Genomic DNA, 115,343 nt, shown 5'->3' with positions numbered 1-115,343 from the left:
GCGCTGGCCGCCGGAGTGCACGATGAAGTCGCCGTCGACACTGAGCTGGCTGGCATGGCAGCGGAGGGCGGCCACGACGGTGGCGCGATAGGCGTCGAGGTCGAACCATTCCGTATCCTCTGTGGGGGAGTGGAGAATCTCGGCGTAGGGGATGGCGAGTGCTCGGCTGGCGGCGAGGGCGGCGTCGTGTACGCGGACGTGGTCCGGGTGGCCGTAGCCGCCGGTTCGGTCGTAGCTGATGACCAGGCTCGGTTGCACGTGCTGGAGAACGGCGACGAGGTCGGTGGTGACCTCGGCGAGCGGAGCTCGGGCGAGGGCATCCGCTGCGGAATCGGCGGCAGGGCCGGCCAGGCCGGGGCGGATCCACTCCATACCGGAGTCGCGGTAGTGGCGCGGCGCGAGCCCGGGCGCGCGGGCCGGTGCCTCGCCGAGCCAGAATCCCTCGTTGATGCCGAGCGTCCGGGCGGCGCGCTCGAGTTCGCGCTCGCGTTCCTCGGCCAGGGCGGCAGTGCCGACGAGCGCCGCGAGCGGCCCCGCGACGACTTCACCGCGTTCACCGCGGGTGGCCGTAACCAGGGCGATGCGGATGCCGCGGCTCGCGAGATACGCGATGAGGCCGCCGGTGCCGATGGTCTCGTCGTCGGGGTGCGCGTGTACGAACAGCACCGACCTGACGGCGTCCAGAATGCTCATCGGGCAGAATCTCGATCGCTCTTCGGCGTGACAGTCGGGGGGACAGCGGATTCGAGAGCCATCCGTCGAGCCTATCGCCGACCGCCCGTGGCGCCCCACGTACGCCATAGAGCAAAAGATGGCACCTCGCGTAACACGCGCTTCGAACTGCGCGCGCTGCCCGGTACAGCTAGCCGCGAAGGACCGTTCGTGAAATGGACGTGCTCCCCGGAGCTTGACTCGATGGCGGCGACGATGGCGGTGGCGGGTTGGGGTCGACGAGGTCGTCATGGTGGACAGAGTCGCCGTGGATGGAGTCGACGAGGGTGTGCAGGGGTTCGTTGCTCCCGCCCCACTGCAGGGAGATGATCTCGGCCGCGATCGAGACCGCTGTCTCCTCCGGCGTGCGGGAGCCGAGATCGAGGCCGATCGGACTGCGCAGCCGGGCCAACTCGCTACCTGTCACGCCGACCGCCCGCAGTCGTTCCAGCCGGTCGAGGTGGGTGCGGCGGGATCCCATGGCGCCGATATACGCCACCGATGGGCCGTGCAGGGCGGCTTCAAGCAGGGGAACGTCGAATTTCGGGTCGTGGGTGAGCACACAGATGACCGTGCGGGGATCGATGAGGCCGGCCGCGATCTGTTCGCGCAGGTAGCGGTCGGGCCAACTCACCACGACTTCGTCGACCCCGGGAAAGCGGGCGGCGGTGGCGAACACGCCACGGGCATCGCAGACCGTGACCCGGTAGCCGAGAAAGGTTCCGAGCCGGGCCAGAGCGGTGGCGAAATCGATCGCTCCGAAGACCAGCATGCGGGGCCTGGGCGCGTAGCTCGCGAAGAACACCCGCATGCCCTCGCCGCGACGCTCGCCGTCTGGACCGTAGGTCAGAGTCGTGTTGCGGCCGGCGGCGAGCAACCCCTGGGTGTCGTCGCCGATGGCGTGGTTGGCGCGGTCCGATCCGAGATCGCCCGCGAATCCCTGCGGCCGCACCACGAGGTGGCGGCCGATCCAGCCGACATCCGGATGCTCGATCACCGTAGCGACCCCCACCGGGCGCCCGGCGTCCACATCGTCATGCACCCCCTCGAGCAGCGCGAAGGTCCCGCGGGAGACGGGTTCGATGAAGACGTCGAGGATACCGCCGCAGGTCAGCCCCACCGCGAAGGCGTCGTCGTCGCTGATGCCGTAGCGCACGAGTACCGGCACGCCGTCCTCTACGACCTGGGTGGCCAGTTCGTAGACGGCGCCCTCGACGCAGCCGCCAGAGACCGAGCCGGCGACCGTGCCGTCGGCGCTGACCAGCATCGATGCGCCGGCTGGCCGAGGTGCCGACTGGAAGGTGCGCACGACGGTCGCGAGACCCGCCGTCGCGCCGCCCTGCCAGCCAGCGAAGAGGGTAGTGAGAACTTCACGCATGCCGGGCTCCCTTCTGTCGTCGGTCGACTCTAACGGCCGGATGCCCGTCGACCGATTCGGTATGCGATGAACGCTACCGTGGCCAGCAGACCCACAAGTTTCACCGGGTCGCTCAACTGGTCGGCAATGACGCCCTTGACCAAGCTCAGAGCGTCGAGGCTCGGGGCCGGCGCTGCCCGATAGGGCGCGCCGCGATGCCCACCAGCGGGCGCCCCGCGATGGCCGTCTGCCGGAGCCGCGCGCGGTGGCACTGGGCGCGGCGGCACGGCGCTGGGCAGCCGGGCGGGGGCATCCGGCGTGACGTTAGGGAGAGTATCGGCGGCCGGGGCATCCGCTTCACCGTCGGAATCAGCAGCGGCACCGCCCTCGATCAGGTCTTGCAGATTGCCGGCGAACAGCCCCATCATCTGCTCGGTGACGCTGCTGATGACGCCCTTGCCCATGGCCGCCGCCTTGCCGGAGAGGGACAAATCGGCGCTGACCGTGCCCTGGGTGACACCGTCGGTTTCGACCAGAACGAGGGTGACCGTGGCCTGGGCTGTACCCTGACCGCGGGTCTCCTGAGCCTTGCCGGAGAATACGGCCCGGTGTGCCTCGGCGTCGCGCTCGTCGACGTTCATCTGCCCGCGGTACTGCATCGTGACCGGGCCAAGCTTGACCTTCATCCCCACCTGGTAGTTGTCATCGCTGAGTTGGTTGAGAATCTGAGCGCCCGGCACACACCCGGCGACACGTTCGAAGTCCATCAGGGTGTCCCAGACCGTGTCGACGGGGGCGATAACGGTGAAGGTGCTGTCAAGTTGCATCAGGGTGTCCTCTGCTCGGTCAGGTCGGTTGGTGGGAGATTGCTCGTTGATCGGATGCTGGCGGGTCGCCGCGAATCGCGGCCGCCACCTCGGCCAGGGCGGCGTAGCTGTGGCCGCTGACGAAGGCGTCGCAGTAGGGGAGCGCGGCGGCCATTCCGCCGACGAGCGGCCGGTAGTCGACGGCGACCTTGCGCGGGTTCACCCAGATGATGCGGTGCGCGAGTCGGCGCAGGCGTGCCATCTGGGCGTCGACGTCGACCGGGTCGTCCTGCGCCCAGCCGTCCGAGAACACCACGATCACCGCTCCCCGGGCCAGACCGCGTCGCCCGAAATCGTCGATGAATCGACGGATGCTCGCGGCCAGCCGGGTACCGCCGGCCCAGTCCGTCGCGGTGGCGGCCGCCTGCGCGAGTGCCTGGTCCGGGTCGCGGAGCGCGAGCTGACGGGTCAGCCGGGTGAGCTGGGTGGAGAACACGAACGCTTCGGCCCGCGCGCCGGACGCCGCGCCCTGAAGCAGCGACAGGAACACCCGGGTGTAGGGCTCCATCGAGCCCGAAACATCGCAGAGCAGCACGAGTCGGCGCGGCTTCGACCGGCGGCGGGCGTGGTGCAGGGCGATCGGATCGCCCCCGGTACGCTGCGCTGACCGCACGGTGCGGGCCAGATCGAGCCGGTCACGGCTGTGCCGCGACGGATGCCTGCGGCGGCTCAGGCGGGTCGGCGTCGACAGCACGATGCGGGCAACGAGCTCGCGCAGGCGGGCGAGTTCGTCGGGGGCGAGGTCGGCGAATGCCATGTTGTGCAGGTGTTCGTCGCTCGAGGCCAGGGCGAGGATGGCGTCGTGCTCCGGGGCCTCGTTATCGTTGTCGCTCGAGTCGGTGCCGGGCAATGGGGCCGGCGGGCGATCGGCCCCAGGCTCGGGAGCTGCGGCCGGACGATTGGTCGGCGGGGTGGCCTGGGAACGGGTTTCCGAGCCGATCGCCGGGGGAGCATTGGGATCACCGCGGCTTTCGGCCGGGTCGAGTCGACCGTCGAAGACGGCGCTGAACACCGCGTCGAACCGGGCAAGGTGCTGCTGCTGGGAGACGAACACGATCCGGCAGGCCCAGTACAGGGCGGCGCGGTCGGTCGGGGGGACGAGGCGGAGCGCCTCGGCCAGCCGGGCCGCCCGGTCGGGCGACACGGGAAGTCCGGCGCGGTGCAGGGCCGTGCTGAACCCAGCGGCGAGGGCCGCAGCTTCGATCGGCAGGATCCGGCCCTGGGCCGGCGGCTTCGGAAACCTCGGTGAGGCCGACTCGATGTCGCGCTGACGCGCGTCGGGCTTGCTGGTGCCTGGCTCACTTCTGCCGGGCACAGGTGCGCCGCGGTCAGGCACCGGCGGCCTCGACGACCCAGGCGGCCCCGCGAGCGGTAGCGAGATCGAGGTCGTCACGGTTCTTCAGCACGAAACCCCAGGTCTGCTCGACCGCCCGGCCGCTCAGCTGCTCCATGCCGAGCACCCCGAGCGCGCCCACCCAGTCGATGGCCTCGGCGATTCCGGGCGGCTTCACCAGGTCAAGCGAACGCAGGCGGGTGATGGCCTGTGCGGCCTCGGTCGCAATCACCTGTGAACTGCTCGGTACCCGGCGGCGCACGATCTGCGCGATCCGCTCCGGCCCCGGGTAGTCGATCCAGTGATAGAGACAGCGCCGGGTCAGCGCGTCATGCAGATCGCGGGTGCGATTGCTGGTGAGAATCACGATCGGCGGATGCGTGGCCCGCACGGTTCCGAGCTCGGGGATGGTGACCGCAGCCTCGGCGAGCAGCTCAAAGGTGAAGGCTTCAAACTCGGCGTCGGCCCGGTCGATCTCGTCGAGCAGCAGCACGGCCGGCCGCGGGCCCGCGTGCTCGATCGCCTGCAACAGCGGGCGGCGCAGCAGGTAGTCGCGGCCGAACAGCTCGGTCTCGGCCAGTTCAACCCCGCGCGCCTCGGCCAAACGGATGCCGAGCAGTTGCCGCGGGTAATTCCACTCGTACAGTGCCTCCCCGGCCGAGATGCCTTCGTAGCACTGCAGGCGAAACAGTTCGGTGTCGAGCAGTCGGGCGAGTGCCTTGGCGATCTCGGTCTTGCCGACCCCCGGTTCGCCCTCGAGTAGCAGCGGCTGCCGCATGCGGACGGCCAGGAACACCGCGGTTGCGAGCCCGTCGTCGGCCAGATAGTCCTCGGCATCGAGGGCGCGCTGTAGCGCGGCGACATCGGGCACGATCTCGGGCAGAGTCACCAACGCAGCCACCCCCATCGTGAAGTCGGGCGGCTACCGCGCGGGTGCCTACCGCGCGGTCGCATACGGCTCCGGATTCGCCAGAAACGCCTTGCGGCAGCCCGCCGCACAGAAATAGACGGTCCCGCCGTTGTGCTCGACCTGCAGCGTCGACGGCAGCGCGGCCACGGACATGCCGCAGACCGGGTCGATCGCGACGCCGGCGGTCTGCGACTCGGCAGCAGGTGGGTCGGTAGCACGCGCTTTGGCGTCAGGCGGCTCTGCGGCGATCGCCGAATCCGCCGCTCCCGCCACCGCACCGGCACCAGCCGCGCCAACACTAACCGCGCCCACACCAACCGGATGTCCCCGCCCGGCCCGCTCCTGCACCAGCTGCGCCAGAATCGACACCGCAATCTCTCCGGGCGTTCGCGCCCCGAGGTCAAGGCCCGCCGGACTGAACACCCGCGCGCGCTGCTCCGGCGACACGTTGAGCGACGCAAGCACCGCCGCACCGCGCCGGGGACTGGCCACGAGCGCCACGTACGGCACCCCCACAGCCAGCGCCGCCAGCAGCGCGGACTCCTCGTCCCTGCCGTGGGACGCGACGACCAGCGCAGCGTCGCCGGCCTGCGGGGCGGCAGAGGCGCCATCCGTTTGCAGGAGCTCGAAACCGACGAGCGGTGCGAGGGTGGCAAGGGCCGCGGCGTCGGGCGTCGACCCGACCACGATCAGGCGCGGCAGGGGAAGGCGCGGTTCGAGAAAGATCTCGATCGCCCCGCCGCTGACACAGGGGTTGGAGACCTCGACCGCGCCGTCCTCCACCGTGCTCGACGGTACACCGGCCACGACCTTGAGCAGCAGCGGCTGGCGGCTTTCGAGCACCTGCAGGCTGTACAGGCGAACGGATGCCTCCACGCAGGTTCCGCCGACGAAGCCCTCGATCTCGCCGGTCAAGCGCACGAGCGCCGTGTCGCCCGCGTGCGCGCTCGTCGGGCGCACCGCGCGCACCACGGTCGCGTGCACGAACGGTTCGCGGCGCGCCTCGAGCTCCCGCTCCAGCACGGACTTCATCTCGGGCATGCTAAACCGGCGGTCTCGTGCGGCCCTGCATGGCCTCCCAGACCCGGGATGGTGTGCACGGCATGTCCATGTGCACCACGCCGAACGGGGCGAGGGCATCCACGACGGCGTTGACGACGGCCGGCGGTGACCCGACCGTGGCAGACTCACCAACGCCCTTTGCTCCGATCGGGTGGTGCGGCGACGGAGTCACGGTGAAGCCGGTCTCCCAGTCGGGTACCTCCATTGCGGTGGGGATGAGGTAGTCCATGAACGAGCCGCCGAGGCAGTTGCCCTCGTCGTCGAACTCGATGATCTCCATCAGTGCCATGCCGACACCGTCGGTGAGGCCACCATGAATCTGGCCCTCGATGATCATCGGGTTGATTCGGGTGCCGCAGTCGTCGACGGCGATGAAGCGGCGCACCTTGACATGGCCGGTGCCCGGGTCGACGTCGACGACGCAGATATAGGCGCCGAACGGAAAAGTGAGGTTGGGCGGATCGTAGGTGACCTCGGCGTCGAGATTGCCGTCGATACCCTCGGGCAGCGCGACCGTGCCGTGGGCGCCCATCGCGATCTCGGCCATGGTCTTGCCCACGCTCGGATCGCCCTTGACGAACCAGCGGCCCTTCTCCCACTTGAGGTCTTCCGGCCGGGTCTCGAGCATGGCCGCGGCGATGAACCGGGCCTTCTCCCGCACCTTGCGGGCGACGAGCGCCACGGCGGCGCCGCTGACCGGAGTGGACCGGCTGCCATAGGTGCCGAGGCCGAACGGTGTCTGGTCGGTGTCACCGTGCACAACGTCGATGTCTTCCGGGGGGATGCCGATCTCCTCCGCCACGATCTGCGCGAACGTCGTTTCGTGGCCCTGACCCTGGCTTTGCACCGAGATGCGCACGACGGCCTTGCCGGTGGGATGGATGCGCAGTTCGGCGCCGTCCGCCATTCCGAGGCCGAGAATGTCCATGTCCTTGCGCGGTCCGGCACCGACCGTTTCGGTGAAGAATGAGATGCCGATGCCCATGAGCTCACCGCGTTCGCGTTTCTCCTTCTGTTCGCGGCGCAGTTCGTCGTAGCCGGCCATCTTCATCGACAGCCGCATGGTGGGTTCGTAATCGCCCGAGTCGTACTCCCAGCCGGTCTTGTTGGCGTAGGGAAACTGCTCCTTCTTAATGAAGTTTTTCAGGCGCAACTCTGCCGGGTCCATGTCGAGCTTGCGGGCCAGGATATCGACCATCCGCTCGACCAGGTAGACCGCTTCGGTGACCCGGAACGAGCAGGCGTAGGCCACGCCGCCGGGCGCCTTGTTGGTGTACACGCCGGTCACGGTGCAGTGCGCTGCCTGAAGGTCGTAGCTGCCGGTGAAGATGTGAAAGAACCCGGCCGGATACTTGGTGGGCTGGGCGGTGGCGTTGAACGCGCCGTGGTCGGCGAGTACGTTGGTGCGCAGGGCCAGGATCTTGCCGTCCTTGGTCGCCGCGATCTCGCCCTGCATAATGTAGTCCCGGGCGAACGAGGTGCTCATGAGGTTCTCGGAGCGGTCCTCGACCCATTTCACCGGTTTGCCGGTGACGATGGAGCCGACTACGGCGAGAATATAGCCCGGGTAGATGCCGACCTTGTTGCCAAAACCTCCGCCGATGTCGGGGGAGACCACCCGAATCTTGTGCTCGGGAATGCCGGAGACCATCGCGAACAGGGTGCGGTGGGCGTGCGGCGCCTGCGTCGTCTCGTACAGGGTGAGGCGGCCGTCGACGGCATCGAAGTCAGCTACGGCGCCGCAAGTTTCCATCGGCGCCGGGTGCACCCGCGGGTAGACGATCTCTTGCTTCACCACGACGTCGGCGCTCGCGAAGACGGCATCCGTTTCGGCTTTGTCGCCGGCTTCCCAGTCGAAGATGTGGTTGTCGGTGCGGCCCTCGAGGTCGTCGCGAATGACGGGAGCGCCCGGGTCCATCGCCTTGCGGGCGTCGACGACCGGCGGCAGTACGTCGTACTCGACCTGGATCAGCTCGAGCGCGTCGCGGGCGGCGTAGCGGTCGTCGGCGACGACAAAGGCGACCTCCTGGCCCTGGAAGCGCACCTTGTCGGTGACCAGCACGGCCTGCACGTCCATCGAGAGGGTCGGCGCCCAAGCCAGGCCGAGGGCCTGCAGGTCGCTGCCGGTGATGACGGCGTGCACGCCGGGATGGGCGAGCGCCGCGGTGGTGTCGATCGAGACCAGCCGGGCGTGGGCGACGGGAGCGCGCAGGATGGCACCGTGCAACATTCCGGGCAGCACGATGTCGTCGACATAGTGGCCCTTGCCACGCACGAATCGCGGGTCTTCCTTGCGTTGCATACGCCCGTGGCCGATTGGCCGGTCGTGGTCGCCGGCCGCCGGGTTCGACGGGCGGTCTTCGAGGATGGTCATGCGCGCACCTCTTCATCTTCGGTTGTGTCAACGGCGGCAACGAGCGGATGCTCGGCGGCCCACTGAATCGACCGCACGATGGTGGCGTAGCCGGTGCAGCGGCAGATCTGTCCCGAGATGGCCTCGCGAATCTCGAGCGGTTCGGGGTGCGGATTGTGGTCGAGCAGGGCGCGGGCGGTGAGCATCATGCCGGGGGTGCAGAAACCGCACTGCAGGCCGTGCTCCTCCATGAAGCCCTGCTGCACCGGGTCGAGAGTGGCGCCGTCGGCGAGTCCTTCCACCGTCGTGATCGTGTGGCCGTCGGCCATGGCGGCCAGCACGGTGCACGATTTCACCGGCTGGCCGTCCATGAGCACCACGCAGGTGCCGCAATTACTGGTGTCGCAACCCCAGTGCGTTCCGGTGAGCCGCAGGTCGTCGCGAATGAAGTGCACGAGCAGTACGCGCGGTTCGATCTCGCGGGTGACATCGGTGCCGTTGATGGTCAGGCTGATTTGCATGAGGGCTCAACTCCTAGATCGTGATCTCAGAAACGGATGCGGCGGCGCGGCGGCAGGCCGCCCGCAGCACCCTGCGGGTCAGCTCGTCGGCGAGGTGCCGCTTGTAGTCGACCGGTCCGCGCTGGTCGGTGAGGGGGTCGCAGGCGATGGAGGCCAGACGCCCGGCCTCCGTGAATAGCTCCTCGGTCGGAGCCTGGCCGACCAGCACGGCTTCGACCTCGGTTACATTGCGGTCGAGTCCGACCGCGGTGAGGCCGACGGCCACCTGGCCGATCGTGCCGTCGGACGCGAGGCTGACCGAAGCGCCGGCCGCGGCGACGGCCCAGTCTCCGACTCGTCGTTCGACCTTTTCGTAGGCGCTGCCGGAGCGCTCCCGAATCGGCACGCGCACCTCGATCAGCAGTTCGTTCTGGGCCACCGCGGTCTCGTACGGGCCGCGATGGAATTCGGCCATCGACAGCATCCGCTCACCGGCCGGCCCGCGCACGACGGCGACCGCTTCGAGCACGTGGCACACCGTGGAGAGATCTTCGGCCGGGTCGGCCTGGCAGAGCGAACCGCCGATGGTGCCGCGGTTGCGCACGATCGGGTCGGCGATGACCCGTTCGGCGTCGGTGACGATGGGGAACAGGCGCTGGACGTCGTCGGATTCGAGCAGCGTCGTGTGCCGGGTCATGGCGCCGATGCGCAGCACGTGCTGATCAACGAGCACTCTGTCAATCAGCAAGTAGTCGAGCTCGAACAGGTCGTTGATGTCGATGAGCCAGTCCGGCCGGGCCAGACGCAGTTTCATCATGGGCAGCAGGCTGTGACCGCCGGCGACGACCCGGGACTCGGGCCCGTGACGATCGAGCAGGGCCAGGGCATTTTCGACCGAACTGGCACGAACATAATCGAACGGAGCCGGAATCTGCACGGGCTTCTCCTCACGAAAGAAGGTTCCTTGGCCCCACGCATCATTGCGCGACACCATTGTGTGCCACAGCTTGCTCCCCGCGCCCACCCGCTGTCAATAACGACCTCGGCGAAGTTAGGCGTTCCGGCGCGCTCTACCGGGCCAGATACTCGTCATGCTGCCGATGCGCCTCAGCTACCTGCTCTCGGATGCGGTTGATGTCCTTGGCCTTGTCGCGGTATTTCAGGTCCATGGCCAGGACCTGTTCTTCTTCCGCGGTCAGCATTCGGTAGATCCGCTCGCGCTCGGCCAGATCAGCGGTGTAATCCAGATCGAGGTAGCTGACCGCGTGGCGGCGCGCGTTGTTGATGGCGGTCTGGGCTTTGCCCGCCTTACTCAACAGCGAGGCCACGACGGTGATCGTGAGCGCTCCGATGATGACGCTCAGGGACAGCCCCGTGCTGATTTCCACGACCGGGACCGGTACACCACCGTTGATGAACGGCAGATTGTTCTCGTGGAGCGCGTGGAGCACCAGCTTGACGCCGATGAACGCCAAGACGAACGCCAGGCCGTAGGAGAGGTAAATCAGCCGGTCCAGGAGCCCGTCGATCAGGAAGTACAGCTGGCGCAGTCCCATCAGCGAGAACGCGGTCGCTGTGAAGACAATGTAGACGTTCTGGGTCAGCCCGAAGATCGCGGGAATGGAGTCCAGCGCGAACAGGATGTCCGTACCGCCGATTGCCACCATGACCAACAGCATGGGAGTGAGGGCCTTCTTTCCCTCGTGCATGGTGAACAGCTTGTCGCCGTCGTAGTGGTCGGTGGTGTGAAAGCTCCGCTTGGCCAGGCGGATCATGAAATTATCCGCCTGATTATCGCCGTGTGCTTCGGGCTTGAGCAGATTGCCCGCGGTGATCAGCAGAATCAGGCCGAAGATGTAGAACACCCAGGCGAAGGAATTGATCAGCGCCGCGCCCAGAAAGATGAACCCGGTGCGGGCAATCAGGGAGAAGACGATGCCGAACAGCAACACTTTCTGCTGGTCTTCGCGGGGAACCCGGAAGCTCGCCATGATGATCAGGAAGACAAACAGGTTGTCAACGGACAGCGCCTTTTCCGTAATGTAGCCGGCGAAATATTCCGACCCCATCGTGCTGCCGCCGAAGACCAAGACCAGGATGCCGAAGAGGATGGCCAGGCCGACGTAGATGGAGGACCACACAGCGGCTTCCTTCAGCGAGGGAACGTGCGCCTTGCGAATATGAAAGAAGTAGTCGAAGGCGAGCAAAGCCAGGATGACAGCGATGGTGATGACCCAGATGAGGGGTGTAACAGTCATGAACCCTGCTTTCCTAAGGTGGCGGCAGCGAGCTTAGCCCAGTTGCGGATGCTGCGTGACTCTTGGCGGCAAAGTGGCGGCTTGCGGTTGCCCAAGGTTAACCGCTTCGTCCGCGCCCGAGTAATCACGGGCGGTTCTTCCACTCCTGCCAAAACTTCGACTCGGCTACGGCTGCCTTCTGCTGCTCGAGGGCGTGCAGGCGGCCGTAGCTGAAGGTGTTCTCGCCGCGCAGGTAGGCGTCGACCGCGCCGCGCTTGAGCAGGCGCTCGCGGGCGATGACGCTGTCGTGCTGGTTGCCGAGAATGGTTTGAAGTTTCTGGGCGAAGGCACTGACCGTGGCGGCGCGCTTGCGGCTGAGCGGATGCGCCGTCTCAGCCGCATAGCGCAGCCGCTTGGCCCGCTTGCGCACCTCGTGCAGGGCGAGGTCGCGCTCGGCGCCCGGCACGGTTTTCGTGGCGGTTCGCACCGCGCGGCGCAGTTTCTTCCATTCCTTATTGATCAGTGCCGGCACGACCGTGCGTGCTTCCTGCCTGGCCACGGCGGTGAACGGCGGTGAGGTCACGAGCGCCGCGAGGGCATCGAGCAGCCGAAAGTAGCGGTGGCTGTTGAGGGCAGTCAGGAGCGCGTGGTGCGCCGCGTCGGTGTCAGTATCCGCGCGACTGCCGAGACGCTCGCGAATCGGGCCGAGCAGCAGCCCCTCGGGTTCGCGGTCGAGGTGGCCTGTGAGGCGGCGCTGTATCACCTCTTCGTCGCGGGAGCCGCCCAGAACGGCCCCGAGCCAGGCGAGTTCGCTGCGCAGGTGCGGCACCACGGTCGCATCGAGCAGGGAGTGATAGGTGGCGAGAACCGAGCGCAGCCGCCGAGTGGCGACGCGCAGGGCGTGCACGCTTCCGGCTGTGGCCTGCCGTACCTGGGGATCCTGGGCGCGCAGCACCTCGTACTGTTCGTGCAGGTTCAACACCAAAACATCGCCGGCCCACCCCGAAGACCGGGGCCGCCGGGGCGCCGCGTCCGGACGCTCGGGAAACCGGTCGCCGAGGGCGCGGGCCAGCTTTGACGCGTGCAGCGACAAGTGGATGCCGCTCGCCGCGAGCATGGACTTCCCGGCGTCGAGCAGGTCGTCCGGACCATCGATGAGTTCGAGCTCCCATTCACGCCAGGCCGTCGTTGCCGGATCGGGGGTGAGACGCTCGGCCTGAACGTGGTCGTCGCAGAGCACCGCGAGGGTCTCGCCGCCCAGGCCGATCAGGGTATGCACCACCCGCTCGGTGTTCAGCCGGGCCACGGGAACGAGCGGGGAGTCCCGCACGTGAAACCGCACGAGTTGGGCGAGCGACTCGGGGACGGCATCCGCTTCGCTGTGCCCATTAAAAACGAGTACGTGCTTGCCCAGCGGTGCGTGAATTTCGCGCCGACGCCCGGCATCCAGCGGCAGTTTCAGGTGCCACCCGGCGTCGTCGCCGCCGGTGCGGCGACGCAGGGTGACGTGCTGGGCGGTGAGCACAAGATCGGCCGTGTCGAAATAGACGGCCTGAAGATCGTGGGTGACCGGCGCGGCAACCGTCTGCACCCCGGGAAGGTCGTACAACCGGGGCAGCAGCGCCGTTTCGTCGACGTCAAACTTGAGTTCTGTCTCGATGCCGCCGTTAGTATCCACGATTCAGCCTAGCGCGGGACCCGCGCCAGGCTGCCGAGGTCAGACGCCCGCGAGCCAGAGGTCGGGGCCGAAGATCTCGTAGTGGATGCGGTCGGCCGGAACGCCGGACTTTAGCGCCTGGGAGCGGAGGCTCTGCATAAACGGGAGCGGACCGCAGAGATACACCGAGGCGTCCTCCGGGATCGTCACGTTCTCCAGCGACATGAAGCCCTCGTGGTGGCCCTCACTCGGGATCTCCAGCCAGAGTTCGAGTTCGGCCGCCTCCAGCAGGGCGACGTCTTCGTTCATCTGGTCGCGCAGCGCCCAGCGCTCGAGGTTGCTCTCGGCGTGCAGTACGAGCACCTCACGCTTTGAGCCGGTGTCTACCAGAGAACGCAGAATCGAGGCGCTGGGCGTACAGCCGATTCCGGCCGAGGCCAGGACCAACGGGCCGGTGCCCGCATCGAGAGTGATGTCGCCACACGGCACGGAGAGGATGAGCGTGTCACCGACCTGTACGTCGCGGTGCAGCACGGGGGAGACCTCGCCGTCGGCGTCGAGCTTGGTGGTGAAGACGCGGGTCGTGGCCGTGCCGGCCGAGAGCGAATACTGACGCACCTGACGGATACCGTCGGGCATGACGGCGGTGACGCTGACGTACTGGCCCGGAAGGGCCGGCGTCACGGGAGTGTCGTCGGCCGGTTCAAGGGTGAACGTGACGGCGTCGGTTCCGGCAGCTTCTTTTTTCACAACGATCCAGGGGGCGAGCGGCTTGTCGCTGGCGAGTCCGGCGTAGAGGCCCTTCTCCATCTTGATCAGGGCGTGAGCCATCAACCAGTAGACCTCGGTCCAGGCGGCGGCGATGTCGGCGGTGATGACGTCGCTGAGTTCGTCGGCGATGGCCTCGAACAGGTACTTGTAGACGACGTCGTACTGCTCGGGCGTAATAGAAAGGGAGACGTGCTTGTGGGCGATGCGGGAGAGCATGGCCTCCGGCGTGGTATCAGGGTTCTGCACGAGGTGGGTCGCGAAGACGGCGATGCTGCCGGCGAGGGCCTGCTGCTGCGTGCCGTTCTTCTGGTTGGAGCGGCTGAACAGCCCGTCGAACAGTTCGGGGTGAATGGTGAGCATGCGGTGGTAAAAGTTCTTCGCGATCTGGGGCATCCGCTCGCCGACGAGCGGCAGGGTGGCTTCGATGAAGGGGAGAGACTGGGGCGAGAGCATGAATACTCCTTCTGCGTGGCGACACCCGTTCGTGGGGTCTGCGTCAAAAGTAGCATTTGATATACCAATTAAACGGATGTTTTCTACAAGTTGTAGAAATTAGGGACTTTAGTCCTACCGCACCAGACCGAGTTCGACCAGAACCGGTCCATTAGGTTTTCCGTGTGGCAGAGCCGTGATGACGATGCCGTCGAGCTCGCGGTAGAAGGATTCCCGCGCCCGGCGCAGGGCGCCGCGGAGGCCGCATCCGCTCAATAATGGGCAGGGGCCATCGGGCGAGTCGCACGCTGCCAGATCGGTGCGGGTATCGAGCTGGCGCAGGAGAGCCCCGACGGTGGCTTCGCGGCCGAGCGTGCTGATGCGCACGCCGCCGGTGCGTCCCCGGATGACCTCGACCAAGCCCAGCTCGCGGAGCCGCATGATGGCCTTGGTGACGTGGTTGTAGGGCGTGCCGACCTCGGTGGCGACGACCCGTGAGGTGTACGTGATGCTCTCCGGCGCCGCTGCCAGCAGCATGACGACCCGCAGGCACACGTCGGAAAAAGCAGTGATCCTCATTCCCTAACTGTAGGTGCGCGGCTCGCGCCCCGAGAGTAGGAGAGAATGGGGCAAGTGAACACTGAGTCGGAGACGCTGTTTGAGATAATCCGCTTCGTGGACCTGGCGGGCGTGCTCGCCAATGCCATTCTCGGCGGCGTCGCCGCGCGCACCGCACGCCTCGACATTGTCGGCTTCGTGGTGCTCGCGATCATGAGCGGGCTTGGCGGCGGCATGATTCGCGACACGCTGCTGCAGCAGGGCACGCCGGCCGCACTGCTCGACCCGGCCTACCTGATCTGCGCCATCCTCGGCGGGGTCATCGCCTACTTCGTGACCTTCAACGGTCGCTGGACTCGCCGCGTGCTGCTGCTGCTCGACGCGCTCGCCGTGGGCTGCTGGTCGGCGGTCGGGGCGCAGAAGGCGCTCGAGGCCGGTCTCGGCTGGCTCCCGGCGATTTTGCTCGGCATTATCACGGCCGTCGGCGGCGGCATGGTGCGGGACATTCTGCTGCTCAAGGTGCCGACGATCTTCGGCGGAAACACGCTCTACGCCACGAGCGCGCTGCTCGCGAGCACCGAAATGGTCATCCTGAGCAAGCTCGGATTCGTCGCGATCGGCACCGGAGTCGCGATTCTCAGCGGCGCCGCGCTGTCACTGCTGGCCAAACGCTACGGCTGGATTCTTCCGACCGGGTACGCGCTGCGCATCCCCAAGCCGATTCTGCTGCTCAACCCCCGGGCTTGGCGGCAGCGCCGCCTCGATGCGCGCAACGCCCGCAACGGTGTGAATCCCGACGATCCGGGTGCCGGAGTCTAGTTTCGGCGCCCTCAGGCCGGGTTCAGCACGGCGAGGGTTGCCGCGTGCAGCAGGCCGTTCGTGGCCAGGGCGCTGCCGTGCCACGGTCCTGGCTGGCCGTCGATCGAGGTGAAGATGCCGCCGGCTTCCTGCACGATCGGGGCCAGGGCGGCCATGTCGTAGGGCTGCAGGTCGAATTCGCCGGCCACGTCGAGGTGCCCCTCGGCGAGCAGCATGTACGACCACATGTCGCCGTAGGCGCGAGTGCGCCAGACCTGGCGCGAAAGCGTGACGAGCTCGTCGAGGTGCCCGGCCTGATCCCACTGCTGCAGGCTGCCGTAGCTGATGGATGCTTCGGCGAGGGTTGCGATGCCGGAGACGCGTAGGCGGGTGGGGGCGGCATCCGCTTTGCTGCTGCTGCTGCTGCTGCTGCTGCTGCTGTCGGCGGTCGTACTAGTTGACCAGGCGCCGCTGCCGGTTGCGGCCCACCAGCGTTTACCGAGGGCGGGGGCGCTGACCACGCCGAGCACGGGGACGCCGTCGATGGCGAGCGCGATGAGGGTGGCCCAGATCGGGATGCCGCGGAGGAACCCGGCAGTGCCGTCGATGGGGTCGATGATCCACTGGCGCGTGGTTGATCCGGCCGTGCCGAATTCCTCGCCGAGAATGCCGTCATCGGGGCGCTCTTTGGCCAGCCGGTCGCGGATGGCGCGCTCGACCGCCCGGTCGGCATCCGTCACCGGGGTGCGGTCGGGTTTGGTCGTCACGACGAGATCGAGCGCTGTGAAGCGGGCACGGGAGATCACGTCGGCAGCATCGGCGAGGGCAAGAGCCAGCTGTAGGTCGTCGGAAAGGGCGTAGTTTTGCGGTTCGGTCACGGTCTCAAGGATAGTAATTTCACGAACGGATGCCGGTCACCGCCGCTTTTCGGCCTCGATTGGCATCATGCCCTCCTGGGGTGTTAGGGTTACACGTTGCCGCGGATAGTTCCGCTGTTTGACATGCACCTCTAGCTCAATTGGCAGAGCAACTGACTCTTAATCAGTGGGTTCCCGGTTCAAGTCCGGGGGGGTGCACCATCAAACCCCGTCGTTACTGTCTCACAGTGCGGCGGGGTTTTTTCTGACCGTTTCGGGGCCTGATTGTCGGGTTTGCGCTCCCCGCTCTAGTTTGAACACGTGCCACCTTCTGAGTCACATGCCGCGAGACCCCGAGGCGTCGCTGGCCGTGCACGCGGCGCGGAGGAGAATTGCTGTGCACACTTGCTCTGGACGGAGTGTGCAGAGCAACTATGATGTGATCATGTCACTGGCACACTTGACGATCAATCCCGAGGACGTACGCTCGAACACTCGCGACAGCGACCCGCGCCCGGCCTGGCTGGAGCAGGTTGCCGCCTACGTACAGCGGGCCGCCGCCGAGGGCGCCTCGGTGACGCTTACATCAAAGCAGCGGATGTTGACGCCCGATCAGGTCGCCGCAGCGTTGGGGGTCTCTCGGTCGACGATCTCGCGGAAAATCAAGGCTGGCGAGATCCATGTAGTGAAGGTCGGCAACCGTAACCGCATTCCATACGAGGAGTTCGAGCGGTTCTGGGATGCGACGATGGCGAACGACGCGGCGCTGGTGGGCGACGATATCGAGGCTGAGTTCTTTGGTGAAGCTAGGGAATCCTGTCACTAACTCGGGGTAGCAGATTCGTTATCCCGACTTAGCTCGTGAAGCCGTGATAGGGCACTAGATGTGGGCCGTCACGGAGAGGTGGGCGAACTCGACAAACTAACCAGGTGATCGCTCGCGCCGTAACAGCCGCTGGCTCCGTAATGCCGTCTTGGCTGCTTCTTTGTGCATGGCAATTTGCGAGGCGGGCGAGGTTGGCGATGAGCCGTTCAGAGCTGTGGCGGGACTTATTGGCTAACGAGCTGCTGTGCCCTTTGATGTGAAATATGGAGCGCCAGACCAATATCCCGAACGGTGAGCCCCTGGTTGCGAAGTTCACGAGCGGCGGCGGACCACTCTGCCGCAGCCCTCGATCGCGCCATAGCTTCAGCGTGGCGAGCAAGGTGGACCGCCGCGACATGTTCCTGAACGGCCGCGGGGAGTTCCACCGAGATGTCCATCTCAAAGCTGTCTTCCGCAACCTCCAGGAAAGATGCGATGTAGTCACGCGTCATTTCCTCCACTTCTGACAACGAGCGCGCCTGAGTCGCACCTTCCAGAGCGGGGATTTCGATGTACCAAAAACGTCCGTCGCGGCGGACCGTAGCTGCATAGGTGTCCATTGCCGATGTCCAATCGTTATTCCTCAACTACTTACTGAGGGCTTGCTGAAGTCCTTCAGAATTTTCGCGGCGAGCATTTCGCCGCGCTGTCCGAGATCACGTCTCGATGGCGGGGAGCATGATCACGACTCCATTGAACGTGAACTTGTCGTGCTTTGTTCCACTCGCCGGAAGCCACTCAACATTGTTTGTCTTTGCAAGCAGCACGATGCGTTTCTCGAGAACCGCCCTCTCAGCTAGTAATAGTCGAGTTAGCTAAAGACACTTCAGTCTAGTGCACCATAGACAAAACTCAAGCTGGCTCGTGGTCACGGGCCGTTCGGGCGTGCGCCAGGCACTGCGTCGCTCGCACCAGTCGTCGAGGGGATGGAATGGCGTTTAGGGCTCGCGGCCACTTTAAGAAAAAACACCCATTATGGGTACATTTACTGGTAAATTTCCGCGAGGTGGCAGATTCCGTCAGTGGAAATCGGACATCAGTTCAACTCTTTCCCTACGAACGAGGAATCTGTGATTGTGAAAAACCTATTTTCCCGGCGAAGCGTGCGCAAGCCTGTCATTGCCGGCCTCGCGGTCGCTGCGCTTGCAACCATGGTTCTCGGCTTAACCGGGGTCTCCCCGTCGTTCGCAACGGACGAGACGAACCTGCTGCCCGGGGCCAGTGTTAAGAATTCGGCGGGTTTGATGGGTATCGTCGGCGAGAACTTCGACAACGGCGCTTGGGTCTATTCAGGTCCCGCCGTGGACGAAGAAGTCACCGGGGAAGATGCGGACTGCTCAGAGTATTGGAACGTGGTCGTGATCCTCTGCGATCCGTCACCCACGACCGGATCCAGGGGAGTTCTCACCCAGTTCTCGTCGGATACAGGATTGACGTGGGAAATGAACGGACAGAATTCGGTCGGATTCGTTGTTCTGGACCTCGGTCAGGAGTCGACGTTCAGCTCACTCGAGGTCTATCAGATGAAGGGTTCCGACGGCCAGACGACACGTGCGCAGCTTTTTGTGAGCAGTGCCGATTCAGAGACCTGGCCGACTCAGAGCGACGGCTCGTGGACCAGCGTCGCCTCGGGACCGGTGGCGGACGGGCCGGCTCAGACCGGTACTGGACCGGTGACCAACACGGCCGTCACGACTTATGACTTCGCGGCGACCACTGGGCGGTACGTGATGCTGTACTCGGAGAACGATGGCAGCCTCGATGAGGACGACTGGATCGAGACCGCTGGTGCGAAATTGTTCGGCTTCGTCGGCGCTGGGCCAGTGCCCACGGTCGAGCCGACGGTCGAGCCGACGGTTGTGCCGACGGTTGTGCCGACGGTTGTGCCGACGGTTGTGTCCACCCTAGGCTTCGATCTTGGCTTCGCCGTCGGAGACGTCGTCGGCGGGTCAGAGATCACCGTGTCGGGTGCCGGTTTGCTTCCGGATTCCGCGTATGACCTGGTCGTACGCTCAACCCCGGTCACGATCGCGTTCGGATCTGCCAACTCCAGCGGTGCCTTCTCTGGCGCCGGTGTGATGCCAGCCGGTCTCGCGGCCGGAGTGCACACGGTCACCCTGAGTGGTGTTGCCGCAGATGGTACCGCGATCACTCGCGTGGCCTACTTCACCGTCAGTGCCTCCGGAACGGTGACCTACTTGTCCTTTGATGCGGCCGAGGCGCTCGCCTCGACCGGCTTCGCTGGTGCCCCGATCGGCCTCGCAGCTCTGCTGCTGCTCGCAGTGGGTGGCGCGCTCGTGATTCGTCGTCGTCAGGTCGCCCACTAGGCTCCCGCGAGAGCGGAGATTTTGCTGCTTCACGATCGCTGAAGCACCAAGATCTCCGCTCTCACTTGCGCTCAATCGGGTCTAGTCGCGGGTGGTGTGTGGGAGGGCTTCGATGGGGCAGGCTCTAGACTGTGGCCAGAGTCCGGGTTCGTGCAGGAACCGGCCGCATTGTCGCGGAGAGGTCACGTTTGTCCCACACCGAGTTGTCCACAGCCCAGTCCAGCGACGCGTCGAGTGCGGAATTGAGCGGCGAGGTGCTGCTGCAGCGGGACGGATCGCTGGCCCGCATCATCCTGAACCGGCCCAAGGCCCTGAATGCCCTCACGCACGACATGATCCGCAGTATCGCCGCAGCGCTCACCGACTGGGCTGACGACGAGACCGTGCAGACCGTGCTGCTCACCGGCAGCGGCGACCGCGCCCTGTGCGCCGGCGGCGACATCGTCTCGATCTACCGCGACGCCCGCACCGATCCAGACGAGAATGCCCGGTTCTGGGCCGATGAATACACCCTGAACGCGCAGATCAAGCGGTACCCCAAACCCTTCGTCGCCCTGATGGACCGCATCGTGCTCGGCGGGGGAGTCGGCCTCTCCGGCCACGCCTCACACCGCGTCGTGACCGAACGCACCCGACTCGGCATGCCGGAGACCACCATCGGTTTCGTGCCCGACGTCGGCGGTACCTACCTCTACTCGCGCACCCCCGGCGAGCTCGGCACCCATCTCGCCCTTACCGCCGCGACCATGACCGGTTCCGACGCGATCGCGCTCGGGCTCGCCGACAGTTTCGTCGACTCGACCCGGCTCGATTCCCTGGTCGAGGCCCTCAAACGGATGCCCGTTCCCGCGGCCATCGCCGAGTACGCCGAGTCGACGGTGCCCGCGGCCCCGCTGCTGGCCGAGCGCACCTGGATCGACGAGTGCTACGCCGGCAACAGCCTGCCCGGGATCATCGATCGGCTGCAGAACTCTCCCGTTGCTGCGGCCCGCGACGCCGCCATGGCCATTCTGGCCAAGTCGCCCACCGCGCTCACGGTCACCCTCGAAGCCCTCCGCCGCGCCCGTGAACTCGACAGCCTCGAAGCGGTGCTCGAGCAGGAATACCGAGTCTCCCTGCGCACGGTGGCCGGCCACGATGTGGTCGAGGGCATTCGCGCCCAGGTCATCGACAAGGACCGCAACCCGAACTGGCAGCCGAGCAGCCTGGACGCCGTGTCCGGCACCGATGTGCAGGCGCACTTCGCGCCGTTGGGGGAGCGCGAGCTGCGCCTGCCACGCGTACACGTTCCCGCCGAGCCCGAAACGAGCGTGCAGCCAAGCACGAGCGTCGAGCCCGGCATGACCGGCGAAATCCACACGACCGGCGAACTCCGCCAGAACACCGAACGGAAGGCCACCGCATGAGCGACACAACCCAGACCGAAACTCTGACCGACGCCGACACCTACGAAAACATCCTGCTCGAGCGCCACGGCCGGGTCGGCGTGATCACGCTAAACCGCCCGAAGGCACTGAACGCCCTCAACTTCCACACCATGCAGGACGTCGTCGGTGCCGCCACCCGGCTCGACACCGACCCCTCGATCGGCGCGATCATCATCACCGGTTCGGAGCGGGCCTTCGCGGCCGGCGCAGACATCAAGGAGATGGCATCGATGAGCTACATGGATATGTACCTCCAAGACTGGTTCGCCGGTTGGGACAAGCTCGCCGCCGTGCGCACCCCGGTCATCGCCGCTGTTTCCGGCCACGCCCTCGGTGGCGGCTGCGAACTCGCCCTGATCTGCGATTTCATTATCGCCTCCGACACCGCGACGTTCGGCCAGCCCGAGATCAAGCTCGGCGTCATACCCGGCATGGGCGGATCCCAGCGCCTGACGCGCGCCGTCGGCAAGGCCAAGGCGATGGAGATGATCCTCACCGGCCGTACTATCGACGCCGTCGAAGCCGAACGGGCCGGTCTCGTCGCCCGCATCGTGCCCGCCGCCGACCTGCTGGCCGATGCCCTCGCGAGCGCCACGGGGATCGCGGCCAAATCGGCACCGATCGCGATGCTCGCCAAGGAGGTCGTCAACGCGGCGTACGAATCGATGCTGAGCGGCGGCATCCACTTGGAACGTCGCCTGTTTCATTCGGTGTTCGCGACTGAAGATCAGAGCGAGGGCATGGCCGCCTTCATCGAAAAGCGGTCACCGAATTTCACGAACCGCTAACGACCACGCTTCCAGCTGTACTCATTCTCCGGCCGCCCGGGCGTGCCGTAGCGCGGCGCGCGCAGCACGAGACCGGTGTTGGCGAGATATTCCAGGTAGCGGCGCGCGGTCACCCGGGAGAGCCCCAGCGGCTCCATCAGCTCACTCGCCGAGACCGGCGCGGTCTGGGCCTGCAAGTAGGTGACCAGCGGATTCAGCGTCGAATCGGCCAGGCCCTTCGGAAGCGGAATATCGGTCGGCGCGCGCAGGCTCGCGAACGCGTTATCAACCGCCGACTGCGTCACAACGGATGCGTGCGCGTTCAGTTCCGCACGAAAGTCCCGGTAACTAGACAATTTCGCAGCGAAGGTCGAGTAGGTGAACGGCTTGATCAGGTACTGCACGACGCCGGCCGCGATCGCCCCGCGCACATTGTCGAGGTCGCGCACCGCGGTGATGGCGATGATATCCGTGGCCAGACCGGCCGAACGGATGCGCCGGCTCACGTCGAGCCCGTGGCTGTCCGGCAGGTTCATGTCCATCAGCACGAGGTCGATCGGGGTGCCGGCCGAGGCAGCGGCCGCTACCCGGCGAAAGGCCTCCTGCCCGGTGCCGACCGTGGCGACGAGCTCGAACCCGGCCAGGCGACCGATGTAGACGGCGTGCGCCTCGGCGGCGAGTGGTTCGTCCTCGACGACGAGCACGCGAATCGGTGCAGAGTCAGTCATGATCGACCGCCGCGGCGAGCGTTTCGGGCGGTGTCGGTGCGGCCGTGGTGTCTGCTGCTGCGGGCAGAGGCGCTGCGGGCAGAGCAATCGCCGGAATCGTCACCGTGAACACGGCACCCTCGCGACGCCCGATGGTGAGTGTGCCACCGAGGCGCGTGACCGCCTGGCGCACCAAAGCCAAACCGAGGCCGCGGCCGCCGACCGGCCCAGTGCCCTTGGTGCTGAATCCCAGCCGCAGCACCTCATCGATGACATCGAGTGCCACACCGGCACCGCTGTCGGCCACCTCGATCACGACGGCCTGCTCGGTCGACGACACCGTGACAGATACGCGGCGTGGGTCGTCGCCGCCCGCCGCCGCATCGAGCGCGTTGTCGACCAGATTGCCGAGCACCGTCACGAGGTCCTGGATCGACAGCCCGGACTGCGCGAGCGTGCCGGACGCCGTGACGGTCAGGGTGATACCCAGTTCGTTGGCCTGCGCCGATTTGCCCATGATCAGGGCGCTGATCACCGGTTCGTCGACCGAGCCGACCATCTCGTCGGCGAGTCGCTGGCTCAATTCGAGGTCTTTTGTGGCGAATTCGAGTGCCTGCTCGGTACGGCCGAGTTCCATCAGCGACACGATCGTGTGCAGCCGGTTGGAATGCTCGTGGGTCTGCGCTCGCAGTGCATCGGACAGGGTCCGCATTGACTGCAGCTCACTGCCCAGGTTCTGCAGATCGGTGTGGTCGCGAATCGTCGCCACGAACCCCATCGGTTCCGCCCGGGCACCCGCGTTCCCCGAGGCGGTCGCCGGCTCCTGGTTCACTACGAGTACTCGCGTGCCGGTCACATGAATCTCGTCGTGCGCGTTGCGGCCGCTCCGCAGCAGATCTCCGAGACTCGGCGGCAGGCTCAGGGCGGTCAAAGCCTGCGGTCGCTCGAAACTTCCCGCAGCCGGGCGCGGCGGAATCCCCAGCAGGGTGGCCGCCTGATCGTTGTAGAGCACGAGGTCACCGTGCAGATCGACCAGCACCAGGCCCTCCCGCACGGAGCGCAGCACGGAGTCGTAGTAGACGAACAGTTGCGCGAGGTGCTCCGGTCCCCAGCCCAGGGTGACCCGGCGCAGATAACGCCCAAGCAGCCATGTGCCGACCGACCCGGACGCCAGCAGCGCCAGCGCCAGGCCCAGCACCGAAGGCAGCTGTGCGTTCAGGGCGATCGAGATGTTCGTCGTCGTGGTGCCTACCGCGACGAGCGCGCGAACCGTATCGCCGGCATCCGTTACCGGCACGACGGCACGAACGGATGGCCCGAGCGTTCCGGTGCTGATTTCGGTGAAGGCCGTTCCGGACACGGCTGGCTGGATCGCGCCGATGTAGTCCTGGCCGATTTCGGCCGCGTTCGGATGGGTCCAGCGGGTGCGGTCCGGGGCCATGATCGTGATGAAGTCGAGCCCGGCGTCCTGCGTCAGCTCGAGGGCGTAGGGCTGCAGCATCGTGCTCGGGTCGGCGGCTTCGCTGGCCGCGAGCACGAGGGGACTGTCAGCGATGGCGGTGGCGACGGCCAGCATCCGGTTGCTGGTCTCGTCGTAGCCACGATCGCGAGCTTCGACGAACAGAATGGTCGCGACCAGGCCCGACAACACGACGATGAACAGCGCGTGCGCGACAAAGAGCCGCCTGGCTATGCTCCATTCCCTGCGCATTCGTAGGTACCTTTCTGCGACTCATGAACAATATGACCGCAACCGTGACCCCGTGAGCCGTGTCGACCAGTGTGGAACACATTGCAGCAGCCGGTGCCCGCAGTGGCTCCGATAAGCCTAGACAAAGGAGTCTGCCATGGCATCGACGCCATCACCCCGTACCAAGTCGAAGAAACCCGCCAAGCCCAGGAAGAAGATCGACTCGTCGCACTACCTCTATATGGCCGTTATTATCGCGGTCATTCTCGGTATCGTCGTTGGTCTGGTCTGGGGCGGCGAGAAGGGCTTCGCTGTCTCGCTCAAGCCGCTCGGTGACCTGTTCATCGCCCTGATCAAGATGATGATCGCGCCGATCATTTTCTGCACCATCATTCTCGGCATCGGCTCGATCGCCAAGGCCGCCACCGTCGGCAAGATCGGCGGCCTGGCTCTCGGCTACTTTCTGGTCATGTCGACCTTCGCGCTCGGCATCGGCCTGGTCGTCGGCAACATGATCCACCCGGGCGACGGCATCGACCTGTCGGATGCCACCTACAAGGCCACCGAATCCGCCGACACCCAGGGTTTTTTGCTCGGGATCGTCCCCGCTACTCTGTTCTCGTCGCTGACCAGCGGCAACATTCTGCAGACGCTGCTCGTGGCTCTCATCGCCGGCTTCGCGCTGCAGCGAATGGGCCCGGCCGGCAAGCCGATTCTTGAGGGCATCGCCCACGTGCAGGCCCTGGTCTTTCGCATTCTCATTATGGTCATGTGGCTCGCCCCGATCGGCGCATTCGGCGCGATCGCGGCGGTCGTCGGTGCCACCGGCATTCAGGCCGTGATCAGCCTGTTCACTCTCATGGTCGCCTTCTACATCACCTGCATCCTCTTTATCGTGGTCATTCTTGGCGGCCTGCTCAAACTCGTCACCGGCGTGAACATTTTCAAGCTCATGCGCTACCTCGGCCGGGAATACCTGCTCATCGTCTCGACTTCGTCGTCGGAAGCAGCCCTGCCGCGCCTGATTGCCAAGATGGAACACCTCGGCGTCTCCAAGCCCGTTGTCGGCGTCACCGTGCCCACCGGCTACTCGTTCAACCTCGACGGCACCGCCATCTACCTCACCATGGCGTCGCTGTTCATTGCCAATGCGCTCGGCCAGCCGCTCGCGCTCGGCGAGCAAATCGGCCTGCTTGTGTTCATGATTATCGCGAGCAAGGGAGCCGCCGGAGTATCCGGTGCTGGCCTGGCCACCCTGGCCGCCGGACTGCAGGCGCACGCCCCGCAACTGGTCGGCGGCGTCGGCTTTATCGTCGGCATCGACCGCTTCATGTCCGAGGCCCGCGCGCTGACCAACTTCACCGGCAACGCGGTCGCGACCGTCATGATTGGTTCCTGGACCAAAGAAATGGACCGGGTGCAGGTCGATCGCGTGCTGGACAAGCTCGAACCGTTTGACGAACGCACCATGCTCACCCACGGTCACGTCAGCGTCGCCGACACCCAGCGCACCGAAGAGAAGGCCGCGCAATCCCGGGTATTGGAACGCGTTTGAGTCGAAAAGGCGAGTATTAGACTCGCGCTAAGGGTGTCGTCCGGAAGAATCCTCCCGGGCGGCACCCCTTTTTTCTGCCCTTTCGGGCAACCGAAACCGGGGTGTGTTAGGATTGTTGACGGTCTTACAACCCTTCACCAGGACGCGCAGACGTAGCCACCATTTGAGATGGAACGGCCGCCTTCGTATGGTGCGGCACCGACGGATGCGATCCCATGATTGCTCCAGCCCGCGTTGACTATCGCGTTTGGGCCGCTTGGCGCCAACCCGTCCGACAAGAGAGCACGCCCCAGTGTCAGCCGTGAAATCGGCTACGTTCGGCGTGCACCGGAGAACGCGTGACCGAGAGTTCAGAAACCATAGCCGTCAAGGCAGATCACCTCTACAAAGCATTCGGACGTCGTCCGCATGAAATCGTCAAGAAGCTCAAGGCCGGCAAGAGCCGCGCCGAAATCTCTTCCCTCGGAGTGGCCGCCGTCATCGACGCTTCCTTCGAGGTCAAGAGGGGCGAGATCTTCGTAGTCATGGGCCTGTCCGGCTCGGGCAAATCGACTCTCATCCGCATGCTCAACGGCCTGTGGGAGACCACCTCCGGCACCGTCACCGTTGGCGGCACCGACATCACCGACGTGTCGGCCAAGGAATTGCGCGACGTGCGCCGCAAGAGCATTTCCATGGTCTTCCAGCACTTCGCCCTGCTGCCACACCGCACCGTGATCGACAACGTGGCCTACGGCCTGGAGATTCAGGGCATGGGGCGAGCAAAACGCCTCGCCAAGGCCCAGACGATCATCGACCTCGTCGGTCTCGCTGGTTGGGCCGACAACCTGCCGTCCGAGTTGTCGGGCGGAATGCAGCAGCGAGTGGGCCTCGGACGAGCCCTCGCCGCCGACACCGACGTGCTGCTCATGGACGAAGCCTTCTCGGCCCTCGACCCGCTCATTCGCCGTGAGATGCAAGAGCAGCTCATCGAGCTGCAGGCCGCGCTCGGCAAGACCATCATTTTCATCACCCACGACCTCAACGAGGCCATGTTCCTGGGCGACCGAATCGCCGTCATGCGTGACGGCCGCATCGTGCAGATCGGCACGCCGGAAGAGATCCTGACCGACCCGGCCAACGACTACGTCGCCCAGTTCGTGCAGGATGTCGACCGGGCGCGCGTGCTCACCGCGACGACCGTCATGGAACCGGTTCGGGCTGTCGTCACCAAAACGGCTGGCCCGCGAGCCGCGCTCCGCACGATGCGAGACCTCCAGACATCCGTTGTTTTCGTGCTCAACCGCGACCGCAGTTTCGCCGGAATCGTGCGCGACCGCGACGTGCTCAAAATGGTCAAGGTCGGGGACGCCGACCTCCGAACAATTATTCGAGACGATGCCACCACAGTTGCGCCCGATACTGCCCTTGTCGATCTCGTCGAGCCTTCCGTCGGCAGCGACCTGCCCATCGCAGTCGTCGACTCGAAGAGTCGCTTGCTCGGAGTCATTCCGCGCGTCACCCTGCTCGCTGCAATTGGCAACGTCACCACGAGCACTGGTGAACTGCCGGTGATCCACCCGCCGGCGACTATTGCGGTCAACGTTATTACCGATATTTTGCGCGACACCGCGCTGGACGGAGCCGAAGCGTGAACGACTTCCGTATTCCCCTCGGCACCTTGATCGAATCCTTTATCGAATGGATCACGGTTACCTTCGGGTTTGTTTTTGATTTCATTCGCCTGATTGTTGACGGTGCCTTCGGAGGCGTAGCCTTCGTGCTCGTCGCGCCGCCGTTTTACGTCATCATCGCGATCGCGGCGGCCATCGGCTTCGCCGTCCGCGGCTGGAAGTTCGCCGTGGGAACAGTGATCGGCCTCGGCCTCATTCTCGGTGTCAATCAGTGGGAAAACGCGATGTTGACCCTCGCCCTGGTTCTCGTGGCGAGCATCATCGCCATCGGGCTGAGTGTTCCGCTCGGTATTCTCGCGGCCAAATCTTCGGTCGCCTCGAGTGCCATCCGGCCGATGCTGGACTTTCTGCAGACTATGCCGGCCTTCGTCTACCTGGTTCCGGCCCTCATTCTGTTTCGGGTCGGCGAGGTTCCCGGCATCGTGGCGACCATCATCTTTGCCATGGCACCCGGTGTGCGGCTCACCGAACTCGGCATCCGCGGGGTCGACAAGGAGGTCGTCGAGGCCGGCCAGGCCTTCGGCGCGAGCCCGTGGCGTATCCTCAGGCAGATTCAGCTTCCGCTGGCAACGCCGACGATCATGGCCGGCATCAACCAGGTCATCATGCTGTCGCTCTCGATGGTCGTCATCGCCGGCATGGTCGGCGCCGGTGCTCTCGGCGGTGAGATTGTGGCGGCGCTGTCGCGTCTCGACGTCGCCCTCGGTTTCGAGGCCGGTCTCGCCGTGGTCATCTTGGCGATCTTCCTCGACCGTGTCACCGCCGCGCTCGGCAATGGAAGCACTCCGCTCGGACGTATGCTCGCTGCCCGTAAGGCCAATCGCGTGGCTGCGAACTCTGCAGCACAGCCGGCAAACGTGCCAGCATCGGCTCTCGTCTGACGTGGTCATTCCGAGTCCCTCCTCCCAACGGATGCCCCGCATCCGTTCCATGTGCGCAGGCTCCACGGGAGCTGGCGCACGCACCACGAGTCAATCCCCAGTCGCCCGCAGCGGGTGGCACGAAAGGAAGACGCATGAAAATTCGTTCAACACCCCTTATCGCTCTTGGAGCGGTTTCGCTCCTCGCCCTAGCGGGCTGTGCCGCCGAAACCGAGGTCGACACGGTCGGAAACGGCAACGACGACCAGAAGAACGTCACCCTCGCCGTGTTCAACGGCTGGGATGAAGGCGTCGCGGTCTCCGAGCTGTGGAAAGCCATTCTCGACGAGAAGGGTTACAACGTCGAACTCGAGTACGCCGACGTCGCCCCCGTCTACGAGGGCCTCTCCACTGGCGACTACGACCTCACCATGGACATCTGGCTGCCCGACACCCACGGCGAGTACCTCGAGACCTACGGCGACGAGATCACCGACCTGGGCGCCTGGAACAACGAGTCCAAGCTCACCATCGCGGTGAACGCGGACGCCCCGATCGACTCGCTCGCCGAACTGGCCGAGAACGCTGACCTGTTCGGCAACCAGATTGTGGGCATCGAAGCCGGCGCCGGCCTGACCGCTGCGACCGAAGACCGTGTCATTCCGTCTTACGGCCTGGAGGGCATGGAATTCACCACGTCGTCGACGGCGGCCATGCTGACCGAACTCAAGGCAGCCACGGATGCCGGCGAGAACGTCGTCGTGACCCTCTGGGAGCCGCACTGGGCTTACGGTTCGTTCCCGATCAAGAACCTCGAAGACCCCGAGGGTACCCTTGAGTCCGTCGAGAGCCTGCACTCCTTCGGCAGCGCCGACTTCTCGGAGAAGTTTCCCAAAGCCAGCGGCTGGATCGAAGGCTTCGAGATGGACCTCGAGACTCTGTACACCCTCGAAGAGGACATGTTCGTCGACTACGACGGCTCGGACTACGCTCCGATCGTCGCCCAATGGATCGAAGACAACCAGGAGTACGTGGACGGCCTCACCAGCTAATCACGGATTCTGAACGAAGAACGGCCCGCGTCCTCGGACGTGGGCCGTTCTGTTTATTGTCGCGGAGTAGAACTTGTCGATAGATACATGCTTTTGACATAACGTCGCCGTGGTCAGCCATCAGCTGTTCATGGAGTTACCGGCGCGACTCTCGGTACAGCGGAGGTGGTGTAGGCCACGCCGGGTGTGGAATCCCCAACGTTTGTCGCTTAAGCGGAGTCGCGCCAGACGATAGGTGTCTGAAGAAGGATGCCGTCGGCGGGTTGCTCCTCGCCGCGCAGCTGGCCGAGCACGCACTCCGCTGCTCGCTCACCCAGGCCGAAGGCCGGCTGGTGCACGGTCGACAGGTGTGGCTGGGTGCGCAGCGCCCAGGAACTGTCGTCAAATCCGACGATGCCGACGTCACCGGGCACGCTGCGCCCGGCATGGCGGAGCGCTTCGAGTGCTCCCGCTGCTACGGCGTCAGAAGCCGCGAACACGCCGTCAATCAGTGGGTCGCGTTCAAGAAGCGTGCGCATGCCTTCAATCCCGTCGGTGAAGGTGTAGAGCGGTACTCGGGCGACGAGAGCAGGGTCGAAGCGGTCGCCCAGGGCATCCGTGAAGCCGGCGAGTCGGTCGGCGCCGGAATCGCGATCGAGTGCGGCTGCGACCATGCCAATGCGCTTGCGTCCGGTCTGCATGAGGCGTTCGGTGATCGCGCGCGCTGATGCCCGGTTGTCGATTCCTACGAATGGCAGCGGGCTCTGCTCTGGCGGATGTCCAACGAAAGCCGCCGGAAGACGCAGCTTCTCGATGACTCGGGTGATTGGGTCTTCGCGGCGGGCGGAGACGATGATTACCCCGTCGACGAAACCGCCGCTGAGGTAGCGGGCGACGCGGTCGGAGTCGCGCTGGGAGTCGATGACGAGACTGACCATCTGGTAGTCCGAGTGGGAAAGCACGGTGTTGGCTCCGAGCAGGATTCCGCCGATGTTCGGGTCATCCAGAAATAGCGAGTGTGGCTCGTGCACAATGAAGCCAACCGCTTCTGAGCGCTGCATGACCAGGCTGCGCGCTGCGTTGTTCGGGACATAACCGACCTTCTCGATGGCGGCTTCGATGGCGATGCGGGCTGACGCCGAGACGTAGGGTTCGTCGTTTACGACCCGACTGACCGTGCCGCGGGACACGCCAGCCTCCACAGCGACGTCGTGAATCGTCGCGCGTTTGCGTCGAGACGGAATTATCACCATTTGATAACTGTAACGCGCACGAACAACCGCCGCGCTTGACAGGACCGCCGGCAGATACTTAGTCTGTGTACGTTCACAGAAAACCCAATGGAGAGTTTTTTCTTGATTCTGTGTACGTTCACAGAGCCGTCAACAGTGTGTCGCCAATACGGCTTGCACGCCACAGTCAGGGAGCGCATGAACTCGCGAGCAGCCACTTTGAACGAGACGGCCACGGCCGCTCCGTTCGTGCACGAGGGCATCGCCTACGGCTGTGACTACAATCCCGAGCAGTGGGGGCCCGAGACGTGGACCGACGACGTGCGCCTGATGCGCGAGGCCGGCGTTGACCTCGTCGCCATCAATATCTTTGGCTGGTCCCACCTCGAACCGCGGGCGGGCGAATACGACTTTGCCACCCTCGACACGATTATCGAGCTCTTGCACGCCAATGGCATCCGGGTCAATCTCGGCACCGGCACCTCCTCGCCGCCGCCGTGGCTGACCACGCTCCACCCCGAGATGCTCCCGGTCACCGCCGAAGGCACCACCCGCTTCCCGGGCGGCCGCCAAGCCTGGTGTCCGAGTTCGGCCGTGTTCCGTGAGCACGCGCTCGCCCTGGTGGAGAAGGTCGCCGAGCGGTACGGCCACCACCCGGCCGTCGCCCTCTGGCACGTGTCCAACGAACTGGGCTGCCACAACGCGCTTTGCTACTGTGATGACACCGCGGCTGCGTTTCGCCTCTGGCTGGAGGCGCGCTACGGCACGATTGACGCTCTCAACGCCGCCTGGGGTACCTCGTTCTGGAGCCAGCGCTACGGCGAGTGGGCCGAGATCCTTACCCCGCGGCTCACGCTGTCCAGCCGGAACCCGGGCCAGATGCTCGACTTCCACCGATTCAGCTCAGCCGAACTGCTCGACTACTACCGCCTCGAGGCCGCGGTGCTGCGCCGCCACTCGAACGTGGCCGTGACCACCAATTTCATGGTCACCGCGCACATCCGTAACCTCGACTACTGGTCTTGGGCCGGCGATATGGACATTATCGCCAACGACCACTACCTCGACCATCGCCTCGCCGACCCAGCCATCGAACTCGCTTTCGCCGCTGACCTCACTCGTGGGCTCGCCCAGGGGGAGCCTTGGCTGCTCATGGAACAGGCCACCGGCGCCGTCAACTGGCAGCCGCACAACCTGGCCAAGGTGCCCGGCGAGATGACTCGTAATTCCCTCGCCCACGTCGCCCGCGGTGCCGATGGCATCTGCTTCTTCCAGTGGCGCGCCTCCCTGCAAGGGTCAGAGAAGTTCCACTCCGCCCTGGTACCCCACGCTGGCACCGACACCGTGCTCTGGCGCGAGGTCGTGGCCCTGGGCGCGACCCTTGATCGCCTCGTCGAGGTCGCCGGCAGCCGGGTCGTCGCGGATGCCGCGATCATCTTCAGCTGGGAGGCCTGGTGGGCCGGCGACGGAGAGTCTCGCCCCTCCCATGCGGTGCGCTATCTCGACCAGGTGCACGCCGCCTACACGGCCCTGCACCAGCTCGGCGTCACGGTCGACATCGTCTCGCCCGACGCTGATTTCTCGGCCTACCGCCTCGTTGTCGCCCCGTGCCTCTACCTAATCTCTGACGAGCAGGCCCGGAACCTGGGTTCCTATGTTGCGGCCGGCGGCCACGCCCTGATCACTTTTTTCAGCGGCATCGTCGACGAAGACGACCGGGTGCGCTCCGGTGGCTACCCTGGCGCGTTCCGCGAGCTCCTCGGAATCACTGTGGAAGAATTCTCACCGCTGCTGCCCGGACACGTTCTCACCCTCGACTCTGGCGCCGCCGCGAGCCTATGGAGCGAACGCCTGCGGGTGGACACCGCCGAGGTGGTGGCGAACTACCTTGACGGGCCACTACCCGGAATCCCCGCCATCACTCGCAACGGTCACAGAAGCGGGACCGCCTGGTACGTTGCGACCGCGCTGGAGCCCGGAGCATTGAGGAACCTCATGCGCACGATTGCTGAGGAAGCACGCGTTACCGCGGTTGGCCCGGAGAGCGCGGGAACCATCGAGGTCGTTCGCCGAGTGAACGCCACCGGCAGCTACCTGTTCATCATCAACCACGGTCACGACGACGTTGAGCTTCCGGCCTCCGGCCATGAACTTGTCGTCGGAGAGCCCATCGGTCGAGTCGTGCGCGTGCCGGCCGGCGCCGTCCGCGTGATTAGAGAGGACCCCGCATCATGAGCGCACCTGCCGTTCCTATGACGGATGCCGCGGGCGCCGCCGCTGGGAAGGGGCCCCGCGCAGCCAAGCCGCCAGGAGCAAAGCCCCGCGTGCAGCACAAAGGAGCGATCCTCGCGTTCGTGATCCCTTTCGGTGCACTGTTCGCCCTGTTCTACCTCCTGCCGATCGGCTATGCGATCTACCAATCGCTGCTCGTGATCGAGCGCGAGGGCACTTTCGGTCAAGCGACTCAGGTCTTCGGCGGACTCACCCAGTACATCCTGGTCTTCCAGAACGGGCCTTTCTGGGAGTCGATCGGCCGGGTGCTCGCCTTCGGCGCCGTGCAGGTGCCGATCATGCTCGGCCTCGCACTGCTATTCGCCCTGCTGCTGGACTCGCCGCTCGTGCGCGGAAAGAAGTTCTTTCGGCTGGCGTTCTTTGTTCCCTACGCGGTGCCCGGCGTCATCGCCGCGATCATGTGGGGCTACCTCTACTCGCCCAACCTGTCACCGTTCAGTGCCGTCACCGAGAACATCAATTTCCTCTCGGCGGACCTCGTTCTCTGGGCCATCGCCAACGTCGTCACCTGGGTCTTCGTGGGATACAACATGCTCATTATCTACTCGGCGCTGCTGGCGATCCCGGCCGAGCTCTACGAGGCCGCCCGCCTCGACGGGGCCGGGCAGCTGCGCATCGCCTGGTCGGTCAAGATCCCGCTGATCATGCCGGCGATCGTCCTGACCGCGATCTTCTCGATCATCGGCACCCTGCAGCTGCTCGCCGAACCGCAGGTGTTCCGCAGCTTCAGCTCGGCTGTGACCAGCACGTTCACTCCGAACCTGACGGTGTACTCCACCTCATCGATCCCGAACTTCAACCTGGCCGCCGCGTTCTCCGTGGTGCTGGCCCTGGCCACGTTCATCCTTTCCTTCACGTTCCTGAAGTTCACGCAGCGGAAGGAAAGCAAGTGAGCACCCTGACCCCTACCAAGCCGGCACGCGGAATCCGTTCCTTCGAGGGCAAGACACCGCGCGCGCAGCGAGAGAGCCCGTTCGCCCGGGTCAGCGCCATGATCGTCATGGGCGTCTTCACGCTCTATTTCCTGGTGCCGATCTGGTGGCTGCTTGTCGCGGCCTCGAAGAACCGCTCCGAGTTCAACAGCACGAACCCGCTCTGGTTCGCTGACTTCTCCCTGTTCGAGAACATGGCAAACCTGGTGGCCTACCGCGACGGCGTCTACCTCAAGTGGATGCTCAACAGCGCGCTGTACGCCGGTGGCGGCGCCCTCGTGGGCACGCTCATCGCCGGAATGTGCGGGTACGCACTGGCCAAGTACAACTTCCCGGGACGCGAACTGATCTTCAACGTCGTGCTCGGAGGGGTGCTCGTGCCCGCCACGGCTCTGGCACTGCCGCTGTTCCTGATCTTCAGCCAGATCAGCCTGACCAACACGTTCTGGTCGGTGTTCCTGCCCAGCCTGGTCAGCCCGTTCGGGGTCTACCTCTCCCGCATCTACGCGTCGGCCAGCGTTCCCGACGAACTGATCGAGGCCGCCCGCCTCGACGGCGCCGGCGAACTGCGCACCTTTTTCACTGTTTCGGTGCGGATGATGGTGCCGGCCCTCGTCACCGTCTTCCTCTTCCAGTTCGTCGCCATCTGGAACAATTTCTTCCTGCCGCTGATCATGCTGCGCGACGAGACCCTGTTCCCGGTCACGCTCGGCCTCTACGCCTGGAACTCGCAGGTCAACCAGATCCCCGTGCTGCGCGATTACGTTCTGATCGGCGCTCTGCTGTCGATCATCCCGCTGATCATCATCTTCCTGCTGCTCCAGCGCTTCTGGCGAAACGGCCTCAGCGCCGGTTCGGTGAAGTAGCCAGCTTCACCCCCTCGCTTTCCCCCCCCAGCTGCACCACCCCCACCCCCAATAGAAAAGAAGAATAATGCAGATCAAGAAGAGAGCAGCCACCGTCGCTTTGCTCACCGCAGCCACGGTCGTGCTGGCTGGCTGCGCGTCCGGCTCGACCACGCAGGACAGCGGCGACGCCGCAGCCTGCGCACCCTCGGACGGCAAGGTTGATCTGACCTTTACGACCTGGATCCCGGGGATCGAGGACGTCGTCAAGATCTGGAACGAGGACAACCCCGACGTTCAGGTGAAGGTGCAGACCGGCCCGAACGGCAACGGCGGCACGTACCAGAACTTCTTTAACCAGCTCAAGGCCGGCAACGCGCCCGACCTCGGCCAGATCGAATACGATGCCCTCCCCAACTTTCGCGTGCAGGACGGACTGACCAACCTCGCTTCCTGCGAGGGTGTGCTCGATGCTCAGGACAACTTCGTGGATTGGACCTGGGGTCAGGTCAACTTCGGTGAAGCAGACGCTGTTTACGCGGTGCCTCAGGATGCCGGGCCCATGGCCATGTTCTACCGCGCAGATCTCTTCGCGGCCAACAACATTGCGATCCCCACCACCTGGGAAGAGTTCGCCGTTGCCGCAGAGGCCGTGCGCGCCACCGGCGGATACATCACCAACTTCTCGCAGAGCGACATCAACCAGTTCGCCGGATTCGTCTGGCAGGCCGGCGGAAGCTGGTTCGAGAACGATGGTGATAACTGGACCATCGACCTGACCAGCCCGGAGTCCGTCAAGGTTGCCGACTATTGGCAGGACCTGATCGACCGCGACCTCGTCTCGACCAACCCGCCGTGGACCGACGAGTGGAACAACGCCTACAACACCGGCTCCAACTGGACCTGGAACTCCGCAGCCTGGGGTGCGAACTCCATTGCCAGCGGCGCTCCGGACACCGCCGGCAACTGGTCCGTCGCCCTCTCACCGCAGTGGGCTTCCGGCGACAACGCCGCCGGCAACTGGGGTGGCTCGTCGACCGCGGTCTTCAAGGGCTCGAAGCACCCGTACGAGGCCGCCCAGTTCGCGCTGTGGCTGAACACCTCTGACGAGGCGCTCACGATGCTGAACGAGTCGGCCAACCTGTACCCGGCCGCCAAGAGCGGCCTGGAACTGCCGGCCCTCAAGGAAGGCGTTGAGTTCTACGGTGGCCAGCCCATCTATGACGTGTTCGCCGAGGCGTCAGCTCAGGTATCGCCCGACTTCGTCTGGGGCCCAACCATGACGCAGGTGTACAACGACACCTCGGACGGCTTCAAGGGCGCTGTCACGGGTAATGGCACCCTGACGGAGGCTCTCACGAGCGCTCAGCAGAGCACGATCAACGCTCTTGAGGCTCAGTCGATCCCGGTCAACAAGTAGCATCAGTTCTACTGTGCCCATTTCCTACCTCCGTGCCGCGGGCACCAGCCTGGTGCTGGACGCCCGCGGCACGGGGGTGCCCGTTATCGTGCACTGGGGTGCCGACCTGGGCGATTTGAGCGCCGCTATGCTGACGACGTTGGCCGACGCATCCGTGCCGGCGATCGCGCCAAGCTCGATCGACGTGCCTCTGCGGCTCACCCTGCTGCCCACCCTCGCGCAGGGGTGGAGCGGACGCCCGGGAATCAGCGGTTTCCGGCCGGGCCTGGGCAGCCCGGCCATCGACCTTAGCCTGGTCGGCGTTCGAGCCGGTGAGCGCCCCGCGGGGCGCGCCGCATTGCCCGGTACCCAGACCCTGACACTCTTGCTGGCCGATGCCGCCGCACAGATATCCGTGCGCACCGACCTTGAACTCTCGGTTCAGGGAGTGCTTCGGCTGCGCCACACCGTGACTAATACGAGTACCGCCGCCGGCGATGCAGCATTCGAACTCGGTTCGCTCGACGTCATCCTGCCAATTCCCGGTCGGGCCGGCGAACTGCTTGACTTCACCGGGCTGTGGACTCACGAGCGCCGGCCGCAACGCAGCATCCTTGGCCACGGCGTGTGGAGCCGGGAGTCCCGACACGGCCGTCCCGGGCATGACGACTCCTTTCTCATGGTGGCCGGAACACCCGGATTCGGTTTTCGTTCCGGTGAAGTGTGGTGCACCCACCTCGCCTGGAGCGGTGACAAGCGCGCCTGGGCGGAGAACAGCCCCTTGGGCTTTTCGGTGCTCGGAAGCGGTGAACTGCTGGCTTCCGGCGAGCTGGGTGTGGCCGCCGGTGAGAGTTACAGCACCCCCTGGACCGTTGCCGCATACTCGGAGGCTGGGCTCGACGGGCTGTCGGCGCGGCTGCATCCGTGGATCCGATCGTGGTCAACTATTAAGACGCCGCGCCCGGTCGTGATGAACACGTGGGAGGCCGTCTACTTCAAGCACGACCTGCCTACTCTGGCTCGACTTGCGGATGCCGGGGCGCGGGCCGGCGTGGAACGATTCGTCCTCGACGACGGCTGGTTCACCAATCGTCGGGATGATCGCCGTGCCCTCGGCGACTGGTTCGTCGACCCCGTGACCTGGCCCCATGGCCTGCATCCTCTGATCGAACATGTGCACGCGGTCGGCCTGGATTTTGGCCTCTGGGTCGAACCGGAGATGGTGAGTCTCGATTCGGAGGTGGCCCGTGCGCACCCGGAGTGGGTGCTCGGTGGAGTCTCGGAATCCGCCGCCGGTGAAAAAGCGGCGCTGACCTGGAGGTTCCAGCGCGTGCTCGACCTTGGCCATCCGAAGGCCTTTGCGTGGGTCTTGGCACGGCTCACCGCCCTGCTCACGGAGTACCCGATCGCCTACCTAAAGTGGGACCACAACCGCGATCTGCTGGCCGGTTCCGCGCACCGGCAGACGGCGGCGCTGTACCGGCTCATCGATGCGGTACGCGCGGCGCATCCGGGCGTCGAGATCGAGTCCTGTGCGTCAGGGGGAGCCCGGATCGACCTGGGTATCCTCGAGCGCGTCGACCGGGTCTGGACCAGCGATACCAACGACCCGCTCGAGCGACAGCAGATCCAGCGCTATACGGGTGTGCTCATGCCGCCGGAATACCTCGGGGGGCATCTCGGTGCGGCCACGGCGCACACCACCGGACGCACCTCCGAGCTCAGCTTCCGACTGGCGACTGCCCTGTTCGGCAGCGCCGGCATCGAGTGGGACCTCACCAGCGCCAGCGCCGAGGAGCTCGGGCAGATCGCTGAGTGGATCACGCACTATAAGCGCCTGCGCCTCCTACTGCACTCCGGCGTCGTTGTAAGGGCCGACCCCAGCGACCCGGCCCTCGAATTGCACGGCGTCGTCTCGCCCGACCAGAACACGGCCCTCTTCGCCCAGGTGGCCCTCACCGCTCCGCGTTCGGCGCTGCCCGAACGGATGCGGTTTCCCGGGCTCGCGCCAGAGCGGCGCTACCGAGTGTCGCCGCTGCTGCTCGGAGGCGCCCCGCGCGCAATTCAGGATGCACCGCCGGCATGGAATGCCGCGGGTGGAGGCTCAAACGCCGCTTCACCGACCGTCGACGAAGCTGCCATTGGCAGTGTCGGAGGATCGGTTACGCTGACCGGAGCGGTGCTCGCCCTCGTCGGGCTGACCGCGCCGCTGCTTGCCCCGGAGCAGGCCGCACTTTTCGCGGTCGACGCGGTCGACTGAACGATTCTGTCTGTGCCGGGTGTTACGCGGCTTCGAGCTCGCGCACCTGCTGCAGCCAGACGTCGAACAGGTCGCTGTCGAAGTCGTCGACGCTCTTGAGCTTGTACTCGCTCATTTCGGCCGACCCGCTCGCGTTGAGCTTGCCCGAGTGATCGGTGATGGCCTGTCCGCGCCAGAACAACACGGTGACGAAGGTGGGGTACGCCTTGAATCCGGCGACCGGTAGGTCATCGTCGAGCCAGACCGGATGTCCGTGCCACAGTTCCGTCGAGGTCTCCGGCAGGGCCAGGTCGAACTTGTCCCGGAGCAGGCCGACGACGGTCGCGAGCGGCTCGGCCGGCACGGCCACGTACTCGGCGATGGTCGTCGGCTTGGCAGCGGCTGCGACAGTGGCGATAGCCGGGGCGTCGACGTGGAATTCGGTGGGGGCGGAGGTGGACGTGGATGTCAGGTGAATAGCCTCTTTCGATGCTGGAACTCAGGCCCGGCGAGGTGCCGGACAGATTCGTTACTGCTTCCACACTCTCACGGAATTCGCGTTCGTGGCTGGGCGGACACTCAGGATCAGCGCTTCCGGGCACAAGAAAAAGCGCCGCCCGCCGACCGGGTGGTCGACGGGCGGCGCCCGATGAAACGTGAGGTTCTAGGCCGCCGGACCACCGGCAACGGCGAGGATGTCAATGACGAACACCAGGGTGTCGGTACCGGAGATGCCCTGGGTACCCTCCTCGCCGTAGCCGAATTCCGGCGGAATCACGGCCAGGACCTGGGAACCGACGGTCTGACCGACCAGAGCTTCGGTGAAGCCGGCGATCACGCCGTTGGTCGGGAACAGGCTGTAGTCGGCCCGGCCCCAGGAGGAATCGAAGGTTTCGCCGGTGGCCCAGAGGGCACCGGTGTAGGCGACGGCCACGCTCGCGCCATCGGTCACGACTTCTCCGTCACCGGTCTTCAGGTTCGTGATCTTCAGGTCGGTGGGAGCGTCGGTGGCGGGGATGGTGATGGTCGGTGCGCCGTCATCGGCGAGGGCCACGGTGGGGAAGCCGTCTTCGACGGGCTGGTCCTCGCCGGAGGCCTGGGTCGGGACATCCTCGATCACGCTGATGACGTCCATCACGAAGATGACCGGCTCGCCGGCGGCGACGCCGGTCGTGCCCTGGTCGGCGAAGGCATCCGCTGCCGGGCTCACGGTGACAATGCGTTCACCCTCGACAGCGCAATTGGCCGAACGCACCAGGCCCGGCAGAAAGCTCGTGTCATTGATCGGAATCACGAGGCTGGCACCGTCGGTGTTGTAGGTCGTCGGCTGAATGACCTCTTCGGTCTTGGCGTTGTAGAGGGTGATCGCCACCTCGACGATCGAGTCCGTCTTGGCGGTGTCGGTTCCGGTGCCTTTGATGGCGACCGTGCGCTGCGAAGCCGTCGGCTCCAGTGGTGCATCGATCGAGATGTCGAGCGGAGCGCCGAAGTCACCGGTGACCTTCACGCTATCGGAGAGCTTGCCCGACTCGGTGCAGTCAGCCGAGGGGGAGCTAGCGGCAGCGGCATCCGTTGCTTCGGTCGTGTCGCTGCTGCCGCAGGCGGTGAGCGCGAGCGTCAGGCCCACAATGGTGAGCAGGGCGGGGATTTTCGACACGGGGCCTCTTTCGAGAACGTAGCAAGTTGGCAGGCAATTGTTCGGTTGGCGCGAACGGCCAAGTGCCTACTCTGCCACGCCTCGCCTCGGAGCGGGCTGAATGGCGCGCGGTGGCGCGATTCAGTCGTCGAGACCGCGCGCGATCAGCGCCTCGCCGAGGGCATCCGCTGCATAAAGTGAGCGCACCACCACCGGTACTGCGATCGACATGAGCGACCACTGCGTACCGCGCGCGGTGCGCGCCTCGAGTACCTCGCGCACGATGTCACTGACCAGCGGAATACAGCGAATGGTGAGGGCCACGAGCAGTCCTACCCTGTCGGGGTCGACGAACCGTCGAAAAGGGCGCAGCAGCGTCTGGAACGCTTCGAGCACCGCCGTGACCGTTGTGGTCATGGTGAACAGGGCGGCGAGGGCGACGGCGACGAGCAACCGGCCAGCCATGAGGGCAGCCACGAGCCAGCCGGAGAGCAGCCCCTGGATGGGCACGGCGATTAGCAAAATGAACAGAATCGGAATGATCTGCCCCGCGGCGGCTCGCACCGGAACGCGGGCGATCACAAACAGCAGCACGACCCCGGCCACGGCGCCGCCGATAAGGCGGAGGTCGGGCGAGGTTCCGATCAGTAAGACGCAGAGCGAGAGCAGAAACAGCTTGAGCAGCGTCGGCGCGCGGTGAATGAACGAGCTGCCGGGGCTGTACAGCCCGATCATGCGAGCAGGGCGCGATAGGCCGCGAGCGACCGTTCCGGCGTGCCGTCGGCCACGACTTCGCCCTCCTCGATCACGATCACCCGGTCGAATTCTTCGACCAGGTGCAGGTGATGGGTGACCACGATGACCTGCTGGGGGAGCGTCTGCAACAGTTCGCTGATGCGCCGCACATTGCGGGCGTCGAGCAGAGTGGTCGGTTCATCGGCGACAATCGTCGCCGGCTCGGCGACCAGCACGGCGGCGAGAGCCAGCAGCTGTTTCTGCCCGCCGGACAGGCGATGCGCCGGATGATCGGCGTGCTCGCTCAGCCCGAACTGAGCGAGCGCGGCCGTCGTGCGCTCGTCGATCTGCCCCTTATCGAGGCCGCGGCGCCGCAGCGTGAAGGCGACGTCTTCCCGCACCGTGGGCATTACGATCTGGTTGTCGGGGTTGGTGAAGATGAACCCGATCTTGCGCCGCACGTCTCGGGCGTGCCGGCCCACAGTCTGCCCGTCGACTGTCACGGTGCCGCTTTGCGGGGTGACGAGCCCGTTGATCAGGCGCACCAGGGTGGACTTGCCCGAGCCGTTCGCGCCGACGATACCGATGCGCTGCTCGGTCAGGTGCAGGTTCACATCACGCAGCACCGAGCGGGCGCCGAACGCATGCGAAACCTGCTCGAAGCGGATGCTGCTCACGCGTGGCCCTGGCGCCCCTTCGGCAGCGCGATCAGGCCGGGGTAGGCCTTGTGTACCTGGCGGGCGACCAGCACGGTCACGATGACCTTGATCAGGTCGCCGGGCAGGAAGGCGACGTTCAGGCCGATCGCAGTCCAGAGCGGCAGCCCGAGATTGATGGCCATGACCGGAATGCCCAGGAGATAGACGGCGACGATGCCGCCAAGAATGGTGGCACCGAGGGCCGGCCAGAACGGGTACTTCGGCAGCAGGCGGGCGGTGAGGTAGCCGGTGACGAAAGCACCGAGGAGCCAGCCGTACAGGTAGCCGGCAGCCGGGCTGACGGTGAAGACGCCGATTCCACCGCGGGCGCCGGCGAGCAGGGGCAGCCCGACCGCGGTCAGCACGAGGAACAACAGCACGGCGAGGGTTCCCTTGCGCGGGCCGAGAATGGCGCCGGCGAGCATCACGCCGAGGGTCTGCATCGTGATCGGCACCGGGCCGATATTGAGCGGTCCCGGCAGGCCGAGCGCGGCGATGAGGGCGGCGAAAATAGCGATCTGGGCAAGATCACGGGCGGGCAGAATGCGGCGAGCCGGAGCGCTCGAGCGGATGGTGTCGGTCATGTTTTCAATTTAGATATCGGCAGGTACCCGGCGCTGAAGAATACCTACAATAAAAAGCGCTGAACTGTAGAGGTTGTGATTTTTAGCCCGCCAGCACTCGGGTGGGGGAGGCCAGGCCCGCGACGATGGAATCCGCTGCCCGCACCAGCGCCAGGTGGGAGAGCGCCTGCGGGGTGTTGCCGGCCTGGTGCCCGCCCGCAACGTCGTACTCCTCGGAGAGCAGGCCGACATCGTTGACGAAGCCGAGCAGGCGGTTCATCAGTATGTTGGCATCGTCGATGCGGCCGGAGGTGGCGTACTGCTCGACCAGCCAGAACGAGCAGGCCAGAAACGGATGCTCACCCGGCGGCAATCCGTCCACCCCGGCAGTCGTGCGGTAGCGCAGGAGTAGGCCATCGCGGCAGAGGTCCGCCTCGATCGCGGCCACGGTACCGAGCATGCGCGGATCGGTCGGTGCGCAGAAGCCGACCTGAGGGAGGACGAGGAGGGAGGCATCCACTTCGGTACTGCCGTAGTACTGCACGTAGCTGCCGAGGTTTTCGTTGAAACCGCGGGTTTCGATGTCGGCGCGCACCTCGTCGCGCAGCGTCTTCCAGCGTTCGAGCGGACCGTCGAGGCCGCACTCCTGGATGCCGCGCACGGCACGGTCGAAGGCGGCCCAGACCATGACGCGGGAGTGCGTGAATTCGCGGGCCTGCCCGCGCACCTCCCAGATGCCCTGGTCGGCCCGGCGCCAGTTCTTCTCGAGAAAGCTCATGAGTGCTCGCTGCAGCGGCCAGGAGAACTCGGTTTCGCGCACCCCGGCAGCGCGTGCGGCGTGCAGGGCGACCATGACCTCGCCGATGACGTCGGACTGGAACTGGTTGACCGCGTCGTTGCCAACCCGCACGGGGGAGGAGCCGTTGTAGCCGGGCAGGCTGCTCAGCTCGCGTTCGGGGAGGTAGCGCTCGCCGGAGAGCCCATACATGATCTGCACGTCGCTCGGATCCCCGGCAATGGCGCGCAGCAGCCAGGCCCGCCAGTCGCCGGCTTCCACCTCGTAGCCGTGGCTGAGCAGCACCTCGAGCGTGAGTGAGGCGTCCCGCAGCCAGACGTAGCGGTAATCCCAGTTGCGGGTGCCACCGGTCTGCTCGGGGAGTGACGTGGTCGCTGCGGCCACGATGCCGCCGGTTCGTTCGTGCGTCAGGGCGCGCAGCACCAGCAGCGAACGAACCACCTGGGCGCGCAGGGGGCCGTCGTGGCTGCAACGGGATGCCCAGCTCTGCCACCAGGCGCGGGTCGAGCGGTAGGCCGCATCGATGTCGATGGCCGGTGGAATCTCCCGGTGCGAGCGATACCAGGTCATTTGGGCATCGACGGTTTCGCCGGCGATGACATCGAAGTGCGATTCGTGCCGGTGGTCTGACGCGCGGAGCGCCGGGCCGCGCACGACGATGGCGTCGGGTCCGGCGATCGCGACCAGGCCGCGCACCGACTCGCCCTTCAGCTGGCGCACCCACGGAATCGTCGTCGCATAGCCAAAGCGGATGCGCAGATCCTGCGTCATCGCCATCGTGCCGGTGATGCCGCGCACCCGGCGCACCAGGTCGGCCCGGCCATCACCGTGCGGCATGAAGTCGAGCACCTCGACCTGCCCGGTGCTGGTGGTCCACAGTGTCGATAGCACGAAGGTGTCGCCGTCGTAGCGGCGGGTGGCGATGGCGTTTGGGTCGGCGGGAGCGAGCAGCCAGCGGCCATGGTTTTCATCGCCGAGCAGCGCACCGAACATTGACGCGGAGTCGTAGCGGGGCAGGCAGAGCCAGTCGATGCTGCCATTGAGTCCGACGAGTGCCGCCGAATGGCAGTCGCTGATCAGTGCGTAGTCCTCGATGGGGAGTGCCATCAGGCCATCCTGTCAGCAGGAGGGTGAGAGTGCGCTGACGATCTGCTTAGGCTACGAGGCGAGCGGAGGCGAGGGTGGCCGACGCTTTGTCGATCCAGGCAGCGGATGCTGCGGCGAGGTCGTCGTCCGAGCTGGCCACGGTTGCAATGGGGGCCGTGTTGATCAGCTGGGTGTGGATCGGGGCTGCGTCGATTGGCTGCGCGGTGATCGGGACGGGATCGTTCCAGGTGACAATCGGGGCCGGGGTCCAGGACAACGCCGTCGGTTCGCCGCTGCTTTCGCCGCGCAGCGTCGCCTGCTCGGTGAGGATGGTCTCGGTCAGTTCGACCGCGATCTCCCGGGCCTTGAGCCCGTGAAATATGACGTCGGTATCGCCGGGGGTCCGGGGCGAGAGCGTCCAGTCGCCGTTTTCGCCGATGAGTTCGCGGAGTTTGTCGTGCAGCAGCTCAAAAATCTGTTCGTCGCCAAGGACCGGGGCTGCGGCCACGCTCATCGCCGCGCTCGCGGCCAAACGTCGGCGTCGACGACCAAACATGACGAGCCCCTTTCAGATGCAGCCGACAATCAGCTACTGCCTCCAGTTTCGGTCACCAAACAGCGACTCGCCGGACGGCGCGCCGACCAGCAGCCGAACTCAGCTGTCGATTTCGCGTTTATTGGCGTCTTCGATGACCGTGCCGATGGCCACAGCGGCGCTCAGCGCCCACCCCAGCCACAACATCACCAGACGCCAGTCGCGCGGTCCGTGCCTGGTGGCCTGCACGGTGTTCCATCCGCCGGCGATGACGCCGATCATGGCACTGCTGAATATGAACTTTCGCATGTGAACCTCCGGCCTAAGGTTACCCGGAGCCTCCCCGGCCTGGGCAAACCCGAATAGGCTGAGAAAAACCCCTGAACTGACCGATCGGACAGGATCTGACCGATCGGTCAACTAGCCTGTGGTCGTGCCCATTCTTCCTGCGACATCCGCTGCACCGCCGGCCGGCGGCATCCGCTCACAAACCGGCGCCGACCTGCGCCAGGTCGCGCTGACCCAGTTCGCGTCGGTGGGATTCGCGGCAACCTCGCTGCAGAATATTGCCGACATCGCGGGCTTCTCCAAATCCAGCGTGCTCTACCACTTCGCCTCCAAGGAGATGCTGCTCGAGCAGGTGCTCACGCCGGCCATCGACCAGCTCGAGGTCGTTCTCGACCGCTTCGTGACCGAGCCCGAGACCATTGCCACCCGTGAGCGGTTCGTCGATGACTTCATCGACTTTCTGCTCGAGTTTCGGCTGGAACTGCACACCTTCATCAACCAGGCCCAGTCGCTGCGCGGCATCGCCATCATCGACCGGGCCGGACTGCTCATCGTTCGTCTCGCCGCGAGTATCTGCCACGACGACGCGAGCAATGAAGACCGCCTGCGGTTCGGCTTCGCCCTCGGCGGTGCCGCCTACTCGCTCGTGGCCGGCATGACCTTTCTGGGCGAGGCCACCCTGCCCGACGACGACCTGCGCCCGGCGCTGCGCACCGTGATGACCGAACTGCTCGCCCCCGTCTCCGTACACCCGCGCCCCGCTCACTCCTGAATTTCTGCGCCGTCCGAAAGTAGTTTTCATGGCAACCGTTCTGTATCGTCTCGGCCACTTCGCCTACCGGCGGGCCTGGCTCAACATCGGCATCTGGGTGCTGCTGCTCGCCGGCATCTTCGGCGGCGGCATGGCCCTCAACGGCCAGACGCAGGAGTCCTACGCGATCCCCGGCACCGAGTCGCAGGATGCCATCGACTCGCTCGCCGCGGTGTTCCCCTCGGCGGCCGGCGCGCAGGTGCAGGTCGTTTATCACGTGCCGAGCGGGGCATCCATTGATGATGCGCCGTACCGGGCCGCCATCGAAAGCATGGCCACAGAGATCGGCGTCATCGACGGCGTCGACACCGTGATCACCCCGTTCAGCGACTACGCAGCGGATGCCGTCTCGAGCGACTCCGAGACCGCTTTCAGTCAGGTGGCGCTCACTGGGCAATCCACCGACGTGTCCACGGACACCCTCGACGCCCTCGTGGCCACTCGGTCGATCGGGGAGGACGCCGGCTTGCAGGTCGCGTTCGGCGGCCAGGTCTTCCAGGACAACACCTTCGGTATCACCGTCACCGAGGTGCTCGGCGTGCTCTTCGCCGGCGTCGTGCTGCTCATCACCTTCGGTTCCCTGCTCGCCGCCGGCATGCCGCTTCTCATGGCCATGATCGGCGTCGGCGTCGCGATCGGCGGCATCACCGCGGTGAGCGCCTTCGTCTCGGTCTCGAGCACCGCCCCCATGCTCGCGCTCATGCTCGGGCTCGCGGTCGGCATCGACTACTCGCTGTTCATTTTGTCGCGGCATCGATCCCAGCTGGCTACCGGCATGAAACCGCACGAATCGGCCGCGACGGCCGTCGCCACCGCCGGTGGCGCCGTGGTCTTTGCCGGCATCACCGTGATCATCGCCCTGCTCGGACTACTGGTGGTCGGCATCCCCTTCTTGAGCGTGATGGGACTCGGCGCCGCATTCGCCGTGCTGGTCTCGATCGGCGTGGCCGTGACCCTGCTGCCCGCCGTGCTCGGCGTGGTCAAGGGCAAACTCATCCCCAAAGTCGGCGGACGGGCCCACCGTCGGGCGACCACCCCCGACGATGGAAGACCGACCCTGGGCCGGCGCTGGGTCGGACTGGTACTCAAGGCCCCGATCGTCGCCGTCATTGTGGTGGTCGGCGTGCTGGGAACTCTCGCCATTCCCGCACTCAGCCTCGACCTCAACCTGCCGGACGGCGGCTCCGAACCGGCCGGCTCGACCCAGCGGGAGGCCTACCAGCTCATCAACGACGGCTTCGGCCCCGGCTACAACGGCCCGCTCGTCGTCGTCGTCGACATCACCCAGACCACCGACATCTTCGGTGACCTCGACACCATCGGCGCCCAGATTCGCGACCTGCCGGGCGTCGCCTACGTGGGCACGGGTACCCCAAACCCCACCGTCGACACGGCCATCATTCAGGTGATGCCCGACAGCGCACCGGATGCCGCGGCCACGAAAGACCTCGTGCAAATGATTCGAGACCTCGGCCCGGGCATCACCGCGAGCCTCGGCACCCCGATCGCCGTCACCGGCGCGACTGCCGTCGGCATAGACATCTCCAACCGGCTGACCGACGCGCTCATTCCCTTCGCGCTCATCGTGGTTGGGCTCTCGATCATTCTGCTCATGATGGTGTTTCGCTCCGTCTTCGTGCCGATCAAGGCCGCGCTCGGCTTTTTACTGTCGGTGTTCGCCGCCATCGGCGCCACCGTGGCGATCTTTCAGTGGGGCTGGTTTCCCGACCTGTTCGGCGTAGAAAACCCCGGCCCCATCCTCAGCTTTCTGCCAATTCTGCTCATGGCGGTCTTGTTCGGCCTCGCGATGGACTACGAGGTGTTCCTCGTCTCGGGAATGCGCGAGGAATTCGTGCGCACCGGCAACGCCCGGCAATCGATCATCCACGGCTTCGCCCATGCCGGCCGGGTTGTCACCGCCGCGGCCCTGATCATGTTCTTCGTCTTCTTCGCGTTCGTCCCCGACGGCACCGGCGCCATCAAAGGCATCGCCTTCGCGCTGGCTGTAGGGGTCATGCTCGACGCCTTCCTGGTGCGCATGACGCTCGTTCCGGCCGCGATGGCACTCGCCGGAAAAGCCGCCTGGTGGCTGCCACGCTGGCTCGGGCGGCTGCTGCCGAACGTCGATATCGAGGGGGAAGGACTGCGCCAGCACCTGCACGACAGCGCGTGGGCGGCGGAGCAGACCGATGCGATCACGGCCGATGAAGTCGTCTTCGGCCTCGAGACCGCGCCGATCGGTCCGCTCAGCCTGAGTATTCCGGCTGGTTCGCTCGTGCGGCTCACCGGCACGGCCGGTCACCGCCGGGTCGTCGCGGCCACCCTCGCCGGACGACTTGATCCGGTCAGCGGACGACTGCAGGTGCTCGGCTACCCGCTGCCATCCGACCGGCAGCAGACCCTGCGCCGGGTTGCCCTCGCCGATATCGGTGAGCATCGGGACACCGAGATCACCGTCGGAGAACTGCTCGCCGAACGGCTGCGGCTCACCCTGCCCTGGTACCGGACTGCCGCGGTCGCTAGCCGTCGCGCCGTCTGGATCAGCAGTATTAACCGGGCCCTGGGTGCCGGTCAGTCGGTGACGGCCGCCACGACGATTTCGGCGCTACCGGCCCACGGTCGGGCGACCGTGCTGGTCGCGGCGGCGCTCACCGAACGCCCCGGTGTGGTCTTCGTCGACCTCGGTGAGGGCCTCCCCGAGCCCTTTCTGGGCCGGGACCTGGCGACGGTACTGGCCATGCTGGCACCCCCGACAACCACGCTGGTGCTCGGCGCTGCACGCTTCGACATCGATGGCCCGGAATCGGCGCACGATCGACCGTGGCAGCAGATCGATCTCGACGCGCCAGTTGACGACGACCTGATGATGGATTCCCTCGATGGAAAGGCCCTGCAGCGATGAGCACCGCACTCGACAAACTGTTCAGCCGTACCGCGCGGCAGCGGCGGCTGACCGTCGCCGCTCTCGTGGCCGTCGTGGTCGCCGTGCCGCTCGCCGTGGCCGGACTGTTCACGGTGGCTCTCGTCTCGGCCGATGACCGGGTCGACACCATTCCCGCGATCGTCGTGAACAACGACGAATTCGTCACGACCACCCTGCCGGACGGCACCGAACAACAGGTTCTAGCCGGTCGATTGCTCGTGACCGAACTGACCGCGCCCAGCGCCAGCGATGCCAGCACGGCCGGATTCGACTGGACTATCTCCAACACGGCCGACGCGCAAGCGGCGCTCGCCGCCGGAGACGCCTACGCGATTCTGACCATCCCCAGCGATTTCTCCGCCTCGATCAACTCGCTCTCGGGCAGCACCCCGGTGCAGGCAGACCTCGATATTCGCACCGATGATGCCCATTCCTACCTCGCCGGCTCGCTGGCCCAATCGGTCGGCTCGGCCATGGCGGGCGCCTTCGGCCAGGCGATCACCGCGCAGTATCTCGAAGGCCTGTACACGAATCTCGCCCTGCTTGGCTCGTCCCTAACGGACGCCGCCGACGGCGCGGCCGCGCTCTCCACCGGGGTGAGTGGGGTCAAGGCCGGCCTCGATTCCCTTGCGGCCGGCACGGCGACCGCCGCTACCGGGGCGGCATCCGCTGCCAGCGGAGCGACGAGTTATGCCTCGGGCGTGGCCTCCTATACCGACGGCGTCACCGGGCTGAGCGCGGGGCTGACCGAGCTGAAGTCCGGCGCCGGCGCGCTGGCTCCGCTCGAAACCGGGCTCCCGGCCTACGCCTCGGGAGTGCAGGGAACGGCGGCAGCGTTCACGGCCCTCAACGCGCAGATGCAGGCCGACCCGAACGTCGCAGCCTACGCCGGCGCGCTCGCGCAAATTCAGGGCGGCCTCACCGCACTCGGCGCCCAAAGCCCGGGCATCGGGGCAGCCGGCACCGGAATTGGGTCGGTGCTGGACGGCATCTCGTCGAGTGCGAACGGTGCGCTTACGCTCGCGGCCGGCGGCCCAGCCTTGTCAAGCGGCGCAAGCGATCTCGCGACCGGTGTGCAGGGAATTTCCGCCGGGCTCGGTACCCTCGCTTCCGGCACCCAGTCGGCCCAGGCCGGGACGCACGCACTGGAAGCCGGGGCCGCCGAGCTCGCGACCGGGCTGGCGGACGGCGCGGCGGGGGCATCCGTTTTCACCGATACCGATACCGATGCCGCGACCACCGCCGCGGTCGTCTCCGAGCCGGTCAGTGTCACGACCGAGCGCGACCACTTGATCGACTCAGCCGGCCCGATCATCGGCATGATTTTCGTGCCGGTCGGCCTGTGGATCGGCGCCCTCGTCGTCTTTCTGCTGTTCAAACCGCTCACAGCATCCGCCTTGGCGTCGACGACGAGCACCGGCCGGTTGCTGCGTCGCGGCCTCGGCCGGGCCTTCGCCATCGTTGCCGGCCAGGCCGTTCTGGTCACCGTGCTGCTGCATACCGCCCTCGATGTGGCGTGGACGCTGCTGCCGGCCACCCTCGGCTTCGCCCTGCTGTTGGCCTTCGTGTTCGTGGCCGTGCAGCACTGGCTGAGCGTCGCGTTCGGTCGGGTCGGCATCGTCATCTCGCTCGTGCTGCTCGCCCTGCAACTCGCCGCGGCGAGTGGGCTGTATCCGATCGAACTCGTCGCCGCCCCATTCCAGGCGTTGAGCCCCTTTCTGCCGCTGACCTGGGCCGTGAACGGCCTGCAGGCGATTGTCAGTGAAAGCGGGGGAGCGGATGTTGCCGCCGCCGCCGCAATACTGCTCCTGTTCGCGATCGGTAGCGTGCTGCTCTCGTTCTGGAGTGTGGCCCGAGCGCGCGGAGCCCGCTCGTTCGGGCTGGGGCTGGCCAGGGCGTAGGGCGCGGTGCCCCCATGAGACTGGGGGGCGACTGGTATCCTTGGGAGGGCAACACAGGCGTGCACCGCGGGTGTGCCCGGAACGGATGATCCATTACTTATTCAGCCGACTCCACGCGGTTCGACCGCGACCAGACCGCACTCGACGATTCAGGGGCTGACGCTGCGCCCGATGACACCGCAACCGGTGCGTACACGCTCGTCGTCGTCTCCAACCGGCTGCCGGTCGATTTCGAGGAGGGCGACGACGGTGCCGTCACCTGGCGCACTTCACCCGGCGGCCTGGTCACCGCACTCGAACCGCTCATGCGTGCGTCAAACGGCGCCTGGGTCGGCTGGCCCGGCGTCGCTGATCGCTCCTTTGCGCCGTTCGATAATGACGGCATCTCGCTCGTGCCCGTGCGGCTCAACGAAGAAGACATTGAGGACTACTACGAGGGCTTCTCCAACGACACCCTCTGGCCGCTCTACCACGACGTTATTGCGCCGCCGAGCTATCACCGCGAAACCTGGGACGCCTACGTCAGGGTGAACCGTCGATTCGCTGCCGCCGCCGCAGCGGTCGCCGCCCCCGGAGCCACGGTCTGGGTGCACGACTACCAGCTGCAGCTCGTTCCGCGCCTGCTGCGGGAGGCCCGCCCCGATCTCGTCATCGGCTTCTTCAATCACATTCCATTTCCGCCATATGGCATTTATGCTCAGCTGCCCTGGCGTAAACAGATTCTGCACGGCCTGCTCGGCGCCGACGTTATCGGCTTTCAACGAGTAGCGGATGCCGGCAATTTCTCCCAAGCGGTGCGTCGCCTCTATGGCTATGCCACCCGCGGCGTCGTTATCGACGTGCCCACCGGTGACAACGGCCAGAGCGGCCAGACCGGGGAGACTCGTCGTGTCATCGCCAAGCACTTTCCCATCTCGATCGACGCGGCCGCCTACGAAGAACTGGCTAGACGCCCCGATATCCAGGCCCGCGCACGTCAGATTCGGGAGGACCTCGGCAACCCGAAAACGCTCATGCTGGGTGTCGACCGGCTCGACTACACCAAGGGCATCGGCCACCGCATCAAGGCCTTCGGGGAACTGCTCGCCGACGGACGCCTGAGTGTCGAAGACGTCACCCTGGTGCAGATCGCGAGCCCGTCCCGCGAACGGGTCAGCACCTATATGGCCCTGCGCGACGAGATTGAACTCGCCGTCGGTCGACTCAACGGTGACTTCTCCACGATCAGCCACACCGCCATCAGCTATCACCACCACAGCTACCCGCGTGAAGAAATGGTCGCGATGTATCTCGCCGCTGACGTCATGCTCGTCACCGCGCTGCGTGACGGCATGAACCTCGTCGCCAAGGAATACGTCGCCGTGCGCTTCGATGCCGACGGGGTGCTCGTGCTGAGCGAGTTCGCCGGCGCCGCCGATGAACTCAAACAGGCCATCCTGATTAATCCGCACGACATCGACGGAACCAAGGACGCCATCGTGCGCGCGGTCGAGATGCCCCGGCGGGAACGCGCTAGACGTATGCGGTCGCTGCGCCGCAAGGTCGCGGAGAACGATGTTGCCGCCTGGTCGGCCTCGTTCCTGCGGGCCCTCACCGGCGGCGCTGCCGTGGCGGCCGGAATCCCCGACGATCTCGACCTGGCCTTGCAGAGTCTTGCCGGTGCCGAGAACGTGCTCATCGCCCTCGACTTCGACGGAACGCTGGCCCCGCACGTTGACCACCCCGAAGACGCCCGTGCAATCACCGGCACCCGGGAAGCCGTTCAAGCCCTGCTCGACCTGCCCGGGGTGCGCGTAGCCTTCGTTTCTGGGCGCGCCCTGGTGAGTCTGCAGCACGTTGCCCAGCCGCAGAGTTCGGTGTTGCTCACCGGCTCGCACGGCATCGAGGTTCAGCTGGACACCCCCGAGATTGAACTCAACCTGGTCTCCTCTGAGCTCGAACAGCTCGACACCCTTGCCCGGGTGCTCACCAGCATCTCCGGATCGATTGCCGGGACCACCATCGAGCGCAAGCCCGCCGGTCTGGCCCTGCACACCCGGCTCGCGACCGAGAAAGACGGCCAAACTGCCCAGCGCGAGGCAAGGGAACAGCTCACCGATCAGCTGCCCGGACTTACCGTTCGCGAAGGTAAGAACGTGCTGGAATTCTCGGTACGCTCCAGCACCAAGGGCGATGCCCTCGAGAAGCTGCGCGAGTACACCGGGGCCGACCGGGTGTTCTACGCTGGCGACGATGTGACCGATGAAGACGCCTTCGCGGCATTGCGTGACGACGATCTCGGCCTCAAGATCGGCCAGGGCGCGACCCTCGCCGGCTACCGGGTGCGCAGCCCCAAGGAAGTCACTCAGGTCCTCGTGCGCATCGCCGCACTCCGTGCTGGCCTTGCGCTCTGAGGCCCCATTGAAAATAGAGGGCGCCCTGAGGTTCTAGACTCGGGGCATGTCTGAGATCGATGTGAAACCCCGTAGCCGCGCCGTCACGGATGGAATCGAGGCCACCACATCTCGTGGAATGCTTCGCGCCGTCGGCATGGGCGACGCCGACTGGGACAAGCCCCAGATCGGCATTGCGAGTTCGTGGAACGAGATCACGCCGTGCAACCTCTCGCTCGACCGCCTCGCCCAGGCCGCCAAAGAAGGCGTGCACTCCGGTGGCGGCTACCCGCTGCAGTTCGGCACCATCTCGGTCAGCGACGGCATTTCGATGGGCCACGAGGGCATGCACTTCTCGCTCGTCTCGCGTGAGGTCATCGCTGACTCGGTCGAGGTCGTCATGCAGGCCGAACGTCTCGACGGCAGCGTGCTGCTGGCCGGTTGCGACAAATCCCTGCCCGGCATGCTCATGGCCGCCGCCCGCCTCGACCTCGCCAGCGTGTTCCTCTACGCCGGATCGATCGCCCCGGGCTGGGTCAAACTTTCCGACGGCACCGAAAAAGACATCACCATCATCGACGCGTTCGAGGCCGTCGGCGCCGTCAAGGCCGGCCGCATGAGTGAAACGGATGCGAAGCGCATCGAGTGCGCGTTCGCTCCGGGCGAGGGCGCCTGCGGCGGTATGTACACCGCGAACACCATGGCCAGTGTCGCGGAAGCCCTCGGAATGAGTCTGCCCGGCTCGGCAAGCCCGGCATCCGCTGACCGTCGCCGTGACTATTTCGCCCACCGCTCGGGCGAGGCCGTGGTCAACATGCTGCGCCTCGGTATCACCGCCCGCGACATCCTCACCCGCAAGGCATTCGAGAACGCCATCGCCGTGGCCATGGCCTTCGGCGGCTCCACCAACGCCGTGCTGCACCTGCTCGCCATCGCCCGCGAGGCCGAGGTCGAGCTGACCCTCGACGACTTCAACCGCATCGGCGACAAGGTTCCGCACATCGGCGACCTCAAGCCGTTCGGCAAGTACGTCATGAACGACGTGGACCGCCAGGGCGGCGTGCCCGTCGTCATGCGTGCGCTGCTCGAGGCCGGCCTGATCCACGGCGACGCGCTCACCGTGACCGGCAAGACCGTCGCCGAGAACCTCGCCGAGATCGACCCACCCGACCTCGACGGTGAGGTGCTGCGCACCCTCGACAACCCGATCCACAAGAGCGGTGGCATTACCATCCTCAAGGGCAGCTTCGCGCCCGAAGGTGCTGTGGTGAAGACCGCCGGCTTCGACGCCGCCGTCTTCGAAGGCCCCGCCCGGGTGTTCGAGCGAGAGCGCGCAGCGATGGACGCCCTGACCGAGGGGAAAATCTACAAGGGTGACGTCGTCATCATCCGCTACGAAGGCCCGAAGGGCGGGCCGGGAATGCGCGAAATGCTCTCGATCACCGCCGCCATCAAGGGCGCTGGGCTCGGCTCCGATGTACTACTATTAACGGACGGTCGATTCTCAGGCGGCACAACCGGACTGTGCATCGGCCACATAGCACCCGAAGCGGTGGACGCAGGTCCAATCGCCTTCGTGCGCGATGGGGATCTGATACGGGTCGATATCGCAGCTCGCACGCTTGACCTACTGGTCGCACCTGCTGAGCTGGCCGCCCGGCAAGTCGGCTGGGCGCCTCTTCCCCCGCGCTATACCCGGGGCGTGCTGGCAAAGTACGCAAAGCTCGTGCATTCCGCCGCCGAAGGCGCCATCACCGGCTGACGCTGCGCACCGGCTCACCGGCACACCCCGTGGGGACACGCTGATAGATGTCGCAAGACCGATTTCAAAGTAGGGATTCTACGATCATGACCACGGAAACCACGCCTGTGCCCTCGGCCCCCGCGTCCGCGGAGCCGGAAATGCTCACCGGTTCTGGGGCGATCATTCGCACCCTGGAGCTGCTCGGTGTTACCGACGTTTTCGGTATCCCCGGCGGCGCCGTCATCCCGCTGTACGACGAGCTGATGACGCAAACCAAGATCCGCCACATTCTGGTGCGCCACGAACAGGGTGCCGGTCATGCCGCCGAGGGTTATGCCTCCGCAACCGGCCGGGTCGGCGTGGCGATCGCCACGAGCGGACCGGGTGCCACCAACCTGGTCACGGCCATTGCAGACGCCTACATGGACTCGGTCCCGCTGCTCGCGATCACCGGCCAGGTCTTCTCGACGTCCATGGGAACGGATGCCTTCCAGGAGGCCGACATCATCGGCATCACGATGCCGATCACCAAGCACTCCTTCCTGGCTCGCCGGGCAGAGGAGATTCCGGCGGCCATCGCCTCGGCGTACCACATCGCCTCGACCGGACGCCCCGGCCCGGTGCTCGTCGACATCACCAAGGACGCGCAGCAGAACTTGGCACCGTTCATCTGGCCGCCGAAGCTCGACCTTCCTGGTTACCGGCCGATCGTCAAGGCCCACGGCAAGCAGGTGCAGGTTGCGGCCCAGTTGCTGCTCAATGCCAAGAAGCCGGTGCTCTACGTGGGCGGCGGTGTGATCCGGGCCAAGGCCTCACCCGAGCTCCTCGTGCTCGCCGAGACGACCGGCGCACCGGTCGTGACCACCCTGATGGCACGTGGCGCCTTCCCCGACTCGCACCCGCAGCACCTCGGAATGCCGGGCATGCACGGCACCGTTCCCGCCGTGCTCGCGCTGCAGGAGAGCGACCTCATCATTTCGTTCGGAGCACGCTTCGACGACCGGGTGACCGGAAAGATCAGCGAATTCGCCCCGAATGCGAAGATCGTGCACGTTGACGTCGACCCGGCCGAAATCTCCAAGATTCGTCTGGCCGATGTACCCATCGTCGGTGATGCCAAAGATGTCATCGCCGATCTCATCGTTGCCTGGCAGGAGGCGGTTCAGGCCGCCGCCCCCGACGCCGGTGTTCCCGACACCGCTGAGTGGTGGACCTACCTGCGTGGCTTGAAAGACGAGTTCCCGCTCGGCTTCACCGAGCCCACCGACGGCCTGTTGGCCCCGCAGTACGTGATCCAGCGAATCGGCGAGCTCACCGGCCCGGAAGCGGTCTACGCGGCCGGCGTTGGCCAGCACCAGATGTGGGCGGCGCAGTACATCAAGTACGAGCGTCCCAATTCCTGGCTCAACTCGGGCGGAGCCGGCACTATGGGGTACTCGGTTCCCGCGGCGATGGGCGCCAAGGTCGCCGAGCCGGACCGCGTGGTCTGGTCGATCGACGGCGACGGTTGCTTCCAGATGACCAACCAGGAACTCGCCACCTGCACGATCAACAAGATCCCGATCAAGGTCGCGATCATCAACAACTCCTCCCTCGGCATGGTGCGCCAGTGGCAGTCGCTGTTTTACGACGGGCGGCACTCCTTCACGGACCTGAACACCGGTCACGGCACCGCCATGGTTCCGGACTTCATCAAGATGGCGGATGCCTATGGTGCGCTCGGAATTCGGGTCACCAGCAAGGACCAGGTCGATGACGCCATCAAACTGGCCCTCGCCACCAATGACCGCCCCGTCGTCATCGACTTCATTGTGAGCCCCGGCGCCATGGTGTGGCCGATGGTTCCGCAGGGAGTCAGCAACAGTTTCGTTCAGTACGCCAAAGACCATGCACCCACCTGGGGAGACGAGTAACCGTGACGAGCCACGTTCTGAGCCTGCTCGTCGAGGACAAGCCCGGCCTGCTCACACGCGTCGCTGGCCTGTTCGCGCGTCGGGGCTTCAATATTGAGAGCCTCGCCGTGGGGCACAGCGAGATCGCCGGGCTGTCCCGCATCACGATTCTGGTTGACGTCGAGGACATCCCGCTTGAGCAGGTGACGAAGCAGCTCAACAAGCTGATCAATGTGATCAAGATCGTCGAACTCGACCCCACCCAGTCGGTGCAGCGCGAACACCTCCTGATCAAGGTCAAGGTGGACAACACGACCCGGTCGCAGGTGCTCGAAGCGGTCACCCTGTTCCGAGCCCGGGTCGTCGACGTCGCCGCCGACGCCCTCGTCATCGAGGTCACCGGTGACACCGGCAAGACCCAGGCGTTCTTGCGCATTCTCGAGCCGTTCGGAATTCGTGAACTTGCGCAGTCGGGCATGCTCGCCATCGGCCGCGGTTCCAAATCGATTACCGAGCGCGTCTTCAAAAACTAACGGTTTCAACTTTTTCTACTAATCAATTCACGAGGAGAAATACACATTGTCTGAGATTTTCTACGACAAAGACGCCGACCTGTCGATCATTCAGGGCAAGAAGGTGGCCGTCATCGGCTACGGCTCGCAGGGTCACGCCCACGCGCAGAACCTGCGCGACTCCGGCGTCGAGGTCAAGATCGGCCTGAAGGACGGCTCCAAGAGCAAGGCCAAGGCCGAAGAAGCCGGCTTCACCGTGCTGTCCACAGCGGATGCCGCGGCCTGGGCCGACGTCATCGTCATCCTCGCGCCCGACCAGGTGCAGCGTCATCTGTACAAGGACGACGTGCTGCCGAACCTGGCTGCCGGTAAGGCCCTCGTCTTCGGACACGGATTCAACATCCGCTTCGGGTACATCACGGCGCCCGACGGCGTTGACGTCGTCATGGTCGCCCCGAAGGGTCCGGGCCACACCGTGCGCCGCGAGTTCGAAGCCGGTCGCGGCGTTCCCGTGATCGTCGCCGTCGAGAAGGACGCCTCGGGCAACGCCTGGCCGCTCACCCTCAGCTACGCCAAGGCGATCGGTGGCCTGCGCGCCGCCGGCATCAAGACCACCTTCACCGAAGAAACCGAAACCGACCTGTTCGGCGAGCAGGCAGTGCTCTGCGGCGGTACCTCACAGCTGATCCAGTACGGCTTCGAGGTTCTCACCGAGGCCGGCTACCAGCCGCAGGTTGCGTACTTTGAGGTGCTGCACGAGCTCAAGCTCATCGTCGACCTCATGTGGGAGGGTGGCATCGCCAAGCAGCGTTGGAGCGTCTCCGACACCGCCGAGTACGGCGACTACGTCTCCGGCCCGCGCGTCATCGACCCGAGCGTCAAGGAGAACATGAAGGCCGTTCTCGCCGACATCCAGAGCGGCGCGTTCGCCGAGCGCTTCATCGCCGACCAGGACAACGGCGGAGTCGAGTTTCTCGCCCTGCGCAAGAAGGGCGAAGAGCACCCGATCGAGGCCACCGGCCGCAGCCTGCGCAAGCTCTTCGCGTGGAATGCCTCGAACGACGACGACTACACCGACGGTTCGGTGTCGCGCTAAGCATCCGCTTAGATTGAGGAAGGGGTTCTCGTTCGCGAGAGCCCCTTCTTCGTTCCCCGGCACGAGCGTCGAAAGGGCAGACGAATGACAACGGATGCCGTGGGCACCGAAAATCAAACGGTGTGGCGCAACCGCATGTCGGCCCTGGCCATGCTCGGCGTGTGCCTCTACGTGTTCATCGACGTGGCGCTGCAATTTCTGCCGCCGCACTACAGCCCGATCAGCGACGCCGAGAGCAACCTCGCGGTCGGGCCGTTCGGCTGGATCATGAACCTCAATTTTCTCGGGCGAGCGGTGTTCTGCGTCGCCGCCGTAGTGGCGATCGCGCTGGCGGCCAGGCTGCTGGTCCCACGGCGTCGGGACCTGCTGCTCGGCGCCGGCCTCGGGCTGTTTCTTGTTGGGGGAGCCAGCTCGGCCGTGCTCGCTTTCTTTCCGACCGATGTCAGCGCGTCCCACGAGAGCACCCTGCAGACGTCGACCACCGTCGGCGCCATCCACCTGGCCGTAGCGTCCTTCGGCTTCGTCGCGGCCCTGATCGCCATCCTGCTACTTACGGCCTGGTTGCGCATCCGCCGGGTTATGCCGCGGGTGCAGCCGTGGGCGATAGTTTTCGCGGCGTTCACCCTGACCGGTCTGCTCGCAGTGGTCGCCGCCAGTGCCTGGGCGCCCGGTGTGGTCGGGCTCGCGGAGCGCGTGGCCCTCGTGGGTATTCTGGGGTGGACGTGGTGCGTGAGCGCCGGAATCCGTCGACTGGCCTGACTTACACCAGCCGGCCCGCGCTGAACACTCGGTGAACAGAATGATCTCACTGCTAAGTATTCGGCAGTCGCCCCCAAACTGGGGTGATGTCTACTCTCTCTCGACGTGATCTCTTCTCGGCCGGTGTTTTCGTTGTTGCCGGCGCCGCAGCAGCGACCGTGGGCGGCCAGCCAGCCAGCTCGAACGCCGCCGTCCTGTCCGCCGGCACCCGATTCGACCACGGCGTTGCCTCCGGAGACCCGCTGCCCGACGGCATCCTGCTCTGGACTCGGGTCACTCCGATGACCGAAGCCGTACCCGGGTCGGGCCTGGGCCCCGACGTCTCGGTGACCTGGGAGGTGGCCGAGGACTCGGGCTTTTTGCGGGTCGCAGCGAAGGGCACGACCATAACCGGTGCAGCCCGGGATCACACGGTGAAGGCGACACCCACCGGGCTGCGGCCGTCCACCATCTACTGGTTTCGCTTCAGGTCCGGCGGAGTCGCCTCCCCGGTCGGTCGCACCAAGACAGCCCCGGCCGCCGGTGTCGCCATCGATCGCCTGCGCCTCGGTGTCGTGTCCTGCGCCAACCTGCAGGCGGGCTTCTTCACCGCGTACCGCCACCTCGCCGATCGCGGCGACCTCGACGTCGTGCTGCACCTCGGGGACTACCTCTACGAATACGGCGTCGGTGAGTACCAGGCCCGTGACGTGGTCGTGCGGCCACACGACCCCACGACCGAAATGATCACCCTCGAGCACTACCGTCGTCGGCACGCGCAGTACAAATCCGACCTCGACCTGCAGTCGCTGCACGCCGCGGTGCCCGTCATCGTCACCTGGGACGACCACGAATCCGCCAACGATGCCTGGTCGGAGGGCGCCGAAAACCACGCCGAGGGCGCCGAGGGCACCTGGAAGGCGCGGCGGGAGGCGTCCCAGCAGGCTTATGCCGAGTGGATGCCGGTGCGCTACGACGTGGGCGGCCAGCTCTATCGTCGCTTCGGCTTCGGCGACCTGGCGAGTGTGTCGATGCTCGACCTGCGCAGCTACCGCAGCGAGCAGGCCGCGAACATGGTCAGCGCCGACATCTCCAGCCCCGACCGCACCATCACCGGCACCGCACAAATGGACTGGCTCCTCGACGGGTTCACGCAAACCGACACGCAGTGGAAACTGGTGGGGAACCCGGTCATGATCGCGCCGGTGCGCTTTCCGTCGACGTTGTCCACCGCCGAGATCGGGGGAGTGCAGGCCCTCCTTGGCACCACGACGATCGACGGCGTGCCGTACAACGTCGACCAGTGGGACGGCTACGCCGCCGATCGCAGTCGTGTGATCAGTCACCTGCGCGACCACGGCGTCACGGATACCGTCTTCCTCACCGGGGACATCCATTCCGGCTGGGCCTGCGACATTCCGGCCGACCCGCTGACCTACCCGACAACCGGCACCTCCGTCGCCACCGAACTGGTCTGCACCTCGGTGACCAGCGACAATCTCGACGACATTCTCGGGGTGCCGCCGCGCACCGCGTCCCTCGCCGTTGAAACCGCGTTCCGGACCGCGAACCCGCACGTCAAATACCTCGACTTCGACTCGCACGGCTTCTCCGTGCTCGAGGTGACACCGGCAGCGGTGCGGATGGACTGGTACGTGCTGTCGGAGCGCACCAGCCCGGCGTCCACGAGTTCACTGTCGACGTCGTTCCGGGTCGCGGCCGGTACGCAGACGGTGACGGCCGCGTTGTGAGCGGCCTCGATTCGCTGACAGCGGTGAGCCAAGCAGACGGCATCGCCAACCGTCGGACATTTCTCAAGATCGCCGTGGGCGCCGGAGCTGCCGTCGTGCTGTCCGCTGCGCCGGGAGCGGCCTGGGCCGCGACATCCGCTGCTGCAGACCCAAGAGCCCCCGCCGCCCGTACTCGGGTGTACGTGCTGGTCATTGACGGATGCCGCCCCGACGAGATCACGCCCGAGCTCACACCCCGCCTGCACGCGCTGCGTACACAGGGCGTCAATTTTCCGGCGGCCCGGTCGCTCCCCATCATGGAGACCATCCCCAATCACGTCATGATGATGACCGGCGTCCGGCCGGACCGCTCCGGTGTTCCGGCGAATGCCGTCTACGACCGTGCTGAAGGTGTTGTGCGCAACCTGGACCGACCGAGCGATTTGCGGTTTCCGACCGTGCTGGAGCGGCTGCGAACCGGTGGCCTGACCACCGGATCGGTGCTCAGCAAGGAGTACCTGTTCGGAATATTCGGCGAACGCGCGACCTACCGGTGGGAGCCGGCGCCGCTCGTACCGGTGAGCGGCCACGCGCCCGACCAGTTCACGATGGACGCCCTCATCGCCATGGTCACGGCGTCCGACCCCGACCTGGTCTTCGCCAACTTCGGCGACATCGACCGGTTCGGGCATTCTGACGAAACCGGCTCTTCGGTCAAGATCGCCCGCACCGCCTCTCTTGCCCGGAGCGACTCTCAGATCGGTCGTTTCGTCGATCACCTGGTCACTGTCGGGCTCTGGGAGAGCAGTGTCATCATGGTGCTCGCCGACCACTCGATGGATTGGTCGATCCCCTCGAACCTGATCTCGATTGATCTGATTTTGCAGGATCACCCAGAACTGCGCGAGCAGGTCGTCATCGGTCAGAACGGCGGCGCCGACCTAGTGTACTGGGTGGGCAGCGACGCCGGCCGTGCTGCCGGACTCGCCGAAGTCCGTGCTTTGGTCACGGCCCACGAGGGGGTGCTCGCGGTGCATGAACCGGCAGAGCTGCGACTGGGCGCAAACGCCGGTAACCTCGTGGCCTACTGCCGGGCGGGCTGGCGTTTTTCTGATCCGGGCGTGCTGTCGAATCCGATTCCGGGCAATCACGGGCATCCGACGACGGAGCCGATTCCGTTCTTCATCTCCGGTGGAAGCCCGCGCGTGCGCACCGGAATCACCCTGTCGGACCCGGCGCGCACGATGGACGTAGCACCGACGGTGGCCGCTTTTTTCGGTCTCGCAGCGCCGGCCGGTGGCTATGACGGAGTCGACCGGGCGGTGGCCTTCACCTCCGTGTGAAAACCCGTTGATTACCCCATTATGGGTAGAGTCGAGGAATGCACCGGTCGCATGGCCGGTTCCGCTGGTCCTGTGCACCGATGCACAGCTTCGCCGCAAGTCCTGCAAAACGGGGGCCTGTGGGGCCTCCTTTCCACTCGCGTAAGGCCGGTACCACCATGACCTCAGGCAACAACACCGGCGACGTCAAGCTGGTCTCCCCTGCCCCCCTCGACGACGGTCCGCTTCCCAAATGGAAGATCGTTGGCCCCGGACTGGTCGTGGCCGCGACCGGCGTCGGAGCCGCCGACATGGTTGCCACCCTCGTCGCCGGATCCCGATACGGCTACGCCCTGCTCTGGGCGGTCATTCTCGGCGTGATCCTTAAGATCGTGCTGGTCGAGGGCGCCGGCCGGTACACCCTCGCTACCGGCATGACCATCTTCGAGGGCTGGCGGTCCCTCGGCAAGTGGACCACTTGGTACTTCGGGCCGTACATTATGTTGTGGGGATTCGTCTACGGGGCCACAGCCATGTCCTCCGCTGCCCTGCCCCTCGCCGCACTGTTTCCAGTCTTTCCGCTGCCGGTCTGGGCCGTTCTCATGGGTCTCGCCGGTCTGACCATGGTCTGGTTCGGCCGCTACGCCTTCTTCGAGAAGGTCACAGCAGTGCTCGTCGGCATCATGTTCATCACCGTCGTCGGCCTCGCCGTCATCGCCGTGCCCGACTTTCCGGCCATGCTCACCGGCCTCGTGCCGATCATTCCTGAGGGGGGAGTGCTTTACACGCTCGCTTTGGCCGGCGGTGTCGGCGGCACCATCACCCTCGCCGCTTACGGCTACTGGCTGCGCGAAAAGGGTTGGTCCACTCCGCGCTGGATGAAAGTCATGCGCATCGACAACCGCATGGCCTACGTCATGACCGGCATCTTCGTCGTCGCCATGCTCATCGTCGGCGCCGAGGTGGTCGCCGCTGCCGGTATCACCCTGAGCGCGGGGGACAAGGGACTGCTCGACCTCTCCACGGTGCTCAACGAGAAGTACGGCGTCGTCGTCGGTACCGGATTTCTGGTGGGCTTCTGGGCGGCATCGTTCTCATCGATCATCGGTGTGTGGAACGGCGTGAGCCTCATGTTCGCCGACTTCTGGGGCAATATGCGCGGTAAGAAGTCCGGCCACCCCGACACCCTCGTCGGTGGCAAATACTTCAAGTTCTACCTGTTATGGCTCACTTTTCCGCCCATGATCCTGTTTTTGCTCGGCTCACCGATCGGCCTCATTCTGGCCTACGGCGTACTTGGCTCACTGTTCATGCCGTTTCTCGCCATCACCCTGCTGGGACTGTTGAACGGCAAGCGCATCCCGCGGGAATGGCGCAATAAGTGGTTCACCAACGGTGCGCTGGGCATCTGCGCGCTGCTCTTCATCGTGTTGGGCGTGCAACAACTGGTCACCGCTCTGAAGCCGCTGTTCGGGTAGCTTCGGCGGCAACCGGATACTCTGGAAAAATGAATGCCACACGCGACGACGATGCGCTGAACTGGGCCGGTGACGACGACCCGACGTTGGCTCCCGGGGGAACCGGTCGGGCCGCGCCAGAGACGACCAGCCTGCCGGAGGGGTGGACCACCCCCAAAAAGGATGCTGCCCCCACCGACATCGCAGCGGATGCCGATAAGACCGAATCGGATGGCGCGGCCGCGAGCTCGGCCGCCCTGGTGGGCGTGGGCATCCTCGCCGGAATGTACCTGCTCTACTCGATCGGCTGGTTCATTGGCGTGTCCCGTCTCGCGCGTTCGACGGTTCTCACTTCGGGCGATCCCGTCGCCGATTTTATGACCTCCCTCGGCGGCTGGCTGGCCGTGGCGGCACCCGTGATCTGGTTTGGGGCGACCTTCTGGCTCACCCTGAGCCGGCCGCGCGCACGCTGGGTCTGGTTGCTGATCGGCGCGGTCGTTTTGATTCCCGTGCCCTTCCTGCTCGGATCGGGGCTCCCCGGATGAGCGACCTCGAGCCCACCGGCACCGTTGGTACGAATACCGTGCACCGTCGCCGCCCGCCGCGCTGGATCCTGCTGACCATCGCACTGTTCATCGGACTGTTCTACGCCTACGACGTCTGGGAAGCCATCGGCAACCTGGTCGGTCTGAACCTGCAGGCGCAGTCCCTCGACACCCAGCTGAGCGGCTTCGGTTGGGCCGTGCTGATCTTTGCGGTACTCCTGCCGGTGCTGGTCTACGCCCTGGCCTTTTGGCTCGGCCGCAACCGGGCCTTCGGAGTGCAGGCGCTGACCCTGCTCGTCGGACTCTGTGCGGTTGCTGCCCTGTCGCTCGACATCGCCACGGTGTTCGGCCTCGGTCGGCTGATCGCCTGACTAGATCACGGCGACCACGATCAGAGCCATCAGCACCAGTTGGGCGATGAGTCGGGGAACGAACGGAATCGCGATCCGCCCGAATCGTTTCTTGTGCCGGGCGGCATAGGCGTTAGCCGGAAACACCGCCGCCAGAAACAGCACGAGAGCCCCAGCAGCTAGCAGCATAGTCGGGGGATACAGCAACCCGAAGCCGCCGGCCAGCTCGCACAGCCCGGTGAACAGTACGAGGTTGGTCGGGTTGGTCCAGCCCGCCGTGCGCAGTCGCGGCGGAATCATCGCCGCCATGGTGCGCTGCACCGAGGGCAGAAAATGGATGATCCCGGCGCCGATGAAGACCACCGCGAGAATAACCCGCAGGGCCAGTTGGAGTCCGTCTATTACGTCGCTGCTCATGGCTCTATTGTGCAGCCGGTAGGGTGGAAAAAGAGTGGCGCCTATTGCCCTGCCACCAACACCCGCAATCTAAGGATCCGATTTTATTGTCGAAGCCCGTCGTCCTGATCGCCGAAGAACTTTCCCCCGCCACCGTCGATGCTCTCGGGCCCGACTTTGACATTCACCAGGTAGACGGCACGGATCGCTCCGCGCTGTTCGCCGAGCTCGCCACCGCGCAGGCCGTTCTGGTGCGCTCCGCCACCAAAATGGATGCCGAAGCGATTCAGGCCGCTCCGTTCCTGAAGGTCATCGCTCGTGCGGGCGTCGGCCTGGACAACGTTGATATTAAGGCGGCCACCGCGGCCGGCGTCATGGTCGTCAACGCTCCCACCTCCAACATCATCTCGGCCGCTGAGCTGACCGTCGGGCACATCCTGAGCCTCGCCCGTCACATCCCCGCCGCCTCCGGCGCTCTCGCCGACGGTCAGTGGAAGCGCTCCAAGTACACCGGCACCGAGCTGTACGAAAAGACCATCGGCATCATCGGTCTCGGCCGCATCGGCGCCCTGATCACCGCGCGCATGCAGGCCTTCGGCACCAACGTCATCGCCTACGACCCCTACATCACCTCGGCGCGCGCCCAGCAGCTCGGCGTGACCCCGGTCACCCTCGATGAACTGCTCGCGCAGTCCGACTTCGTCACGATTCACATGCCGAAGACGCCGGAGACCACCGGAATGATCGGTGCAGCCCAGCTCAAGCTCATGAAGCCGACCGCGTTCGTCGTCAACGTCGCCCGCGGCGGACTCATCGACGAAGACGCACTGCACGAAGCCCTCGTCGCCGGCACCATCGCCGGCGCCGGCCTCGACGTGTTCGTCAGTGAACCGCCGACCGGCTCGCCGCTGCTCGGCCTCGACAACATCATCACCACGCCGCACCTCGGTGCGTCGACCGACGAGGCGCAGGAGAAGGCCGGCGTCTCCGTCGCCAAGTCCGTGCGCCTCGCACTGTCGGGCGAGCTCGTGCCCGACGCGGTCAACGTCGCCGGTGGCGTCATCGATCCCTACGTGCGTCCCGGCATCCCGCTGGTCGAAAAGCTCGGCCAGGTCTTCTCCGGTCTCGCCGCCCACAGCCCGCTCACGAGCGTCGACATCGAGGTGCGCGGCGAACTCGTCGAGTACGACGTCAGCGTGCTCAAGCTCGCCGCGCTCAAGGGCATCTTCACCAACGTGGTCAGCGAAACCGTCTCCTACGTCAACGCGCCGCTGTTGGCCGATCAGCGCGGTGTCACCGTGCGCATGCTCACCGACGCTGAATCGCCCGAGTATCGCAACGTGATCACCCTGCGCGGAGCCCTTGCCGATGGTTCGCAGGTCTCCGTCTCGGGTACCCTTACCGGCACCAAGCAGATCGAGAAGATCGTCGAGATCAACGGTTACGACGTCGAGGTTCCGTTCGCCAAGAACCTTATCGTCATGCTTTACACCGACCGCCCCGGAATCGTCGCCGTGTATGGCCGCGAATTCGGTAACGCCACCATTAACATCGCCGGCATGCAGATCGCCCGCCACGTGGCCGGCGGCAAGGCTCTCAGCGTTCTGACCGTCGACTCCGAGGTTCCGGCCGGTCTGCTGGCCTCTGTTCGCGCGGCCATCGAAGCCGAGATCATGGTGGAGATCGTCCTCACCGACTAGCTCTCTTCGAAACGGATGCGAGTGGGCAGAGGCAAGGCCGGCGCCCACTCGCATCCGCTGTTAAACGACTCCGACGCGCGAAGTGAGTCCGAAGGGTCGCAAATCGTACTGCCGGGGTTGGTTTAGGACGTTTTACGACCCCGCGCGGCGTGGGCAGCGGGATATCCGGTTCAGGTCTGCGGTAGGATCCGGCCGATCAGGGTGATCAGCCGGGTCATGGACTCGGCGGTGTGCTCCTGCGGCGCCAGTTCGTGTTCGGCTAGCGAACTGTTGACGTAGAGTCCGTCGCTAATGAGCATGATCGCCTCGGCGGTATCCGGGTCGTGGACAGCGTCTTCGATGACCGAGAGCCAGCGCCGCCGAATGTCGCCGAGCACCTGCATGGCCCGTGGATCGCGACCCTGGGCGAGGCGGGAGCCAGCGATGTAGGCGCGGTCGAGCGGGCTGCCGGTGTGCACCGAGGTTCGAATGAGGTAGTCGACCGGGCCGGCCGGGGCCGTGCGGATGTTCTCGGCATCCTCTTTCGCGAGCGCATCGAGACGGGCCAGCATGCCCTCGATCAGGGCGCCTTTCGAGCTGAAGTGATAGAGCAGTCCGCCCTTGGAGACCGCAGCGGCCGCCGCGACGGCATCCAGCGTTGCCGAGCGCTCTCCGCCCTCGACCAGCAACTCCTCGAAGGCATCGAGCAGACGATCCCGGGTAGGAACGGATGATGCTGGCACATTTTTCGACATTGGCCCATGGTACCGAAATGGGCGGGCTTCACGCTGGACAACTATACCGTCCAGCCGGTACAGTAAACCTTGTGCCGCTGAAGGAGCGGTCGCAAAAACTACCCAGAGAGTGTTGAGATCGTGTCTGCCCCTGTTGTTCCCACCAAGCCCCTTGACCTGACCAGCACCGCCCTGAGCAGCGCGACCCCGCAGGCGCGCGGCGCCGTGTCCGCTCTGACAGTCGTGCACGATCGCCGACGATGGTGGGCGCTCGCGGTGCTGATGCTTCCGGTGCTGCTGGTGTCGATCGACAACACAGTGCTCAACTTTGCGCTCCCCGCCATCTCGGAGGCGACTCGGCCGACCGGGGTGCAGCTGCTCTGGATGGTCGACATCTACCCGCTCGTGCTCGCCGGCCTGCTCGTGGCAATGGGCAGCCTGGGCGACCGCATCGGACGTCGCCGCCTGCTGATGATCGGTTCGGCCGGCTTCGGTGTGGTATCGGTGTTCGCGGCCTTCGCCCCGAGCATCGAGGGGCTCATCATCGCCCGCGCCGCCCTCGGATTCTTCGGCGCCATGCTCATGCCGTCGACTCTGTCGCTGCTGCGTTCCACCTTCGTCGACCGCGACCAGCGTCGCCTCGCTATCGCGATTTGGGCCACCGGCTTTGCGGCTGGCAGCGCCCTTGGCCCGGTGGTCGGCGGCATTCTGCTCGAGCACTTCGCCTGGGGCTCGGTCTTTCTGATCGCCGTTCCCGTTCTGCTGCCGCTGCTCGTGCTGGCGCCAATTCTGGTGACCGAATCGCGGGATCCGCACCCGGGGCGTATCGACCTGCTCAGTATTGCCCTCTCACTCGGCACCATGCTGCCGATCGTCTACGGCATCAAGAGCATCGCCGAGCACGGCGTGACCTGGATCACGGTCGCCCCGATCGCGCTCGGACTGGGGCTCGGCGTCTGGTTCGTGCGTCGACAGCTGCATGTGCCGAACCCCATGCTCGACATGGGGCTGTTTCGACGCGGCGCTTTCAGCGGCGCGGTCGGCGTCAACTTGCTCAGTGTCACGGCGCTGGTCGGCTGCCTGTTCTTCATCTCGCAGCACCTGCAACTCGTGCTCGGGTTGTCGCCGTTGAACGCTGGGCTGGTGCTCGTTCCCGGCCTGGCCGCGATGATCGTGGCCGGACTGCTGATCGTGCCGATTGCACGCCGGGTACGGCCGTCGCGGGTGGTGCCCGTGGCGCTGCTGGTGTCGGTGGCTGGATTCGCGTCGATCGCGCTGCGCGGCGGTGCAATCGATGCGTTCTGGATCGGCGTCGCCTTCGTGCTGCTCGGCATCGGAATCGGCGCGGCCGAAACCGTCTCGAACGAGCTCATCGTGGCGACCGCGCCGGCCGACAAGGCAGGGGCGGCATCCGCTGTGTCTGAAACAGCCTACGAACTGGGAGCGGTGCTCGGAACGGCCGTACTCGGCACCATCCTCACCGTGTCCTACCGGGCGGCGGTACTGTTGCCGGACGGCCTGAGCGCGGCCGACCGGCTGGCGGCGGGGGAGACTCTCGGCGGGGCGGTGTCCGTGGCTCGCCATCTTTCGCCCGCGGCCGGGGAGCAGCTGCTCGAGTCGGCCCGACACGCCTTCGACAGCGGTGTGGGCCTGACCGCCTGGATCGGCGTCGCGCTGGTGCTCGGAGCGGCCGTCGTGGCGCTGCTGTCGCTGCGCCGGGCCCGCTAAAGCCCGCGAAAGCGGGTGAAGCGTTGTTTCGCGAGTGCTGAAGCAACACTTCACCCGCTTTCGCGTGCTGGGGCCGAGCTACAGGTCGTCGATCGAGTTCTCGCGACGGGTGACCTGCTCGCCGTTCGCCGGGTCGGCGATTGTGCGGGTGGTGCTCACACTGTTGCGGCGGCGGGTCATCAACACGATGCCGAGGATCGTCACCAGCGCTCCGGCCGCGAGCAGAATGTAGCCGACGAGCGTCAGATCAATGCCGGTGACGGTCACGTCGAGGGCCCAGACCAGAATGGCGCCGACGACCAGCAGAAAGATTCCTAGTCCGATACTCATGATTTCCTGCTCTCCATTGGTGGTGCCTTGGAGACAAGCCTAGGCACTTCGGCGACAAAGGTAAGGTTTGACTATACGCAATTTAGGTGTTCGTTGACTGTTCGGAGCCGCATGTCTCGTACTATCAAACTCGCTGTCATTCCCGGAGACGGGATTGGACCGGAAGTTGTCGCTGAGGCCGTGAAGGTACTCGGCGCCGTCACTGCCCGCGATGACGTCACGATTGAGACGAGCACCTTTCAGCTGGGCGCCGCGCGGTTTCTCGAAACCGGTGATGTGCTCACCGACGCTGACCTCGCGTCGATTCAGCAGCACGATGCCATTCTGCTCGGCGCCGTCGGCGGCGTTCCCGGCGACCCCCGGCTGAAAGACGCCAACATTGAGCGGGGCTTGCTGCTCGGCCTGCGCTTCGCCCTCGATCACTACGTGAACCTGCGGCCCTGCACGATCTACCCCGGTGTGACGAGCCCGCTCGCCGCCCCCGGCGTGGTTGACTTCGTCGTCGTGCGCGAGGGAACCGAAGGCCCCTACGTCGGCAACGGCGGCGCCATTCGCCGTGGCACCCCGCAGGAGGTCGCCAACGAGGTCTCGGTCAACACCGCCTACGGCGTCGAACGCGTCGTGCGCTACGCCTTCGAGGTCGCCCAGGGGCGTGAGCGCAAGCGCCTCACCCTGGTGCACAAGACCAACGTGCTGGTCTTCGCCGGCAGCCTGTGGCAGCGCATCGTGAACGAGGTGGCGCTGGAGTACCCCCAGGTTGCGGTGGATTACCTGCACGTCGACGCGGCGACCATTTTCTTTGTCACGAATCCGGGTAGATTCGATGTACTCGTCACGGACAACCTCTTTGGCGATATTCTCACCGACCTGGCAGCGGCAATCAGCGGCGGCATCGGCCTGGCAGCCTCCGGCAATATCAACCCGACGGGCCGCTTTCCCAGCATGTTCGAGCCGGTGCACGGCTCGGCCCCCGATATCGCCGGCCAGCAACTCGCCGACCCGACCGCGGCCATCCTCTCGGTGGCGCTGCTGCTCGATCATCTCGGGCTGACGGATGCCGCGGCTCGCGTCAACGACGCGGTTGCCGACGACCTGGCGCGCCGCTCCACTTCGGTGCGACGCAGCACGGCTGAGGTGGGAGACGCCATCGTGACGCTTTTGACAGACAAGGTACTCAAATGAGCAAGACCACAACGTTTCCCCTGAACTTCACCGTCACCCCGTCGACCGAGGCCCGCGCCGAAGCCGAACGCGCCGAAATTCTCGCCGACCCGGGCTTTGGCAAGCACTTCACCGACCACATGGTCACCATTGATTGGTCGGTCGATGCCGGCTGGCACGACGCCCGCGTCACACCCTACGGACCGCTGCTGCTCGACCCCGCCTCGTCGGTGCTGCACTACGGCCAGGAGATCTTCGAGGGTCTCAAAGCGTACCGGCACGCCGACAACACGATCTGGACCTTCCGGCCCGAGAAGAACGCCCAGCGCCTGCAGCGTTCCGCGCACCGGCTGGCTTTGCCCGAGCTGTCCGTCGACGACTTCATCGAGTCGATCAGGCAGATGATCGCGATCGACGGCGACTGGGTTCCTTCAGCGCCGGAGACGAGCCTCTACTTGCGCCCGTTCATGATCGCCAACGAGAGCTTTCTCGGCGTGCGCGCCGCCCACCAGGTGAGCTTCTACGTCATCGCCAGCCCGGCCGGCGCCTACTTCGCCGACGGCGTTGCCCCGGTGAAGATCTGGCTGTCGACCGAATACTCCCGCGCCGGTCGCGGCGGTACCGGCGCTGCCAAGTGCGGCGGCAACTACGCCGCGTCGCTGCTGCCCCAGATGGAAGCCTACGAAAACGGCTGTGCCCAGGTGCTCTTTCTCGACGGCGAGACCGGCAGCCACATCGACGAGCTCGGCGGTATGAACGTGTTCTTCGTGCACGGCACCGACACGCTCGTCACGCCGCGCCTGACCGGATCCATTCTGGAAGGCGTCACCCGCGACAGCATCATGCAGCTCGCCCGCGACCGAGGTATGACGGTGGAGGAACGCGAGGTGACGCTCGGGGAGTGGCGTGAGGGTGTCGCATCCGGTGCCATCACCGAGGTCTTTGCCTGCGGAACCGCCGCCGTCGTCACCCCGATCGGCCAGCTCAAGGCGCGCGACTTCGCGATCGGTGACGCGGATGCCCCCGCCGGCGAGATCACCCTGTCGCTGCGCCAGGAACTCACCGACATTCAGTATGGGCGCCTGCCCGACCGTCACGGCTGGCTCACCCGGCTAAGCTGAACCTTTTGGCCTTTGCGGGCGGGAATGAGACACGTGAAGATCGCACGCTACAGCTACCAGGGCGCCATCGCGTTCGGCATCGTTGACGAGCACGAACTGGTCGTGCTCACCAGCGACCCGATGTTCGCCGGCTTCGACACGACCGGCGACCGGGTCGCCCTGGCCGACGTGAAGCTGCTCGCGCCGGTGATTCCGCGGTCGAAGGTCGTTGCTATGGTCTCGGCCGAGGCGTTCGTGCTGCGGCCGAACACCGCCGTCGTCGGCCCCGGCGACGCCATCGTGCTGCCGGCCGCGTCGGAGCAGATCGAGGTCGACGGCCAGCTCGCCATCATCATCGGCAAGATCGCCAAGAACGTTTCGCCAGCGGATGCTTTGAGCCGCGTCTTCGGCTACACCGTCGCGACGGTCGTCACCGCGGCCAACCTCGCTTCGGGTGTAGCGGGCGCCTTCGACACGTTTTTGCCGCTCGGTCCGGTCATCGAGACTGAATTCGATGAGGCGTCGTCAGCGCTGCGCGGGCTTATCAACGACGAGGAATTTCAGGCGGTCGCGCTTGACGATGACGACCGCATGACCGAGGACACGGTTTCTGCCCTGGTCGCGTTCGCCTCGAGCGTGTTCACGCTGTTGCCCGGTGATGTGATCCTGCCCGGACGCCTGGACACGCCCACGGCCGTCGTCGATGGGGACACGATCACGATGGCGATCGCGGGCATCGGTTCGCTGGTGAACCCGGTGGTGCGCCCCGCCTGACCCGCGAGCGGGCACCAAGATCCAGGCAAAGGCCCGGGCCCGGATCCGGCGCCGGACTCAGTCGGTGGCGTCGGGGAACCAGATCCTGACCTGGTTCGACGCCGTGTTCAGCAGGGCGATCGCCTCATCCCGGTTCACCCGGGCGACGAGCATTGCGCTCAGGGACAGGGAGGCCAGGGTGCGCACGCGCTCGTCGACGGATTCCGCTGCTGACGATGACGATGACGATGACGGTGCCGCGGCCGATTCGAGTGCGTGCCTGAGCGCATCGGTCAACTCGATGCGGTATCCCTCCACGACGGCGCGGGTCGGCTCGTCGTGCGCGGCGAGGCCGGCGGCGCAATTGACCAGAAGGCATCCGGTCTGCGCTGAGTCGGGGGCCTGCGTGACCGTTGCGCGGGCGAGGCCGGCGAAGTACTCGAGCAGGGCTGAGGAATCGCGGGGCCCCGCTCGCAATCCGGCCAGACGTGGCCGGATCACCGTCTCCAGATAGTCGGTGACCGCGGCGTCGAAGAGCCCGCGTTTGCTCCCGAACGCGTGGTACAGGCTGGACCGCCCGACGCCCGTGGCCGCCTCCAGCTCGGCCAGGGATGCGCCGTCGAATCCCTTGTCCCAGAACAGGTTTCGCGCAGCCTGCACGACCACTCCGCTGTCAAAGGTCTGCATCCGCCCCATGTTCGCTCCTTGAATTCTGTCCGACGATCGGACAATTTTGTGCACCGATAAGTCTACTATATAGTAAAACGATCGTTCTAGAACTAGCAGAGGAGCCGACCATGGCGTCAAATACTGTCAGTACCCAGATCCAGCTCGTGAACCGTCCCGTCGGCTGGCCGACGGATGCGGACTTCCGCACCGTGACCGTCGACCTGCCGGAGCTTGCGGCCGGCCAGATTCGAGTCGCGAATGAATTCATCTCCGTCGACCCGTACATGCGTGGCCGGATGAACGATGTGAAGAGCTACATACCGCCGTTCGTGCTCGGTGAGACCATGACCGGCGCGGCTGTCGGCCGCGTCATCGCCTCCGCAAACGAGGCGTTCGCCATCGGCGACGTCGTCACCCATCAGTACGGCTGGCGTGACCTGGTGCAGGAGGACGCCGCCGGCTTCAGGGTCGTTCCCGAGCTCCCCGGCGTTCCGGCCTCCGCTTACCTCGGGGTGCTCGGCATGACCGCCCTGACCGCCTACGTCGGCCTGCTCGAAATCGCGGGGCTCAAGGAAGGCGACACCGTGTTCGTCTCCGGCGCAGCCGGAGCGGTCGGCAGCATGGTCGGCCAGATCGCCCGACTCAAGGGCGCCAAGCGCGTCATCGGCTCCGCCGGATCGCCCGAGAAGGTCGCGCTGCTCACCAGCAAGTACGGCTTCGACGCCGCGTTCAACTACAAGGACGGTTCGATCACGGACCAGCTCGCCGCTGCAGCACCCGACGGCATCGACGTGTACTTCGACAACGTCGGCGGTGAGCACCTCGAGGCAGCCCTGGCCTCCCTCAACGACGGCGGCCGCGCGGCCCTGTGCGGCGCTATCTCCTTGTACAACAGCACGGATGCCCCGGCCGGTCCGAACAACCTGTCCAACATCGTCACCCGCGGCCTGACCCTCAGGGGATTCACCATCGGCAACTACTGGGCCCACCTTCCGGCATTCTCCGCCGAGATGGCCGCCTGGCTGGACTCCGGCGAGATCGTCTTCGACGAGACCGTCGTCGACGGCGTCGAGAACAGTGTCGAAGCGTTCCTCGGCCTCATGCGCGGCGAGAACACCGGCAAAATGGTCGTTCGCACGGGCGGGCTCATCCCGACCCTCTGATTCGAATCACCCCGCACAATTCCGCGAACGACTTCACTGAAAACGGAGACACTATGACCCACGTACTTTTCGTCGTCAGCGCCGCTGACCACTGGACCCTCAACGACGGCAGCCAGCACCCCACCGGATACTGGGCAGAGGAGCTCGCTGAGCCGCACCGCCTGTTCACTGCGGCCGGCTGGCAGATCAGCATTGCCACACCGGGCGGTGTGGCCCCGACCATCGACCCGGTCAGCCTCCGTGCCGATGCGGCCGGGGGAGAGGACCGTGCAGCACAGATCATCGACTACATCGGAACCATCTCCAGCCAGCTCGATGGACCGCTCAGCCTCGACGACATCACCGTGGCCGACTACGACGTGGTGTTCTACCCGGGCGGTCACGGCCCGATGGAAGACCTGGCTGTGGATGCCGACTCTGGGCGCATCCTCACCGAATCTCTCGACACCGGCCGCATCCTCGGCGTGCTCTGCCACGCCCCGGCCGCCCTGCTCGCTGCTCAGCGTGCCGACGACAGCTGGCCGTTCACCGGCTACCGGATGACCGGCTTCACGGACGCCGAAGAGGTTCTCGGCGGACTGGCTCCGAAGGCTCCGTGGCTGGTGCAGAGCCGCCTGGTCGAACTGGGCGCCGACTTCATCGCCGGCGAATCATTCGCTCCGCACATGGAGATCGACCGCAACCTCTACACCGGTCAGAACCCGGCCTCATCGGGCGCCCTCGCCGAGGCGATTATTGCGGCCGTCGCTGAGAAAGCATAACGGCGGGCGACGTCGGGCCCAGGGGCTCGACGTCGCCGACAGGGAACGTACGCCCAGCGTTGCCTGGCTGTACCTAGCCGCGGCGCAGCGCGTCCAGCACGGCGTCCACGTCGTCCCGATCATTCCAAAGATGGAACGCCACGCGGGCTCGACCGGCGCGGCCAGAGGCGGTGATTCCGGCGGAGGCGAGGCGAGCGAGGTCGCGGCCACCGGCATCCGGCCAGCTGACGATGGCCTGATCAAGCCGAGGCAAGCCGAGACCGTCACTCAGGGCATCACCGAGCCCCGCAGTGTGGGCGCGCACTTCGGTCATATCCAGACGGCGGAACAGGTCGATGGCCGGTTCGGCACCGACCCAGGCCGGCCAGGCCGGCGATACGTCGAACCGGCGGGCCTCGGCAGCAAGCGCCATCGCCGGACCGTAGCAGGATGCCCACAGGTCGTCTCCCGCATACCATCCGGCATTGATCGGGTGCAGTTGTGCGGCGAAAGTCTCGGCGACCGTGAAGAACGCAACGCCGCGCGGGGCGCAGAGCCACTTGTAGCTGTGGCAGATAGTAGCGTCGAACTGGGAGGCGTCGACCGGCATCCACCCGGCGGCCTGGGTGGTGTCGCAGAGTGTGAAGGTACCTGTTACACGTGCGGCGGCCCGGATGGCGTCGCTGTCGGCGACAGTTCCGGTGGCGGATTGCACGAGCGAGAAGGCGACCAGCCATGTGTTCGCGGTGAGACTCGAGGCCAGATCGGCGAGGGGGACCTGCCGCACGGTCACGCCGCGGTGCGCCTGGGCCAGAAACGGGAACACCATCGAGCTGAAGTCACCGAGGGGCAGCACCACTTCGGCACCGTCGGGCAGGCTCGCGGCGATCAGGCCGGCCATGACTGAGGTCTGCGAGCCGATCGCGACGCTGTGGGCTGTGACGTTCACCAGATCGGCGTACCCGACGCGTACGCGCTCGACGACCTCACCGTAGCGGGAGGCGCAGGCCTGACCGCCGGCCCAGGCCTCGGTATCGGCGCGCATCGCGGCGATCGTGTCGATCGTGGGCAGTCCGAGGGTGCAGGCGGCGAGGTAGCCGCGGCCCGAGGCGTAGCGGGCGCGGGCTTCGAGGAGGGTTACCGTCGTCGTGCTCGTGCTCGTGCTCGTGCTCGTGCTCGTGCTCGTGTCAGCGGTCTTGCCGGCGCCCGGGTTGGTGGCCGTTTTGGCGGTGGGGCTGCTGGTGCTCGTTGCTGCGGGGCTCATGTTTCTAGTGTGACCATCGAGAATGCATGCGACAACGGCCAGTATCTGATGCATTGCATAACTAAGAATTATGATTGAGGACATGATCCATTTGCCCGGCGAGAACCCCGACATCGGCGCCAACGCACTGAGGGTCGTGGGGGCGGTGCACGAATTCGGGTCCATCACCGCCGCGGCCGCCGCCCTCGGCTACAGCCAGCCGGCAGTGAGCCAGCAGCTCAAACGGCTCGAGAAGCGGCTCGGGCTCGCCGTGGTCGAACGTGTCGGCCGTGGAGTGCGACTGACCGAGGCCGGCCTCGTATTGGCGCGGCACGCCGTGACCGTGGCCACAGCGCTCGATGCAGCCAGGGGGGAGATTGCCGAGCTGCAGGGGCTGCGCACCGGGCTGGTGCGTCTCGTGGCCTTCCCGTCGGCATCCGCTACCCTCGTGCCAAGCCTGCTGGCGCGCATGAAGCAGCAGCATGCCCAGATCAGCATCACCTACCTCGAGGCCGAACCGCCAGAGGCCGTCGCCGCCGTGCGCGAGAATCGGGCCGACCTGGCCATCACGTTCAGCTACCCGGGCGACCGCGTGGATCCGCACCGGGAGAGCGCCCAGGGGCTGCGGGTGGCGACCCTGCGGCGAGACGAGATGATGCTGGTGCTGCCGGCCGGGCATCCGCTGGCCGGTGCTGCCGCACCGATCGACCTCGGCGACCTCGCCGACGAGAACTGGGTGGCCGGGTGCCCGCGCTGCCGCGGCCACCTGCTCGACTTGTGCGATCGCCGCGGATTCGCCCCGCGCATCAGCTATGAGACTGACAACGCCGCCGCCGTGTTTGGCTTGGTCGAGGCCGGCATCGGGGTCGCGCTGCTTCCTGCCCTCGCGATCGAGTCGGTCGGCCGGCGCGCGGGCGCCTCTATCCGTGCCACATCCGGGCAGGACCATCGCACCCTGCACGCCGTGACAGCTGCCGGAGCCGAGCGTGTACCAGCCCTGGCCGCTGCGCTGCGCGCGCTGGTCGCGATCTCGTCGGTCGTCTAGGCGGCGTGCGCCGGGCCCACCTTACGAAAGCGGGCCCATGCTCGATCATGGGCCCGCTTTCCGGGCCCGGGCCCGGAAAGAAGTAGGTCCGGGATCGCCCAACTAGAATCATGAGTAATGTCTGACACCACTGCACACCCGTTTTCTACCGCCACCGGAACCGACGTTCGCGTGCGGTTCTGCCCCTCTCCAACCGGAACGCCGCACGTCGGCCTCGTCCGCACCGCCATGTTCAACTGGGCCTACGCCCGGCACACCGGCGGCACGATGATCTTCCGCATCGAGGACACCGACGCAGCCCGCGACAGCGAGGAAAGTTTTCTCCAGCTCGTCGAGGCGATGCGCTGGCTCGGGCTCGACTGGGACGAAGGCGTGGATGTCGGCGGCCCCCAAGCGCCGTACCGCCAGTCCGAGCGCTACGACATCTACCGCGGAGTCATCGAGCAGCTCAAGGCGAGCGGCCATATCTACGAGAGTTTCGTCACCGGCGAAGAGATCGAGAAGCGTAACCGCGACCTCGGACGTGACCCGAAAATGGGCTACGACAACTTCGAGCGCGATCTCACCGAGGAGCAGAAGGCCGCCTACCGGGCCGAGGGCCGCTCCCCGGCGCTCCGCCTGCGGGTGCCGGACACCGAGCTCTCCTTCGATGACCTCGTGCGTGGCGAGATTACCTTCCCGGCCGGCTCGTTTAGCGACTTCGTGGTCGTGCGGCCGAACGGGCATCCGCTGTACCCCTTCGTCAACCCGGTCGACGACGCGCTCATGGGCGTCACGCACGTTCTGCGCGGCGAGGACCTGCTCTCGAGCACCCCGCGCCAGATCGCGCTCTACCACGCGCTCATCGACATTGGCGTGACCACCTTCGTGCCGCGCTTCGGTCACCTGCCCTACGTCATGGGCGAGAAGAACAAGAAGCTCAGCAAGCGCGACGCCGAAGCGAACCTGTTTCTGCACCGCGACCGTGGATTCATCCCCGAAGGACTGCTCAACTACCTCGCCCTGCTCGGCTGGTCGCTCTCGCACGACCGCGACGTGTTCACGATCGACGAGTTCACGGCCGCGTTCGACGTCGTCAACGTCAACCCGAACCCGGCCCGGTTCGACCTCAAGAAGGCCGAATCCATCAACGGCGACCAAATTCGCCAGCTCGAAGCGAACGACTTCGCCGCCCGCCTGGTTCCCTACCTCGTGACCGCCGGCGTGCTCGGCGAGACCCCGAGCGCCGCCGACCTGGCCCTGCTCGCTCAGGGCGCCCCGCTCATCCAGGAACGCATCGCGCTGCTCGGCGAAGCGCCCGCCATGCTCGGTTTTCTCTTCGTGACCGGCGCCGACCTCATTCTCGAAGCGGATGCCCTCGCCTCCCTCCCGCAGAACGCCGCCGACATTCTCGGCGCAAGTCGTACCGCCCTCGAAGGTATTCCTGCAGTGGAATGGACCACCGACCGTGTGCACACGCTGCTGGCCGAGACCCTCATCGAGGGCCTGGGACTCAAGCCGCGTGTTGCTTTTGGACCGCTGCGCGTCGCACTGTCGGGTCGCAAGATCTCCCCGCCGCTGTTCGAGTCGATGGAAATTCTTGGGCAGGCTGAAACTCTGGATCGCCTCGATCGGGCGCTGGCGGTAGTGACGGCCGCCTGACCGCGGGGTCGGAGGGGCTTCGACTCGCCGGGGGACACCTCGGTTTGGCCTCTCCAGCCCAAGTGGGCTAGGCTACTACTCGGCCCGATCTTCGGATTAGGCATTGGGGTATGGTGTAATTGGCAACACGGATGATTCTGGTTCATTTGTTCTTGGTTCGAGTCCAGGTACCCCAGCACTAGCCGCTGAGTTTCCGCGGAAACCAGGGGCATTTCTTCTTTTCCAGACACCGCCCGCTCGAGGAGTGGCGGCAGACTCGCTCGGGACCGCCATATCGGCGCATATGCGTCGTCGCGTGAGATACCTGCGGTACGGAGTCAAGCGTGGACGTTTGAGCAGGTCCTAACCTGGCAGCGTTGAGGATCGAAGGCGGCCAATTCTCCGGACGCGAATCCTGAGCAACGTGAACGGACGCCCCAGCCTTGAGACCTGGTCACCCTCGGGTCGTGCAGGCGTTGCCCGCAAGCCAGTCTGGGGGGATACTCACAACATCAGTGGCGTTCCGGAGTGAACGCGGCCGGCATCCGCTTCGCTTCGTCGTCACCCTCCACCGGGAGGTTGTCATGGATGCACGACGAACTTTTTCAGTCATCGGCGTCGTTCTCGTCGAGATCGCCCTTGTCGGGGCGGCCCTGACGGGGTGGGCCGTCGCCCAACCTCAGCAGCCTGAGGTCACCCCAAACGCCCCCAGCTCGTCAGCTCCCAGCTCCCAGCACGTCGTCGTCGCCGGCGCCGCCTCCCGACACCGGCGGAAGCAAAATATCGGTCGGGCTCGCGCAACTCTCAATCGGTGGCAGTGTGAGTTTTGACGAAAATACGTTTGCCGACAATTGCGTAACGGTGAACTGAATCGTCGAACAGGATAACTTCAGGATTCCGGAGAATGTGCAGATCTGGATCAGCGGTGCCACCTTCACGGACGACGCCTACGCGCTCGCCGATTCTGGATGCAGCGGCGAGAATCCGCCGTGCATCGGGTTCATCTTCGACGTCGCCAACCAGACCTGCGATCTGGCGATCGCGCCGACCGGCAAACAGCCGAGTTCGCCGGATGTGCAGCTGGACGTGAGCATCGCCGGCGAGGTCATCTGCGCTGAGGGTGAGACCTTTGAGTGCGCGAAATTTTTATCCGCGTTAGTCACCGAGAGCACCCTCAGCATCCCCCTTGACACGCCTCCCGTCGCCGATGCACCTCCCGCGGATGAGAGCTTGGGAGCGACTCTGAGCGGACCCGCCTGATGCCCGATCCGGGGGAGAAGGAGGGTGGTGCACAGTTCGAACGCCGGTTGAACGTTCTCGGCAGCATCATCGCTCCGGCGACGCTTCTGGGCGCCCTGCTTTTCTATTTCGGCTACGTTTCGTCTCGGGCCCAGTACGACTACTTCGGCATTGACGTTGACGTCGACGTCATCGGCCTGAGCACGCAAGACTACGTGATGCGCAGCCCACAGCCGCTCATGCTGCCGCTTCTCGTGTTCGCGCTGGTCGGCGCAGCCCTGATCGCCTGGCACGCGCAGATCCGACGTCGCTCGAGCCGAGCCGGCTGTGCGGCTGCGGTGAGGCGGGGCGTCGTCGTCGGCCTGGTCATCCTGGTAATAGGGGTCGTCGCGCTCCTCGCCTCTCCGCTCCTCGCCGGATGGGGCTACTACCCCCTCGTCACTCCGCTCGTCCTGGCGTTGGGCGGCGCGATCGCAGCGTACTCCCTGGGTACCGTGCGGTTCCTGGCTCGCACAGCCGGTGCGAGTCACCGCCCGCCTCCGGGCGTCGTCGTGCTGCTCTGGGCTGCGGTCGCCGCCTGCGTGTTCTGGGCGACGGCCACGGTCGCGCAGTGGTCGGGCCTGGGTCTCGCCCAGCAACAGGCGCGGCGCCCTGACAACCTTCCCAGCGTCATTGTCGACACCGAGGAGCGGCTCTTTCTCCCGGACGAGGAGCGGGTGAACGAAATCGAGCTGCCCGCGTCGGCCGACGAGACGTTTCGGTTCCGCTATTGGGGGCTGCGACTCCTCATTGTCGGAGGGGATCGCATGTTTCTCATCCCCAACGCCTGGGACAACCACAACACAACTCTCGTGCTGCCGCTCGATGGCTCGGTTCGTCTGCAATTCCAGTTCCGCAATCTTGAGCCCTGAACAAATGCTGGATCGAATCCAAGAAGGTATTTCGCTCGCCGGCTGACGGCGACATCGCCGGCGCGACTCTCGCCGCCGAGGCATCCGCTCTGGATCTGAGCGATGAGTACCGGGAAACGAAATGCTCAGGCGTTCTCGAGTTCCGCGATCACAATCTTCTTCTGGCCCGTCATCACGCCGATCTGCTCGGGTCGGCGAGTCAGATCGGCCATATTCTCGGGGATGATCTGCCAGCTGATACCGAATCGGTCTTTGCACCAGCCGCACTGCTCAGAGTCGGGCACGTGGGAGAGCTTGGCCCAGTACGCGTCAATTTCGCCTTGGTCCTTGCACAACACCACGAAGGAGATCGACTCGTTGAACGTGAAAACGGGCCCGCCGTCTAGACAAACGAAATCCACTCCGTTCAGGGTGAATCAACCGTTCAGCGCCTTGCCGGTCATTCCGGCGAAGTGTTCGTCGAGCGCAGCGTCGGGGTACTCGACGATCGAATTGATCCGCGAATCAGGGAACACGTCAACGTATATTCCATTGCCTCGCGGGCCGTGTCATCGAACCACAGGCACGGCTGGATGGGTAAGAACTCGGCCATCGATACCTCCTTATCGGGGTTTGCTGCTTCTGAAATTAGTTCGACCCTCGACCGTTGCCAAGACTCGTTCAGGGCTGCCCGGGAAGCGCCGGCCGGATGGTGTTTCGGACTAACCGGTGACGGGCTCTCGTCGGTATTCCACCGCGGGAGCGCTGAGTAGCGCGAGTGGACCGACACTGGATTGCACTCGTGGGCAAAAAGTCCGATCAGACGTTCTTGGACTCATCAGGGCAGAGTGAAATTTTGTAATTCAAGCGGATGCCAGATGTGGGTTTCTCGGCGCGTTGTGCCGAATGAGCACAGCACCTGGCGTGACCCGACCAGCTTAACTACCCCCGATGGGGGGTCATTTTGACGATTCGTGATATAGATTTAAGTGAGGGAAATTCCCCCGGTCGACTCGCGGCAATCCAGCGAGGCGAGGTTGCCGACCGCGAGCCTGTTCTGCCATACCGTGAAGCGTTCCCGCACCGCACGCTCACAGCGCACTCTATAGATCACGGAAGGCGTGATGACTATGACCCCCCACAACCGCAAGAATCATTCCCGGCCGTCCGCCGCCGCTGATTCCGCAGCTACGGTCAAGGCGAACCTTCCCGGTGGAGACAGCGCGGTAGCGCAAGAGGCGCTCCTGGCGAAGAATTTGCTGCAGCAGACGGTGAGTTTGCAGGACGCGATCTTCAACAGCGCGAACTTCTCCAGCATCGCCACCGACGCCCAGGGCGTCATCCAAATCTTCAACGTCGGTGCGCAGCGGATGCTCGGCTATACGGCGGAGGAAGTGGTGAACAAGATCACTCCGGCCGAGATTCACGATCCGGAAGAGATTATTATGCGGGCGGCCCAGCTGAGCCTGGAGTTCGGCACCACGATCCAGCCCGGATTCGAAGCACTCGTCTATAAGGCGAGTCGCGGTATTGAAGACATCTATGAAATCACCAAGATTCGCAAGGATGGCAGCCGGTTTCCGGCCATCGTCTCGGTCACCGCGCTGCGTGATGAAGACGCCGCCATTATCGGCTACCTGCTGATCGCTACCGACAACACGTCGCGTAAGCAGGTGGAGGTCGCCCAATCCGTGCTGGACCAGCGGTTGCGCGACCAGCAGTTCTATACGCGCTCACTGATCGAGTCGAATATCGACGCGCTCATGATGACCGACACCCTGGGAATCATTTCCGACGTCAATCAGCAGATGATCGAACTGACCGGCCGAACGCGGGACGAACTCATTGGCGCGCCCTGCCGCAATTTTTTCACCGACCCGGCCCGGGCCGACACGGCAATTCAGCGGGCCCTCACCGAGAGCCGGGTCAACGACTACGAGCTCACGGTGCAAGCGCTCAACGGCGATGAAACGGATGTCTCCTACAACGCGGCAACGTTCTACGATCGCGACCGGGTCGTTCAGGGCGTGTTCGCATCTGCCCGGGATGTGACCGAGAGGAAGCGGTTCGAACGGGCGCTTAAGGAGACCAACATCGAGTTGGAACACGCCAGCCGGATGAAAACGGAGTTTCTCGCGACGATGTCGCACGAATTGCGCACGCCCCTGAATGCGATCATCGGGTTCTCCGAGGCGCTCAAAGACGGGCTCATGGGTGATATGAGCGATTCCCAGCGGGACTATATCGGAGATATCTTCACCAGTGGACATCACCTGCTCGATCTGATCAATGACATTCTCGATCTGTCCAAGGTTGAGGCTGGAATGATGGAGATCGAGCTGGAACCCGTTGATGTGCGCTTGTTGCTCGAGCAGAGCCTGCTGATTGTGCGCGACGGAGCGGCCGCCCACGATATCCAGTTGCGCTTCGAGGGTGCAGAAGACCTCGGCGTGCCGCTTCTCGATATGCGCAAAACCAAGCAAATTGTCTATAATCTTCTGTCGAACGCGGTCAAATTCACGCCCGACTATGGGAATGTCACCCTGATGGCCAAACGGGTGCCGCGGAGCGCCGTCGGAAAAATTGCCGGTTCGTGGCCCGTGCACGATTTTCCGCTGCCCGTCAGCACAGTTTTGGACTTCCTCGAAATTCGCGTCGACGACACTGGTATGGGCATTTCCTCCGAGAATATGTCGAAACTTTTTCTCGCCTTCAGCCAGATCGACAGCACCCTGGCCCGACGGTTCGAGGGCACCGGCCTCGGTCTGGCCACGGTCAAGGAGATGGTGGGGATTCAGGGCGGAACGGTGGCCGTGGCCAGCGCCGAGGGCGAGGGCTCGACCTTTGTCGTGTGGGTGCCGTTGGGAGCCACCGATCAGGTCGCACCGGCCTGGTCGGCGCCGGGAGACGAATTGACGGGGACCACCGATCGCGAGTCGGCACCGGCGAGCAAGGTGGCGGGCGCAACCGACCGGCCCAAGCCGCATCCGTTTAACCCGGCACCGGCTGCCGTCGCGCCAAAGTCGGCCGAGCCGGAAGCGGTAACGCCGGTTGTACCCGACCGGCCGGTGCATTCGACCACGACCGGCCAGCCGGCCGCCAAATCGCAGGAGCAGCAGGAACAGGAAGTGAAGTCGGAGAAACACGTTGCCCTCGTCATCGAGGATGACGCCAAGGGCGCAGAGGTACTGCGGCTGCTGCTCGAGGCTGAGGGGTTTCGCGTCATCGTCGCCCCCAGCGGCGAGGAAGGCCTCGCCCTCGCTCCGCACCAACAACTCAGCCTGATCACCCTGGACATCCGCTTGCCGGGAATGGACGGGTGGGGATTCTTGATTCGGCTGCACGAGTTCGCGGATCTGGCGGCGGTTCCCATCGTGATTATCGCAGGGGATACCGATGTGGCCCTGGCCCTGACCCACGGTGCGGCGGCCGTGTTGGAGAAACCGATCAGTCGGGCAGCTCTGCGGAAATCGTTGAACGTGCTGGGTCTCGGCCCGGACGCGCTCCGCACGCGGCGGGTTCTGGTGGCCGATGACGATCCCGAAACCGTTGATGTGATTGCCCGGTTCCTGACTCGCCCGGAGTACGCCGTGGAACGCGCGTTCACCAAGAATGATGCGATCGAGATGGCGCAGCGCCTGCATCCTGACCTATTGCTGCTCAACCTGATGATGGAAGGGTTTAGCGGTTATCAGGTGGTCCTGGCCCTGCAGAGTGACCCGAATACCGAACACATTCCCGTGCTCGTGGTCACCGGTAAGCGGCTCACCAATCAGGAGCTGGCCCCCGCCGACAGCGACCCGACCCAGTCCGTGCGCGTGCTGGGAACCGAGAACTTCAATCGAACGGCGTTCATAGCCGAGGTGAAGCGAGCGCTAAGTTCGGGCCTGGATCTGGGTGATGAATAGTGGCCAGGATTCTGATTATTGAAGACAACCCGATCAATATGAAACTGGCCAAGCTGTTGGTGCGACGGGCCGGGTATTCGACACTGGAAGCGGTCGATGCCGAGAGTGGATTGTCGCTGGCCCGGGTCGAAGTTCCCGACTTGGTTCTCATGGACATCCAGCTGCCGGGAATGGATGGCTTCGCCGCCACCACCGAGTTGAAGAACGACCCGGTGACCGCCGACATCCCGGTGATTGCGCTGACCGCCATGGCCATGAGCCGAGACCAGGAAAAGGCCCGCACCGCTGGCTGCGACGCCTACATCACCAAGCCCCTGCACTATCAGGAGCTTCAGGACGCGATCAACTGGCTCATGCCGCGGGTGGACGATGCGGTCGCGTCGCACGAAGCGGGATCGCTCACCCGAAATGTTCTCGAGCGCGGGAACGAATTCGAGCAGGCGAGCACAGAAGCGGATGCCTCGCCCTCCCCGGAAAGCCGGGCTGCGGTTCGCGCACCGGGCGCGATCCGCATCCTCGTGGCCGAGGACAACCTGAGCAATCAGAAGCTCATCCTGTGGCAGCTGAACCTGCTGGGCTACGACGCGGATGTGACCGACAACGGTGCGCTCGCGTTCGCGCGGTGGACGAGCGGCGACTACGACCTGGTAATCACCGCTCTGCACCTGCCAAAGATGAACGGTTACGAGCTGGCCTCGGCCATCCGGGCGGCCGAGCCGCCCGGTACGCGGATGCCGATTCTGGCCATGACCGCGAGCGCGGTGCGCGGCAGCGATGCTGACCAGTCGCGCTGGGTCGGCATGAACGAGTACCTCATGCGGCCGCTGCACCTGGCCAAATTGCGCGCGGCTCTCGTTAAGTGGCTTCCGGTCGAATCCGACACCGAGCAGGGTCAGCTCCTATAGACCCGGGATGCTCAGCGTCTGCCGGAGGAGAGTGACCGTGCGGTCCAGCGCCTCGGCCAGGGTCAGCCGGGTGGGGCGTTCCCGACCATCCTCCTGGCTCGTGTCGGCCGTCGCTCCGAACTGGGGGCAGGGAATCCACTGCAGCGCCATGAACCGCAGCACGCCCAGCAAGGCGTGCGTGAGCAACTCGGCCTGGCCGTGTCGAAAGACTCGGTCAGCGTCGGTTTCGGTGTCTGTGTCGACCCCTCGGGCTAGTCGCAGGTAGACGAGCTCAGCGACCTCATCGGTGACCCGGCTCATCCGTTCCAGCTGCTCCTGCAGGAGCTGCGGATGCAGGCCGAAGATCTGAATTCGGTCGGTGAAGAGCTGCTCGTCGATGCCGTCCGGCGGCCCCATCGCGCTCATCAGCGCGAGCGCGTCCGGCAGCAGGTCGTCTCCCGGCGCTGCGATGAACTCGCGAGCGCTTGCCTCGTCAATGGTCGGTGGTTCGGCACCGATAATGGCGGCCGTCTTCGTCTTGAAGTAGTTAAAGAAGGTGCGCTGTGAGATGCCGCTCGCGGTGCAGATCATATCCACCGTGACGTTGTCGAAACCGTGTTCCAGGACGAGGCTGACCGCGCTCCGTTCCACGCGCAAGCTCGTCGCGTGGTGCTTGTCCTCGCGGGAGCGCGGGCGAGTGGAGGTGGTGGGGGTGTCGATCATGACTCGTCCTGGTTCATCGGTGTGCTTTATCGGATTGCCGGCGCTACTCGTAGCGCAGCGACTCGATCGGGTTCTGCTTGGCGGCTCGCTGGGCCGGAAGGGTTCCCGAGAGGAACGCGATCACCATGACCAGCAGAATGACGAAGGCCACCGACATCGGTTCGAACAATAGGATGTTCAGCCCGGGCAACCCGGAGAGGAAGCCCTGCGACAGCACGGCGCTCAGCGCAGAGCCGAGGCCGATGGCCACACCGGCCCCGATGGCGCTGCCGAGGAACCCGATAAAAATGGCTTCGAGGCTGAACAGGGTGTAAACCTTGCCACCGCTCATGCCCATGGCCTTCATCAGACCGATCTCGCGGGTGCGTTCCTGCACGCTCATCAGCAGGGTATTGATGATGCCGAATGCCGCGGCGATCAGGGCGATCACGGCGAAGGCGTTGAGCACACCGACGATGCCGTTGATCACGGTCTGCACAGCGCCGAGCTGGTCCTCGATGGTGCTGGCGGAATAGCCCTCGGTCGCGAGGTCGGCCTTGAGCGCGCTGATGCCCTCGGCGGCCAGCGCGGTATCGAAGTGGGCGACGGCCACGCCGTAGCTCGTGACGGCGGTGTCGATGCCGCCGGACTGCGCGTCGGCCAGTTCGGCGATCAGGGCATCGTTGGCTCCGGCCCCGGCAGCGAGCAGGCTCTCGAGCGAGACGCCGACGACGGTGGCGTCGACCACGTGCTTCTCGCCGAGAATGTCCGTGATCCCAATAGAAACGGATGCCCCCACCGCGTCATCCGCGGAGGCGAAGCCGAGCGGAATCACAAAGGTGTCCTGCAGCACCAGCTGCGCCTCCTCGGCACTGCCGTCGAGCTGCGCGCCCGCCGTGAGGTCGGCCGTGGTCACCGCCGAGGTGGCGTTGATGCTGAACTCGTACGGTGTGCCCGAGTCGTATTCGACGTAGTCGGGCTGCACCGAGCGGATCGGGTCGACCGACTCGATGCCGGACGTTTCGGCGATCGCCCGGAGGTCGGCATCCGTCAGTGCCTTGGTCGTGGTGCCGGGGGGACCTTGCCGACTGGAGACCGACGCGGAACTCTCGGCGTCATATTCGACCGGGCCGTCGCCGGCGGCGGTCGCATCGCTGGCCTGGGTGATGATGAACACGTCGGGCGAGCCGAGGGCACCGACCTGGGCGTCGACGTACTGGCTGACGCCGGCGCCGACCGCGTTGGTCAGGGTGAGGGTGAAGGCGCCGACGAAGATGGCCAGCACGGTCAGCGTCGTGCGGAGCTTGCTGCGAAAGGTATTGGAGATCGCGGTGGCGACGAGGTCTTTGGTTCTCATACTGCGCCTCCGGCGGTGTTCATTGCTGCAGTGCTGTGTGCTGCGGGGGCGTGGGCGGCCAGCTGGGAGACGATGAGTCCGTCGCGAATGTAGATCTGGCGGTCGCAGCGGGCGGCGAGATCCTCGTCGTGGGTGACGATGACGACGGTGATGCCCTGGCTGCGGTTCAGCTCGAACAGGATGTCTTCGACGACGGCGCCGGTGGCGGTGTCGAGGTTGCCGGTCGGTTCGTCGGCGAAGATCACGCGCGGCGAATTGACCAGGGCGCGGCCGATGACGACGCGCTGCTTCTGCCCGCCCGAGAGAGTCGTGGCCTTGTTGCCGGCCTTGTCGGCGAGCTCGAGCTGCGTAAGAACCTGCATGCCGATGCGGCGGCGTTCCTTGCCGCCCATACCGGCGATCTTGAGCGGGAGGATGATGTTGTCGAGCACGCTCACGTTGGGGGTGAGAAAGAACTGCTGAAAGACGAAGCCGAATTCCTTATTGCGCAGTTCGTTGACGGCGCGCTTGGACAGCGACTTGGCGTCCTGGCCGCCGACCTGCAGTGTTCCCTTGTCGGGTTCGTCGAGTAGCGCGAGCAGGTGCATGAGGGTGGACTTGCCCGACCCGCTCTTGCCGACGATCGCCACGGTCTCGCCCGGCGCGATCTGCACGGACACGCCCTTCAGCGCGTCGAACCGGCTCGTGCCAGAGCCGTAGGATTTCTCCAGGCCCTGCGCATCAATTACCCACTCGGAGTCCATCGGGCGTCCCTCAGTTCGGTGCTAGATCCTAAAAAATGCAGTAACTGCACTCTAATTTGCAGTAGCTGCAAATTTGCTGAGGGGGAGTGCCCTGTCGCAGCTACAGATCGAGGCTGTCTCCCGGTTCCAGCGCGAAGAATTCGCCGCCACCCTGCTCGGTGACACCTTGGATTCGTGCATTGGACAGGTCTTTCCCGGCCCGGGATAGCAGCATCTCGTGGGTCGTGAAGCTGCGCTTCGGCTGGACGGCCAAAACGTAGTCCATCGCCTCACTGATTTTCATCCAGGGCGCCGCGGCCGGAACGGCGAGTGTGCCGACCGTGACCCCTTCGGGAAACGTGAAGGCGTCACCGGCGTAGTAGAACTCGTCATTGACCAGCACTCCAACGTTGTCAATGACCGGAATCGACTCGTGAATGATCGCGTGCGTCGCCCCGAAGAAGCGCAGGGTGAACGGGGCGACCTCGATCACGTCCCCGGCCTGCACCGTCGTCACCTTGAGATCGGCATTGAAGGCGGCGATCGCCCGAGCGACTCCGGCCGGCGCGAAGATGCGTAGGTCGGAGTTCATTTCGACGATCCGGCCCAGCTGTTCCGGGGTCCAATGGTCGGCGTGTTCGTGGGTGATAACGACGGCTACGGCGCCCGCCGTGCCGGTCAGCGCCGTGGTGAACGAACCGGGGTCGATGTAGAGCTTCTTGCCTGAGAGCTCGAGGATCAGGGCGGCATGCTCCAGCTTGGTCAGTTTCATGTCCCCGAGCTAACCGCGATTCGAGTCGTGGCGCAACAGCATCCGCTGTCGTGATTGCTGTTTTGGTGCTGTCGCGACGCGCCGTGTGCGCTCAGTTTGGAACTGCGCTGGTCCGTGTGGCATACTCGGTAAGTTGCAAAAACGGCCCCATCGTTTAGCGGCCTAGGACATCGCCCTCTCACGGCGGTAACGCGGGTTCGAATCCCGCTGGGGTCACAATTGCCCGGCTTCCTTCTTTTGAAGGGGCCGGGTGTTTCTGTTTAAGCGGTCTATTTGGTACGAAGACGCCACAGCGAGGTGACCTCGCTCTGGCGCACGGCGTGCAGCGGGTCGCTCGTGTCGGTCGCCCGGGAGTGCACGGCGGCCGCTTCGAGCGCACCGATCACCCGCAGGCCGGCGGTGTCGATCACGGTCATGAGGTCAGCGCGAGTGCGCAGCCCGACCAGTTCGGCAAAGTCGGAGAGCACCAGCCAGACCTCACCGTTCGGCTCCAGATGGTCGATCACGCCGGCCAGGAAGCCCTTGAGCATGCGCGAGCCGGGGTCGTAGACGGCAGCGTCGAGCAGGGAATGCGCGGTCGCCGGAATCCACGGCGGGTTGCAGACGATCAGATCGGCACGCCCCTCGGGAAACAGGTCGGTCAGCTGCACCTCGATGCGCCCGGAGATCCCCAGTCGGGACACCGTTTCTCGAGCGGATGCCACGGCGCGCGGCTCGAGATCGGTCGCGATCACCCGTGGTACGCCCCGCGTCGCCAGCACCGCCGCGAGCACTCCGGTGCCGGTGCCGATGTCGAAGGCTACCCGCGGCGCGGCCAGCGGAGCCGTTGCCACGAGATCGACGTATTCGCTGCGCACCGGAAAGAAAGTGCCGTAGTGCGGGTAGATCGAGGCGTTCAGCGCGGCGACGCGAATGCCCTTGGTGCGCCACTGGTGTGCACCGATCGTGCCGAGCACCTCGTGCAGCGACACAACGGATGCCTCCGCGATGCTCCCATAGGCATCCACTGTGGCGGCGACCACGTCGGGAGCCCGGCGCAGTCCGATGATGTTGCCGATCTCCAGCGGGACCAGCAGCAGGCTGAGAATGCGCGCCCGGTGCGATCGGTTCTGCCGGTAGCGATAGAACAGTTCGGCGGTGGTGCGCTGGGTTTTGTCGGGGCGGGGCCGGGTGCGGTGTTCCAGAGCGGTCAGAATCTGGCGGGCGTTCTGAAAATCGCCGGTCCAGAGCAGGGCGACACCCTGTGAGGCCAGCCGGTAGGCGGCATCCGCTGTGATGGTGTCGTCAACCGGCACGACACGTTTCGGGGCCGGGGCGCCGTTGGCTGATCGCCAGAGCGCGGAGGTCGACACTCCGTTTTCGGACCAGTCGAGATACTCGCGCGGGGGGCCAGCGGCCGTCATCGAACCCGGTCCATAGTCATAAGGTCCAACTATAGGTGGCGCCGCGGCGACCGGGGTCGAGTGCTGGGCGCGACCAGCGCACTGTTAGAATTTTGCAAGCGAAGGGGAGTATCCCTCTGGGCCCGATCGGGTCCTATGTCGCGATCGTCAATACGGGCCGCACTGGCGGGGCCCCGGTCGCGGTGGTATCGATGGGCTCCGAACGGATGCTTTCGGTGCGGGAGAGACTTTCGGGTTCTGTAACACCTGACTCCCGTCATTTCTTGAAAGGCCCCCGTGGAACTCGCTCTCCCTCTCTGGTTCGAAGCCGGATCCCTCGTCGTTCTGACCCTGATTTTGGTCGCCGACCTGCTCATCGTCTACAAGCGCCCGCACGTTCCGAGCATGCGAGAGGCCGGCCTGTGGGTCGGTTTCTATGTGGGACTCGCGCTGATCTTCGCGCTCCTGATGCTGGTGCTGGGCGACGCCGAACACGCCGGCCAATTCCTGGCCGGCTGGCTTACCGAGTACAGCCTGTCGATCGACAACCTGTTCGTCTTCGTGATCATCATGGCCCGGTTCTCGGTGCCGAGAAAGTACCAGCAGGAAGTGCTGATGGTGGGCATTATCATCGCCCTCGTGCTGCGTGGAATCTTCATTCTGCTCGGTGCCCAGCTGATCGAGAGTTACGCCTGGATCTTCTACATCTTCGGCGCGTTCTTGTTCTACACCGCGGTGAAGCAGGCGTTCTCGTCGGAGGAAGAAACCGAAGAGAAAGAAAACGGCGTCATCCGTTTGCTCCGTCGGCGCATTAGCATGTCCTCGGAATTCGACGGTTCCAAGGTGCGCACGCTGATCGACGGCAAGAAGGTCTTCACCCCGATGCTGATCGTGTTCATCGCGATCGGTACGACCGACCTCATCTTCGCGCTCGACTCCATTCCGGCGATCTTCGGCATCACCCAAAGCCCGTTCATCGTCTTCACGGCCAATCTCTTCGCCCTGATGGGCCTGCGGCAGCTGTACTTTTTGCTCGGCGGACTGCTCGAACGCCTCGAATACCTCAAGTACGGTATCGCCGTCATCCTCGGCTTCATCGGCGTCAAGCTCGTGCTGCACGCGATGCACACCAACGAGGTGTTCTTCATCAACGGCGGCGACCCCATGTTGTGGGCACCCGAGATCGACACCTGGACTTCGCTCGGCGTGATCATCGGTAGCATGGCCGTGGCAACGATTGCGAGCCTGATCAAGGCCCGTCACGATGCCCTCAAGCGTGGGCACACGCTCGCCGAAGAGATTTCGGTCAACGCTGGGGAATGATTGAACGAGGCCAGATGGCGGCGAACGGAGGATTCATGACTCTGAATCAACAGAGCACCATCGAATTTTCCAGCAGCACCGCCAGTCTCGTGTTCAGCGTGCGCAGCGAGGTGGGCAACGTACGCAAGGTAAATGAGGACAGCGTTCTCGCGCAGTCTCCGGTCTTTCTGGTGGCCGACGGCATGGGCGGACACGCCCAGGGTGACGTCGCCAGTCAGACCGTGCTGGGCGTGTTTGACGAGCACATCGCCCGCGACCTGCCGTCCACCCCGGAGCGCATTCTGGATGCCATCCACTCGTCGAACGATGCCGTGCGTGATCTCAGCGCTGAAGGCGACTCGGGCACCGCTGTGTCGGGAACGACCCTGGCCGGGATCGCGCTGGTCGATGCCGGCGACGAGGTCGGTTATCACTGGATGGCCTTCAACGTCGGGGATTCCCGGGTTTATACCTGGTCCGATGGCGTTTTGACCCAGTTGTCGATCGACCACTCCGCAGTGCAGGAGATGGTCGATGCCGGCCTGATTTCTCGAGCGGATGCCGAGAAGCACCCGGAACGCAATGTCATCACCCGGGCCATCGGCGCCGACGAATTTGTCGACGCGGATGTCTGGCTGCTACCCGCTTCGGGGGAGCAGGCGTTCCTGATCTGCTCCGACGGGCTGACCAAGGAACTCGACGACGTGACGATTGCGCGGTTGCTGGCCACGAACATCCACTCGGCTGTTGACGGGCGCAGCATGGCCGACATTCTCGTCGATGCTGCGATCGAACACGGTGGACGTGACAACGTGAGCGTCGTCTACGTGGAGTCGACGGTCAGCTGAGCAGCGCGAACCGGGCCTGCGGGGGAGGTGTTACCCTGAATCCGTGGTGCTGAACCGACTTCTTATCTGCCGCGACGAGTCCCTGTACTGAGGCCTCCCTCGTCGCGGCGTTCGGCGTGGCTGCCATCGATTCGTGAGGAAGACGCTCAAAATGACCAACGTAATACCCACTTCGACCATTAGTTCCGACGCCGGCCTGCGCACGCTCGCCGAGAAGGTCTGGGACAAGCACCTCGTCACCAAGGGTGAAGACGGAACCCCCGACCTGATCTACATCGACCTGCACCTGCTGCACGAGGTGACCAGCCCGCAGGCCTTCGACGGACTGCGCCTGGCCAACCGGCCGCTGCGCCGGCCGGATCTGACCATCGCGACCGAAGACCACAACACACCCACGCTCGCGATCGACAAGCCCATCGCCGACCCGACCAGCCGCACCCAGATCGAGACGCTGCGTCGCAACTGCGCCGAATACGGGGTACGGTTACACTCGCTTGGTGACATCGAGCAGGGCATCGTGCACGTCGTCGGCCCGCAGCTCGGCCTGACCCAGCCCGGCATCACCGTGGTCTGCGGCGATTCGCACACCTCCACCCACGGAGCCTTTGGAGCGATGGCGCTCGGCATCGGCACGAGCGAGGTCGAGCACGTCATGGCGACCCAGACGCTGCCGCTGAACCCGTTCAAGACTATGGCGATCACCGTCAACGGCGTACTGCGCACCGGGGTCACCGCGAAGGACATCATCCTCGCCGTGATCGCCAGGATCGGCACCGGCGGCGGAGCCGGCTACGTGCTCGAATACCGTGGCGAGGCCATTCGCGCTCTCTCCATGGATGGCCGCATGACCATCTGTAACATGTCGATCGAGGCCGGCGCCCGCGCCGGCATGGTCGCGCCCGACCAGGTCACCTATGACTACCTCAAGGGTCGCGCCCACGCACCGCGCGGCGCCGACTGGGACGCGGCCGTCGCGTACTGGCAGACCCTGGCCACCGATGAGGGTGCCAGCTTCGACGCCGAGGTCATCATCGACGCCAACGAGCTCGAACCCTTCGTGACCTGGGGTACCAACCCCGGCCAGGGCGTCTCGCTGAGCGGATCGGTGCCGAACCCCGCCGAAATCGTCGACGCCAATGAGCGCTCGGCGGCCGAACGGGCCCTGGAATACATGGACCTGACGGCCGGAACGCTGATGAAGCAGATTCGGGTCGATACCGTCTTCCTCGGCTCCTGCACCAACAGTCGGATCGAAGACCTGCGGGCCGCCGCCGAGATCATCAAGGGCAAGAGCAAAGCGGAGGGACTGCGCATGATGGTCGTTCCTGGCTCGGCCCGGGTACGCATCGAGGCCGAAGCCGAGGGGCTTGACCAGATCTTTCTCGATTTCGGCGCCGAATGGCGTTTCGCTGGCTGCTCGATGTGCCTCGGCATGAACCCCGATCAGCTCGAACCCGGCGAACGCTGCGCGTCGACCAGTAACCGAAACTTTGAAGGACGACAGGGCAAGGGCGGGCGTACCCACCTGGTGTCGCCGCTCGTCGCGGCCGCCACGGCCATTCGCGGCACGCTCTCAAGCCCGTGGGACCTCGTTCAGGATGGAGACTAAGCAACATGCAGAAATTCACTACCGTCACCGGCATCGCGGTGCCGCTGCGCCGATCCAACGTGGACACTGACCAGATCATCCCGGCCGTGCACCTTAAGCGTGTCACGCGCACCGGCTTCGAAGACGCCCTGTTTGCAGCCTGGCGCCTCGACCCCGAATTCGTGATCAATAAGAAGGAGTACCAGGGCGGTCGGGTACTCATCGCCGGCGCCGACTTCGGCATCGGTTCCTCGCGGGAGCACGCCGTCTGGGCGCTGCGCGATTACGGCTTCGACGTAGTGCTCAGCCCCCGCTTCGGCGACATCTTTCGCGGCAACTCGGGCAAGCAGGGCTTGCTCGCCGGCCAGATCAGCGAAGCGGATGCTGAAACCCTGTGGAACCTGGTCGAGTGCGATCCGGGCGTGGAGTTGACCGTGGATCTGGTCAGTAAAACCGTGCGTGTTGGCGATCTGACGGTGAATTTTGAAATCGATGATTACACTAGATGGCGGCTGCTCGAAGGTCTGGATGACATCGGGCTGACCCTGCGTGACGAAGCGCGAATCAGTGAATTTGAAACCAAACGCGAATCCTGGTTGCCCCGCACCCTTCCCGCCCTTTCCCCCGAATCTTCCAGAATTAATTTGATGTAATTTGCATTTGCACTAATTTGCACCAGGACAGGTAACTTGTGAGCACTCTGCGCGAAACAGATAGTAGCGAAACCGACGAGGCGAAGAAGTTGAACGACGCTCGAAACCACGACGACGCGAATGAGCGGGGGAGCGCTGCGAACCACGGAGCATCCGTCGGCCTGACCGCTGACAAGATCACCATTCGAGGGGGAATTCCCCTGGTCGGCCGCATCGAGGTGAAGGGGGCGAAGAACCTCGTCACCAAGGCCATGGTCGCCGCCCTCCTCGGTGAGACCCCGAGCGTGCTCAAGGACGTTCCGAATATCAGCGATGTTCGGATCGTTCGCGGGCTGCTCGAGGTACACGGCGTCAAGGTCACCGAGGGCGACGAACCCGGAACCCTGGTCCTCGACCCGGTTGACGTGGAGAGCGCGCACTTCGCCGCGATCGACGCCCATGCCGGTTCCTCGCGCATCCCGATCCTGTTCTGCGGCCCGCTGCTGCATCGCCTCGGTGAAGCGTTCATCCCCGATCTCGGCGGCTGTCGCATCGGCGACCGCCCGATCGACTTTCACCTCGAAGTGCTGCGTAAGTTCGGTGCCGTCGTCGAGAAGCAGCCCAACGGCATCCGCATGTCGGCGCCGAACGGACTCAAGGGCGCCAAGCTCGAACTGCCCTACCCGAGCGTCGGAGCCACCGAGCAGGTGCTGCTCACCGCGGTGCGGGCCGACGGCATCACCGAGCTCAAGGGCGCGGCGATCGAGCCCGAGATCATGGATCTCATCAACATTCTGCAGAAGATGGGCGCCATCATCACGGTCGACACCGACCGGGTGATTCGCATCGAGGGCGTCGAACGCCTGCTCGGCTACAACCACCGCGCGCTGTTCGACCGCAACGAGGCCGCCAGCTGGGCTGCAGCGGCCCTCGCCACCGACGGCGACATCTTCGTCGGCGGCGCCCGCCAGCCCGAAATGATCACTTTCCTCAACGTTTTCCGCAAGGTCGGCGGCGCTTTCGATATCTGTGACGACGGCATCCGTTTCTATCACCCCGGCGGCGATTTGAAGCCCGTCATTATTGAAACGGATGTCCACCCCGGCTTCATGACGGACTGGCAGCAGCCGCTTGTCATCGCGCTGACCAAGGCTCACGGCACGTCGATCGTGCACGAAACCGTGTATGAGCAGCGCTTCGGCTTCGTCGACGCCCTCGTCGAAATGGGCGCGACCATTCAGATTCACAAGGAATGCCTCGGCGGCCATCCGTGCCGGTTCGGTCAGCGCAATTTCAACCATTCCGCCGTCATCACCGGACCGACCAAGCTGCACGGCGCCGATATCGTCGTACCCGACCTGCGCGGCGGCTTCAGCCACTTGATCGCAGCGCTCTCGGCCGACGGCACGTCCACGGTCAGCAACGTGGGAATCATCAGCCGAGGTTACGAAAACTTCATCGGCAAGCTGCGGCTTTTGGGGGCGGACTTCGATCTCGAAGGATAATAGGCGCGTGCCTGAAAATAACGACGTGCCCGCAACTCCCGAGTCGACTGCCAAAATTCGTTCGGAGAAGAGCAGCCCTTCGGCATTCTGGATTCTCGCCGGGTTGATTCTGCCGGTGATGAACCTCGCCGCCCGCTACGAGATTCTCGATGCCCACAAGTTTCCGCGGAGCGGCGCGTTCGTGTTCTCGCCGAACCACTACAGCGAGATCGACCCTGTGGTCATGGGGGTCGTGGCCTGGAAGCTGGGGCGGCTGCCTCGGTTTCTGGCGAAGGAATCCGTTTTCAAGATCCCGGTCATCGGCTGGGTGCTGACCAAATCGGGGCAGATTCCGGTGCAGCGCGGCGGATCGGTGCGCGGGAGTGAGCCGGTCAAGGCCGCCCAGCGTCTGGCCGATAAGGGCCAGATCGTCGTGGTGTACCCGGAAGGGTCACTCACCCGTGACCCCGATCTGTGGCCGATGCGCGGCAAGACCGGCGCCGTGCGCATCGCGCTGGAACAGGGGATTCCGATCGTGCCAGCCGCGCACTGGGGCACGCAGCACCTGATGGAACGGTATTCCAAGAAGGTGCACCTGTTTCCGCGCAAGACCATCACAGTGAAGATCGGCGACCCGATCGACCTCGCGCAGTTTCGGGGACGCAGCCTCGACACGGCGACGCTCAACGAGGCGACCGCCGTCGTAATGCTCGCCATCACTGCGTTGCTGGAAGACTTGCGCGGCGAGAAGGCCCCGGTCAAACGATGGAATCCGGCGGAGCACAACCAGAAAGAGACCGGTCGTTTTGAAGCCTAGAACCCCCCAGCCGCCGAAGATTCAACCAGGCACCCGGGTGGCCGTGCTCGGCGCGGGCAGTTGGGGTACGACCTTCGCCAAAATTCTGACGGATAGCGGTGCCGATGTCGTTCTGTGGGCTCGCCGCCCCGAGTTGGCCCGGGAAATCTCCGAAGCGCGCCGCAACAGCGACTACCTGCCCGGGGTGAACCTGCCCGTCGGGCTGCGCGCCACGAGCCGTCTTGACCTGGCGCTGGCCGGAGCGGAAATGGTGTTCGTCTCGGTGCCCAGCCAGTCGCTGCGCGAAAACCTGAAGCAGGTTGAACCGTATTTGGCCGAGAACGCGATCATCATCTCGCTGATGAAGGGTGTCGAACGCGCAACCGGCATGCGCATGAGTTCGGTGATCGAAGAGGTGCTCCGCATCGACCCCGATCGCATCGCGGCGATCAGTGGTCCCAACCTCGCGCTGGAAATCGCCAAGGAACAGCCGACCGGCGCGGTCGTCTCCTCGGCGAGCTTGGAAACGGCGCAGGCCGTGGCCAAACTGGCAACCAACCGCTACTTCCGCTCCTACGTCAACACCGACGTCATCGGCACCGAGTTCGGCGGCGTGCTGAAAAACCTCATCGCGGTCGCCATCGGCATCGTCGACGGCGTCGGCTACGGCGAGAACACCAAGGCCTCGATCATCACGCGTGGTCTGGTCGAAATGACCGATTTCGCGGTCGCCTACGGCGCTCAGCCCGAGACTCTGGCCGGACTGGCTGGCCTCGGTGACCTCATAGCCACCTGTCAGTCGCCGCTGTCGCGCAACAACACAGCGGGCCGGCTGCTCGGCCAGGGTTACAGCATTAACGACGTCGTCAAGCAGATGCAGCAGACCACCGAAGGCCTCGCCTCGGTCAAGCCGATTCTGGAACTCGCACGCGCCAAGGGCGTCGAGATGCCCATCGTCGAACAGGTACGTCAGGTACTCGACGGCACGCTCAATCCCCGCGACATTGCGCCGCACCTCACAACTGACTCCGGCGAACCGCAGGGCGAAAGGACACTTGACGATGGACAAGCTCACGGTGGTGCTTCTCTTTGGGGGGCGTTCCAGCGAACACTCGATCAGCTGCGCCACGGCGGGAGGGGTGCTGGCAGCCCTCGACCCTGATGCGTACACCGTCATCCCGGTCGGAATCACCCGGGACGGTGCCTTTGTGCTCGAAGAAAACGACCCCGCCAAGTTTGCCCTCAACGCCTCAGCGCTGCCTGTCGTTGCGGACAACGGCACCCGCGTGCGGTGGCCGGAGAGCGCGTCCAGCCGGGAATTGACTGTCGTCGACGCGTCCGGTGAGCGAACGCTTGGCCCGGTCGACCTTATATTCCCGATTTTGCATGGACCGTTCGGTGAGGACGGCACCATCCAGGGCATGCTCGATCTGCTCGGCCTGCCCTACGTCGGGTCGGGAGTTCTCGCATCCGCTTTGGGCATGGACAAACACTTCGCCAAGACCGTCTTTCAACAGGCTGCCCTGCCCGTTGCGCCGTGGCGCACCATCACAGCGGATGACTGGGTAACGGCTCCCGGTTTGGCCTATGCGGCCCTGGAACAGCTCGGCCTGCCCGCGTTTGTGAAGCCGGCGCGGGCCGGATCGAGCGTCGGCGTCAGCCGGGTGTCGACCCCGGACCAACTGACCGAGGCCATGACGGTCGGGCTCGCCGAAGACAACAAGGTGCTGATTGAATCCGGGCTGGTCGGCCGGGAGCTCGAGATTGCGGTACTGCAAGGGCGCCCGGGGGAACCGACCCGCGCCTCCACGGCCGGCGAAGTAGTGGTGACCGGCCGGGACTTCTACGATTTTGCCGCGAAGTATCTCGACGCGCCCGGCGTCGACCTGGTCTGCCCGGCGCCGCTGGCACCCGAGGAACTGGCCGAGGTACAGCGGCTGGCCATTGCCGCGTTCGAGGCGATCGGCGGCGCCGGCCTGGCCCGCGTGGACTTCTTTCTCACCGCGACCGGCTGGGTGATCAACGAGATCAACACCATGCCCGGGTTCACGAGCATCTCGATGTTCCCGAGCTGCTGGCTGGCCAGCGGCTACACCTATCCCAAGCTGATCGACGAACTCATCGCTGTGGCCATAGCCCACGCCCGCCACGGCTCCTGACCCGCCGAGTCCGTCGGCATCCGTCGTATTAGGCTGCTTGCGCGGGAGTTGTGGCCTGGCCAGAACTCCCGCGCAGTTCGCCGCGCGGGAACTGCGCCAGTACGCGGGAGTTGGGCATCCCGCGCAGCGGCGCAACTCCCGCGCAGCGCGAAGTAAAGGCAACCAACCCGCCGCCGCGCTCGGAGCAGAGCCATCCAGACGTCGTATTTAGCCGCTTTGCACTTAAGCTGGCCATCGACCAGCGCGACCCGGTCTGCGGTACGCGGCTTCGCGAGACCTCCGCTCAGAGGCTAGGGTGCGCTCGTGGCTCCATCAGTCGGGAGATCCAGATCTTCCGCGCCGACGCACGCACCAGTCGCCGGCACGTATCCGACCGCGTTGGACACGTCGATGAGCGTCGTCGACCCGCTCACCCGTTCAGAGTCGATCACGATTTCGATGGCCGGATTGCGACCATACGTCGTGTACCGGTAGGTCGGGGCGTCGGAGTCGTCTTCGATCCAATCGATGCCGTTGATGTTCAGGCACGGCAGCGTCGTGGGTTCCGGCACCGTCACGCCACAGTGCAGCAGCACCGCGGCCGGGTCACCCCAGGCGCCGGTCGCCTGCGCATTCGTTTCGCGGGCCGCCTCATCGGCGACGCTGGATGGCAGGTGCACGATGACGTCGGCACAGGCCACGTTGGTGGCATCGGGGGCCGGCGTCAACGGCACGACAGCGGCGCAACCGGCCAGCAGCAGCGAGCTCGCGAGCACGCTGAAGACGGCGACGGAACGTACGGGAATTGAGCGCAGGAGCAGGAATGGGTGAGGCATCGCATTAAGGCTACCGTTTCTTACATGACGACTTCTGCAGATGCCCCGCGTCCCGCCCCTGCGACGCCATCCCGACTGGCCTCGGCAGCGCCAGTTTCAGCATCGCAATCGCCCAAAATTTCCGTGCCGGAGTCGGCTGCGTCTGCAGCGGTCAACCCGTCGCGTGCGCCCGAGCTGAAGGCATCCGCTTCGGAAACGCTCGCCGATCTCAGCGAAGGCGCCGTGCTCGCACGAATCTTTCCCCGGCTGCCGACCGCGGCAGCCGAACTGCTCGGCCCCGGCGACGACGCGGCGGTCATCTCGGCGCCCGACGGACGATTCGTCGTCACCACCGACATGATGATTCAGGGTCCCGACTTTCGCCTGGCCTGGTCGACACCGCACGACCTCGGTTGGAAAGCTGCAGCGACCAATCTTTCCGATGTTGCCGCCATGGGCGCTCGCCCGACCGCCCTGGTCGTTGCGATCGCGGCTCCGCCATCGACACCGGTGTCGGTGCTCGAGGGCATCGCTGACGGGCTGCGAGACTGCTGCGAGGCGCTCGCCCCCGGCTGCGGCGTGGTCGGCGGCGACCTGTCGGCGTCCGACGCGCTGACCCTCGCTGTGACGGCGTTCGGCGACCTCGAAGGGCGCGCGCCCGTCGTGCGCTCGGGCGCGCGCCCAGGCGACACAGTGGCGCTCTCCGGGCGGCTCGGCGACGCCGGCGTTGGCCTCGAGCTGCTGTTCCGCCTCGGCGTCGACGACGACGGAGTGCCCAACCTCGCTCGCGCCAATGCGCTCAAGCTCACGCACCCGGCCGAGGTCGCCGCCCAGCTGACTCCCGTGCCGCCCATTACGAGCGGTCCGATCGCTGCCGTGGCTGGCGCTACCGCCATGCTCGATGTCTCTGACGGCCTCGCTATCGACGCCGGACGCATCGCCCGGGCCAGTGGTGTGGCCATCGACTTCGATTCCGCCTGCCTCGGCGATCGCATCGAGGTCGCTCTCGGCGGCGGCGAAGACCACGGATTGCTGGCCACCTTCGGGCCAGACACGGCACTGCCGCGCGGTTTTCGCCGCCTCGGAATCGTCACCGCGGCATCCATTGCGCTCCCGGCCGGCTCGATCACCGTCGACGGGGCGCCGCACGACCAGGGTGGCTGGGACCCTTATCGCGGCTGGGACGGTTCCGCCGGCTAGATCGACTGTGACGGCGCCCGGTACGAGAATCGTGCTGGCCGTCGCTCGAACTACGGCGCAGGCTGCTCGACGGGCGACGCGTACCAGACGGTCGTATCGCCATAGTCTTTGCGGCGTTCAAGCTCGAGTCCCGTACCCCACTCCGGCTCGGGCGAGCGTGAGCTGCGCTCGAGTACCACGAGCGCGTCGTCGGCCAACAACGGGGCGAGCGCGCTCAAGTTGTGGCCCAGCTCAATCTCACTGAGGTCATACGGAGGGTCGATGAACACGACGTCGAAGCCCTCTTTCGTAGCGGCTAAGAATGACTGGACCGCCTGCGAGGAAACCGCAATCTTCAGGTCGGTGCCCTTCGGTGCAGACCGCTGTACGGCCTCGCCGTTCTTGCGACACATGGCCGCCGCGCCGTAGCTGTTCTCGACCAGCGTCACCACTCGCGCTCCGCGACTGGCAGCCTCGAGGCCCAGGGCGCCCGACCCAGCGTACAAATCCAGCACACGCATGCCGTAGACGGCGTCCCGCGAGTCGAGGGCCGAGAAAATAGCTTCCCGTACGCGATCACTCGTGGGCCGCGTGCCCGACTTGGGAACGGCCAGGGTCAAAGAGCCGGCAAACCCGGAAATAATTCGCGTCATAACCCTCCCGAGCCTAGCCGCAGCCGTTCCCGTGTGGCCGCACACGACGCAATGTCGGAGGCCCGGTTTACCATGGAACCATGACAGGTTCGAGTGCTGCCCATGGCCCCGAATTCGATGGTGCTTCTCTGCCGGCGCCCGAGCTCAAACCGCTCACCCTCGACACCACCCTCAAGATCGCCCTCGGCCCGGCCCGGGCTACCGCGCTGCGCAAGGCCTTCGCCATGGAGACCGTCGGTGACCTGCTGAGCCATTACCCGCGCGACTACGCCGACCGCGAGGTACTCCGGCCCCTGAATCAGGTCACGCCCGGAGCCAACATCACCGTCATCGCCGATATCGTTTCGGTGCGAGAACGTCGCATGTCGTCTAAGCCGGGCACGATCGTTGAGGTGGTAATTTCTGACGGCGGGGGCGAGTTCACCCTCACGTTTTTCGGTAAGAAGAGCCAACAGTGGCGGCTTGACCAATTACGTCCCGGTCTGCGTGGCAGTTTCTCGGGCAAGGTGGGCAGGTATCAGGGCCAGAGCCAGCTGGCGAACCCGGCGTACAAGACCTTTGAGAGTGAAGAAGAAGAGGCCCGCGACGATCCGTCCGTTCGGCTGAGGCACAAGCCGCTCATTCCGATCTACGCGGCAACGGCTTCGGAGACCAGCTGGAGTCTGCAGACCATGATCGACCTTGTCCTGCGGCGTATGGACACTTTGCCCGACCCTGTTCCCGACGATCTGCGGGCCGAACACGGCCTGCTGACCCACACCGAGGCCATCCGCTGGATCCACAGCCCCGACAATCCGGCCGAATGGATGGCCGCCCAAAACACCCTTCGGTTCACCGAGGCCTGGGTGCTGCAGTGCGCCCTGATGCAGCGGCACAGCCTGGCCAGGGAGCGTCGCACCCGCCCGCGGGTACCAACGCCCGGTGGGTACCTCGAACGTTTTGACGCCGCGCTGCCGTTCGTGCTCACGGTCGACCAAGAGATCTGCGCGGTCGAGATCGCAGGCGACATGTCCCAGTCCGGCCCGATGAACCGCCTGCTGCAGGGCGAGGTCGGTTCGGGCAAGACCGTGGTCGCGCTTCGGGCAATGCTCGCCGTGGCCGACAGTGGTGGCCAAACGGCTCTGTTGGCCCCGACCGAGGTGCTGGCCGGGCAACATCTGCGGTCGATTACGACCCTGCTCGGCCCCGATCTCGCGGCCGAACTCATGCCGACCCTGCTCACCGGCAAACTTCCAGTCGCGCAGAAGCGCAAGGCCCTGTTGCGCACAGTGTCCGGCCAGTCCCGCATCGTGATCGGCACCCACGCGCTACTCAGCGACACCGTGACGTTTTTCGACCTTGGGCTGATCGTGATTGACGAACAGCACCGATTCGGCGTCGAGCAGCGGGAAACCCTGCGGTTGAAGGGCGCCGAGCCACCGCACGTTCTCGTCATGACGGCCACTCCGATTCCCCGCACCATTGCCATGACGGTGTTCGGCGACCTCGACGTGAGTACCATCCGCATTTTGCCGGCCGGGCGCCAGGGCATCACGAGCATCGTCGTGCCGCTGGCCGATCACCCAGACTGGTTCCAGCGCATCTGGACCAAGCTCGCCGAAGAGCTCGCTTTGGGTCGACAGGGATTCGTGGTCTGCCCGGCAATTTCGCCCGCCGAGGTTGAAGAAGACGCCGAACTGGCACCCGCGTCTGAGGACGACAAGAAGACTCCGCTCGCCAACGTTGAGACCGTGCACGAGAGGCTGCGTGGATTTGCGCCCCTGGCCGGGTACCGCATCGAGGCCCTGCACGGGCGCATGACGAGCGAGGAAAAGGATCGCATCATGCAATCCTTTGCCGCCGGTGAGATCGACGTTCTCGTCGCGACGACCGTCATCGAGGTGGGCGTTGACGTGCCCAACGCTTCGGCCATGGTCGTGCTCGACGCTGAACGCTTCGGCGTCTCCCAACTGCACCAGCTGCGCGGTCGGGTCGGACGTGGCGGCGTGCCCGGGCTGTGCCTGTTGGTCACCAACTCCCGCACCGGCTCGCCCTCCCGCCAGCGCATCGGTGATGTCGCCGCGACCCTCGACGGTTTTCGGCTCGCCGAACTCGACCTGGCGCTCCGCCGGGAAGGTAATGTGCTCGGCGATATGCAATCCGGCGAGGGAACGTCCCTGCGTTTTCTTCGGGTGGCCGAGGACGGCGACCTGATTGCCGAGGCGCGACAAGCCGCCTTCCATCTCGTTTCGGGGGATCCGGGCATCCACACCAACCCGGCCCTGCGCGACGCGATTGCCCGTCGACTGAACGAATCCGAGCGCACCTGGCTCGTGAAAGGCTGAATATGCCCACTAGAAGCGCACGACCAGGCAGCACACCGTCAGTCTCTGGCAGTAGGGTGTGAGCATGCGCAGGATCGCCGTTGTCCCTGGATCATTTGACCCCGTCACACTGGGCCACTTGGACGTGATCAATCGCGCGGCCGGCCTGTTTGACGAGCTGCATGTGCTTGTGGTGCACAACCCCGACAAATCGGCCCTGTTGCCGATCAGTCAGCGCGTGTCGCTGCTGGAACAGGCCATCAAAGAAGCCGGACTCCCCACCAACATCGTGGTCGCCAGCTGGAGTATGGGCTTGCTCGTCGACTACTGCATGGATGTCGGTGCCAGCGTGCTGGTGAAAGGCATCCGCTCTCAGGTGGATGTGGCTTATGAGACGCCGATGGCGATTGTCAATCGCAACTTGGCCGCCGTGGAGACGGTCTTCCTCTTGCCGGATCCGGCCAACGCCCACGTCTCCAGCTCGCTGGTCCGTCAGGTGGCCGGCCTCGGCGGCGACGTCTCGCCGTATGTGCCGCGGGCCGTGGCGCAGTATCTGGAGCGGTCGCGGGTATGAACCGCCAGCCGGCTCGCTCCTCTGAGGACTTAGCGTCGGTTCCGCCAGCCGACACCGCTCAGCTCCGGACTGCGCCGTTCACCACCGAGTCGGGCGTTGACCTCACCGAGCTTCAGGCCGCCGGGCGCGCGATCATGCGCAACGTCGAGACGGTCATCGACGGCAAGCACGAGGCCGTGCAGATCGCCCTGACCGTGCTGCTGGCCGAGGGACACCTGCTGATCGAGGACGTTCCCGGTGTGGGTAAGACCATGCTCGCCAAGGCGCTGGCTCGTTCCGTGGACTGCACGGTCGGGCGAATCCAATTCACGCCCGACCTGCTGCCCTCGGACGTGACCGGCGTCTCGGTGTTCAACCAGGCCGAACGTCGCTTCGAATTCAAGCCAGGGCCGGTGTTCGCCAACATCGTCATCGGTGATGAAATCAACCGGGCGAGCCCAAAGACGCAGTCGGCGCTGCTGGAATCGATGGAGGAACGCCAGGTCACCGTCGACGGCGTCACCTACCCGCTCGCGCTGCCGTTCACCGTGATCGCCACCCAGAATCCGATCGAGATGGAGGGCACCTATGCCCTCCCGGAGGCTCAGCGGGACCGATTCATGGCGCGCATCTCCATGGGGTACCCCGACATCGGGTCCGAGCTCGCCATGCTCGACTCGCGGGATACCAACAGCCCGCTCGCGCTGATCTCCGCTGTTGTTTCGGGGCAGATCCTGCGCGACATGATGCACACCGCCCGAGCAGTATTCGCCTCCGGCGCCGTGAAGGAATATGCCGTCAATCTGGTGCGCGCCACACGCGATGATCGGGACCTGCGCCTCGGGGCCAGCCCGCGGGCGACCCTGCAGCTCATTCGCGCGGCCAAGGCACAGGCCGCCCTGAACGGACGAGACTACGTGCTGCCCGACGACATCGACTCCCTGGCCGTGGCGGTGCTCGGCCACCGGCTGGTTCCGACCAGCCGCGCCCTCGGCCACCACCACCAGGACAGCGGCCCCGTCATCGACGACATCGTGCGCCGAATCCTGGGCGACACTCCCGTTCCGGTGGGAGCTGCTGCGTTCGCTGTCCCGGCATCCGCTGTACCCAAAACGGCCGTGCTGGCATCGGGGCGGTCAGGGCCGGTGCTGCCGGCCGTACGCGGGATTCCAGCCAAACCGGTCGGTTCCACCGGACAGCCCTAGCTCATGGCCGCGCGCGGGGCAGGTGGTTCGGAGCGGTCGGCTTGGCTGCAGCGGCTCACCGCTGGGTTGACCTCCCGGCTCACCCGGCGCGGCGGTGTCTGTCTGATGGTCGGAGCCGTGATCTTCGCCAACGCGGTCGTCGTGAACAGCCGGGATCTGCTGTTCGTGGCCAGCATGCTCATCGTGGCGCCGCTCATCGCGGTCGGCTATGTGTCCGTGCGACCGGCGCGGGTGGAAGTGACCCGCACCTTCCGGCCGCCGATCCTGTCGGCCGGCGGCGAGAGCGTCGTGTCGCTGCATCTGCGCAACCTCTCGGCGCGGCCGTTGAGCGGCGCCCGCTGGGGCGATACCCCATCGCCCGGTATCACTACGCCGCCCGCCGCCATCCTGCCGCTGGTGAGTCGGCGAGGCGCGCCCGGTGACAGCGTGCGGCTGGAATACGCACTCTCGCCGCGTCAGCGCGGTGTCTACGCGGTGGGACCCCTCGGGGTGTCCCGTCACGACCCGTTCGGCTTCGCGCACGGCCTACGTCTGTTCGGTGAGCCGCATGACCTGATCGTCACACCGCGGGTCATGTTCCTTCCCGGCGGGGGACTGGCCCAGACCAGCAATGACGGTTCGATTCGGGAACTGCTGCGCCAGGCCATCCAAACCTCCGACGAACTCATCGCTCGTGAGTACCGGCCCGGGGATGCTCTGCGCCGCGTGAACTGGCCGGCCACAGCGCGGCACGGCGAAATCATGGTGCGGCAGGAGGAACAGCGCAGCAATCCGGAGGCCCGCATTGTGCTCGATACCACCCTGGCCGGTGCCGCCGGCCTGGGTCCCGGTCGGGTACCGCCGCATCTCGTGGCCGCATTCGAACTCGAGGTCGAGCTGGCGGCATCCGTTGGGGTGCACCTGATAGACGCGGGCTACCGGCTCGAAGTCATCGAACTCGGCGCGAGCCAGCTGGTGCCGGGCGGCGAACAGACGCTCGGTGGGCTGCACGGCGACGTGCCGGCCAGTTATCGTGCCCTCGGCGGCGATCGGGCCCTGTTGGAGGGCCTAGCGAGCGTCGTTCCGGTGCCGTGGCCAAGTCGCAGCGCGCGCCTGGCGGCGTCACGACGAGTGCCGGTGCGTGCGGCCCTGCGCGGCGCAGAGTCGTCGCTGCCGACCTTTGCACTGTTGGTCAGCCTGTCTGAAGCGGATGTCGACGACCTCGTCGCCCTCGCCCGTCACTGCGATCCCGCCATTACGTTCGTGCAACGCACCGTCGTCGCTGTCGCCCGCGAACGGCTGCAGGAAGCCGGCTGGCGCTGCCTGGAGGTCGCGAGCATCGATGACCTCGAAACCGTGTGGAACGACGTGAATCGGGAGCGAGGCCCCGTTCATGACTAGCCTGGCGACGAAGCCGGTCGCTCTGCGCGGAGTCACCCCAGCCCAACCCCGACCGCGTGCCCGGCGGGGCGGTCGAGGTGCCGCCCGCTGGCCGCTGGCCCTGACCCAGCTCGTGCTGGTGCTCGTGTGCTGTGCGGCACTGGGCCCCCTGCTGCGGGGCACCGCCTGGTGGTGGGTCTGTGCAGTGGTCGCCAGCGCCGTGCTGCTGGGTTCTTCCGTATTCCGCCGTCTCGGCCTGCCGAGGGCCGTCGTTCCGTTGGCGAACACGGTGGTGTTGCTGGGCGCTCTGACGCTGCTGTTCGGCGGCGGATCCGGCCTGTTCTGGCTCATTCCGACACCACAAACGGTGGGCACGTTCAGCGGATTGATTGCCGCAGGGGGAGAGTCAGTTGCCCAGCAGAGCACGCCGGCGGCGGTGACCGTCGGCATCCTCTTTCTGCTCGCCGGCGGAACGGGACTGATCGCTATTCTGATGGACCTGCTCGCCGTGACCCTGCGCCTGCCGGCCGTCGGCGCGGCTGTGGCGCTCGTGCCGCTGCTGATTCCGGGCTTCATCATCGAGGACGGTGCCGATCTCGCCGCACTCGTGGCCGCGGCCGCCGCCTTTCTGCTGCTGCTGCGGGTGGACGTCTACGTTGGCCGCGTGCGGGAAGCCCGGCATGCACCGGCCGGACCGCACGCGCCCCGCGCCTTTCGGTCGGATCGGCCACGCGGGCCCGGACCGATGAGCGGCTCCATCGTGGTGGCATCGTTGACCATCGTGGGCGCCCTGATTCTGAGCACGGTCGCCCCGGCCTTCACTGTCGGGGGACTGGTCGCCTCCCGGTCCGGCGGTTTGCTGTTCGGCAGCGGCGTCAGCCCGATGATCAACCTGGGGCAGGATCTGCGTCGGCCCAAGGCCGGTCCGGCCTTCCATTACACCTCGACCGGCACCGAGCAGCCCTATTTCACACTACTGACCCTCGACGAAGTGATCGGCCTGAATTGGACGGCGCGCATCGACGCAGCCGACGTGCAAAACACCGTCGATCGCATTCCGCGACCCTTCGGTCTCGACGCCAACGTGGAGACCGCCCCGGCATCGACCACGGTCGTCATCGACGGCGTCACCAGCCGATGGCTGCCAGCGCCGGCCCGTGCCACGAGCATCGACGGGCTGAGCGGCCGATGGTATTGGGATAGCCGCACCCGGGCGATTACCAGTCGTTCCTCGAACACCGTCGGCCAGGAATACACGGTGTCGGCGTTGGAGCTCAAGCCAACGGCCTTGCAACTGCGCAGTTCGAGCACGAACTTTCCGGCGAGCGTGCAGGGCAACCTGCAACTGCCGGTAGACTCGCCGCCCATCATCGAGGAGACGGCCCGGCGAGTCTCAGCCGACACCACGTCGAACTATGACGCGGCGGTCGCCATGCAAAAGTACCTGCGCAGCAGCGTTTTCGCCTACGACACCGATGCCCCGGTCGAGGACGGCTACGACGGCGGCGGCGTCGACGTGATCGGGCAGTTTCTAGAAGCCAAGCGCGGCTACTGCGTGCACTTCGCCGCCACCATGGCCGCGATGGCCCGCACCCTCGGCATTCCCTCGCGGGTGTCGCTCGGCTATCTGCCCGGCGTCAAGTCGCAGGATCTCGAACAGGGGCTGGGCCGCTACAACGTTGATTCGCACGACCTGCACGCCTGGCCGGAACTGTACTTCGTCGGCATCGGCTGGGTGAAATTTGAGCCGACGCCTGGCCGGGGCATCGTGCCCAACTACGAGCAGGCCGAGGTTACCGGCACGCCGTCGACCGAGCCCGGTGCGCCCGGCTCCACGAACGCACCAGGCCTGAGCCCCGATCGGCTCGCCGACGATTCCGCCCTGGAACGCGGCGCGTCGGCGCAAACCGGCGACGCCGGTAACCGGCTCGGCATCGTCGGATTCAGCGCACTGGGTCTGCTCCTGCTTCTGGTTCCGGGTGCGGCGAGACGGATGCTGCGGCGCTGGCGGGTGCGCCACATCCGCTCCAAAAATGCCGGCGCGAGCCTCGCCTGGCTCGAAGTGCAGCACACCAGTCTCGATCTCGGGGTGCCTGTGCGCGTCACCGAGACGCCGCGCGCGTTCGCCGTGCGCCTGGAGCGGCTCGGCCCCCTCGACCCGGCGTCGGCGGCAGCGCTCGAACGAGTGCTGCTGGCGGTGGAACGGTCCCGGTTTGACCGATCGTCGGGCCAAGCGGAAACCCTCGTCGACGATCTGGCCCTGGTGGTGCGCGGGCTGCACGTCGGCGCGAGTGTCGGCATCCGTTTGCGAGCCCTGTTTGCGCCGCGATCGCTGTTCACCGTGCTGGGAGCGGTGCTGCGCGGGGAACGTCGAGCCGCCCCGATCGCCCCCTGAACGGAGTACCCACGCAGAAAGCGTAGAATTTACGACCGTGACTAAGTTCAAGAAGACGCCGTACACGGTCGACGTGCGTGACCTCATTAACCGCCCGGGCACCATGCACGAACGCCACCTCGGCATTGACGTACCCGACGACCTCGGCGCTGGCCTCGTGGCGGTGAAAGCCGGGTCGACCCTGTCGACTGAGCTGCGCCTCGAGGCGATGCACGAGGGAATTCTGGTAAGCGTCGAGGTCTATGCGCGGGCACTCGGTGAGTGCGGTCGATGCCTGAAAGACATCGACCTGCCGGTCCGAGTTCATTTTGCCGAGCTTTTCGGTTATCCTCAGGAGGAAGCCTTCGAGTTTGAGATTTCGGACGACCATGTCGATTTGGAATCTTTGATCCGGGACGCGGTAGTGTTATCACTTCCGTTCCAGCCGGTATGTCGGCGTGATTGCCCTGGTCTTGACAGTGAGACCGGGCTGCCGCTTGCCGAACTGCCCGAACTCGTTTCCGACGAGAGCTACGATCCCCGGTGGTCAGCGCTTGCGGGGTTTACGGCTTCCACAGACAAAGACATGGATGCGGACATCCATGTTTCAGACAGAGAAGAGAAGTAGTCATGGCAGTACCGAAGCGCAAGATGTCGCGTTCCAACACCCACTCGCGTCGCGCGCAGTGGAAGGCCACGCCTCCCACCCTCGTAAAGACCATGGAGGGCGGCAAGGTTGTCTACAGCCTGCCGCACCGTGCCAAGGTTGTCACCGACTCCACCGGCACTCCGTTGTTCATGGAATACAAGGGCCGTAAAGTCGCCGACATTTAAGTCGCCTCTTCTCTCCAGACCAGAACTCGGTCGATGAAAAGAGTTAATACCGAGCGGTCGCCCCTGTTGGCGACCCTCGGCGTGCAGATTGAACCGGTGATTCTGGAGCTAGCTCTGACCCACCGGTCTTTTGCGTACGAAAACGGCGGCATTCCCACAAACGAGCGCCTGGAATTTCTCGGCGACTCGATTCTGGGGCAAGCCGTCACGGTCATGCTTTACCGTACCTACCCGAACCTCGACGAGGGTCACCTCGCGAAGCGTCGGGCCAGCCTGGTGTCCACGGCCGCTCTCGCGCAGATTGCCCGCGGCCTCGGCCTGGGCGACTACATTCTGCTCGGTCGGGGCGAGACCCTCACCGGCGGCCGCGATAAGGCATCCATTCTCGCCGATACCGTCGAGGCGCTCATCGGCGCCACGTTTTTGGATGCCGGTGGCGAAGCTGCCACCGCGTTCGTGCTGCGCTTGATCGAGCCACTGCTGGCTGAACCTGGCCATTTTGGTGTGTCGATGGACCCGAAAACGAGCCTGCAGGAGCTCGCAGCGAGCGCTGGCGTCGGCGTTCCCGTGTACACACTCGAAGGTAGTGGCCCCGACCACTCCAAGGTGTATGTCGCGACGGTCGTTATTGGTTCGGCCGTGACCGCCCAGGGCGTCGGCCCCAGCAAGAAGTTCGCCGAAATGGCTGCGGCTCGTGACGCAATCGACCAGCTCAACGCGCTCTAACTTCTATGCCGGAGCTCCCCGAGGTTGAGGTCGTGCGTGCCGGTCTCCAGCCGGCCGTCACCGGCGCTCTCGTCACCGGGGTTGAAATCTTCGACGAGCGCTCCCTGCGTCGGCACGTTCCGGCGGCCGGATCCTTCGCCGAGCAGCTCACGGGGCGGCGAATTCTCGCCGCCGTGCGTCGCGGCAAATTCCTCTGGTTGCCCCTCGACAGCGATCGCGCCCTGGTCGTTCACCTCGGTATGAGCGGCCAGGTGCTGCTGCGCACACCGGGTGCCGCGGAGGATCGCATGTTGCGCATCCGCTTGACGCTGGAACACCCGACCCACGGCGAGCTGTGGGTCAATTTCGTCGACCAGCGCATCTTCGGCAGCATGGCCGTCGACGCGATGGGCCCGACCCGTGACAGCCTGCCGGGCGGATATTCGGGTCAGCCCCAAGCGGATGCCGCCTGGCAGAACCGCATTCCCTCACAGGTAGCGCACATTGCTCGCGACCCGATCGACCCCTCGTTTGCTTCGAACGCCTTCTTCGCCGCTCTCGCGCGCAAGAACACCGGCATCAAGCGGGCGCTGCTCGACCAGAACCTGATCAGCGGCATCGGCAATATTTACGCGGACGAGGCGCTCTTTGCCGCGCGGATCCACTACGAGCAGCCCGCAGCATCGCTGTCGGCGGCGAAGGCCAGAACGTTGCTCGCGGCCGTGCGCACCATTCTGCAGCGTGCCCTCGCCGAGGGCGGCACCAGCTTCGACGCCCAGTACGTCAACGTGAACGGGCAGTCCGGCTACTTCGCGCACAGCCTCGAGGCCTACGGTCGGCAGGGCACGCCGTGCTCCCGTTGCGGGACCCTGATCGTGCGCGAGCAGTTCATGAACCGCGGCTCGCACTTCTGCCCGCGCTGCCAGCGCCTGCGCTGACTGCCGGTCGGAGCCCTCGGTTTTCCGGATCATTTTTCGGCCGGCACGACCCGTTTCCAGGCACCCTCATAGCCCATCGGCACGAAGCCGAGCGCCTCGTTGACCACGAGCATGTGCCGGTTCTCTTCGGCGTTGAAGGTCGTCACCGACGGATGCCCCGGGCTTTCCTGCGCAAGATACTCCAAATTCGCCGTCTTCAGTAGCATGCCGAGGCGGTGCCCGCGGTGTTCCCGCAAGACCAGGGTGTCCTCCTGGCTGACGGACCGCTCGCGTTCGGCCGGTACCGACAGCTGGGTGAAGGCGACCAGGTGACCGCTCGGCTCGTGCAGCGCGGCGGCGGTGAGCATTCTCCGGGGGCTGGAGCCACGGGAGGTCTCCTCGTCGACCAGCCGGTCGGCGGTCCAGACGTCTTCGGGTTCCGTAAGGCCCGCAGTCGGGGCGTCGGTGCTCATCCGGGTATAGGGGACGGCGAGGTCGTCGCGCCAGCGCGGGGGAGTGCCCGCGCTCCAATAGTGAACGGTGTAGTCGCCGCCGGCGTGCGCTGCTGCATCCGCTTGAAAGCGGCGGATCACGCCCTCGTCGGCGGGTAGTGCGAGTCGGCTGCCGCGCTCGACCTGTTCTAGCCGGTAGCCGCGCGCGAGCAGAAAACGCACCTCGGCGTTGTCTTGTGGGACCGACCCGAAGCCGATCGGTGCGGTCAGGCGTTCTCCGGGGGTATCCGCAGACACCGTGTACACGATCAGCTCGTGCCGATTCTCGGTCCCGACAAGGTGTTCGACCCGGTCGGCGAGGGCCGTGCCGATGCCGCACCTGCGCCAGGCTGGCAGCACCTGCACGCCCAGCCAGGCATGGTCGTCGTTTGCGTCGAGCAGGGTTTCATAGGTGGCGCGGGCCACCACTGTGCCCTCAACCCGAGCAACGAACATGCGCTTAGGGTCGTATTTCGGATTGAGCCATCCGGGCAGCAGCTCGGCAGCCGAATAGTTGAGTGCGTTCGTACCAAACCCCTCAGCCTCGACGAGGTTTCGCAGCGCGGCCACCGCCACGAAGTCGGGCCAGCTGGGCGCGTGCGGTGTAGCGGGAATGACGAGTTCGTCGATTGAGAAGTCGCTCATGCTGCGCCACAGTAATCCGAACAGCACCAGTCCGTGCGGCCGGCCCCGCATAGAACCGCGGATAATTTCGCCCGCAGCCCCGATCTGAGTGCCGAGGCCGCCGAAACGTCTCCGCGGTTCTGCACGCAACTCTTCCCAATAAGCGGATGTCCCGGCCGCTGTCGGTGGCGCAGGGTACCGTTGAACCAGCCCCGAGACCAGGACTCGCGGCCGACCGACCGAAAGGGTGCCCGTTGTATCTGAAGAGCCTCACCCTCAAGGGGTTCAAATCGTTCGCGCAGCCGACGACGTTCGCCTTCGAGCCCGGCGTTACGTGCGTGGTCGGCCCGAACGGGTCGGGCAAGTCCAACGTGGTCGACGCGCTCGCCTGGGTGATGGGGGAGCAGGGTGTGAAAACCCTGCGCGGCGGCAAGATGGAAGACGTCATCTTCGCCGGCACATCGACGCGCGGGCCGCTCGGTCGGGCCGAAGTCATCCTCACCATCGACAACTCCGACGGCGCCCTGCCGATCGAGTACTCCGAGGTCACCATCTCCCGCACGCTGTTTCGCAATGGCGCGAGTGAATACGCCATCAACGGGCGCACCTGTCGGCTGCTCGATGTGCAAGAGCTGCTCAGCGATTCCGGTCTCGGCCGGGAGATGCACGTCATCGTCGGTCAGGGTCAGCTCGACGCCGTGCTGCGTGCGACCCCCGAAGAGCGTCGCGGCTTCATCGAAGAAGCCGCGGGCATTCTTAAACACCGACGTCGCAAAGAGAAAACGCTGCGCAAGCTCGACGCCATGCAGACCAACCTCACCCGGCTGAGCGACCTCGCCGGGGAAATTCGCCGCCAGCTCAAACCGCTCGGCCGTCAGGCCGACATCGCCCGCGAGGCGCAGACCATCGCCGCCGTGGTGCGCGATGCCCGCGCGCGCTTGCTCGCTGACGACGTTGTGCTGCTGCGCGCCGCGCTCGACGCCCATAATCACACCGAGAGCGAACGGCACACCGAACGGGTCGTGCTGCAGGAGCAGCTCGCGCAGAAGCAGGGTCGGGTGCAGCGGCTCGAACTGGCCCAGGTCGGCGACGCCGTCGATCTGGCCCGCCGCACCAGTTTTGGCCTGGAGTCGGTGCAGGAACGCCTGCGCGGCCTGTTCACTCTCGCCAACCAGCGACTGGCCCTGCTCGGTTCGCAGGCTGAGCCGACCGGTCCGGCCTTCAGCGTCACGCCCGCCATGCTGACGGATGCTGCTGCCGAGGTTGAACAACTGCGCGCAAGCATCGGGACGGCCGAGACGGCCTGGGGCACCGCCCGGGAGCAGAGCGCGGCGGCACGGTCGCAGCTGGATGCCGTCGACGACGACATCGCCGCTCAGGCTGCGCTCGTCACCCGGCATGATCTCGAAATCTCGCAGCTGACCGGCCAGTCCGAGACGGCCCGGTCGCGGCTGGCCGCTGTACGCGGCGAACAACTACGGCAGCAGAACGCCCTCGACGCGGCGTTCGATCGCAGCGAGAAGGCACAAAGTCAGCTGGCCGAGCTCGAAACGGCCGTGACCGAGGCCGCCGAAGAACCAGACTCCGACGACCTGTCCGAGGCACTCGCACTGGCGCAGACCGCAGTGCAGCGCGTCGAGGCCGACGTGGAACGACTGCGCGATGAGCTGCACCAGCACGAACGCGAGCGCGACGCCCAGGCGGCCCGGCAGGGTGCATTTTCCCTCGCACTCGACCAGAAAGACGGTTCCTCCGCACTCCTCGGCGCGCAGCTCCCCGGTATCCGTGGCCTGGTGGCCGATCGGGTGCGCGTGCAACCCGGGTTCGAGGCGGCGATCGCCGCCGCGCTCGGGTCTCTCGCCGACGCGGTGCTGGCCGACAACCGCGAGGCAGCACTGGAAGCCATCGGCCACGCCCACACCGACGATCTCGGCCGGGTCGAACTCCTCATCGCGGACGGTGCCGACACCCTGGCTCCGGGCGTTGATTCCAGCGTTGATCTGGGCGCGGGCATCCGTTGGGCGACGTCGGTCGTCGACGGGCCGGCCGGAGTGCGTGCTCTGCTCGCCCAGACCGTGATCGCCGACGATCTCGCCGTAGCCCGCGCCGCCCAGCTGACCGACACCGTGACGATCATCACACTCGTCGGTGAGGTGCTGGGCCCGTGGGTCGTGCGCGGCGGATCCGGCGCCCGGCCGAGCAAACTCGAACTCGTCGCCGAACGCGACACCGCCGCCGAAAAGCTAACCACCGTCACAGCACTGATCGAGCGGGTGCGCTTCGACCTCGGCGATCAGCGTACCCTGCTGCACGCGCACAAAGAGCAGTCGGTCAGCGCGCGGGCGGCCGTGCG

At 65.5% G+C, this 115,343-nt stretch carries 100 protein-coding genes and 3 tRNA genes (2 of these 103 running past the window's edge); 63 read left to right on the top strand and 40 right to left on the bottom strand.

From position 1 onward, the window contains the following. The 13 genes from E3O11_RS04740 to E3O11_RS04680 all read right to left on the bottom strand — a co-directional run. Nucleotides 1-693, bottom strand: partial view of a PIG-L deacetylase family protein gene (locus tag E3O11_RS04740; protein ID WP_092449342.1) — the 5' portion only. It extends 39 nt beyond the left edge of the window; 693 of the gene's 732 nt are visible here — the first part of the coding sequence; the start codon lies at nt 691-693; its stop codon lies beyond the left edge, outside the window. A 169-nt stretch (nt 694-862) separates the two neighbouring features. Further along, the gene (locus E3O11_RS04735; RefSeq protein WP_092449339.1) at nt 863-2,089 is read right to left on the bottom strand and encodes an XdhC family protein; all 1,227 of its coding nucleotides are present in this window, start codon (nt 2,087-2,089) and stop codon (nt 863-865) included. A gap of 29 nt (nt 2,090-2,118) precedes the next feature. Further along, nucleotides 2,119-2,895, bottom strand: a complete 777-nt coding sequence (locus E3O11_RS04730) for an SRPBCC family protein (RefSeq protein ID WP_092449337.1) — start codon at nt 2,893-2,895, stop codon at nt 2,119-2,121. A gap of 19 nt (nt 2,896-2,914) precedes the next feature. Continuing rightward, entirely contained in the window at nt 2,915-4,249 is a 1,335-nt protein-coding gene (locus E3O11_RS04725; protein ID WP_241991127.1) for a vWA domain-containing protein, read from the bottom strand. 13 nt (nt 4,250-4,262) lie between these two features. Then, nucleotides 4,263-5,156 (bottom strand): AAA family ATPase, encoded by an 894-nt coding sequence (locus tag E3O11_RS04720; RefSeq protein WP_241994641.1) that lies wholly within the window; start codon nt 5,154-5,156, stop codon nt 4,263-4,265. Between the two features lie 48 nt (nt 5,157-5,204). Further along, the gene (locus E3O11_RS04715) at nt 5,205-6,209 is read right to left on the bottom strand and encodes an XdhC family protein (protein ID WP_241994640.1); all 1,005 of its coding nucleotides are present in this window, start codon (nt 6,207-6,209) and stop codon (nt 5,205-5,207) included. A gap of 10 nt (nt 6,210-6,219) precedes the next feature. Then, nucleotides 6,220-8,613, bottom strand: coding sequence for an aerobic carbon-monoxide dehydrogenase large subunit (locus E3O11_RS04710; RefSeq protein WP_092449331.1), 2,394 nt, complete (start codon nt 8,611-8,613; stop codon nt 6,220-6,222). After that, nucleotides 8,610-9,113: a (2Fe-2S)-binding protein gene (locus E3O11_RS04705; RefSeq protein WP_092449329.1), complete on the bottom strand. Its 504-nt coding sequence runs from the start codon at nt 9,111-9,113 to the stop codon at nt 8,610-8,612. The genes E3O11_RS04710 and E3O11_RS04705 overlap by 4 nt, the downstream gene beginning before the upstream one ends. A gap of 13 nt (nt 9,114-9,126) precedes the next feature. Continuing rightward, complete coding sequence (locus E3O11_RS04700) at nt 9,127-10,029, bottom strand: FAD binding domain-containing protein (RefSeq protein WP_092449448.1); 903 nt, start codon at nt 10,027-10,029, stop codon at nt 9,127-9,129. Nucleotides 10,030-10,162: 133 nt separating this feature from the next. After that, nucleotides 10,163-11,350: a TerC family protein gene (locus E3O11_RS04695; protein ID WP_092449327.1), complete on the bottom strand. Its 1,188-nt coding sequence runs from the start codon at nt 11,348-11,350 to the stop codon at nt 10,163-10,165. Between the two features lie 124 nt (nt 11,351-11,474). Beyond that, entirely contained in the window at nt 11,475-13,007 is a 1,533-nt protein-coding gene (locus E3O11_RS04690) for a CYTH and CHAD domain-containing protein (RefSeq protein WP_092449325.1), read from the bottom strand. A gap of 39 nt (nt 13,008-13,046) precedes the next feature. Then, nucleotides 13,047-14,210 carry a globin domain-containing protein gene (locus tag E3O11_RS04685; RefSeq protein ID WP_092449323.1) on the bottom strand — a complete coding sequence of 388 codons (1,164 nt, stop codon included), beginning with the start codon at nt 14,208-14,210 and terminating at the stop codon, nt 13,047-13,049. A 114-nt stretch (nt 14,211-14,324) separates the two neighbouring features. Continuing rightward, the gene (locus E3O11_RS04680; protein ID WP_092449320.1) at nt 14,325-14,768 is read right to left on the bottom strand and encodes an RrF2 family transcriptional regulator; all 444 of its coding nucleotides are present in this window, start codon (nt 14,766-14,768) and stop codon (nt 14,325-14,327) included. Nucleotides 14,769-14,822: 54 nt separating this feature from the next. Between E3O11_RS04680 and E3O11_RS04675 the strand changes: the two genes are divergently transcribed. Next, nucleotides 14,823-15,566 (top strand): trimeric intracellular cation channel family protein, encoded by a 744-nt coding sequence (locus tag E3O11_RS04675; RefSeq protein WP_092449318.1) that lies wholly within the window; start codon nt 14,823-14,825, stop codon nt 15,564-15,566. A gap of 11 nt (nt 15,567-15,577) precedes the next feature. Here E3O11_RS04675 and E3O11_RS04670 read toward each other — a convergent pair whose 3' ends face one another. Continuing rightward, on the bottom strand, nt 15,578-16,423 hold the full coding sequence (locus E3O11_RS04670; protein ID WP_092449316.1) for an inositol monophosphatase family protein: 846 nt from the start codon (nt 16,421-16,423) through the stop codon (nt 15,578-15,580). A 125-nt stretch (nt 16,424-16,548) separates the two neighbouring features. On the opposite strand from E3O11_RS04670, the gene E3O11_RS04665 reads away from it, so the two are divergent. Then, nucleotides 16,549-16,624, top strand: a tRNA-Lys gene (locus E3O11_RS04665). A gap of 223 nt (nt 16,625-16,847) precedes the next feature. Then, nucleotides 16,848-17,228 carry an excisionase family DNA-binding protein gene (locus tag E3O11_RS04660; RefSeq protein WP_198415546.1) on the top strand — a complete coding sequence of 127 codons (381 nt, stop codon included), beginning with the start codon at nt 16,848-16,850 and terminating at the stop codon, nt 17,226-17,228. Nucleotides 17,229-17,452: 224 nt separating this feature from the next. Here E3O11_RS04660 and E3O11_RS04655 read toward each other — a convergent pair whose 3' ends face one another. Beyond that, the gene (locus E3O11_RS04655) at nt 17,453-17,827 is read right to left on the bottom strand and encodes a hypothetical protein (protein WP_092449314.1); all 375 of its coding nucleotides are present in this window, start codon (nt 17,825-17,827) and stop codon (nt 17,453-17,455) included. 516 nt (nt 17,828-18,343) lie between these two features. On the opposite strand from E3O11_RS04655, the gene E3O11_RS18405 reads away from it, so the two are divergent. The 3 genes from E3O11_RS18405 to E3O11_RS04640 all read left to right on the top strand — a co-directional run bounded on the left by E3O11_RS18405 (nt 18,344) and on the right by E3O11_RS04640 (nt 21,809). Then, nucleotides 18,344-19,594 carry a hypothetical protein gene (locus E3O11_RS18405; protein WP_244946781.1) on the top strand — a complete coding sequence of 417 codons (1,251 nt, stop codon included), beginning with the start codon at nt 18,344-18,346 and terminating at the stop codon, nt 19,592-19,594. Between the two features lie 188 nt (nt 19,595-19,782). Then, complete coding sequence (locus tag E3O11_RS04645; RefSeq protein WP_241994639.1) at nt 19,783-21,000, top strand: enoyl-CoA hydratase/isomerase family protein; 1,218 nt, start codon at nt 19,783-19,785, stop codon at nt 20,998-21,000. Continuing rightward, nucleotides 20,997-21,809 (top strand): enoyl-CoA hydratase, encoded by an 813-nt coding sequence (locus E3O11_RS04640; RefSeq protein WP_092449310.1) that lies wholly within the window; start codon nt 20,997-20,999, stop codon nt 21,807-21,809. Before E3O11_RS04645 ends, E3O11_RS04640 begins: the two co-directional genes overlap by 4 nt. Here the strand turns inward: E3O11_RS04640 and E3O11_RS04635 are convergent. Next, nucleotides 21,806-22,516 carry a response regulator gene (locus tag E3O11_RS04635; protein ID WP_092449308.1) on the bottom strand — a complete coding sequence of 237 codons (711 nt, stop codon included), beginning with the start codon at nt 22,514-22,516 and terminating at the stop codon, nt 21,806-21,808. The two genes, E3O11_RS04640 and E3O11_RS04635, sit on opposite strands and share 4 nt — an antisense overlap. Next, nucleotides 22,509-24,206, bottom strand: coding sequence for a sensor histidine kinase (locus tag E3O11_RS04630; RefSeq protein ID WP_092449306.1), 1,698 nt, complete (start codon nt 24,204-24,206; stop codon nt 22,509-22,511). Before E3O11_RS04630 ends, E3O11_RS04635 begins: the two co-directional genes overlap by 8 nt. Before the next feature lie 136 nt (nt 24,207-24,342). Here E3O11_RS04630 and E3O11_RS04625 point away from each other — a divergent pair, with 136 nt between their 5' ends. From E3O11_RS04625 to E3O11_RS04610, 4 genes are all read left to right on the top strand, one after another. After that, complete coding sequence (locus tag E3O11_RS04625) at nt 24,343-25,740, top strand: cation:dicarboxylate symporter family transporter (RefSeq protein ID WP_092449305.1); 1,398 nt, start codon at nt 24,343-24,345, stop codon at nt 25,738-25,740. A gap of 338 nt (nt 25,741-26,078) precedes the next feature. Further along, complete coding sequence (locus tag E3O11_RS04620) at nt 26,079-27,374, top strand: quaternary amine ABC transporter ATP-binding protein (protein WP_092449304.1); 1,296 nt, start codon at nt 26,079-26,081, stop codon at nt 27,372-27,374. After that, on the top strand, nt 27,371-28,294 hold the full coding sequence (locus E3O11_RS04615) for an ABC transporter permease (RefSeq protein ID WP_092449303.1): 924 nt from the start codon (nt 27,371-27,373) through the stop codon (nt 28,292-28,294). Before E3O11_RS04620 ends, E3O11_RS04615 begins: the two co-directional genes overlap by 4 nt. 134 nt (nt 28,295-28,428) lie before the next feature. Then, entirely contained in the window at nt 28,429-29,325 is an 897-nt protein-coding gene (locus E3O11_RS04610; RefSeq protein ID WP_092449302.1) for a glycine betaine ABC transporter substrate-binding protein, read from the top strand. A gap of 209 nt (nt 29,326-29,534) precedes the next feature. Here the strand turns inward: E3O11_RS04610 and E3O11_RS04605 are convergent, their stop codons facing one another. Continuing rightward, nucleotides 29,535-30,557 (bottom strand): LacI family DNA-binding transcriptional regulator, encoded by a 1,023-nt coding sequence (locus tag E3O11_RS04605; RefSeq protein WP_092449301.1) that lies wholly within the window; start codon nt 30,555-30,557, stop codon nt 29,535-29,537. A 177-nt stretch (nt 30,558-30,734) separates the two neighbouring features. On the opposite strand from E3O11_RS04605, the gene E3O11_RS04600 reads away from it, so the two are divergent. The 5 genes from E3O11_RS04600 (at nt 30,735) to E3O11_RS04580 (ending at nt 38,264) form a co-directional block, all read left to right on the top strand. Beyond that, entirely contained in the window at nt 30,735-32,771 is a 2,037-nt protein-coding gene (locus E3O11_RS04600; RefSeq protein WP_092449300.1) for a beta-galactosidase, read from the top strand. Next, nucleotides 32,768-33,721, top strand: a complete 954-nt coding sequence (locus E3O11_RS04595) for a carbohydrate ABC transporter permease (RefSeq protein WP_092449299.1) — start codon at nt 32,768-32,770, stop codon at nt 33,719-33,721. The genes E3O11_RS04600 and E3O11_RS04595 overlap by 4 nt, the downstream gene beginning before the upstream one ends. Continuing rightward, complete coding sequence (locus E3O11_RS04590; RefSeq protein ID WP_134470540.1) at nt 33,718-34,626, top strand: carbohydrate ABC transporter permease; 909 nt, start codon at nt 33,718-33,720, stop codon at nt 34,624-34,626. The genes E3O11_RS04595 and E3O11_RS04590 overlap by 4 nt, the downstream gene beginning before the upstream one ends. Nucleotides 34,627-34,693: 67 nt before the next feature. Next, on the top strand, nt 34,694-36,025 hold the full coding sequence (locus E3O11_RS04585) for a sugar ABC transporter substrate-binding protein (protein ID WP_092449298.1): 1,332 nt from the start codon (nt 34,694-34,696) through the stop codon (nt 36,023-36,025). A gap of 13 nt (nt 36,026-36,038) precedes the next feature. After that, nucleotides 36,039-38,264: an alpha-galactosidase gene (locus E3O11_RS04580; protein WP_092449297.1), complete on the top strand. Its 2,226-nt coding sequence runs from the start codon at nt 36,039-36,041 to the stop codon at nt 38,262-38,264. A gap of 22 nt (nt 38,265-38,286) precedes the next feature. Here E3O11_RS04580 and E3O11_RS04575 read toward each other — a convergent pair whose 3' ends face one another. The 8 genes from E3O11_RS04575 to E3O11_RS04540 all read right to left on the bottom strand — a co-directional run bounded on the left by E3O11_RS04575 (nt 38,287) and on the right by E3O11_RS04540 (nt 44,601). Next, complete coding sequence (locus E3O11_RS04575; RefSeq protein WP_158251640.1) at nt 38,287-38,613, bottom strand: DUF1801 domain-containing protein; 327 nt, start codon at nt 38,611-38,613, stop codon at nt 38,287-38,289. Between the two features lie 294 nt (nt 38,614-38,907). Further along, nucleotides 38,908-39,900, bottom strand: a complete 993-nt coding sequence (locus E3O11_RS04570) for an FKBP-type peptidyl-prolyl cis-trans isomerase (RefSeq protein WP_092449295.1) — start codon at nt 39,898-39,900, stop codon at nt 38,908-38,910. A 120-nt stretch (nt 39,901-40,020) separates the two neighbouring features. Then, nucleotides 40,021-40,614, bottom strand: a complete 594-nt coding sequence (locus E3O11_RS04565) for an energy-coupling factor transporter transmembrane component T family protein (protein WP_092449294.1) — start codon at nt 40,612-40,614, stop codon at nt 40,021-40,023. After that, on the bottom strand, nt 40,611-41,291 hold the full coding sequence (locus E3O11_RS04560; protein ID WP_092449293.1) for an energy-coupling factor ABC transporter ATP-binding protein: 681 nt from the start codon (nt 41,289-41,291) through the stop codon (nt 40,611-40,613). Before E3O11_RS04560 ends, E3O11_RS04565 begins: the two co-directional genes overlap by 4 nt. Next, a complete protein-coding gene (locus tag E3O11_RS04555) occupies nt 41,288-41,896 on the bottom strand; it encodes a biotin transporter BioY (RefSeq protein ID WP_092449292.1) in 609 nt (202 codons plus the stop codon). The genes E3O11_RS04560 and E3O11_RS04555 overlap by 4 nt, the downstream gene beginning before the upstream one ends. A gap of 82 nt (nt 41,897-41,978) precedes the next feature. Further along, nucleotides 41,979-43,778, bottom strand: a complete 1,800-nt coding sequence (locus E3O11_RS04550; RefSeq protein WP_092449291.1) for a glycoside hydrolase family 15 protein — start codon at nt 43,776-43,778, stop codon at nt 41,979-41,981. A gap of 46 nt (nt 43,779-43,824) precedes the next feature. Next, nucleotides 43,825-44,313, bottom strand: coding sequence for a hypothetical protein (locus E3O11_RS04545; RefSeq protein ID WP_134495417.1), 489 nt, complete (start codon nt 44,311-44,313; stop codon nt 43,825-43,827). 99 nt (nt 44,314-44,412) lie between these two features. Further along, nucleotides 44,413-44,601, bottom strand: coding sequence for a hypothetical protein (locus E3O11_RS04540; RefSeq protein ID WP_092449289.1), 189 nt, complete (start codon nt 44,599-44,601; stop codon nt 44,413-44,415). A gap of 124 nt (nt 44,602-44,725) precedes the next feature. Here E3O11_RS04540 and E3O11_RS04535 point away from each other — a divergent pair, with 124 nt between their 5' ends. From E3O11_RS04535 to E3O11_RS04470, 14 genes are all read left to right on the top strand, one after another. Continuing rightward, nucleotides 44,726-45,352, top strand: a complete 627-nt coding sequence (locus tag E3O11_RS04535) for a TetR/AcrR family transcriptional regulator (protein ID WP_241991132.1) — start codon at nt 44,726-44,728, stop codon at nt 45,350-45,352. A 28-nt stretch (nt 45,353-45,380) separates the two neighbouring features. Then, nucleotides 45,381-48,293, top strand: a complete 2,913-nt coding sequence (locus E3O11_RS04530) for an MMPL family transporter (protein WP_092449288.1) — start codon at nt 45,381-45,383, stop codon at nt 48,291-48,293. Further along, on the top strand, nt 48,290-50,215 hold the full coding sequence (locus E3O11_RS04525) for a YhgE/Pip family protein (protein WP_092449287.1): 1,926 nt from the start codon (nt 48,290-48,292) through the stop codon (nt 50,213-50,215). The genes E3O11_RS04530 and E3O11_RS04525 overlap by 4 nt, the downstream gene beginning before the upstream one ends. A gap of 92 nt (nt 50,216-50,307) precedes the next feature. Next, complete coding sequence (locus E3O11_RS04520) at nt 50,308-52,608, top strand: bifunctional alpha,alpha-trehalose-phosphate synthase (UDP-forming)/trehalose-phosphatase (protein ID WP_092449286.1); 2,301 nt, start codon at nt 50,308-50,310, stop codon at nt 52,606-52,608. Between the two features lie 46 nt (nt 52,609-52,654). Further along, the gene (ilvD, locus tag E3O11_RS04515) at nt 52,655-54,349 is read left to right on the top strand and encodes a dihydroxy-acid dehydratase (protein WP_092449285.1); all 1,695 of its coding nucleotides are present in this window, start codon (nt 52,655-52,657) and stop codon (nt 54,347-54,349) included. Between the two features lie 86 nt (nt 54,350-54,435). Next, complete coding sequence (locus E3O11_RS04510) at nt 54,436-56,244, top strand: acetolactate synthase large subunit (protein WP_092449284.1); 1,809 nt, start codon at nt 54,436-54,438, stop codon at nt 56,242-56,244. A 2-nt stretch (nt 56,245-56,246) separates the two neighbouring features. After that, nucleotides 56,247-56,756, top strand: a complete 510-nt coding sequence (ilvN, locus tag E3O11_RS04505) for an acetolactate synthase small subunit (protein WP_092449283.1) — start codon at nt 56,247-56,249, stop codon at nt 56,754-56,756. 46 nt (nt 56,757-56,802) lie between these two features. After that, nucleotides 56,803-57,831, top strand: a complete 1,029-nt coding sequence (gene ilvC / locus E3O11_RS04500) for a ketol-acid reductoisomerase (protein WP_092449282.1) — start codon at nt 56,803-56,805, stop codon at nt 57,829-57,831. An 84-nt stretch (nt 57,832-57,915) separates the two neighbouring features. Then, nucleotides 57,916-58,590: a DUF998 domain-containing protein gene (locus E3O11_RS04495; protein WP_092449281.1), complete on the top strand. Its 675-nt coding sequence runs from the start codon at nt 57,916-57,918 to the stop codon at nt 58,588-58,590. Nucleotides 58,591-58,676: 86 nt separating this feature from the next. Then, a complete protein-coding gene (locus E3O11_RS04490; protein ID WP_092449280.1) occupies nt 58,677-60,320 on the top strand; it encodes an alkaline phosphatase D family protein in 1,644 nt (547 codons plus the stop codon). Between the two features lie 23 nt (nt 60,321-60,343). Next, nucleotides 60,344-61,642 (top strand): alkaline phosphatase family protein, encoded by a 1,299-nt coding sequence (locus E3O11_RS04485; protein WP_092449438.1) that lies wholly within the window; start codon nt 60,344-60,346, stop codon nt 61,640-61,642. 158 nt (nt 61,643-61,800) lie between these two features. Beyond that, a complete protein-coding gene (locus E3O11_RS04480; RefSeq protein ID WP_092449279.1) occupies nt 61,801-63,099 on the top strand; it encodes an Nramp family divalent metal transporter in 1,299 nt (432 codons plus the stop codon). Between the two features lie 29 nt (nt 63,100-63,128). Beyond that, nucleotides 63,129-63,623, top strand: a complete 495-nt coding sequence (locus E3O11_RS04475; RefSeq protein WP_092449278.1) for a hypothetical protein — start codon at nt 63,129-63,131, stop codon at nt 63,621-63,623. Next, complete coding sequence (locus E3O11_RS04470; protein WP_092449277.1) at nt 63,620-63,994, top strand: hypothetical protein; 375 nt, start codon at nt 63,620-63,622, stop codon at nt 63,992-63,994. The genes E3O11_RS04475 and E3O11_RS04470 overlap by 4 nt, the downstream gene beginning before the upstream one ends. Here the strand turns inward: E3O11_RS04470 and E3O11_RS04465 are convergent, their stop codons facing one another. Further along, the gene (locus tag E3O11_RS04465) at nt 63,995-64,390 is read right to left on the bottom strand and encodes a DoxX family protein (protein ID WP_092449276.1); all 396 of its coding nucleotides are present in this window, start codon (nt 64,388-64,390) and stop codon (nt 63,995-63,997) included. A gap of 86 nt (nt 64,391-64,476) precedes the next feature. Here E3O11_RS04465 and serA point away from each other — a divergent pair, with 86 nt between their 5' ends. Further along, nucleotides 64,477-66,069, top strand: a complete 1,593-nt coding sequence (gene serA / locus E3O11_RS04460; protein WP_092449275.1) for a phosphoglycerate dehydrogenase — start codon at nt 64,477-64,479, stop codon at nt 66,067-66,069. Nucleotides 66,070-66,239: 170 nt separating this feature from the next. Here the strand turns inward: serA and E3O11_RS18400 are convergent, their stop codons facing one another. Beyond that, complete coding sequence (locus E3O11_RS18400; RefSeq protein ID WP_092449274.1) at nt 66,240-66,803, bottom strand: TetR/AcrR family transcriptional regulator; 564 nt, start codon at nt 66,801-66,803, stop codon at nt 66,240-66,242. Nucleotides 66,804-67,007: 204 nt separating this feature from the next. Here E3O11_RS18400 and E3O11_RS04450 point away from each other — a divergent pair, with 204 nt between their 5' ends. Further along, nucleotides 67,008-68,510, top strand: a complete 1,503-nt coding sequence (locus E3O11_RS04450) for an MFS transporter (protein ID WP_241991141.1) — start codon at nt 67,008-67,010, stop codon at nt 68,508-68,510. 78 nt (nt 68,511-68,588) lie between these two features. Here the strand turns inward: E3O11_RS04450 and E3O11_RS04445 are convergent, their stop codons facing one another. Further along, entirely contained in the window at nt 68,589-68,840 is a 252-nt protein-coding gene (locus tag E3O11_RS04445) for a DUF6458 family protein (protein ID WP_092341415.1), read from the bottom strand. A gap of 111 nt (nt 68,841-68,951) precedes the next feature. Between E3O11_RS04445 and E3O11_RS04440 the strand changes: the two genes are divergently transcribed. The 3 genes from E3O11_RS04440 to E3O11_RS04430 are packed head-to-tail and all read left to right on the top strand — an operon-like array spanning nt 68,952 to nt 71,875. Further along, on the top strand, nt 68,952-70,022 hold the full coding sequence (locus E3O11_RS04440; RefSeq protein WP_092449273.1) for a 3-isopropylmalate dehydrogenase: 1,071 nt from the start codon (nt 68,952-68,954) through the stop codon (nt 70,020-70,022). Next, nucleotides 70,019-71,122 (top strand): branched-chain amino acid aminotransferase, encoded by a 1,104-nt coding sequence (locus E3O11_RS04435; RefSeq protein ID WP_092449272.1) that lies wholly within the window; start codon nt 70,019-70,021, stop codon nt 71,120-71,122. Before E3O11_RS04440 ends, E3O11_RS04435 begins: the two co-directional genes overlap by 4 nt. Before the next feature lie 33 nt (nt 71,123-71,155). Further along, nucleotides 71,156-71,875 (top strand): fumarylacetoacetate hydrolase family protein, encoded by a 720-nt coding sequence (locus tag E3O11_RS04430; RefSeq protein ID WP_092449271.1) that lies wholly within the window; start codon nt 71,156-71,158, stop codon nt 71,873-71,875. A 57-nt stretch (nt 71,876-71,932) separates the two neighbouring features. Here E3O11_RS04430 and E3O11_RS04425 read toward each other — a convergent pair whose 3' ends face one another. Further along, the gene (locus E3O11_RS04425; protein WP_092449270.1) at nt 71,933-72,550 is read right to left on the bottom strand and encodes a TetR/AcrR family transcriptional regulator; all 618 of its coding nucleotides are present in this window, start codon (nt 72,548-72,550) and stop codon (nt 71,933-71,935) included. A 101-nt stretch (nt 72,551-72,651) separates the two neighbouring features. Here E3O11_RS04425 and E3O11_RS04420 point away from each other — a divergent pair, with 101 nt between their 5' ends. Beyond that, nucleotides 72,652-73,686, top strand: a complete 1,035-nt coding sequence (locus E3O11_RS04420) for an NADP-dependent oxidoreductase (RefSeq protein WP_092449269.1) — start codon at nt 72,652-72,654, stop codon at nt 73,684-73,686. Between the two features lie 53 nt (nt 73,687-73,739). Further along, a complete protein-coding gene (locus E3O11_RS04415; RefSeq protein WP_092449268.1) occupies nt 73,740-74,447 on the top strand; it encodes a type 1 glutamine amidotransferase domain-containing protein in 708 nt (235 codons plus the stop codon). A gap of 73 nt (nt 74,448-74,520) precedes the next feature. Here E3O11_RS04415 and E3O11_RS04410 read toward each other — a convergent pair whose 3' ends face one another. Further along, nucleotides 74,521-75,690 (bottom strand): aminotransferase class V-fold PLP-dependent enzyme, encoded by a 1,170-nt coding sequence (locus E3O11_RS04410; RefSeq protein ID WP_092449267.1) that lies wholly within the window; start codon nt 75,688-75,690, stop codon nt 74,521-74,523. Between the two features lie 82 nt (nt 75,691-75,772). Between E3O11_RS04410 and E3O11_RS04405 the strand changes: the two genes are divergently transcribed. The 5 genes from E3O11_RS04405 to E3O11_RS04385 all read left to right on the top strand — a co-directional run bounded on the left by E3O11_RS04405 (nt 75,773) and on the right by E3O11_RS04385 (nt 80,484). Beyond that, nucleotides 75,773-76,714: a LysR family transcriptional regulator gene (locus tag E3O11_RS04405; protein WP_092449434.1), complete on the top strand. Its 942-nt coding sequence runs from the start codon at nt 75,773-75,775 to the stop codon at nt 76,712-76,714. A 117-nt stretch (nt 76,715-76,831) separates the two neighbouring features. After that, on the top strand, nt 76,832-78,355 hold the full coding sequence (gene gltX, locus E3O11_RS04400; RefSeq protein WP_092449266.1) for a glutamate--tRNA ligase: 1,524 nt from the start codon (nt 76,832-76,834) through the stop codon (nt 78,353-78,355). A 104-nt stretch (nt 78,356-78,459) separates the two neighbouring features. Next, nucleotides 78,460-78,531 (top strand) — tRNA-Gln (locus E3O11_RS04395). 709 nt (nt 78,532-79,240) lie between these two features. After that, nucleotides 79,241-79,594 (top strand): hypothetical protein, encoded by a 354-nt coding sequence (locus E3O11_RS04390; protein WP_092449265.1) that lies wholly within the window; start codon nt 79,241-79,243, stop codon nt 79,592-79,594. Next, nucleotides 79,594-80,484: a hypothetical protein gene (locus tag E3O11_RS04385; RefSeq protein WP_198415545.1), complete on the top strand. Its 891-nt coding sequence runs from the start codon at nt 79,594-79,596 to the stop codon at nt 80,482-80,484. The genes E3O11_RS04390 and E3O11_RS04385 overlap by 1 nt, the downstream gene beginning before the upstream one ends. A 125-nt stretch (nt 80,485-80,609) precedes the next feature. Here the strand turns inward: E3O11_RS04385 and E3O11_RS18035 are convergent, their stop codons facing one another. Then, on the bottom strand, nt 80,610-80,885 hold the full coding sequence (locus E3O11_RS18035) for a VOC family protein (RefSeq protein WP_241994638.1): 276 nt from the start codon (nt 80,883-80,885) through the stop codon (nt 80,610-80,612). A 702-nt stretch (nt 80,886-81,587) separates the two neighbouring features. Here E3O11_RS18035 and E3O11_RS04370 point away from each other — a divergent pair. Beyond that, entirely contained in the window at nt 81,588-84,371 is a 2,784-nt protein-coding gene (locus tag E3O11_RS04370) for a response regulator (RefSeq protein WP_134495415.1), read from the top strand. Further along, nucleotides 84,371-85,276, top strand: a complete 906-nt coding sequence (locus tag E3O11_RS18030; RefSeq protein ID WP_092449263.1) for a response regulator — start codon at nt 84,371-84,373, stop codon at nt 85,274-85,276. Before E3O11_RS04370 ends, E3O11_RS18030 begins: the two co-directional genes overlap by 1 nt. On the opposite strand, the gene E3O11_RS04360 is transcribed toward E3O11_RS18030, so the two are convergent. The 4 genes from E3O11_RS04360 to E3O11_RS04345 all read right to left on the bottom strand — a co-directional run bounded on the left by E3O11_RS04360 (nt 85,271) and on the right by E3O11_RS04345 (nt 88,808). After that, on the bottom strand, nt 85,271-85,978 hold the full coding sequence (locus tag E3O11_RS04360; protein ID WP_092449262.1) for a TetR/AcrR family transcriptional regulator: 708 nt from the start codon (nt 85,976-85,978) through the stop codon (nt 85,271-85,273). The two genes, E3O11_RS18030 and E3O11_RS04360, sit on opposite strands and share 6 nt — an antisense overlap. A 43-nt stretch (nt 85,979-86,021) precedes the next feature. Next, the gene (locus E3O11_RS04355) at nt 86,022-87,314 is read right to left on the bottom strand and encodes an ABC transporter permease (RefSeq protein ID WP_092449261.1); all 1,293 of its coding nucleotides are present in this window, start codon (nt 87,312-87,314) and stop codon (nt 86,022-86,024) included. Continuing rightward, nucleotides 87,311-88,057 carry an ABC transporter ATP-binding protein gene (locus E3O11_RS04350; protein ID WP_092449260.1) on the bottom strand — a complete coding sequence of 249 codons (747 nt, stop codon included), beginning with the start codon at nt 88,055-88,057 and terminating at the stop codon, nt 87,311-87,313. The genes E3O11_RS04355 and E3O11_RS04350 overlap by 4 nt, the downstream gene beginning before the upstream one ends. Nucleotides 88,058-88,157: 100 nt before the next feature. Further along, a complete protein-coding gene (locus tag E3O11_RS04345) occupies nt 88,158-88,808 on the bottom strand; it encodes an MBL fold metallo-hydrolase (RefSeq protein WP_092449259.1) in 651 nt (216 codons plus the stop codon). 143 nt (nt 88,809-88,951) lie between these two features. Between E3O11_RS04345 and E3O11_RS04340 the strand changes: the two genes are divergently transcribed. Then, a tRNA-Glu gene (locus tag E3O11_RS04340) sits at nt 88,952-89,024 on the top strand. Between the two features lie 53 nt (nt 89,025-89,077). Here E3O11_RS04340 and E3O11_RS04335 read toward each other — a convergent pair. Beyond that, entirely contained in the window at nt 89,078-90,211 is a 1,134-nt protein-coding gene (locus E3O11_RS04335) for a methyltransferase (protein WP_092449258.1), read from the bottom strand. Between the two features lie 276 nt (nt 90,212-90,487). On the opposite strand from E3O11_RS04335, the gene E3O11_RS04330 reads away from it, so the two are divergent. The 8 genes from E3O11_RS04330 (at nt 90,488) to E3O11_RS04295 (ending at nt 98,999) form a co-directional block, all read left to right on the top strand. Beyond that, nucleotides 90,488-91,513: a TerC/Alx family metal homeostasis membrane protein gene (locus E3O11_RS04330; protein ID WP_092449257.1), complete on the top strand. Its 1,026-nt coding sequence runs from the start codon at nt 90,488-90,490 to the stop codon at nt 91,511-91,513. A 35-nt stretch (nt 91,514-91,548) separates the two neighbouring features. Further along, nucleotides 91,549-92,340, top strand: coding sequence for a PP2C family protein-serine/threonine phosphatase (locus E3O11_RS04325; protein WP_092449430.1), 792 nt, complete (start codon nt 91,549-91,551; stop codon nt 92,338-92,340). A 151-nt stretch (nt 92,341-92,491) separates the two neighbouring features. Beyond that, a complete protein-coding gene (gene leuC, locus E3O11_RS04320) occupies nt 92,492-93,949 on the top strand; it encodes a 3-isopropylmalate dehydratase large subunit (RefSeq protein WP_092449256.1) in 1,458 nt (485 codons plus the stop codon). A gap of 5 nt (nt 93,950-93,954) precedes the next feature. Continuing rightward, complete coding sequence (leuD, locus tag E3O11_RS04315) at nt 93,955-94,581, top strand: 3-isopropylmalate dehydratase small subunit (RefSeq protein ID WP_092449255.1); 627 nt, start codon at nt 93,955-93,957, stop codon at nt 94,579-94,581. A 161-nt stretch (nt 94,582-94,742) separates the two neighbouring features. Then, nucleotides 94,743-96,065 (top strand): UDP-N-acetylglucosamine 1-carboxyvinyltransferase, encoded by a 1,323-nt coding sequence (murA, locus tag E3O11_RS04310; RefSeq protein WP_233195338.1) that lies wholly within the window; start codon nt 94,743-94,745, stop codon nt 96,063-96,065. Nucleotides 96,066-96,120: 55 nt separating this feature from the next. Beyond that, nucleotides 96,121-96,861: a lysophospholipid acyltransferase family protein gene (locus E3O11_RS04305; protein ID WP_373866152.1), complete on the top strand. Its 741-nt coding sequence runs from the start codon at nt 96,121-96,123 to the stop codon at nt 96,859-96,861. After that, a complete protein-coding gene (locus E3O11_RS04300; RefSeq protein WP_241994636.1) occupies nt 96,851-98,002 on the top strand; it encodes an NAD(P)H-dependent glycerol-3-phosphate dehydrogenase in 1,152 nt (383 codons plus the stop codon). Before E3O11_RS04305 ends, E3O11_RS04300 begins: the two co-directional genes overlap by 11 nt. Further along, entirely contained in the window at nt 97,902-98,999 is a 1,098-nt protein-coding gene (locus E3O11_RS04295; protein ID WP_092449254.1) for a D-alanine--D-alanine ligase family protein, read from the top strand. The genes E3O11_RS04300 and E3O11_RS04295 overlap by 101 nt, the downstream gene beginning before the upstream one ends. A 290-nt stretch (nt 99,000-99,289) precedes the next feature. Here the strand turns inward: E3O11_RS04295 and E3O11_RS04290 are convergent, their stop codons facing one another. After that, nucleotides 99,290-99,814 (bottom strand): DUF3515 family protein, encoded by a 525-nt coding sequence (locus E3O11_RS04290; protein WP_092449253.1) that lies wholly within the window; start codon nt 99,812-99,814, stop codon nt 99,290-99,292. 123 nt (nt 99,815-99,937) lie between these two features. Between E3O11_RS04290 and thiL the strand changes: the two genes are divergently transcribed. After that, nucleotides 99,938-100,993: a thiamine-phosphate kinase gene (gene thiL / locus E3O11_RS04285; protein ID WP_427846436.1), complete on the top strand. Its 1,056-nt coding sequence runs from the start codon at nt 99,938-99,940 to the stop codon at nt 100,991-100,993. 50 nt (nt 100,994-101,043) lie between these two features. Here the strand turns inward: thiL and rsmD are convergent, their stop codons facing one another. After that, nucleotides 101,044-101,625 carry a 16S rRNA (guanine(966)-N(2))-methyltransferase RsmD gene (gene rsmD / locus E3O11_RS04280; RefSeq protein ID WP_092449251.1) on the bottom strand — a complete coding sequence of 194 codons (582 nt, stop codon included), beginning with the start codon at nt 101,623-101,625 and terminating at the stop codon, nt 101,044-101,046. An 80-nt stretch (nt 101,626-101,705) separates the two neighbouring features. Here rsmD and E3O11_RS04275 point away from each other — a divergent pair, with 80 nt between their 5' ends. The 9 genes from E3O11_RS04275 to mutM all read left to right on the top strand — a co-directional run bounded on the left by E3O11_RS04275 (nt 101,706) and on the right by mutM (nt 111,896). Further along, nucleotides 101,706-103,949: an ATP-dependent DNA helicase RecG gene (locus E3O11_RS04275; RefSeq protein WP_092449250.1), complete on the top strand. Its 2,244-nt coding sequence runs from the start codon at nt 101,706-101,708 to the stop codon at nt 103,947-103,949. 64 nt (nt 103,950-104,013) lie between these two features. Beyond that, a complete protein-coding gene (coaD, locus tag E3O11_RS04270; RefSeq protein WP_092449249.1) occupies nt 104,014-104,502 on the top strand; it encodes a pantetheine-phosphate adenylyltransferase in 489 nt (162 codons plus the stop codon). Nucleotides 104,503-104,636: 134 nt separating this feature from the next. Beyond that, nucleotides 104,637-105,686, top strand: coding sequence for an AAA family ATPase (locus E3O11_RS04265; RefSeq protein WP_092449421.1), 1,050 nt, complete (start codon nt 104,637-104,639; stop codon nt 105,684-105,686). A gap of 3 nt (nt 105,687-105,689) precedes the next feature. Then, nucleotides 105,690-107,066, top strand: coding sequence for a DUF58 domain-containing protein (locus E3O11_RS04260; protein ID WP_092449248.1), 1,377 nt, complete (start codon nt 105,690-105,692; stop codon nt 107,064-107,066). After that, nucleotides 107,059-109,440 (top strand): transglutaminase TgpA family protein, encoded by a 2,382-nt coding sequence (locus tag E3O11_RS04255; RefSeq protein ID WP_092449247.1) that lies wholly within the window; start codon nt 107,059-107,061, stop codon nt 109,438-109,440. The genes E3O11_RS04260 and E3O11_RS04255 overlap by 8 nt, the downstream gene beginning before the upstream one ends. Nucleotides 109,441-109,477: 37 nt before the next feature. Next, nucleotides 109,478-110,047: a YceD family protein gene (locus tag E3O11_RS04250; RefSeq protein ID WP_241991115.1), complete on the top strand. Its 570-nt coding sequence runs from the start codon at nt 109,478-109,480 to the stop codon at nt 110,045-110,047. Nucleotides 110,048-110,049: 2 nt separating this feature from the next. Continuing rightward, nucleotides 110,050-110,253, top strand: a complete 204-nt coding sequence (gene rpmF, locus E3O11_RS04245) for a 50S ribosomal protein L32 (protein ID WP_092108959.1) — start codon at nt 110,050-110,052, stop codon at nt 110,251-110,253. A gap of 33 nt (nt 110,254-110,286) precedes the next feature. Beyond that, complete coding sequence (gene rnc, locus E3O11_RS04240) at nt 110,287-110,979, top strand: ribonuclease III (protein ID WP_092449246.1); 693 nt, start codon at nt 110,287-110,289, stop codon at nt 110,977-110,979. 5 nt (nt 110,980-110,984) lie between these two features. Continuing rightward, the gene (gene mutM, locus E3O11_RS04235) at nt 110,985-111,896 is read left to right on the top strand and encodes a bifunctional DNA-formamidopyrimidine glycosylase/DNA-(apurinic or apyrimidinic site) lyase (RefSeq protein WP_092449245.1); all 912 of its coding nucleotides are present in this window, start codon (nt 110,985-110,987) and stop codon (nt 111,894-111,896) included. Nucleotides 111,897-111,925: 29 nt separating this feature from the next. Here the strand turns inward: mutM and E3O11_RS04230 are convergent, their stop codons facing one another. Next, a complete protein-coding gene (locus E3O11_RS04230) occupies nt 111,926-113,011 on the bottom strand; it encodes a GNAT family N-acetyltransferase (protein WP_166787484.1) in 1,086 nt (361 codons plus the stop codon). Between the two features lie 233 nt (nt 113,012-113,244). Here E3O11_RS04230 and smc point away from each other — a divergent pair, with 233 nt between their 5' ends. Continuing rightward, nucleotides 113,245-115,343, top strand: partial view of a chromosome segregation protein SMC gene (gene smc, locus E3O11_RS04225; protein ID WP_092449243.1) — the 5' portion only. It continues 1,567 nt past the right edge of the window; 2,099 of the gene's 3,666 nt are visible here — the first part of the coding sequence; the start codon lies at nt 113,245-113,247; the stop codon falls past the right edge of the window.

It is taken from the genome of Cryobacterium levicorallinum, from assembly GCF_004402405.1.
Taxonomy (GTDB): domain Bacteria; phylum Actinomycetota; class Actinomycetes; order Actinomycetales; family Microbacteriaceae; genus Cryobacterium; species Cryobacterium levicorallinum.
The sequence above is the reverse complement of the archived record's forward strand: the minus strand, read 5'-3'. Positions and strand labels throughout refer to the sequence as shown.

Excerpts from the sequence above, each read along its gene's own strand:
- E3O11_RS04735 (WP_092449339.1), bottom strand. The coding sequence starts at position 2,089 with ATGCGTGAAGTTCTCACTACCCTCTTCGCTGGCTGGCAGGGCGGCGCG.
- E3O11_RS04730 (WP_092449337.1), bottom strand. The coding sequence starts at position 2,895 with ATGCAACTTGACAGCACCTTCACCGTTATCGCCCCCGTCGACACGGTC.
- E3O11_RS04715 (WP_241994640.1), bottom strand. The coding sequence starts at position 6,209 with ATGAAGTCCGTGCTGGAGCGGGAGCTCGAGGCGCGCCGCGAACCGTTC.
- E3O11_RS04710 (WP_092449331.1), bottom strand. The coding sequence starts at position 8,613 with ATGACCATCCTCGAAGACCGCCCGTCGAACCCGGCGGCCGGCGACCAC.
- E3O11_RS04705 (WP_092449329.1), bottom strand. The coding sequence starts at position 9,113 with ATGCAAATCAGCCTGACCATCAACGGCACCGATGTCACCCGCGAGATC.
- E3O11_RS04695 (WP_092449327.1), bottom strand. The coding sequence starts at position 11,350 with ATGACTGTTACACCCCTCATCTGGGTCATCACCATCGCTGTCATCCTG.
- E3O11_RS04685 (WP_092449323.1), bottom strand. The coding sequence starts at position 14,210 with ATGCTCTCGCCCCAGTCTCTCCCCTTCATCGAAGCCACCCTGCCGCTC.
- E3O11_RS04680 (WP_092449320.1), bottom strand. The coding sequence starts at position 14,768 with ATGAGGATCACTGCTTTTTCCGACGTGTGCCTGCGGGTCGTCATGCTG.
- E3O11_RS04660 (WP_198415546.1), top strand. The coding sequence starts at position 16,848 with ATGTCACTGGCACACTTGACGATCAATCCCGAGGACGTACGCTCGAAC.
- E3O11_RS04655 (WP_092449314.1), bottom strand. The coding sequence starts at position 17,827 with ATGGACACCTATGCAGCTACGGTCCGCCGCGACGGACGTTTTTGGTAC.
- E3O11_RS04640 (WP_092449310.1), top strand. The coding sequence starts at position 20,997 with ATGAGCGACACAACCCAGACCGAAACTCTGACCGACGCCGACACCTAC.
- E3O11_RS04635 (WP_092449308.1), bottom strand. The coding sequence starts at position 22,516 with ATGACTGACTCTGCACCGATTCGCGTGCTCGTCGTCGAGGACGAACCA.
- E3O11_RS04630 (WP_092449306.1), bottom strand. The coding sequence starts at position 24,206 with ATGCGCAGGGAATGGAGCATAGCCAGGCGGCTCTTTGTCGCGCACGCG.
- E3O11_RS04625 (WP_092449305.1), top strand. The coding sequence starts at position 24,343 with ATGGCATCGACGCCATCACCCCGTACCAAGTCGAAGAAACCCGCCAAG.
- E3O11_RS04610 (WP_092449302.1), top strand. The coding sequence starts at position 28,429 with ATGAAAATTCGTTCAACACCCCTTATCGCTCTTGGAGCGGTTTCGCTC.
- E3O11_RS04605 (WP_092449301.1), bottom strand. The coding sequence starts at position 30,557 with ATGGTGATAATTCCGTCTCGACGCAAACGCGCGACGATTCACGACGTC.
- E3O11_RS04600 (WP_092449300.1), top strand. The coding sequence starts at position 30,735 with ATGAACTCGCGAGCAGCCACTTTGAACGAGACGGCCACGGCCGCTCCG.
- E3O11_RS04595 (WP_092449299.1), top strand. The coding sequence starts at position 32,768 with ATGAGCGCACCTGCCGTTCCTATGACGGATGCCGCGGGCGCCGCCGCT.
- E3O11_RS04585 (WP_092449298.1), top strand. The coding sequence starts at position 34,694 with ATGCAGATCAAGAAGAGAGCAGCCACCGTCGCTTTGCTCACCGCAGCC.
- E3O11_RS04565 (WP_092449294.1), bottom strand. The coding sequence starts at position 40,614 with ATGATCGGGCTGTACAGCCCCGGCAGCTCGTTCATTCACCGCGCGCCG.
- E3O11_RS04555 (WP_092449292.1), bottom strand. The coding sequence starts at position 41,896 with ATGACCGACACCATCCGCTCGAGCGCTCCGGCTCGCCGCATTCTGCCC.
- E3O11_RS04550 (WP_092449291.1), bottom strand. The coding sequence starts at position 43,778 with ATGGCACTCCCCATCGAGGACTACGCACTGATCAGCGACTGCCATTCG.
- E3O11_RS04545 (WP_134495417.1), bottom strand. The coding sequence starts at position 44,313 with ATGTTTGGTCGTCGACGCCGACGTTTGGCCGCGAGCGCGGCGATGAGC.
- E3O11_RS04540 (WP_092449289.1), bottom strand. The coding sequence starts at position 44,601 with ATGCGAAAGTTCATATTCAGCAGTGCCATGATCGGCGTCATCGCCGGC.
- E3O11_RS04530 (WP_092449288.1), top strand. The coding sequence starts at position 45,381 with ATGGCAACCGTTCTGTATCGTCTCGGCCACTTCGCCTACCGGCGGGCC.
- E3O11_RS04525 (WP_092449287.1), top strand. The coding sequence starts at position 48,290 with ATGAGCACCGCACTCGACAAACTGTTCAGCCGTACCGCGCGGCAGCGG.
- ilvD (WP_092449285.1), top strand. The coding sequence starts at position 52,655 with ATGTCTGAGATCGATGTGAAACCCCGTAGCCGCGCCGTCACGGATGGA.
- E3O11_RS04510 (WP_092449284.1), top strand. The coding sequence starts at position 54,436 with ATGACCACGGAAACCACGCCTGTGCCCTCGGCCCCCGCGTCCGCGGAG.
- E3O11_RS04495 (WP_092449281.1), top strand. The coding sequence starts at position 57,916 with ATGACAACGGATGCCGTGGGCACCGAAAATCAAACGGTGTGGCGCAAC.
- E3O11_RS04490 (WP_092449280.1), top strand. The coding sequence starts at position 58,677 with ATGTCTACTCTCTCTCGACGTGATCTCTTCTCGGCCGGTGTTTTCGTT.
- E3O11_RS04480 (WP_092449279.1), top strand. The coding sequence starts at position 61,801 with ATGACCTCAGGCAACAACACCGGCGACGTCAAGCTGGTCTCCCCTGCC.
- E3O11_RS04475 (WP_092449278.1), top strand. The coding sequence starts at position 63,129 with ATGAATGCCACACGCGACGACGATGCGCTGAACTGGGCCGGTGACGAC.
- E3O11_RS04470 (WP_092449277.1), top strand. The coding sequence starts at position 63,620 with ATGAGCGACCTCGAGCCCACCGGCACCGTTGGTACGAATACCGTGCAC.
- E3O11_RS04465 (WP_092449276.1), bottom strand. The coding sequence starts at position 64,390 with ATGAGCAGCGACGTAATAGACGGACTCCAACTGGCCCTGCGGGTTATT.
- E3O11_RS18400 (WP_092449274.1), bottom strand. The coding sequence starts at position 66,803 with ATGTCGAAAAATGTGCCAGCATCATCCGTTCCTACCCGGGATCGTCTG.
- E3O11_RS04445 (WP_092341415.1), bottom strand. The coding sequence starts at position 68,840 with ATGAGTATCGGACTAGGAATCTTTCTGCTGGTCGTCGGCGCCATTCTG.
- E3O11_RS04440 (WP_092449273.1), top strand. The coding sequence starts at position 68,952 with ATGTCTCGTACTATCAAACTCGCTGTCATTCCCGGAGACGGGATTGGA.
- E3O11_RS04435 (WP_092449272.1), top strand. The coding sequence starts at position 70,019 with ATGAGCAAGACCACAACGTTTCCCCTGAACTTCACCGTCACCCCGTCG.
- E3O11_RS04425 (WP_092449270.1), bottom strand. The coding sequence starts at position 72,550 with ATGGGGCGGATGCAGACCTTTGACAGCGGAGTGGTCGTGCAGGCTGCG.
- E3O11_RS04420 (WP_092449269.1), top strand. The coding sequence starts at position 72,652 with ATGGCGTCAAATACTGTCAGTACCCAGATCCAGCTCGTGAACCGTCCC.
- E3O11_RS04415 (WP_092449268.1), top strand. The coding sequence starts at position 73,740 with ATGACCCACGTACTTTTCGTCGTCAGCGCCGCTGACCACTGGACCCTC.
- E3O11_RS04410 (WP_092449267.1), bottom strand. The coding sequence starts at position 75,690 with ATGAGCCCCGCAGCAACGAGCACCAGCAGCCCCACCGCCAAAACGGCC.
- E3O11_RS04405 (WP_092449434.1), top strand. The coding sequence starts at position 75,773 with ATGATCCATTTGCCCGGCGAGAACCCCGACATCGGCGCCAACGCACTG.
- gltX (WP_092449266.1), top strand. The coding sequence starts at position 76,832 with ATGTCTGACACCACTGCACACCCGTTTTCTACCGCCACCGGAACCGAC.
- E3O11_RS04385 (WP_198415545.1), top strand. The coding sequence starts at position 79,594 with ATGCCCGATCCGGGGGAGAAGGAGGGTGGTGCACAGTTCGAACGCCGG.
- E3O11_RS04370 (WP_134495415.1), top strand. The coding sequence starts at position 81,588 with ATGACTATGACCCCCCACAACCGCAAGAATCATTCCCGGCCGTCCGCC.
- E3O11_RS04360 (WP_092449262.1), bottom strand. The coding sequence starts at position 85,978 with ATGATCGACACCCCCACCACCTCCACTCGCCCGCGCTCCCGCGAGGAC.
- E3O11_RS04355 (WP_092449261.1), bottom strand. The coding sequence starts at position 87,314 with ATGAGAACCAAAGACCTCGTCGCCACCGCGATCTCCAATACCTTTCGC.
- E3O11_RS04350 (WP_092449260.1), bottom strand. The coding sequence starts at position 88,057 with ATGGACTCCGAGTGGGTAATTGATGCGCAGGGCCTGGAGAAATCCTAC.
- E3O11_RS04345 (WP_092449259.1), bottom strand. The coding sequence starts at position 88,808 with ATGAAACTGACCAAGCTGGAGCATGCCGCCCTGATCCTCGAGCTCTCA.
- E3O11_RS04335 (WP_092449258.1), bottom strand. The coding sequence starts at position 90,211 with ATGACGGCCGCTGGCCCCCCGCGCGAGTATCTCGACTGGTCCGAAAAC.
- E3O11_RS04325 (WP_092449430.1), top strand. The coding sequence starts at position 91,549 with ATGACTCTGAATCAACAGAGCACCATCGAATTTTCCAGCAGCACCGCC.
- leuC (WP_092449256.1), top strand. The coding sequence starts at position 92,492 with ATGACCAACGTAATACCCACTTCGACCATTAGTTCCGACGCCGGCCTG.
- leuD (WP_092449255.1), top strand. The coding sequence starts at position 93,955 with ATGCAGAAATTCACTACCGTCACCGGCATCGCGGTGCCGCTGCGCCGA.
- E3O11_RS04295 (WP_092449254.1), top strand. The coding sequence starts at position 97,902 with ATGGACAAGCTCACGGTGGTGCTTCTCTTTGGGGGGCGTTCCAGCGAA.
- E3O11_RS04290 (WP_092449253.1), bottom strand. The coding sequence starts at position 99,814 with ATGCCTCACCCATTCCTGCTCCTGCGCTCAATTCCCGTACGTTCCGTC.
- rsmD (WP_092449251.1), bottom strand. The coding sequence starts at position 101,625 with ATGACGCGAATTATTTCCGGGTTTGCCGGCTCTTTGACCCTGGCCGTT.
- E3O11_RS04275 (WP_092449250.1), top strand. The coding sequence starts at position 101,706 with ATGACAGGTTCGAGTGCTGCCCATGGCCCCGAATTCGATGGTGCTTCT.
- coaD (WP_092449249.1), top strand. The coding sequence starts at position 104,014 with ATGCGCAGGATCGCCGTTGTCCCTGGATCATTTGACCCCGTCACACTG.
- E3O11_RS04265 (WP_092449421.1), top strand. The coding sequence starts at position 104,637 with ATGCGCAACGTCGAGACGGTCATCGACGGCAAGCACGAGGCCGTGCAG.
- E3O11_RS04260 (WP_092449248.1), top strand. The coding sequence starts at position 105,690 with ATGGCCGCGCGCGGGGCAGGTGGTTCGGAGCGGTCGGCTTGGCTGCAG.
- E3O11_RS04255 (WP_092449247.1), top strand. The coding sequence starts at position 107,059 with ATGACTAGCCTGGCGACGAAGCCGGTCGCTCTGCGCGGAGTCACCCCA.
- rpmF (WP_092108959.1), top strand. The coding sequence starts at position 110,050 with ATGGCAGTACCGAAGCGCAAGATGTCGCGTTCCAACACCCACTCGCGT.
- rnc (WP_092449246.1), top strand. The coding sequence starts at position 110,287 with ATGAAAAGAGTTAATACCGAGCGGTCGCCCCTGTTGGCGACCCTCGGC.
- mutM (WP_092449245.1), top strand. The coding sequence starts at position 110,985 with ATGCCGGAGCTCCCCGAGGTTGAGGTCGTGCGTGCCGGTCTCCAGCCG.
- E3O11_RS04230 (WP_166787484.1), bottom strand. The coding sequence starts at position 113,011 with ATGAGCGACTTCTCAATCGACGAACTCGTCATTCCCGCTACACCGCAC.